This is a genomic window from Novosphingobium hassiacum, from assembly GCF_014196055.1.
GTDB lineage: Bacteria > Pseudomonadota > Alphaproteobacteria > Sphingomonadales > Sphingomonadaceae > Novosphingobium > Novosphingobium hassiacum.
This window is the reverse complement of the sequence record NZ_JACICY010000001.1, coordinates 168120-278414: the sequence shown is the minus strand read 5'-3', so window position 1 is coordinate 278414 and position 110295 is coordinate 168120. Positions and strand designations below refer to the sequence as shown.

Sequence of the window (110295 nt, the reverse complement as noted above, 5' to 3'; positions counted from 1 at the left end):
CGTACGGTCTGAAGTCGGGCGCGTCAGATCACCCTCAGGCGCGCGGACCGGACGTCCGCGCCATTCTCCTGCGATGATTCTCATGCGGGCTTCAGTGTCTTGCGGAAGCGTTCGACCTGGACCTGGGGGATTTCCTCCACGGACCCGCGCTGCAGGTCGCCCAGTTCGAATGGTCCGTACTTTGTGCGCAGCAGGCGCGAGACTTCGAGGCCGAGATGTTCGAGCACGCGGCGGATTTCGCGGTTCTTGCCCTCGGTCAGGGTCATTTCGACCCATTTGTTGCGTCCGGCACTTCGTTCCAGATTGGCGTTGATCGGGCCATAGCGCACGCCGTCGATCTCGATGCCTTCGATCAGTTCTTCCAGCTTGGCCTGTGAGATGTCGCCGAATGTCCGTGCCCGATAAGTGCGCGGTACCCCGGTCGAGGGCAATTCCATGGCGCGCTTCAATTCGCCATCGTTGGTCATCAGCAGCAGGCCTTCGGTATTCACGTCGAGGCGACCGACCGGCATCACGCGCGCGGTGCCGGGGGGCAGGGCGTTGCGTAGTGCGGTGTAGATCGTCGGGCGTCCGGTCGGGTCGCGCTCGGCGGTGATCAGGCCAGCGGGCTTGTGGAAACGATAGAGGCGCGGCGGGGCCATCGGGCCGACCGCCTTGTCGTCTACCGAAACGCCGCGCAGGTTGGTTAGCAAGGTTGCGGGCGTGGTGACGACCTCGCCGTTGAGCTTGACGCGGCCATCCTCGATCATCCGCTCGACCTCGCGGCGGCTGGCGATGCCGGCACGTGCGAGCAGCTTGGCGATGCGATCGCCTTCACGTTCCGAACCGTCCTCGGCCAGCGCGCGCTTGGCGGCGACCACGGGCTGCGAGGTCCGTGGCGCACCGCTGCGCATCACAAACGGCTTCTTTTCGGGGGTAGTCGTCCGGGGGCTGAACCGCTTGGGCCGCTCGCCACCGTTTCTCGGGGGTAAAGTCATGGCCGCCCCTTACCTGTAAACGCGCAATCCGTCACCCCTAGCCGTCCGCGCAAACGCCGCTAGTGTGCACGGCAACAATCAGGGAGCATTGGCGTCGATGAGCGCAGACACGTCCGGACGGCGCAACTTGTGGCAATCGGTCCAGCCCTACCTTGAAAAGGAGTCGCTGGCGGCGTTCTTCCTCGGCGTTTCGTCGGGCTTTCCCTATGCGATGATCGGGGCGACGCTGACCACGCGGCTGGCGCAGGACGGCATCGACAAGAAGACCGTCACCGCATTTACGCTGGCGTTTTTGGTCTATAATCTCAAGGTTTTCTGGGCCTGGACGGTCGATGGTGTGCGCCTGCCGCTGCTCGGCCGCTTGGGGCAGCGCGTCTCGTGGATGCTGCTGGCAGGCGTCTTGGTGATGGCCGCAGTGATCAATCTGGCGCTGGTTGATCCCGGCGCTGATCTTGGCGCAACGGTTCTGGCCGCCGTACTGGTCGGCGTCGCCGGCGCGACGTTTGACATCGTCATCGACGCATATCGCATCGAGACGTTGAAGCCATATCAGCTCGGCACGGGCTCGGGCATGTCGCAGTATGGCTGGCGGATCGGATCGACCGGCGCTGCGGCGCTGGCGCTGGTGCTGGCGGCGCGTTCCGGGTGGAGCGTTGCCTATCTGGCGTGCGCGATGTTCGCACTGCCCGCGATGATCACGGCGCTGGTGCTGGGCGAGCCTTCACGGCACCGCGACCCTGTTGCACGCCGGGGCGTGGGTGAGGCGTTCGCGGCGATCATCGGACCGTTTGGCGAGTTTTTCCGCCGGAATGGCGCTTGGCTCGTGCTGCTGTTTATCCTCGTGCACAAAGTCGGCGACACGCTGGCGAATCTCACTTTCCGCCTGCTGTTCGACGACCTCGGTTTCAGTAACGACGAGATCGCGATCTGGGATGTCGGCGTGGGCTTCTGGGCCTACCTGATCGGCGTGTTCATCGGCGGTGTGGCCTATGCCAGAATGGGCCTTAAGCGGTCGGTGCTGCTGGCGCTGGTGCTGATGGCGGTATCGAACCTGTCGTTTGCAGCTCTGGCCGCGGCGGGGCACTCCAACCTGGGCATGGCAGGCGCGATCGGTTTCGAGAACATTGCTTCTGGCTATGGCGGAGTGGTGGTCGTCGCTTATTTCTCGGCGCTGTGCGACTTGCGCTACACTGGGGCGCAGTACGCTCTGATTTCAGCCAGCGCGAGCGTGGTCGGGCGGTTTGCCACTGGCACGACGGCGGGCGCGCTGATCGAGGCGTTCGGATACGTGAACTTCTACATCATCACCACAGTGCTCGCCCTGCCGGGAATCGCGCTGTTCTGGTGGATGAGCCGGAGCGGGCTGGTCGATGCTGCGATGGGGACGGCGGGCGAGGACGAGGGGCGGGAACCCGACGTCTTCAGCTGACTCAAACGGAGGAAATTAGTCCGGGATTTCTTGGTTCAGCCGCAGCACTTCGCCCGCAAGGTAAAGTGAGCCTGCAATCAGCACATCGCCTTCCGGCGGCAGCGCGGCGATTGCTTCAGGCACGGTGGCGAAGCTTTGCACCGGAAGGCTGGTGAACGGAGCGAAGTCGTCGGGCTTATGCGCCTCGTGCCCAGGTGCGGGAACGACCGAGATCGACAGCACGTGATCGGCCAGCGGTTTCAGGATCGCCGAGGGATCCTTTGACGTCAGCATGCCCATGATCAGGTGCACTGGTGGCTGGCTCTCGAGATGTCGCGCGATCGCCAAGCCCGCATCCGGATTGTGGCCGCCATCGAGCCACACGGTGCGGCCCTGCGCAAGATCGGTGACGGGACCAGCCCCAAGCCGCTGCAACCGCGCGGGCCAGCGCGCATTGGCGATTCCCTTGCCGACCGCGCCGAGATGGACAGATACCGCGCGCTGGTGGCGGATCATCGCGACGGCGAGCGCGGCGTTTTCGGCCTGATGGACTCCGGGCAGCGCGGGCAGCGGCAGGGAAAGTTCGCCCAGTTCGTCGCGGTACTGGATCGAGCCTGCAATCTGCGCGTCCCACTTACGCCCGCGCATGATCACCGGAGCGCCGATCCGCGCGGCGGTGTCCAGCACCGCAGCTGTCGCGATTTCAGGATAGGCCATCGTTACCAGCGGCACGCCGGGCTTGGCGATGCTCGTCTTCTCGAACGCGATCCGCGCGAGGGGGTCGGCGGGGACGCCCACTTCCGGCGCAAGCAGGAAGGCCTCGTGATCGATGCCCAGCGTGGCGATGCCGCAGACGGCGGCTGTCGGCATGACGTTGGTCGCATCGAGCCTCCCGCCAAGGCCGGTCTCGATCACGCAGGCGTCGGCTGGCGTGCGGCTGAAAGCGAGGAACGTGGCGACCGTGGTCACCTCGAAGAAGCTAGGTTCGAGGTTGGCCCCGGCGTCGAGGACTTCCTTCAAGAGTGCGGCGAGCAGGTCGTCCTCGATCAGCTCGCCGGCAATCCGGATGCGTTCGTTGTAGCGGACGAGGTGCGGCTTGGTGGCCGAGTGCACTGTCAGCCCCTCGGCCTCAAGGATGGTGCGCAGGTAGGTGCAGGTCGAACCCTTGCCGTTGGTGCCCGCGACATGAAACACCGGTGGAAGGTTGTTCTGCGGGTTGCCGAGCCGCGCGCAGAGTTCGCGTACGGTATCGAGGCCAAGACGCCCCGATGGCAGCGACAGCGCGCCAAGGCGATCGAGCTGCGCTTGGACCGCCGGGCTTTCGGATATGGCGAAGTCGCGCATTTGATGCCCACCCCCGACCCCTCCCGCTTGCGGGAGGGGGAATATGTTACGCGGCCTTGGCCGCCATCAGGTAATCGACCACTTGCGCCAGCGTGACCTTCAGGTCGCGGCGGTGCGTGACCATATCGACCATGCCGTGTGCGTAGAGGTATTCGGCGCGCTGGAAGCCTTCGGGCAGCTTCTCGCGGATCGTGTCCTGAATGACACGCTGTCCGGCAAAGCCGATCAGGGCACCCGGCTCGGCAATCTGCACATCGCCCAGCATCGCGTAGCTGGCGGTGACGCCGCCGGTGGTGGGATCGGTCAGCACGACGATGTAGGGCAGGCCAGCGGCGCGCAGCCGCGCAATCGCCACGGTCGAACGTGGCATCTGCATCAGGCTGAGAATGCCCTCCTGCATGCGCGCGCCGCCCGCAGCGGTGACGGCGATGTAGGGGCACTTTTCGCGCACCGCGCGTGTCACGCCTGCAACGAAGGCATTGCCCACGGCCATGCCCATCGATCCGCCCATGAACGCGAATTCCTGCACGCCAACGACGGCCTTCTGGCCCTCGATCCTGCCGAACGCGTTGGTAAGCGCATCGGCATGCGGGTTGGCGGCGCGGGCGGCCTTGAGGCGATCGACGTACTTCTTGCTGTCGCGGAACTTAAGTGGGTCTTCCTTGACCTTGGGCGCGGGCAGCAACTCGTAGCCCGCGTCGAGCAACTGGTCGAACCGCGCATCGGCACCGATGCGGCCATGGTGATCGCAATGCGGACAGACCGAGAGATTGTCCTCATAATCCTTCACGAACAGCATTTCGCTGCACGACGGGCACTTGATCCACAGATTGTCCGGCGTGTCCCGCTTCGGCGTGAACGGAAGGGCGTTGCGGACCTTGTTGAGCCAACTCATGCCCAGAATATCCTTACAAAGCGCCCTTGCGGGCAGAGTGGACGGCAGCGGCAAGCGCGGCGGTGAGTTCCTTCACCGGGCCAGCGGCATCCGCGCCGTGCTTGGCGACCAGATCAACCAGCGCCGAACCGACGACGACGCCGTCCGCGACCTTGGCGATGGCAGCGGCCTGTTCGGGCGTGCGCACGCCAAAGCCGACTGCGACGGGGATCGTGGCCGAAGCCTTGATGCGGGCGACGGCCTCGTCGATTGACGTCTGCGCGGCTTGTTGCATGCCCGTGATGCCCGCGACCGAGACGTAGTATAGAAAGCCAGACGAGCCATCGAGCACGGCGGGAAGCCGCGCGGCGTCGGTCGTCGGTGTAGCCAGACGGATCAGCGAAACGCCCGCGCCGCGCAGGGCGGGGCCAAGTTCGGGGTCTTCCTCGGGTGGTATGTCCACGCAGATCACGCCGTCAACGCCTGCCTTGACGCATTCAGCAGCGAACCAGTCGGCCCCGCGAATGGTCATCGGGTTGGCATAGCCCATCAGCACCAGTGGCACTTCGGGGTGGCGCGCGCGAAATTCGGTGGCGATGCGGAAGATGTCCGCCGTAGTCGTGCCCGCGCCAAGGCTGCGCAGGTTCGCCAACTGGATCGCCGGACCATCGGCCATCGGATCGGTGAACGGCATGCCCAACTCGATCACATCCGCGCCGCCTTCGACAAGTGCGTCGAGGATGGACGCGGTGGCGCCGGGCGTCGGGTCGCCACCGGTGACGAAAGTGACGAGGGCTGGACGGCCCTTGGTGAAGGCGGCGGAGAGGCGGGTCACTTAGCCCTCTCCCCTTCAGGGGAGAGGGTTGGGAGAGGGGGACGCAAGTCCGCAATGACGCTAGTCAGATTTATCAAAACGCCCTCTAAATTCTGCATAACGTCCACATTTGTATAGCGCACAACCCGATAACCTTCCGCTTCCAGAAAGCGAGTCCGGATTGCATCGTCGGGGTCATCGACATCATGGGTATCGCCGTCGATCTCGACGACGAGTTTGGGTTCGTTGGCCGCAAAGTCTGCAACATACCGCCCGATCACCTTTTGCCGACGGAACTTGACGCTTTCGAACCGTTCTGCCCGCAGTTGCAGCCACATGCGTGTTTCGGGTTCGCTCATTGCCTTGCGGTTTTCCCGGGCGAACTGCGTAAGTCTGGTGTCGCGCACTGCCCCTCTCCCAACCCTCTCCCCTGAAGGGGTGAGGGCTTTCCTATAGCGAAACTCCCAGATGCTCCGCGACCGAGAAGATGTCCTTGTCGCCGCGGCCGCACAGGTTGGCGAGGATGATCTCGTCCTTGCCCATTGTCGGCGCGAGCTTCTTGACCGCGGCGATGGCGTGGGCGGGTTCCAGTGCGGGGATGATGCCTTCGGTGCGGCAGAGCAGCTGGAACGCGTCCAGCGCTTCCTTGTCGGTCACCGAGGTATAATCGACGCGACCGATCTCCTTGAGCCATGAATGCTCGGGCCCGATGCCGGGATAGTCCAGCCCTGCCGAAATCGAGTGGCCTTCGAGGATCTGGCCGTCATCGTCCTGCAGCAGGTAGGTCTTGTTGCCGTGGAGGATGCCGGGGCGTCCGCCTGCGAGGCTGGCAGCGTGTTCCTTGTCCAGCCCATGCCCTGCGGCTTCGACGCCGAGCATCTTGACGCTCGGATCATCGAGGAACGGGTGGAACAGGCCGATGGCGTTCGATCCGCCGCCGATGGCCGCGACCAGCACGTCGGGCAGGCGGCCAGTGCGGTCGAGCATCTGCGCGCGCGCTTCCTTGCCGATCACGCTCTGGAAATCGCGGACGAGTTCCGGATAAGGGTGCGGGCCGGCTGCGGTGCCGATGATGTAGAAGGTGTTGTGGACGTTGGCGACCCAGTCGCGCAGCGCCTCGTTCATCGCATCCTTCAGCGTGCCCGCGCCAGCTGTCACCGGCACCACTTCAGCGCCGAGCAGCTTCATGCGAAACACGTTGGGCGCCTGGCGGGCAACGTCGGTCGCGCCCATGAAGATCACGCAGGGCAGGCCGAAGCGTGCGCAGACCGTGGCAGTGGCAACCCCGTGCTGGCCCGCGCCGGTTTCGGCGATGATCCGGGTCTTGCCCATGCGCATCGCGAGCAGGATCTGGCCGACACAGTTGTTGATCTTGTGCGCGCCGGTGTGGTTCAGCTCGTCGCGCTTGAACCAGACTTGTGCCCCCTTCCCGGGCAGGGCGTTCTTGCCCAATTCATCGGTGATGCGCGGCGCGAAGTACAGCGGGCTCGGGCGCCCGACGTAATGTTCCAGCAGGTCGTCGAACTCGGCCTGGAACGCCGGGTCTTCCTTTGCCTTGCGGTATTCGCGGTCGAGATCGAGCACCAGCGGCATCAGCGTCTCGGCGACATAACGCCCGCCGAACTGGCCGAAGTGGCCGCGCTCGTCAGGCTGGTTGCGGAAGCTGTTGGGAGTCTGAACAGTCATGCCCCGGCGCTTGGCAGAGCATCACGCGCTTGTCCAGATTCGCGCGGGTTCCATGTCCTTTGGGATGCCCACGGAAGTTATCGCCGATGTTCATCGAGGAGAAAGACGGCGCCCGCTACGGCGCTATTGCCACGTCTTGAAGGCGGCTCTGCAAGGAGTCGCCTTCATTAGTGTAAGTAATACGCAAATGTTCATATAACTAACAAAGTTTGTTAGCGATGCCGGTGTTGCGAATTTGCCACATCTTTATGAGCTATGTCTGAAGATGTGATCTTGGTCATTGTCACAATACAGACACGATACTACCTGCGCCGCGCTCACTTCGATGAAGGGGCCAATGTTCAGGAGGAAAAAATGCGTTTCGTTCTTACAACACTTGCCGCCTCGCTTGTTGCGGCCACCCCAGCTCTTGCCAACGAAGCTCGCGTCGAAGCGCGTGGCGGCGTCGCATGGAGCAACGGTGACAGCGAAGCAATCGCTGGCGTGGCTGCTGGCTACGATTACGATCTCGGCGATACCGCATTTGTTGGCGCCGAAGTGAGCGCAGACAAGCTGCTGACCGACGGTACGAAGGTGTCGTTCGGTTTCAACGGTCGCATCGGCGCCAAGCTTGCTGAAGCTGGGAAGCTGTACGCCGTTGGCGGTTACAACACCGAGTTCTGCGACGGTTGCGAAGGTACCTGGACTGCAGGCGCTGGCTACCAGCACTCGTTCGGCAAGCTCTACGGCAAGGTTGAATATCGCCACTTCTTCGTCGATGCCGTCAATGGCGACGACGTTGATGCCGCAGTTGTCGGCCTTGGCGTGAAGTTCTGATAAGCTTCGCCTCGTGCGAACCAGCGGCGGGCGGTCTTCTCGGGAGGCCGTCCGCCTTGCGTTTCGCAGCGGGACTCAGGCGCTGCGCGCGGCGAAGCAGAAGCTGCGGATGAGTCCGGCATCCTTGACACCGGGCGCGGTCTCGACGCCGGACGAGACATCAACCAGCGTCGCGCCGGTCCTGCGGACTGCATCTGCGACGTTGTCGGGCGAAAGTCCTCCGGCAAGACCCCAAGGTAGCGCTCCGCGATATGCGGCCAGCAGGTTCCAGTCGAAAACGAGGCCAAGGCCGCCGGGCAGATTCGCGCCTTTCGGTGCCTTGGCATCGAACAGGATGAGGTCGGCCGCTCCGGTGAAATCCTGTGCCCGAACGATGTCATCGCGGCTGGCGACGGACAGCGCTTTCCAGACCGGAACTCCCAGATTGGCACGCGTCCGACCCAGCGCATCGGGCGTTTCGGCACCGTGCAACTGGATCGCATCGAGCTTTGCCGCGACAACCGCCTCGGCAATAAAATCGGTGGAGGCGTCGACGAACAGGCCGACGACCTTCGTACGGCCAGCGGCGCGCTCGGCAAGAGCGGCAGCCTGGGCCATTGTTACATTGCGCGGGCTCTTGGCGAAGAACACCAGCCCGATGTAGTCGGCGCGCGCGGCGATTGCTGCGTCCAGCGCTTGAGGGGTGTTTATCCCGCAGATCTTGATGGCAGGTGCCGACATGTGCGGCGCGTTACGGTGAACGCGCCGCACCGTCAATTTCCGTGCGTTATTGTCCCAGTTCGTAGCTGACGTTGACCGTGACCGTCATTTCCAGCTCGCCCGCAGCAACCGGCGAGGACTTGGGCGCGCTGGCCATGTCGGCGCGCGCGAACATCACTTGCGGCTGTGGTGGCGACCAGCCTGCGTTTTCGCTGATCGTCAGCACGCGCACGACGCGCAGACCGACCGCCTTGGCATAGAGATCGGCGCGCATCCGCGCCTTCTTCATCGCCTCGATCCGGGCTTCGTCCATCGCCGCGTCGGAATTGTCGATCTGGAACGACGGGCCGTTGACCTGATTCGCGCCGTTGGCGACGAGCGTGTCGATCACCTTGCCGTAGCTGTCGAGCTTGCGCTGGCGGACCGAGACCTGGTTGGTCGCCTGATAGCCGATGATGATCGGGTCCTGTTGCTCCATCGAACCATCGGGCAGGCGCTTGGGCTGACCGTAGACCGGGTTGACCGACAGGTTGCTGGTCTGGATGTCGCGCTCCGCGATGCCCGCCTTGCGCAGCGAAGCGATGACGGCGCTCATGCGCTGCGCGTTTTCGGTGAGCGCCGCGCCTGCGGTAGTGGCCTGCGTGGTGACGCCCGCGTTGAACACGGCCAGATCCGGCGTGCGTGTCGATTTGCCCTCGGCGGCGACGCTGAGCAAGGTGTTGCCGGCACTGACGACGGGGCTGCTCGACATGGTCTGGGCCTGCGCGCTGAGGGGGGACAGGGCCGCGATCGCGGCAGCGAAAAGGAACGTGTGCTTCATGTGGGAGCCTCCCGTAAGTGTCGTTGCCGCTGTGGTGGGCAAAGCGACGTTACGCAGCGATGAACCGTTCAGCGCAGGCTTCGTTCCAGCACGGTCATTGCGAACGGTTGCGCGCCCGCACCCGGAAAGGGCCGCGTTTCTCCGGTCTGGGCGTAGCCGCGACGCTCGTAATAGGCGATCAGTTCGGGTCGCGCGTCGATCACGGTCATCTCCATGACCGCTGCGGAAAACGCCTCGACTGCGAGGTCCTCGGCATCGGCGATCAGGGCGCGACCCAGCCCAGCCGCCTGCAACTCCGGATCGACGCAGAGCATGCCGAGATAAGCGCGGCCATGCCCGAGAGTCTTGACCGTGACGGTGCCTGCCAGCTTGCCATCGATCTCGGCCAGCAAGACCCGCGTCTGGGCGTCGGTCACCGCGCGTTGCAGTTCGACGTCGCTGGTGCGTTCGTCGTCGAGCAGGTCGGCTTCGTGCGTCCAGCCTTGCCTTGCGCTGTCACCGCGATAGCATTTCTCGACCAATGCGCGCAGCCTCGGCAGGTCTACCGCTGCTGCCGTGCGAAACCGGATCATCGGATCAGAGGGTGGCTTCGATCGCCCGGGCAGCCGCGACAGGATCTTCGGCACGGCTGATCGGGCGGCCAATGACCAGCACGCTTGCCCCGGCGTCGCGCGCGGCGCGTGGGGTGACCGCGCGCTTCTGATCGCCCAGCTTCCCGTCCGCCGGGCGCAGGCCGGGGACGACGAGATAGCCATCCTTCCAGCGTTTGTGGATCGCGCCGACTTCGTGGCCAGAGCAGACGATCCCGTCGAGACCGGCTTCCTGCGCGAGGTCGGCCAGGCGCAGCGCCTGATCGTGGGCCGATCCGGCTACACCCATTCCATTCAGGTCAGTATCGTCGAGGCTGGTCAGCACGGTGACCGCGACGACCTTGGTATGCTCGGCCGCAGCGGCCTTGGCGTCTTCCATCATCGCCCGGCCACCCGAGGCGTGGATCGTGACGATGGCGGGCTCCAGCACGTGAATCGCCTGCATCGCGCCCGCGACGGTATTGGGGATATCGTGCAACTTGAGGTCGAGGAAGATCGGCAAGCCGACTTTGGCAACCTCGTGCACACCATGGTGACCGTGTGCGCAGAAAAATTCGAGGCCGAGCTTCAGTCCGCCCACATGGCTCCTGACCTTGTGCGCGAGTGCAATCGCGGCATCGAGGCGGGGAAGGTCAAGGGCCAGGTAGATCGGGTTGGTCACAGCGGCTCGCTTCTGGTCACAGGGGGGTGGGCAGCGTCGAGGTTGGTCGAGCTCAGCGACGGCGAGGTACGCGTGTTGAGCGACGTTTCGAGCGACGCGATACGGCGGGTCAGCCGCCAGCGGGTGGCCCGATAGAGCAACCACGTTGGCACAAGGCCGAGCAGGAACGCAGCGATGACAAGGGCGGGAAGCTTGGTTTCGAGAAGCAAGCCTTCCCAGATGCGGATTTCCACCGGAACCCAGTTGGCCGCGCTGAATGCAGCCAGTATCCCAATGACAAGTACGTAGAAGATCGTGCGCAGCATGGCTGGCCTCTCGCTCAAATTATCCGCCCGTCCGTCGTAATGCTAGGGCAGGTCGGCGCGCTTGGCGAGTCCCCGCGAAGGCGGGGACCTCAGGCGTCGCTGGCAACCTCTCGAGGTCCCCGCCTTCGCGGGGACGCAATGCGATTCACTCGGCGCCGAAAACGCGGGCGAAGATCGTGTCGATGGCCTTGAAATGATAGTCGAGGTTGAACTTGTCCTCGAGTTCGGCCGCGCTCATCACCGCGCTGACTTCGGGATCGGCCTTGAGCAGTTCGAGCAGCGAAAGCTGTCCGTCGCTTTCCCACACCTTCATCGCGTTGCGTTGCACGAGGCGATACGAGGCGTCGCGCTCAAGTCCCGCCTGCGTAAGAGCCAGCAGGACGCGTTGCGAGTGGACAAGGCCGCCCATCTTGTCGAGGTTCTTCTGCATGCGCTCGGGGTAGACGAGCAGCTTGTCGATCACCGAAGTCATCCGCGCCAGCGCGAAGTCGAGCGTGATCGTCGCGTCCGGACCGATAAAGCGCTCGACCGAGGAGTGCGAAATATCGCGCTCGTGCCAAAGCGCGACGTTTTCGAGCGCGGGTGTGACGGCTGAGCGGACTACGCGGGCCAGGCCCGTCAGGTTCTCGGTCAGCACCGGGTTGCGCTTGTGCGGCATCGCCGACGAACCCTTCTGGCCCGGCGAGAAGTATTCCTCGGCCTCCAGAACTTCGGTGCGCTGGAGGTGACGCACTTCGACGGCGAGGCGCTCGATAGAGCTGGCGACCACGCCGAGTGTGGCGAAAAACATCGCATGGCGATCACGCGGGATGACCTGCGTCGAGACCGGCTCGATTTCGAGGCCCATCTTATCGGCGACGTATTCTTCCACCGAGGGATCGATGTTGGCGAAAGTGCCGACCGCGCCGGAGATGGCGCACGTCGCGATTTCGGCGCGCGCGGCGACGAGGCGGGCGCGGCAGCGGGTGAACTCGGCGTAGGCTTCCGCAAGCTTCTTGCCGAAGGTTGTCGGCTCGGCGTGGATGCCGTGGCTGCGACCGATGGTGGGGGTGTATTTGTGTTCGATGGCGCGGCGCTTGATCGCTTCGAGCAGCGCGTCGATGTCGGCGATCAGCAAGTCAGAAGCGCGCGCAAGCTGGACCGACAGCGTGGTGTCGAGCACGTCGGAGCTGGTCATGCCCTGGTGCATGAAGCGCGCTTCGGGACCGACCTGCTGCGCGACCCAATCGAGGAACGCGATAACGTCGTGCTTGGTGACAGCTTCGATCGCGTCGATCGCGGCCACGTCGATCACCGGGTTAGTCGCCCACCAGTCCCACAGGGCCTTGGCACCCGAAGGGGGTACCACGCCCAGTTCGCCCAACTTCTCTGTCGCGTGGGCCTCGATCTCGAACCAGATGCGATAGCGCGCTTCGGGTTCCCAGATCGCGGTCATGGCAGGGCGGGCGTAGCGGGGGACCATGTTCGACTCCAGTAAATCTCTTGCCCGCGCCGCTAGGGCGAGGGGGCGGCAAAGGCAAGGGACCAGCCGATTATTGAATTAGGGCGCAGGCCAATGTGCGACCAAAATCTTTGCGAATTTCGGCGTCAGGTGGGTGTGGTCGGCATAGACCGCCTCGTCGCCCAGCATGATCCAGCACACTCCGTTGCCGCACAAACTGGCCGCCGGATCGTACCACTCGATGCCCGGATCAGCGCCAGCAAGATCGGCAAGCGCCAGGTTTACCGCGTGCGCCTCGGCCTGAGCGGCAGGATATTGCACCGGACAGGCAACGTTGATGTAGGCACGGCAACGCGGGTAGCCGCCTGCCATCTGCGGACCCGCTGCCTGCGCTGTGGGCACGTTTCCGATCAGCACGATCCGCGTGCCCGGCGGCAGGGCGCCTGCGAGCCGTCTTATCCCGGCCAGCAGTTCGGCCTTGCCCGCGCCCGCCGTGCTCCCCAGCGACGCGCCACCAGCGTTGCGATAGAGATCGCGCTCCCAACGTTGCGCCCAATAGACGGTTCGTATGTTTCGCTCTCGCGCGAGTTTCACGAGCCGGTCGGTCAGTTCCTTGCAGCTTGCGCCGTCTTCCTTCGGTGCGACGTTACTGACGCCGGGCAGCGACAGACACGCTGATTCGCTGAGCAGGGCGCCGTTGCCGAAGCGCTCTGACGTGCCCGAGTAGTATTGCCGCGCGTGGCTGTCACCATAGACCACGTAGGCAAGCCTGCCAGCCGGGATCACCACGGGCTCAACCAGACTGCCAGCGTTGACCGGGCCGCTTTGCGGCAAAAGGCGCAAATGGAGCGCAGTCCCCCATACTGTAGCCAGCACCATGCCACCGAGGCCGAATGCCAGCAGCGCGCTTCTCGATTTCAGGCGCGAGCGGTTTCGCACCGGGCGTTCGATCCAGTGCAGCGATGCGAAGCCCAGGGCCACCGAGAGCAAGATCGTGGCCAGGGTCAAAGTCCACGGCGCGGGCCCGAACCAAGCATAGTGGAGGAATGCCAGCAGCGGATTATGCCACAGGTAAATCCCGTACGACGCGGCCCCGACGGCTGTCAGCGGCGGCAGCGAAAGCAGCCTGCCGACCGCTTGGCGCGGGTCTGCGTACAGGAGGACCAGCGCAGCACCGATCGTGGGTAGCAGGAACGCCGGGCCGGGGGCGGGCATCGTCGGGCCGATCATCGCAAAGCCAAGCACGATCAAAGCAAGGCCGACGATGGTGGGCAAGGGGCGTGGGCGAGGCTGGCGGACTCCTGCCGCGCATGCAGCGCCGATCATCAGCTGCCACGCGCGGGTCGGGAGCAGGAAGAATGCGGCTTGCGGGTCGCGCTCGATCATGGCGGTCGCCGCAGCAAGGCTCAGCCCCAGCGTGGCGAGGATGACCGGTAGCGGCCACCCGGGGCGCCTGCGCAGCAGCCAGACCATCGCCAGCGGAAACAGCAGATAGAACTGTTCCTCGACCGACAGACTCCACAAGTGCAAAAGCGGCTGGTAGCCCTCGACATCGTCGAAATAGCCGACCTTGTGCGCGAACAGCAGGTTCGACCCGAACAAGGCCGAAGCGCCGAGTGCCTGCCCGAACTTGCGCAAGTCCTCGTCGATGAACAGCACTGCGGCCATGATCGCGCTCACGCCCATCACGGTGAACAGCGCAGGCAGGAGCCGCCGTGCGCGGCGCTCGTAAAAGGCACCCAAGGTGAATGTGCCGGTGGCAACCTCCGCCATGATCGTGCTCGTGATCAGGTAGCCGCTGATCACAAAGAAGATGTCGACCCCCGCAAATCCGCCGCCGAAACCGGGAACACTTGCGTGAAACAGCACGACGGGGATCACCGCCAGCGCGCGCAGGCCTTCGATTTCGCGGCGATGTTGCAAGTGCTGTCCGGTCCGTTTGATCCCGCCCACGACAATGGCGGCTGGCGGCAATCCGCGCAACCGCTGGCCTCAGATCAGCCCCTTGGCCTTGAGCGAGGTATGCCCCTCTCGACCGATGATGATGTGATCGTGGACCATGACCCCCATCATCCGGCCAGCCTCGGCGATCTTGTTGGTGATCTGGATGTCGGCCCGGCTGGGTTGAGGTGAGCCAGAGGGATGGTTGTGGACGAGGATCATCGCCGCAGCGCCGATTTCCAGCGCCTTCTTGATGACCTCGCGGACATAGATCGGGCTTTCGTCGAGCGTACCCTCGCTGACGAGGTGATCGAGGATCAGCATGTTCTGCGTGTTCAGATACAGCACTCTTACCCGTTCGACATTGAGGTGTGCCATGTCGATATGCAGGTAATCGAGCAGCGCCTGCCAGTTGGACAGGACCGGCTGTTCCCGCACGGCGTTGCGCGCAAGCCGACGCGTTGCGAGTGCGACGATGCGTAATGCCGCTGCGCTGGTTTCGCCCATGTTGGGGTGGAGTGCCAACGCCTGAGCATCCGCCGTAAGCACGCCTGCAAGGTTGCCGAAACGCTGGATCAGCGAACGGGCGATCGGCTTGGTGTCGATGCGGGGGCGCGCGACCATTAGCAGATATTCGATGACCTCATGATCGGCGAGGGCATCTTCGCCGCCGGTCATCAAACGCTTGCGTAGGCGCGCGCGGTGGCCGCTGTTGTCCGCACCGTCGAACCCGTTGCCCGCTGATGGCTCGGCATCCTGTTCAGGAAAGAGTCGGGTCTGGTCGGCCATGGATCGTCCGGCGGGCACCACTTAATGTGCTGCGCGTTCAACGCCGTGCATTGCCGAAGCGGGGGTAGTGCGCAAGAAGGGGGCAGATGGCAGATAGTTTCGAAATGGTGGAACCCGTTCCGCCGTCCCCGTCAGAACGCGCCTCGGCCAAGTCCCGATGGCGACGTGTTGGCGTGCCTGCACTGGCGATCGTGCTGGTGGCGGGCGGTGGGCTGTGGCTGTCGCGCAACGAATTGGCCGACCGTGTCATCGCCGGGCAGCTTGCGGCGCTTGGGCTGCCGGCGACCTACGAAATCGAAAGTGTCGGGCCGGGAACGCAAGTTCTGCGCAATGTCGTGGTGGGCGCTCCGGGGCGTCCGGACATGACTGTCGAGCGGATGCTGGTGGGGATCGAGTACCGCTTCGGCACGCCAACGATCGGGTCGGTAAAGCTGATTCGGCCAAGGATTTATGGCCAGTACCTGCGCGGCAAGCTGAGCTTCGGCTCGCTCGACAAGGTGCTGTTCGCGCCGCGCACAACGAATGAGCCGTTTTCGCTGCCCAAGCTCGATGTGACGGTCGATGACGGGCGCGGGCTGATGCTGACCGATTTTGGCAAGGTCGGGCTGAAGCTGGATGGTGCCGGCGATTTGCGCAATGGCTTTGCCGGAACACTGGCAGCGGTTGCACCGCGCGTTACAAGCGGAGCCTGCGTCGGCGATGGTGCTAGCCTGTTTGGCAAGATCACGATCCGCGACGAGCGCCCTGCGATCGCGGGGCCGTTGCGGCTGGCGTCGCTGGTTTGCGATGGCGGGGTGCGTTCGGGGGCGACGACCGTCGACCTGAACCTGCGGGCGGACAAAGGGATCAGCGGCGTTGCTGGTAGCGCGATGCTGCGCGGGAAAGCGCTGGTCCTGCCTGGGTTAGCTGCCGAATCCCTGGCGCTCGATACGCAATTTGGCTGGCGCGACCGTGCACTGACCGGGCGGGTCGAGGCGAATGCCGGCGGCGTACGCAGTGGCGGGATGAACATGGGGCTGCTCGGGGTCGAAGGATCGGTGCGCGCACGCGACGGGTTCGACAAGGCCGAGTTTCGCGGGCAGATCGACGGTGAAGGATTGCGGCAGGGTTCTGCGCTGACTGCGGTGCTGGCCCGCGCGCAGGATGGGTCGGCGGGTACGCTGCTCGCGCCGATGCTTGCTCAGATGCGTGCCGCGTTGAAGCGCGAGGAGCGCGGGAGCCGTTTCGCGGGCGAGGTGTCAGTGCGGCGCAGCGGCGCGTCCGGCGTGACTTTAGTGATGCCCGAGGCCCGTGTGACCGGCGGCAGCGGCGCGGCTCTGCTGACTCTATCGCGGTTTCAGGTCGCGAGCGCAGGGTCCGGCGGTCCGCCGCGGATCGCCGGGAATTTTGCCACGGGGGGCGCAGGCATGCCGCGTGTCGTGGGTCGGATGGAGCAGGGGCGTGCAGGACAGGCGCTGTTCCGCTTGACGATGGCGCCATGGCGCGCGGGTGGCGGGTCTCTCGAAATACCCGAGATGATGATTGCGCAAGTCGGCGACGGCTCAGTCGGCTTTGCTGGAACCGCCCATGTTTCGGGAGCAATTCCCGGCGGCTCAGTGCGCAACCTCAGGCTGCCTGTAAACGGATCGTACGGCGCGCGCGGTGAACTGGCCCTGTGGAAGCGGTGCGTCAGCGCGCGGTTCGACCAGCTGGTGCTGGGCGAGATGGCGGTCGATGGCAACACGCTCAACTTGTGTCCGGCGGGCGGAAGCGCGATCGTGCGCAATGGTACGGCCGGTCTTCGGGTCGCAGCCGGGACGCCTTCGCTGGACCTGTCGGGGCGGTTGGGGGAAACGCCGCTCGCGGTGCGGACCGGCGCGGTTGGTTTTGCGTATCCCGGGGTGCTCAATGCCAAGGATGTGGACGTTACGCTGGGGCCCGCTGGCACCGCGACGCACTTGAAGCTGGCCGATCTCGATGCCCGTCTGGGCAATGACTTCACCGGCAAGTTTGCGGGCGTCGAGGCGCGGCTGACGGCGGTTCCGCTCGACGTGACCAAGGCCGCCGGACAATGGCGCTATACCAACGGCGCGCTGGTGCTTAGCGGGGTCGGCTTCGACCTGTCCGACCGGCTGGACCCTGCGCGGTTCGAACCCCTGCGGGCCGAGGGAGCGACGTTGACGCTGGCGGACAATCGCATCATCGCCAATGCCTTGTTGCGCGAAACGAAGTCATCGCGTGAAGTTGTGCGGACAGCTATCCGCCACGACCTTTCCACCGGGATCGGCCATGCGGACCTCAATGTTGATGGTCTTGTGTTCGATAAGGGGTTCCAGCCCGCCCAGCTGACGCGGCTTGCTTTGGGAGTGGTTGCGAACACCGTGGGAACGGTGCGGGGTGCGGGGGTGATCGACTGGAATTCGCGCCATGTGACCAGCGGCGGGCGGTTCGGAACCGACAACATGGACCTGGCTGCCGCGTTCGGCCCGGTGCGCGGGCTGTCGGGTGAACTGCAATTCACCGACCTGCTCGGCATGGTCACTGCGCCGCATCAGAAGCTGAAAGTCGCGTCTATCAATCCGGGGATCGAAGTGACCGAAGGTGTGGTCGATGTCTCGCTACTCCCCGATCAGGTCCTGCGCCTACATGAAGCGAACTGGCCGTTCCTTGGCGGGCAATTGAAGCTTGAGCCGACCGACCTGCGGCTCGGCGTGGCGGAGGAACGGCGCTACACGCTGACTGTCACCGGGATCGACGCCGCCAAGTTCCTTGAAAAGATGGAACTGGGCAACCTTGCAGCAACGGGCACGTTCGACGGCCAGTTTCCGCTGGTGTTCGATGCCAATGGCGGGCGGATCGAGCAAGGCTCGCTGGTGTCGCGCGCACCGGGCGGCAATGTCTCGTACATCGGCGCGCTGACCTACGAGAACATGGGCGCGATGGCGAACTTCGCGTTCGATGCGCTGAAGTCGCTCGATTACACGACGATGACCATCGCCATGCGCGGCGACCTTGAAGGCGAGATCATCACCAACGTGAAGTTTGGCGGGGTCAAGCAGGGCGCGGGTACCAAGCGCAACTTCATAACGAAGCAGGTCGCCAACCTGCCGATCCAGTTCAACGTCAATATTCGGGCGCCGTTCTACCAACTCATCACCTCGTTCAAGGCGATGTACGATCCTGCCTTCATCAAGGACCCGCGCACGCTGGGTCTGGTCGATGCGCAGGGACGTGTGGCGCGTCGGTTTGACAACGGGGTGCGCGACGGCGGAGCGCCGGTCGTCGTGCTCCCGACAACGCGCCAAGATATTCAGCCTGCAGAAAGCGGAAACCTGCCATGAAGCCTGAGCAATTGACCCGATCTGCCGTTCCTGCGACCGTCTTGCGCATGAGGGATAGCAAATCACGATTGTGGCGGCGTTGCCTGCTTGCGCTGCCGTTGGTGGCAAGCTTTGGCGTGGGGGGATGCATTTCGGTCAAGGCACCGGACAAGCCCATCGTCATCGAGCTTAACATCAACATCAAGCAGGAGGTCGTGTACCGGCTCGCGGCTGACGCGGGCAACACGATCGGCGACAACCCGGACATCTTTTGATGCGCCGGGATATGAGGACGAAAACGATGACTAGTACCGCGTTCCGAAAGAACCTGGGATCGGTAGCTGCGATGGCCCTGATGCTCGGCGCGGTGTTGCCCGGCGTGGCGCAGGCGCAAGCACGCGATCCCGCATACTCGGCCGCGCGTGCTGCCGGCACTGTCGGCGAGAAGATGGACGGCTATCTCGGCTATGTCGTGCCGCCGAGCCCGGCGCTGCGCGCGGTGGTCGAAGACGTCAACATCAAGCGCAAGGCGGTCTATGCCACCAAGGCGCAAGCTAACAGAGCGACCGTCGAGGAATATGCGCTGACATCGGGATGCCTGCTGATCGCGCAAACCCGGCCGGGCGAGAAGTATCAGGCACCTGACGGGTCATGGCAGACCCGCGGCGACGGACCGCCAATGCGCGATTCGCGTTGTCCGTAAACGCACTTTCGCATACGAAACACCAACGCATATCCGCCATTTCTCGCAGCCGCGAGGGATGGCGTTTGGTTTTGCGGCGAAAGGCGAGTCGGAGGATGCCCCCGGCGGTTGACTCGCATGGACCCCCCGCCTAAGGGGGCGGCGCTCTGGACGGCCATCCGTCGTTTGTGCTGCACTTATCGTCGGGCAACTGACAGGGGACTGGCATGAATGACGAACCGTCCGGGACCGAGCCCATCGGCGAGGATGCGCGGATCGACGCGCTCGACAAGCGGCTGAAAGCCCTTCGAGAGCTTGAAGACGAGCGCAACCGGCCAAAGGCAGGCGGGGAAACCGATGCGAACTATCGCTTGGGTAACCGCGTGCTGGCGGAATTGATCGGGGGTCTTGCAGGCGGCGCGTTCATCGGCTGGGTCATCGACCAGGTTGCGGGAACGAACCCCTGGGGGTTATTGGTGATGTTGTTCATGGGGATCGTCGTGGCGTTCCGGAACATCATCCGAATTTCGAGCCGGCGCCCCGAATAAGGGCGCTGTTGTTGTATTCGAGCGATACGGGGTTTTGCGCGTGGCCGAAGGCAAGGTCGATCCGGTACACCAGTTCACGATCGAGAGCCTGTTTGGCACCGATCACTGGGCTATCGGCGGTTACAACATCGCTTTTACCAACTCTGCGTTGTGGATGGCGATCACCACGGTGGTTCTGCTCGTGTTCGTCGCGGGTGGATCGAAGCGTGAACTGGTCCCCGGTCGCTGGCAGATGGCGGTCGAAGGTCTGACCGGCTTCGTCGACAACCTGCTGATGGCCAACATCGGCAAGGCCGGTCGCAAGTACCTGCCTTACGTGTTCTCGCTGTTCGCATTCATTCTGTTCGCCAACATGCTGGGCCTGATGCCGCTGGCGCTGATCGGGCTGCACCCGTTCACCGCCACCAGCCATTTCACCGTCACCGGCGTGCTCGCGATCATGAGCTTTGCCATCGTGCTCGGCGTTGGCTTTGCCAAGCATGGCTTCCACTTCTTCTCGCTGTTCGTGCCGCATGGCACGCCCGTGCCGATGATTCCGATCATTTTCCCGATCGAGCTGATCTCGTTCATGGTGCGTCCGTTCAGCCTTGGCCTGCGACTGTTCGTAGCGATGATGGCCGGGCACGTGCTGCTCGAAGTGCTGTCAGGCTTCGTCATTTCGGGCACGAACGCAGGCCCCGGCATCTTCTTTCTGGCCGCAGTACCAAGCTTCCTGCTGATGATCGGCATCTGCGCACTCGAACTTCTGGTTGCGGGCATTCAGGCTTACGTCTTTGCCCTGCTGACCTGCGTCTATTTGAACGACGCCGAGAACCTTCACTGATTACCTCGTAAACCCACCGACACATGGGACTTATGTCCCATACAGACTTGAGAAGAAGGAGTTTTATCATGGACGCAGAAAGCGCAAAGCTGCTCGGAGCCGGTCTCGCTGCAATCGGCGCTGGTCTTGCCTCGCTCGGCGTTGGCAACGTGTTTGCCAAGTTCCTCGAAGGCGCGCTGCGCAACCCTGGCGCCGCTGACGGCCAGCAGGGTCGTCTGTTCATCGGCTTCGCAGCTGCTGAACTTCTCGGCCTGCTGTCGTTCGTCGTCGCGATGATCCTGATCTTCGTCGCCTAAGGCGTAACGAAGCTCATCGATTGTTGAAATGCTGGCCGGGGTCCGCCCCGGCCGCCTGACGCCCGGACAACCGCGATGCCTCAGATTGAACAGCTTGCCGCCACTTATGCCAGCCAGGTCTTCTGGCTGCTGGTGTTCTTCGGCATCATCTTTTTCGTGATCGGCCGGGGCATGGTCCCCAAGGTCATGGCCACGATGGATGACCGCGACAAGCAGATCGCCGACGACCTTGCCGCTGCGGAAGCTGCACGAGCCGCCGCCGATGCCGAGGAAGAGGCATGGCGCGTCCAGGCCAACGCGCAGCGTGCCAAGGCGCAAGCCCTGATCGCTGCCGCCAAGCTTGATGCAGCCAAGGCGACCGAAGCGACGCTTGCCGTCGCGTCGGCCCGTATCGACGAAACACTGACCGCCGCCGAAACGCGCATCGAAGCTGCCCGCGTTGCCGCGCTGGGTGAAGTCGAAGGCGTTGCCGCCGAAGCCGCGCAGGATATCGCAAGCCGCATAGCCGGCCTGACGATCCCCGCCGACGAGGCGCAGGCCGCCGTGAAGGGAGTTCTCGCTCATGGCTAATCCTGTCGCGACGACCGCAGTCGTCGAACACGAAACCGGCGGTGTGGAGCACCACGTCGAGCCTTCCGCGCTGGGCCTTGGCCCGGGTGCTTGGGCGGCTCTGGCGATGGTCGTGTTCCTTGGCATTCTTGTCTGGAAGAAGGTTCCCGGCGTTGTCGTCGGCGGACTGGACAAGCAGATCGCTTCGATCCGCAAGCAGCTCGACGAGGCCAAGGTGCTCCGCGCCGAAGCCGAAAAGCTGCGCGCGGAATACGCCGCTAAGATCGCGAATGCCGAAAAGGACGCGGCGGCCATGCTCGACCATGCGAAGACGGAGGCTTCGGCCATCGTCGCCAAGGCCGAAATGGATGCCACTGCGATGATCGGCCGTCGCGAGAAGATGGCGGCAGACAAGATCGGTGCCGCCGAACGCGCTGCGGTCGATGACCTGCGCGCCAAGGCTGCCGAAACCGCGACTGCCGCTGCACGCAACCTGATTGCTAAGAACCATTCTGCTGGGGCCGACAAGGCGCTGGTCGATGGCGCGATTTCCGGGTTGGTGAACTGACCGCCTGAACGCTGTTCAAAGCGAATAGATCAAAGCCCCTTCCGGTTCGCGCCGGGAGGGGTTTTTGTTAGGCAGTCACGCCCGGGTCGATCCCCGGACCAGCAACTTCACCGGAGCGCGACGGCCCGAGCCCTCGGTGCCGTTGATCTTTGCAAGCAACTGCTCGACCAGCAGTGATCCAGCCATCTGGAAATCGGGTTCGACGGAGGTCAGGGGCGGGGTCGACCAGGCGCCGGCGCGGATGCCGTCGAAGCCGATGATGCCGACCTGATCGGGAATCGAATAGCCCCGCGCGGTCAGTTCTTTGAGCGCGCCGAGCGCCATTTCATCACAGACCGCGAAGATCGCGTCGAACGGCTCTCCGCTGTCGCACAGTGCGATGGCAGCGCGGCGGCCCTGTTCTTCACGGGCCAAGCCAGATTCGACCTGTATCAGGCGGGGTTCGTGGCCGGCTTGGCGCATCGCCTCGGCATAGCCCTCGTAGCGTTCCTGGAACTGGCGCTGCGGTGAGGTGGCAGACGTGATGCACACGATGCGTGTGTAATTGCGTACGAGCAGGTGGCGGGTGGCAAGCGTCGCGCCCGAAAGGTTGTCGCTCCGCACCCATGGCATCGTGTTGTCGGGCGAGCCCCAGCAGGTCCAGTGCGTGCCCTGTGGCAGTTCGCGGAAATAGTCCCACGCCGCCGTGTTGGTGGTAGTACCTATGACGATCATGCCGTCGGCCTTGCGGCGTTCCTGAAAGTGGCCCCAGAAGTTCTCAGCCTTGTCCTGGAACGCGACGAGCGTCTCGTAGCCGCGTGCGGATGCCGCCGCACAGATGCTGCCGAGCAGTGAGAAGTAGAACGGGTTGATGTCCTTGCGATCCTGACCCTCGCGGCAGATCATCACGAGCGCGATCGTGCCGGTGCGGCCACGACGCAGACGGGCGGCGTTTTCATCGACCTGATAATTGAGACGGCGCGCGGCCTCGGTCACGCGGAGGCGAGTGGGCTCGCTGATCGACGCGTCGCCTGCCAGCGCGCGGCTGACCGTCGACTGGCTGACGCCCGCTGCCTCGGCGACGTCGAACGACGTTACGCGAATGATCTTCCTGTCGCTCGGCATTCGCGCTTGTTCCCCCGGGTCCGCGCCTGCCTTAGCACGAACGGCGTCAGCGAAAAGTGTCCTTGGCGGCGCGCAGGGCGGCGAACGTCTCAGGCGGAGAGTTTCCGCCCCAGCGTTCCTGCAGCGCAGGCGAATCGGCGCGCAGGAACGGATTGGCGGCGAGTTCGGCTTCGAGCGTCGTCGGCACGGTCCATTGGCCAAGCTCGCGACGGGCATCGACCTTGGCGGCGTAGGATTCAAGTGCCGCGTTGTCCGGATCGGCGTGGAGCGCGAAGCGGGCGTTGGACTGGGTATATTCATGGGCGCTGTAGAGCGTGGTGGCGGCGGGCAGGGCCTTGAGGCGCGAGAGGCTGGCCCAGAACTGATCGGGCGTGCCTTCGAACATGCGACCGCATCCCAGGGGGAACAGCGCATCGCCGACAAAGGCGGTCGCGGCTTGGGGCAGGTAGTAGGCGCAGTGGCCGAGCGTGTGGCCGCCGACATCGATGACGTCTGCAGTGAACGAGCCGAGGGTGACGGTGTCGCCCTGCGTTACGGTGCGATCGACCGCAGCGATCTTGGGAGCGTCGGTCGCTGGTGCGGTGATCGTGCAACCGGTTGCGGCCTTGATCGCCTCGTTGCCGCCCGCGTGATCGGGGTGCCAGTGGGTGTTCCAGATCTGGGTGATCGTCCAGCCCTGCGCCTCCGCCTCGCGCAAGTACGCTTCCGCATCGGGCGTGTCGATGCACGTCGTCTCGCCGCTGGCAGGGTCGTGGACGAGGAATCCGTAGTTGTCGGACAGGCAGGGGAACTGGTGGATCTGAAGCATGGCGCGTCCTGTATTAGCTCTTTGGCATCAGTGCTGCGTCGATTTCCTTGGCCCTGTGATAAGCGGGCCGCTCGCGCAAGGGCGCAAGGTAGGCGTCGAACGCGGGACGGGGCGGCAACATCCCGAAGGCGATCAGAAAATCGAGCATCGAGGCGACATAGACGTCGGCGGCGCTGAAGCGGTCGCCCGCGATGAAGGCTTTCCCATCAACCGCACCGGCGATCGTATCGATCGCGAGATCGAAATTGCCGAACCCGACCATACCCTGTTTGTCAGCCGGCACTTCCCATCCGACCGCCTTCGCCGTGAATGCGGCCTCGATCGGCCCGGCGGCGAAGAACAGCCAGCGGAAATAGGCACCGCGATCTGCAGGCGCGGGGAGCAGTCCAGCTTCGGGGAACGCGTCGGCGAGATAGGCGCAGATCGCCGCGCATTCGGTGATGATCTGATCGCCATGGCGGATAGCCGGGACTTTCCCCATCGGGTTGATCGCCAAATATTCAGGAGCCTTCATGGTTGAGGCGTAGTCGAGAATCTGCGTTTCGTACGGCGCGCCGACTTCTTCGAGCATCCAGCGGATGATCTGCCCGCGCGATTGCGGGTTTGTGTAGAACACCAGTGCGTTGGCCATCGACTCTCTCCTCTTCGTTGGAACAGGATGGGAACGAATGCCTTCGCGGTCAAACGAAAAAGCCCGCCCGGATCGCTCCGGACGGGCCTTTGTGTAGCTCGCTCCCCCGCGAAGGCGGGGGCCTCGGGCGTAGTAAGGCAACCTCCTGAGGTCCCCGCCTTCGCGGGGACGCCAGTTGATTGTTACTGCTTGGCCTTGAGGGCCGCGCCGAGGATGTCGCCCAGCGATGCACCGGCATCGGACGAGCCGTACTGTTCCACAGCTTCCTTCTCTTCGGCGAGCTGACGCGCCTTGACCGAGAAGTTTGGCTTCTTGGAACGGTCGAAGCCGGTGATCATGGCGTCGAGCTTCTGGCCGACTTGGAAGCGGTCAGGACGCTGTTCGTCGCGATCGCGGCCAAGGTCCGAACGCTTGATGAAGCCCGTCGCGCCGTCTTCGCCAGCCTGCACTTCGAGGCCGCCATCGCGGACTTCGAGGACAGTGACGGTGATGACTTCACCGCGACGCAGTGCGCCTGCCGAGGATTCCGAAGTCCCGCCGGCTGCCGGAGCACCCTTTTCGAGCTGCTTCATGCCGAGGCTGATGCGTTCCTTCTCGACATCGACGTCGAGAACCACGGCCGAGACTTCCTCGCCCTTGCGGTGCAGCGCCAGAGCGTCTTCGCCCGAGATGCCCCAAGCGATGTCCGACATGTGGACCATGCCGTCGACGTCGCCGTCCAGACCGATGAACAGGCCGAATTCGGTGGCGTTCTTGACTTCGCCTTCCACGGTCGAACCGACCGGGTGCTTGTCAGCGAACGCTTCCCAAGGATTCTGCTGAGCCTGCTTGAGGCCGAGGCTGATGCGACGCTTGTCGCTGTCGACCTCGAGAACCAGCACGTCGACTTCCTGGCTGGTCGAAACGATCTTGCCGGGGTGGACGTTCTTCTTGGTCCAGGACATTTCCGAAACGTGGACGAGGCCTTCGATGCCAGCTTCCAGCTCGACGAATGCGCCGTATTCGGTGATGTTGGTGACAACGCCGTGCAGCTTTGCGCCGACCGGGTACTTGGCAGCAACGCCATCCCACGGATCCGATTCCAGCTGCTTCATGCCGAGGCTGATGCGCTGGGTATCCTGGTTGATGCGGATGATCTGCACCTTGACGGTATCGCCGATGGCGATGACTTCGCTCGGGTGGTTGACGCGCTTGTAGCTCATGTCCGTAACATGGAGCAGGCCGTCGATGCCGCCCAGATCAACGAACGCACCGTAATCGGTGATGTTCTTGACCACGCCGTCGATGATCTGCGCTTCCTTGAGGTTCATGATCAGGCCCGAACGCTGTTCAGCGCGGGTCTCTTCCAGAACGGCACGGCGTGAGACGACGATGTTGCCACGGCGGCGATCCATTTTGAGGATCTGGAACGGCTGCGGCATGTCCATCAGCGGGGTGACGTCGCGCACGGGGCGGATGTCGACCTGCGAACCGGGAAGGAAGGCCACGGCGCCGTCGAGATCGACGGTGAAGCCACCCTTGACTCGGCCGAAGATCACGCCTTCGACGCGCTTGCCTTCGCCGAACTCGCTCTCGAGCTTGTCCCATGCGGCTTCGCGGCGGGCGCGGTCGCGCGACAGCATCGCTTCGCCGTCAGCGTTCTCGACGCGGTCGACGTAAACTTCGACTTCGTCACCGACCGACAGGCCGTGCGGCTGTCCGGGGGATGCGAATTCGCGCAGGGCAACGCGGCCCTCGCTCTTGAGGCCGACGTCGATGACGGCCTTGTCGTTTTCGATTGCGGTGATGGTGCCCTTGACGACGCGGCCTTCAAAGCCACCGTTGGCGGCTCCGCCAAGCGTTTCGTCGAGCAGCGCGGCGAAATCGTCGCGCGTGGGATTGGTAGCCATTAGAGAGCTTCCTGTAACGATGTTACCGGCCTGGCGGTTGTATCCGCCGGTCTTTCCTCCACCTGCCGCACCATGCGACACGTGGGCCAAAAAGGGCCGCAGTACCCGCCGGGCCGTGTGCCATGGCGGGGTATCCACGGGGCGCATGAACGCCCACAGGATCGGCGGCCCTTAGGCCTGAAGGCCGCAGAAAGCAAGGGAAATGGCGGGGGAAATTTGCTTGGAACAGCTCGGTAAGCTTAGGTGGCCTCAACAAAATGTCCGCTTCCGTGGATCACAAAGTGGAATCAATGAACGCATGTCACGTAATGGACAGCGTCGCATCTCACGTTCACTTAAGACTAAGATGTGGAGCGGAACATTCCAACTAGGGATGGCATTTGCCATAGCCTTCTTAGCGTGAGAAGCGTCCTCTTGATGTGTTCGCGGGCGTCTGAAAATTACAATAACTAAATCGATGTCAGCAAAAGAACCTAGCCTGAAGGCAGAGCCAAACCCCCAGATCGACCTAATCTGCGAGCATTCGTATGCGGCTATCCGGGCTGCTGTCTTAAATCTGGAAATTCTATCGCCAATATTGGGTCTTAGAAATCGCTGCATTTATGCTTCCTGCGTTAAAGATCCCGATCTTTTTTGGTTTGCATACAGCGAGGGAGTCACCCGTAGGATTGTTCCATTTACCACCCACGAAAATGATATCAACATCCGGAAAATCTGAGATGATTTTTCGCGTTAGAGATTCAGACAATGAATATTCGTCGACACAGACAATTTGTATTGTGTCATTTTGTTTTATTCGGTCCACATCAAAAACAAGGTCACTATGTCTGGAAAATGATTTAACATTATCATGACCAATAATGATTTTTTGAAGAAACATAATCCTGCCATAAGTGACATCATACTCGTTAGTGCCGTTCTCACTCATAGGCAAAAGCTTCCTCAAAACTTTTAGGGAAGGTTGGGTAGGCGTCTAAAGGGCTGCGAACATGGGCTTCGTAAGCTTCGGCATGAACACAGAATAGAGCAAATGCTTCCATTTGCTTCTGGTCTAGAAGTACCTCGTTAGCATTAATCATGTTAATGATCGTACGATTGTTTGGAACAATGGTATCGGCTCGCCGTAATTCCCAGATGTCGTACATATTAGAGTTTGGATCGGCAGTTGCAGCTTCGGATCTGGGGCCAAAAGCGTTCCAGATGGCATGGCTTTTTGCAAGAATTGTGCGAACAGCCTTAGAAAGCTCTTCAACCTTCTCAAATTTGTTTTCTGACCCAAGTGCGCGGATACGCCTTTCATGGATCATTTTCCAGTTATGCAAGAGTTCGATCGGGAACTCGCCATCTGGAGCTTTGTCGACATGCCGGTGATCTGTTGGGCAAAGCAAAATCAAGTTTGCGTAGCTGTCGTCCCCCCCTTTTGCTCGGCCTCGTGGTCCAGCGATCGAGCGGGCAATAACGTGTGCCATTTCACCGACGGTATACGCGTCTTTCCCTTCTGGTAAGCACGTGAGATCCACACCGCAGCCCGGGCGGGAACACATTCCTGCAGATCTACCCCATAGAAGCTTTATGTCGGCTTCCGAAATTGCCACAAAATTCCCCAAAGTCCCTGACGTGCGCACTGAACGGCGTTGTCCTCGCTCGAAGTATGGCACACAAAGTAATCGGCCCACAATCGACCTTGCACTATTTACTTTTCCGCGAAACGTATCGCCTGTTTGATCTAAACTACGAAAAATGCAACGCTAGTTCGCCTGCTTCTCAACCAGCGCAATCGCCGTCGCCACCGCCATTTCCTTGGTCAGATTCGACGTATCCAACAGCGCCGCGCCCTCAGCCTGCCGCAGCGGAGCCTCCGCGCGGTTCCGGTCCCGCTCATCCCGCGCTTCCAGGTCCGCTTCGATTTCCGTGCGGTCCACGTCTAGACCCAGCCCTTTCATCTCCGTCCACCTCCGCATCGCCCGCGCGCTCACGCTTGCGGTGACGAACAGTTTGGCGTCGGCGTGGGGGGCGATGACGGTGGCTATGTCGCGGCCGTCGAGGACTGCGCCGCCGGGTTGGTTCGCGAAAGCCTGCTGGCGGGCGAGGAGGGCGGCGCGGACGGGGGGGTGGATCGAGACGCGGCTGGCATAGCCGCCGGTTTCCTCGGTGCGCAGGTCCGGATCAGCCAGGACGGCGTCGGCGAAGTCGCAGGCGGCGAGCGCATCTGCGGCGTCATCGGGATTGCCGCCTGACAGGAACACTTGCCTGCCGACCGCGCGATAGAGCAGGCCGGTGTCGAGGTGGGGCAGGCCGAAGTGGGCGGCGAGGGCCTTGGCGATGGTGCCCTTGCCTGATGCGGTGGGGCCGTCGACGGCAATGATCACTGGCCGGTGCTCCGTGCGCGAAAGGCTTTGACCAGACCCCAGATCGCGATGGCCATCCAGAAGAATTCGAGGACGAACGAGGCGGGGTTCATGTGGACCAGCAGCGAAATCGTCAGCAGCACCGCGCCCGCAAGGTTCACGCCGTGCTGGACGAACGGGTTGGGGCGTTCGAGTTTGGTCGTATAGGCGTAGGCGAAGATGATGCAGGCCATGCCGATGAAACCGGCGACATTGGCAAGGGTTTCAGTCATGCGTTGCCGCTGACTTGAGCGAGCAGGCTTTCGAACACCGGGAAGCTGGTGGCGATGGGGCGGGTGTCGTCCACTTCGACGCCGTTGCGGCTGACTAGCCCTGCGACTGCCATGGCCATCGCGATGCGGTGATCGAGGTGGGTGACCACGCTTGCGCCATCGGGTGTTCCGGGCAGGAGGTCACCGCCGGTACCGTCGATGATCAGGCCATCTTCCGTTTCGGTGACGCTGGCGCCTGCCAGAGTGAGTGCAGCGTGCATGGCGCTGATGCGGTCGGATTCCTTGACGCGCAGTTCTTCGAGACCGGTGGTGACGGTGCGGCCCCTTGCCAGCGCGGCGGCGACGAACAGGACGGGGAATTCGTCTACCATGCTGGGGACCACCGCGGGATCGACGTCGATGCCGATGAGCTGCGAATGGCGGACGCGCAAGTCTGCGACGGGTTCACCGCCGACGTCACGGCGGTCGAGTTCTTCGATGCTGCCGCCCATCGCGCGCAGCACGTCGAACAGGGCGGCGCGGGTGGGGTTCAGGCCGACATTCTCGACCACAAGGTCCGAACCTTCGACCAGCAGCGCGGCGACGACAAAGAACGCGGCGGACGACGGGTCACCGGGGACGACGATGTTCTGGGGGCGCAGTTCTGCCTCGCCACGTACGCGGATCACACGCGTGCCGTCGCCATCAATCTCGACCGTCAATTCCGCGCCGAAGCCGCGCAGCATCCGTTCGGAATGGTCGCGCGTGGGGACCGGTTCGATGACGGTGGTAATGCCGGGCGTGTTGAGCCCCGCCAGAAGGATTGCGCTCTTGACCTGTGCCGAGGCGACGGGGAGGCGGTATTCGATCGGGACGGCGGGCGAGATGCCGCGCAAGGTGAGCGGCAGGCGGCCTCCGGGCGCAGCGGTGAAGTCTGCGCCCATGGTCGAGAGCGGATCGATTACGCGGCCCATCGGGCGCTTGGACAGGCTGGCATCGCCGACGAATGTGGCAGTGATCGGGTGCGTGGCGACAAGACCCATCAGCAGACGCGTTGAAGTGCCCGAATTGCCCATGTCGAGCGCCTGTTGCGGTTGGAGTAGCCCGCCGACTCCGACACCGTGGACGTGCCACATGCCGTTCAAGTCCCGCTCGATCGTCGCGCCCATCGCACGCATGGCGGCAGCGGTGGACAGCACGTCCTCGCCCTCGAGAAGGCCGGTGATGCGGGTCTCGCCCACGGCCAGCGCGCCGAGCATCACCGAGCGGTGGCTGATCGATTTATCGCCCGGCACCGCCATGCGGCCCGTTAACGGGGCCGATGCAGTGAAGCGGCGAGGGCGCATCGTGGTGGAATCGTGGGAAGACACGGGGTTCAATAACTTTCGCGGCGAAAAGCAGGGTAAAAGCGCGCGGCTTTTGACAGCGTGGCGCGCCTATGGCAAGGCGCGCGCTCTCTTGATTCCGCGGATCAGCGGACCCATCAAGTGTGCAGTTTTCCGCCCGGTCTCAATCTGCTGACATCGGGCCAGTCTTGAGGAAGTTTCATGGTCAAGCCGGAATGGGGCGCAAAGCACAGCTGTCCGAAGTGCGGCACCCGCTTCTACGATCTGGGCAAGGATGACCCGATCACCTGTGTGGAATGCAAATACGCTTGGACCGCCGAGCCGGTGCTGAAATCCAAGCAGCCGATTCCTTACGAGGAGGTGCAGAAGGCAAAGGTCGATGTCGCGCCTGACGTCGATCTGGCTGATGAAGATCTCGACATCGACGAGGACGGCGATTCGCCCGACAATGACGTCGACCTTGGTGGAGACGACGATCTCGGCGTTCCGGGTCATGACGGTAACGAAGACGAGGTCTGATCTTTGTGTCCCCGGGCTGGTGCCCGGGGGACAAAAAGTCCGGTCGGACAAAATTGATCTTGCCAGCCCGATGAGCCTTCCTTAAAGGCGCGGCTCCCGGCGAGATAGACCGCCGGGTCGGCTTGCACTCCAGCGCAAGCCTGATGGGAATGGGGCCTTAGCTCAGCTGGGAGAGCGCCTGCATGGCATGCAGGAGGTCAGCGGTTCGATCCCGCTAGGCTCCACCATCCACTCGTTGAAAAGGCCGCCTTCGGGCGGCCTTTTTCGTTTTGTGCTTGCAATATTGTTGGCTTCCCCGCGGAGGCGGGGACCTCGTGAGGTTGTATGATGCGGCCTGAGGGCCCCGCCTTCGCGGGGGAGCAGCTATTTCTTCAGCCCGATTTCGCGCAACCGTTCCTGCAGGTATTCGTCGGCGGTGATCGGGGTGGGATAGCGATCCGGGTTCTGCGCGGTTACGCAGCCGGGCAGCGTCTCGATCGGGAAATCGCTGCGCAAGTGCAGGAAGAACGGCATTGAATAGCGGCTGTGCTGCGCGCGCTCGCCCGCCGGGTTGCGGACGCGGTGCGTGGTCGAGGGCAGGACGTGGTTGGTCAGCCGCTGCAACATATCGCCGATATTGACGACCATCGCGCCTTCAGGTGGCGAAACGCCGATCCAGCGACCGTCCTTGGCGAGGAGTTCGAGGCCGGCCTCCTCGGCACCAAGCAGGAGCGTGATCAGGTTGATGTCCTCGTGCGCGCCTGCGCGGATCGATCCGGCTGCGTTGTCGGACACGGGCGGGTAGTGGAGCAGACGCATGACCGAGTTGCCGTCTTCGATCGCAGGGTCGAACCAGTGTTCGTCAAGCCCCAGCCAGACTGCGATGCGCGACAGGATCCGCGCGCCGACTACGTCGAACTGGGCGTAGAGCGCTTCGAACGTTTCGCGGAAATGATCGGGGCGGTCGGGCCAGACGTTGGGCGGCATCGAGTCCGACAGCGGATGTCCCGCAGGCAGGTCTCGGCCGACATGCCAGAACTCCTTGAGGTCGCGATGCTCTGCGCCCTTGGCGATCTCGGTGCCGAACGGCGTGTACCCACGTGCGCCACCTTGTCCCGCCAGATGATTCGTCCGCTTCTCGGCTTCCGGCAATGCGAAAAATTGCGCGGTGAGGTCCCAGGCACGCGCTATCAGCACAGGATCGATGCCGTGATCCCTGACCATCGCGAAGCCGAATGTCTCGAAGCTGTCGCCAAGCTCGCGCGAAAGACTCTGGGGATCGGAAGTGAGCGAAATGACCGGGAGAGTTTCGAGAGACATGGTGTTCCAGTTGCACAGATTGGCGCTATGGAGGCGCTTTAGACCGCTTTGTGCAGGGTTTCATGACCAAAATCGACATTACCGACACCACTGGTCGCAATTTGTGGCTGATGAAATCCGAACCCGATGTTTACGGCTGGGATGACCTGGTCGCAGAGGGTGAAGGTACTTGGGATGGCGTGCGCAATCACCTTGCCGCCCGCAATCTGCGCGCCATGCAGCCGGGTGATCTGGCGTTTTTCTACCACTCCAACATCGGCATCGAGATCGTCGGTGTTGCGGTGATCACCGTGGGTGGGCTGACGGATCCGAGCGATCCCGAGGGTAAGTGGGCGGCGGTCAAGCTGAAGCCCGTCGAAAAGCTGCCGCGCACGGTGACGCTCAAGGAGATTAAGGCGACTCCCGCGCTGGTCGAGATGGACCTGATCCGGCTTTCGCGGCTCTCGGTCGGCGCGGTGCGTCCCACCGAGTGGGCGCTGATCCTTGAGATGGCTGGGGTGAACTGAGGGAACGATGCGTCGGTTGCGTGGTTTTTCATTCAAGTACAACATCAAAGGATGACAGCCATGGGTGAACTTACCGATCGCGCCAAGGGTCTGGCAAACGAAGCTGCCGGCAACACAAAGCAGGCCATTGGCAAGGCGACTGACGATGCGAGCCTCAATGCTGAGGGCAAGGCCCAGGAACGCAAGGGCGAGGCTCAGCAGGTAAAGGGCAAGGTCAAGGGCGCTCTGGGCGACGACGTCTGACCCCGGACACCTAATCCAACCGTTGAAGGCCGCTCCCTCGGGGGCGGCCTTTTTCGTTGTGGGTCCTGAATTGTCCCGGCTTGGAACGGCGTTGAGAAACGCCGCCACGGCGGGTTCCGAATGGTGAATAAAGCGTTAAGCTTAGATGATGAACAGGTCGCCCAGCTTCGCTACTGCCGCCTATGGCACCGCCCGCCATCCGTTCCGGGCTTCGCTGCCGACGCACGTCCTGCGCGAGTTGCCGAAACTGGAACCCGAAGTGATCGCGGCGATGCGCCGCGCCGAGGAGCGACTGCGGGAGGCTGACATCCGGTCCGAGCCGGTGGATCTCAAGCGCATTACGATGCAGGATCTGCGCGATTTCCTGATCGCCTATTGCGCCTGCTTTATGGCGGTCATGGCGTTCATCGCCTGACGTTCAGGCGGCGGCGCACTCGGCCCTATAGAGCAGCCAGCCAAGATAGGCCGACACGGTACACATGGCGGCGCCGAGAAGAAGCTGATCGACGGTTGCCACGCCGGCAGCGCTGAGTCCGACCGCGAGCAGCGAGCCCAGCACCATCGCCCCTGAATTGACGATGTTGTTCGCAGCGATCGTGCGTGCGGTCTCGGACTTGTCGACGACCGTGGTGAGGAATGCATAGAGCGGCACGACGAACATGCCGCCCGCCACGGCGATACACAGCAGGCACAGCAGCAACGGAATCGCGAGCGGTTCGGCAAGGAACTGGCTGACGTCCATCAGCGCGCCGCCCGGGTGCGGGGTCCAGGCCTTGCACACGAAGTGAAACGCAGTGATTGCCACGCCCATCGCAATCACCGATGCGGGGGACCAGCGCGCCGAAACAGTGCCCTTGAGCAAGTGGTTGATCGACATCGAGCCGATTGCGATGCCAACTGAAAACATCACGAGGAACAGGCTGGCAACTTCCTTGCTCGCGGAAAGGACGTTCTTGGCGAGCGGGGGAAACTGAATGAACAGCACGGTGCCGACCGTCCAGAAAAAGCTGATCGCGATGATCGCCATAAATACCTGACGATGCTTCGTTGTGTTGCGAATGAGCGTGATTGACGAGCGCCAGATATTGTAATCCACCGACTGCGCTTCGATCACAGGCGGAGCAGGTGGCACCTGCCGCCCTGAGAGATAGCCAATCAGTGCTGTGACCACCACACCCGCTGCGGCAACCTCGACCGGAATCCAGCCTGCCAGGATAGTACCTGCCAAAATTGCAATATAAGTGCCCGCCTCGACCAGCCCTGTGCCCGCCAGCACTTCGCCCTCATGAAGGTGCTGGGGCAGGATCGCGTATTTGATGGGACCAAAAAACGTCGAGTGCACGCCCATTGCCAGCAGCGCAGCCAGCATCAGTGGAATGGCGATCTGCTGAACTTCGAACCCGGCCCAGGCCATGACCAACCCAGCACCGCCGACAATCATGATCGCGATCTCGCACGCCTTCACGATCCGGATGATTCGCGCCTTGTCGCGCATGTCTGCAAGCTGGCCCGCAAGCGCCGAGAGCAGGAAGAACGGCAGGATGAACAGGCCCGACGCAATCGCGGAAAACCGCGCTTCTGCAGCCTCGGAATTGTAGACGCTGTATACGACGTACAGCACCATGGCGTTCTTGTAGAGGTTGTCGTTGAACGCGCCCAGCAACTGGGTGACGAACAGCGGCAGGAAGCGGCGCGTGCGCACCAGATGCGTCGTTGTCGTCATGTACCTGTTTGCCAGCCGCCCACTCTTGGGCTCACCCTTAGCCCGATGTCAGGTGCGGGCAAGCGGCTTTTGTCGCTCTGAATGGTACGCAGCGAATGTTGCAATTCCGTTCGTCGCATTTGCGCGGTATGGCCTCGAGTCGATGCTGACCTTGCCCAACCTGCTTACGCTGTCGCGGATCGTGACCGTCCCGTTGCTCGCCGCGCTGCTGTGGTGGCCGACATGGCGGTTCGGCTATGGCGTAGCCTTCGGCGTCTACTGCCTGATGGGCATCACCGATTACTTCGACGGTTATCTTGCCCGCGCGCAGGGTGCGGTCAGCAAGCTCGGCATGTTTCTCGATCCGATCGCCGACAAGATCATGATTGCTGCGGTGATTCTTGTGCTGACCGCGCAGGGCATCCTGACCGGGCCGTACGTGGGTGACATGCACGTAATCGCCGGGCTGATCATCTTGATCCGTGAGATTGCGGTATCGGGCCTGCGCGAATTCCTCGGCGGGATTCAGGTCTCGGTGCCCGTCAGCCGCCTGGCGAAGTGGAAGACGACGTTCCAGATGATCTGCCTCGGCGCGCTGATCCTGGGGCAGGCGATGCCGGGGTGGACGGCGGACGTCGGCGTGATCGTGGTCAATGTGCCGCATACCGTTGGTCTGACGACGCTGTGGGCGGCGGCGGCGCTGACGCTGGTGACCGGGTGGGATTACCTGCGGGTCGGCTTGAAACACATGGATTGAGCGGCGGTTAGCCCGCGCGCAGTTCACCCGCAAGCAACCGGAATTCCTCAGCCCTCGGGCTGTTTTTGCGCCATACCAGCGCAATATCGCGCCAGGCGTGGTCGGCTTTCAGCGGCCGCACGACGATGTTCGTGTCGTGGAGGATGCCTGCGTCGATCGCCATCTGCGGGAGCATGGTGAGGCCGAGGCCATTGTCGACCATCTGGACGAGGGTGTGCAGGCTGGTGCCGATCATCGTTGCCGACGCGCGCATTTCCGGGCGGTTGCAGGCGGCGAGCACGTGTTCCTTGAGGCAGTGACCGTCTTCGAGAAGCAGGAGTTGGGTCTCGTCGATCATGCCGGCGGTGATCGTGGCAGGCGGATCGCGTGGATCGTCCTTGGGGAAGGCGACGAGCAGCGGGTCCTGGAACAGGATTTCCGCTTCTACCTCGCCGGTAGCGTAGGGGAGGGCAAGCAGCACGCAATCGGCGCGGCCGTGGTGCAGCGATTCGATGGCGGCGGCGCTGGGTTCCTCGCGCAGGAACAACTTGAGTTGTGGACGCTCCTTGCGCAGGCGCGGCAGGATGCGCGGAAGCAGGAACGGCGCGATCGTGGGGATCACGCTCATCCGCAATTCACCGCCGAGTGGGGCGCCGTGGCTGACGACGAGCGCCGAAAGTTCCTCGGCCTCACGCAGCAGGCGGTGCGCCTTGGCCACGACCTGATTTCCAAGCGGGGTGAAGCGCACGACGCGGCGGGTACGCTCGACCAGCGTGACGCCAAGCAGCGTTTCCAATTCGCGCAGGCCAGCCGACAGCGTGGATTGCGAGACGAAACTGGCGTCGGCGGCACGCCCGAAATGCCCGTGTTCGTGCAGCGCGACGAGGTATTGCAGCTGTTTGAGCGTGGGCAGGTAGGTGCTCATGGGGTGTCCGGTCCGGGGGTTGTGCGGCATCCTTCGACAGGCTCAGGATGAGCGGGCTTTGCTCCAAGACCTAGTGACCCAGCGGCAAATCACAACATCCGCTCATCCTGAACCTGTCGAAGGTTTATTCGTCCACGTGGGCGACAATGTCCGGCGCGTCGTCCTTGCCTGCAACATCATCGATATGCGTCATCTTGAGCCTGCCATCGACTACGGCAAAGGCGAGTTTACCCTCGACCAGATCGAGCGCGTCGCGACCGAACTGTTCGAAGCGCCAGCCTTCGAGAATCGATAAGTTTTTGCGCTGTCCGGCAGCGAGCAGCTCGAGATCGTCGGTGCGCGCGAGCAGGCGCGCGGCGATGTCGATCTCGCGGCTGCGGATCTTGAGTAGCAGCTTGAGCAGGTCGGCAACCAGCGCGCCCTCCTTGCCCAGCGGGGCACCGCGCGGAGCCTTTGCGGGCATTTCGTCCTCGGTCAGGGGCTTTGCGTCGGCGATCGTCTGCATCAGGCGGCGGCCGATGTCGTTTTCCCTCCAACCGGATGAGAGGCCGCGCACTTTGGCCAGATCCGCCTGATCGCGCGGCGGGTGGCTGGCGATGTCTGCCAGCGTTTCATCACGCATGATCCGGCCGCGCGGGATATTCTTGTCCATCGCCTCGCGCTCACGCCAAGCGGCCAGCGCCTTGAGGCGGCCGAGCACGGCAGGGTTGCGGCTGGGCGCGCGGATCTTCTGCCACACCGTTTCCATGTCGGCGCGGTAGTTGGCGGGGTCTGCGAGTTTTTCCATCTCAATGTCGAGCCATTCGCCGCGACCGGTCTTGATCAGGCGCTTCAACAGCTTGGGGAAAATTTTCGAGAGGTGAGTGACGTCGCCGATCGCATATTCGATCTGGCGTTCGGTCAGCGGACGGCGCGACCAATCGGTGAAGCGCGCGCCCTTGTCGATCGACAGGCCGAGCCAGCTTTCGACGAGGTTGGAATAGCCGATCTGTTCGGACTGGCTGACGGCCATCATCGCGATCTGCGTATCGAAGATCGGGTGCGGGGTCTTGCCGGTCAGGTTGTAGATGATTTCCACATCCTGCCCGCCGGCGTGGAAGATCTTGAGCACGTCCTCGTTGTCGCACATCAGGTCTAGCAGCGGTTTCAGGTCGAGGCCCGGAGCCAGCGGATCGATCGCCGCGGCTTCCTTGTCATCGGCGATCTGCACCAGGCACAGTTCGGGCCAATAGGTGTTCTCTCGCATGAATTCGGTATCGACTGTGATGAAGTCGCCCTTGGCCAGTCGGTCACACAGTTCGGTAAGGGCTTCGGTCGTCGTAATCAGCGGATGTATCTTCATCGGACTTTTCTGATATGGCCCGATGGTGAAAAAGGGCTCAGGTGGTGTCCCCTGCCGGAGACGTCGGCATGCCCTGTTTAAGGGCTGTGGCTTGACAAATCGGCGGCCATCGCCTGTTAGCCGCGCTCACTTCCCTGCCCGATTGCAGGCCGATTGGAAAGAGTTTCGATGCATCCTTATCGCTCCCATACCTGCGGCGCACTCGCGCGCAGCGATGTCGGACAGACGGTCCGCCTTTCGGGCTGGGTGCATCGCAAGCGCGATCACGGCGGCGTGCTGTTCGTCGACTTGCGCGACCACTATGGCATGACCCAGATCGTGGCTGACGTGGACAGCCCGGCGCTGGCTATCCTTGAAGGGCTGCGCGTGGAATCGGTCGTGACGATCGAGGGTAACGTGAAGGCGCGCTCGGAAGGTACGGTCAATCCGAATCTGCCGACCGGCGCAATCGAAGTCTATGCGCGCGGCGCGACGGTCCTTTCGGCGGCGGAAGAACTGCCGATGCCGGTGGCGGGCGAGCAGGAATATCCGGAAGACATCCGCCTGCGCTATCGCTTCCTCGACCTGCGCCGCGAAACGCTGCACGCCAACATCGTGACGCGCACCAAGGTCATCTCCGACATGCGTCGTCGCATGGAAGGGGCGGGCTTTACCGAATATTCGACGCCGATCCTGACCGCGTCGTCGCCCGAGGGCGCGCGCGACTTCCTCGTGCCGAGCCGCATTCATCCCGGCAAGTTCTACGCGCTGCCGCAGGCGCCGCAGCAGTACAAGCAGCTGCTGATGGTGGCTGGCTTCGACCGCTACTTCCAAATCGCGCCGTGTTTCCGCGACGAAGATCCGCGCGCCGACCGTCTGCCGGGCGAGTTCTATCAGCTCGACCTGGAAATGAGCTTCGTCACGCAGGAAGAAGTGTGGGAGACGATGGAGCCGGTCATCGGCGGGGTGTTCGAGGCCTTTGCCGAAGGGCGCTCGGTCACGCCGACGGGCAGCTTCCCGCGCATTCCCTATGCCGAATCGATGCTCAAGTATGGTTCGGACAAGCCTGATCTGCGCAACCCGATCGAAATCCGTGAAGTCTCCGAAGAGTTTCGCGAATCCGGCTTCGGCCTGTTCGAGAAGATCGTTGGCGGCGGCGGCACTGTCCGCCTGATCCCGGCCCCGAACACCGCCGACAAGAGCCGCAAGTTCTTCGACGAGATGAACGACTGGGCGCGCGCCGAGGGCCACGCCGGGCTGGGCTATGCGACGCGCAAGGCCGGGGTGTTCGGCGGTCCCATCGCCAAGAATCACGGCGAGGACAAGATGGCCGCGCTGTTCGATGCGCTGGGTCTTGGGCCGGACGACGGCTGCTTCTTTGCGGCGGGCAAGGAATCGCAGGCGGCCAAGCTGGCTGGCTTGGCTCGCACGCGCGTGGCCGAGCAGCTCGGGCTGATCGACAAGGACCGCTTCGAGCTGTGCTGGATCGTCGACTTCCCGTTCTACGAATGGGACGAGGACAACAAGAAGGTCGAATTCAGCCACAACCCGTTCTCGATGCCGCAGGGCGGGATGGACGCGCTGACCAATCAGGATCCTTTGACGATCAATGCGTTCCAGTACGATCTGGTCTGCAATGGCTTCGAAATCGCGTCCGGATCGATCCGCAACCAGAGCCCCGAGACGATGGTCAAGGCGTTCGAACTCGTCGGCCTGTCGAAGGCCGATGTGGAAGAGCGTTTCGGCGGCCTTTACCGCGCGTTCCAGTACGGCGCTCCGCCGCACGGCGGGATGGCCGCGGGCGTCGACCGTATCGTCATGTTGATCTGTCGCGCGCAGAACTTGCGCGAGATCACGCTGTTCCCGATGAACCAGCGTGCGGAGGATCTTCTGATGGGCGCGCCGTCGCCCGCCGAGATCAAGCAGCTGCGCGAGCTTCACGTGCGGGTGATCGAGCCGAGCAAAGGATAAGCTGGGCAGTGCGCGGGGTGTGCTGATCCGCACCCGGGCACTTGCCAGCAATCAATCCGTTCATTAGGGCGAAAGCCGAACAGATATTCAACCGCTTTCCTTCGAAGGGGCATTTCATGAGCGATACCGCCGACCGCGTTAAGAAGATCGTTGTCGAGCACCTCGGCGTCGAGGCTGACAAGGTCACCGAAGAAGCCAGCTTCATCGACGATCTGGGCGCTGACTCACTCGACATCGTCGAGCTGGTGATGGCCTTCGAAGAAGAATTTGGCGTCGAGATCCCTGACGATGCGGCCGAGAAGATCTCGACCGTGCAGGACGCGATCAAGTTCATCGACGAAAACAAGGGCTGATCGCCCAGATCCACCCGGGGTTCCCGATCCTACTGGATCGCGGAGCCGCCAGGTCCCGTTGGGGCAGGGCAGGGTAGGAATTCGGCAGGCTCAGCCTCTCTATCGGGGCTGGGCCTGTTTGCATATTTCCCGGAGAATCCAATGCGTCGTGTCGTCGTAACCGGACTTGGCCTCGTCACTCCGCTCGGTGCGGAAGTCGAGACCGTGTGGAAAAACCTGCTTGCCGGAAAGTCGGGCGCAGGGCCGATCACGCGGTTCGATGCGAGCGACCAGAAGTGCCGCATCGCCTGCGAAGTCAAGCCTGCCGACCACGAATACGGCTTCGATCCTAACAAGCGCGTCGACCACAAGGTCCAGCGCCAGGTCGATCCATTCATCATTTTCGGCATCGACGCCGCTGGACAAGCGATCGAGGACGCCGGCCTCGAAGATATGCCAGAGGCCATGCGTTTTCGCGCAGGCTGTTCGATCGGTTCGGGCATCGGCGGGCTGCCGGGCATCGAAAGCGAATCGCTGGTGCTTGCCGCCAAGGGTCCAAGCCGTGTTTCGCCACACTTCGTCCACGGGCGCCTGATCAACCTGATTTCTGGCCAGGTCTCGATCAAGTACGGGTTGATGGGACCAAACCACGCGGTGGTCACGGCCTGCTCGACCGGCGCGCATTCGATCGGCGATGCCGCGCGGATGATCCGCGACGATGATGCCGACATCATGCTGGCGGGCGGCGCAGAAGGCACGATCTGCCCGATCGGAATCGCCGGCTTCGCACAGGCACGTGCGCTTTCGACCAGTTTCAACGATGATCCGACCAAGGCCAGTCGCCCTTATGACGTGGCCCGCGATGGCTTTGTCATGGGTGAGGGCGCGGGCGTGGTGGTGCTCGAGGAATACGAACACGCCAAGGCGCGCGGCGCAAAGATCTATGCTGAAGTCGTAGGCTACGGGTTGTCGGGTGATGCGTACCATGTGACTGCGCCGCATCCTGAAGGGTCGGGCGCCTTCCGTTCGATGCAGATGGCGTTGAAGAAGGCGGGCATGACGCCCGACGACATCGACTACGTCAACGCGCACGGCACCTCGACGCCGCTTGGTGACGAGCTCGAACTGGGCGCCGTACGTCGCCTGTTTGGCGATGCGATCAACGATGTTTCGATGTCCTCGACCAAGTCGGCGATCGGGCACCTGCTCGGTGGCGCAGGCGCGGTCGAGACAATCTTCTGCATTCTTGCGCTGCGTGACCAGATCGTGCCGCCGACGCTGAACCTCGACAATCCGAGCGAGGGCTGCGTGGGCGTTGATCTGGTTCCGCACACCGCCAAGAAGCGCCGGGTACGCGCCGCGCTGAACAATTCGTTCGGATTTGGTGGCACCAACGCGAGCCTTGTCGTCAAGCTGGTGGAAGACTGAGAGGAGCGACGGGCGATGGCGCGCCGTCGCAAGCGGTTTCCTGGCTGGGCCGTCGTGCTGGTCCTCGTCGCGTTCGCGGCGTGGATCGTGGGCGGCTGGTACTCGGCCGGACCGCTCGAGAAGCAGCTCGAATTCGACGTGGGCGAGGGCAAGGGCCTGAGCGCACTGGCCGAAGACCTGCAGGCGCAGGGAGCGATCGATTCGGCCACACTGTTCAAGCTGCGCGCGCACCTGCTCGGCGGCGGGACTGATATCAAGGCGGGCTCGTTCCTGCTGCCCAAGGGCGCGAGCGAAGATACGATCCTTGAAATCCTCAAGGGCGACAAGGTCATCCGCCGCCTCGTCACGATCCCCGAAGGCATGCCCTCGGTGATGGTCGCCGAGCGACTGATGGCGATAAAGGATCTTGCGGGTACCGTGTCCGCGCCTGCAGAAGGCACGGTCCTGCCCGACAGCTATGACTGGCAGAAGGGCGAGCCACGCGCAGCCGTGCTCAAGCGGATGCAGGCAGCGATGGACAAGACGCTTGCCGAGCTGTGGGCCAAGCGGACCGCGCGCACGGTCGCCAAGACGCCACAGGAAGCGCTGGTGCTCGCCTCGATCGTCGAGAAGGAAACCGGCAAGCCCGAGGAGCGTCGCATGGTCGCGGGACTTTATTCGAACCGCTTGCGCCAGCGCATGCTGCTTCAGGCCGATCCGACGATCATCTACCCGATCACGAAGGGCAAGCCGCTCGGCCGACGCATCCTGCAGTCTGAAATACAGGCAGTGAACGGGTACAACACCTACACGATGGTCGGGCTGCCAATTGGTCCGATTACCAATCCCGGGCGCGATTCGATCGCGGCGGTGCTCAATCCGGCCGAAACGGACGCGCTTTTCATGGTAGCGGACGGCTCGGGAGGGCATGTCTTCGCCGGGACTCTGGCGGAACACAATGCCAATGTTGCCAGATGGTTCGCCCTGCGCAAGGCGCGGGGAGAAATGTAGATTTCGCCGGGTTGGTGAGAGTTTGGCCATTATTACTATTAATTTAGGAAAATTGCCCTAAGGTTATCTACGGAGGCACGGGGCGATGTTTTGCATCGCCCGGGATCCAGGGAACATTCCGGTTTTGCCGGATGGCCTGCGCAAGTGGGCTACCGCGGCTATACCGAATGTTCCCACTTCCCCTCACCTTTGCCAGTCGCGGCTTGTAATCGCCCCGCAACCTGCAAGAACGCCGACGTGCCCGCAAATCTGACAAGCTCCGCGCCGTTGATCGTCACCGCTGAATTGCCCGCATCCCTGCAGGGTTGGGCAGAGGGATTGCGCCGCGCGCACTTTCCGCCCGAACGCAACTTGCTTAAGGCGCACGTAACCCTGTTCCACGCGTTGCCGGCCAGCGTTCTGGATGAAGCGCGCAGGCTTCTCGCGCGGCTGGCTGGCACTTATGCACCGGTGGCTGCAAGCTTGTCGGCAGTCATGGACCTCGGCGGGGGAAGCGCCTTCCGGATCGAGAGCGCGGGTATGCTTGGGCTGCGTGCCGAGATGGCCGAGCATTTTCACGGAATGCTCACCGTGCAGGACAGTCATACGCCGCGCCTCCATGTTACCGTCCAGAACAAGGTACCGCGTGCGCAGGCGATGGCGTTGCAGGCGGAACTGCGTCAAAGTTTCAGACCCCGTGACTTCGCATTCGCTGGTCTGGCGCTGCACCATTATCTTGGCGGCCCTTGGGGCGACGCGGGGCGCTGGTCGTTCCGTGGGACGACAGCTGCCTGATGCAACGGGCGGCTTGATTGCGCGCGCTACCGAGTGCATCGGCAAGGCTAACGCGGTGAAAGGGCCCCTTCGTTGAAACGACCTGACTGGTACACCTCGGGCCAGGGCCACATATGGCTGCCCTATACCCAGATGCGGACCGCACGGCCTGCGCTGCCCGTCGTAGCGGCCAGCGGTACGCGGCTGACGCTTGCCGACGGTCGAGAGCTGGTGGATGGCATTTCGAGCTGGTGGTCCACCGTTCACGGCTACCGTCACCCGCACATCGAGGAAGCGCTGCGCGGTCAGCTTGAAGTCCTGCCGCATGTGATGCTTGGCGGACTTGCGCACGAGCAGGCCTATGTTCTCGCCGAGCGGCTTGCGAAGCTGTTACCCGGCAACCTCAACCACGTGTTTTTCAGCGATTCGGGGTCGGTCGCGGTCGAAGTCGCGATGAAGATGGCGGCTCAGTTCTGGCTCAATCAGGGCCAGCGCCGGGTCAAGTTCCTGTGCTTTCGCGGCGGCTACCATGGCGACACGTTCGCCACGATGAGCGTATGTGATCCTGATGAGGGCATGCACAGCCTGTTCAAGGGCGCGCTGCTCGAACAGGTGGTGGTCGACCTGCCGCGCAATGCCGCAGACGAGGCTGCTCTGGGCGAAGTGCTCGACCGTCATCGCGGCGATCTTGCCGGGATTATCGTCGAGCCGTTGGTGCAGGGCGCGGGCGGCATGGTGTTCCACGATCCGTTCACGCTGCAGGCGCTGCGTCGCCTTGCTGACGCCCATGACCTGCTGCTGATCTTCGACGAAATCTTCGTCGGGCTAGGCCGTCTTGGTGAGGCAATGTTCGCCTGCGAGATCGCGGACGTGCAGCCCGATATCGTGACCCTGTCCAAGGCGCTGACGGGAGGCACGCTGCCACTGGCTGCCACGATAGCCAGCGCGCGGATCTACGATGGCTTCCTATCCGACGATCCGATGAGCGCTCTGATGCATGGTCCGACATACATGGGCAACGCGATGGGGTGCGCGGCTGCCAATGCCTCGCTTGACCTGTTCGAACGCGAGCCAAGGCTGGAACAGGCACGCGCAATTGGAAAGCAACTCGAAACCCTCCTCGCTCCAGCCAGGTATCTGCCCGGTGTGCGCGACGTGCGCGTGCGTGGCGCAATCGGCGTGATCCAGCTCGATGGACCCGCACCCGCCGACCGTCTGTCGGCCGCTTGCATCAAGCGCGGCGTGTGGCTGCGCCCATTCCGCGACGTCCTCTACACGACGCCGCCACTGGTCACAGGCGAGGACGAAATCGTCCGGATCGGGAATGCAATGGTCGATGCGGTGCGGGAGTTGAGCGCCGAAAACCGGGCCTGAAAATTAGCCCCGAAAAAAGGTTGCCTAGCCCCCCACCCGTGGCTAAACGGCGCCCCTGCCTCCAAGGCACGCCGCTTTAGCTCAGTCGGTAGAGCACATCATTCGTAATGATGGGGTCAGAGGTTCGAATCCTCTAAGCGGCACCATTCCTTCCACGAGGGAATCCCCGTATAACTTGTGAAAGGGCCTTTCGGTAGGCAACCCATCTGGGTCCTGTTTGGGGCACTTTGGGCAGGGGATCGGGCCCGATCTACGCTAAACCTAGTTGAGATTGATTGCACAGTTGGCCCGGCCCAAAGCGTAGTTTACCAATGAGTCTCCGTGCTTACATTCAGCCCAAATTTGAAAGTCGGAAATGAAGCCGCGAAAGATTTTCACATCGTATGCCCATCGCGACGAGCAGCTGAAAAGTGAGCTCGATCAGCATTTGACACCATTGCTGCTACAAGGGAGGGTGGAGCTTTGGAACGACAGACACATCCGAGCTGGGGCACCACTCTACGAGGCCATAAAAGATAACATACGATCCGCAGACATCATCCTTATGCTTATCAGCGCAGATTACGTCGCCTCTCCGGCCTGCCAAGAGGAAATGACGATTGCATTGGAGCGCGGTATCGCGAAGCAGGCGCTCGCAATCCCTATACTCTTACGAGCTTGCGACTGGACGGGTATACCAATCGGCCAACTTTTAGCGGCCAATCGTGATGCAAAGCCAATAAATTCTGCGCCTGATCGCGACGTTGCTTGGTTTGACGTGGTTTGTTCTATCAAGCAAATCCTAAATGACTGGGATGTTGAAAGCGCCGAAGATTCCTCAAACAGCGTAGTTCAGGCAACTGAAATGTCGGACGCGGTCGCCGACGAACGTGCCATTCGCCCCCCAAATAAAGGCCAACCCGGAGAATTGTGGGTATACCGAAAGGAGAGTAACGAAAAAGACTGGGAAGCCGTGAAAGCTAGTGTCGAGGAAACACTTTGCGCATTGGCGGAAAGCAACGAAGATCACGAGATTACGCTACAGACAAAGCGCTGGGGCGAAAAGATAATCGTCGATTTTCGCCTCCCTCGCCATCGCAATCCAAGGCGCTTGTTGATTGCCGATATCAGTGGATATGCAGGTTACCCTGGGTACCAACTCGAGATCTATCCGCGTGATTCAAATCTTAAACTTCCTAGCGAACGCGTGCGCTGGCTAATCACAGGGACGGGAGAACGGGTGCTCAAGCGCCTTGACCCAGAAACTGATGGGCAGTTCACGGTTGCCGGATATGCCGCGCACATATGGGGCGCAATCAAGTCTCTAACTTAGATTTGCAATGGCAACTCGAGCGCTGCACCAAAATCTTGGTGCTAGCCAGTTAGCCTCAGTCCCCACCTATTCCACTGTCGAGTTCCCTCACTTCCGTTCGACAATTTTCAAACAGATCGGCCATCTCATTCCAAGGGTATTGAGGGATTTCACGCACTACGGAAGAGAGAGTAGCAATTGCCCGCAAAAGCCAAGGCAAAAACGCGCCAAATGCGTATTCCATCAACTCAACAAATTTATCGTACTGAGCAGCGACGAACTCACTATCTGCTTCGCCCGCAGCCCAGAGCAAAGGGGGTATAGCCGCCTTGCTCTGCTGGGCTTTCGGCAAAGTCACAAAAATATCTGTAAGCAATGAACCGTTGAGCCAACCCTCGCCAAGCATCTCCAGATCGTGCATTTTCACAAACAGCTTAGACGATTTACGGCCAGTTACGACTTCCTTAAGGATGTAGTTGTTTTGCTCTTGGCAGACTCCAAAATTCTTGAGTAGCGCGGCTGCGACTTGACTATTCGTCAGACCATCTTTTACAGCTGGCATATCAGAAATAATCTTTCGACATGTGCCGGGTCCAAATCCCGTCCTATTTGCGGCTTGGCCAAGATGGGTAAGCCACATAGGACTAGCTGCTCGCGCGAATGGTTCTCCAAGCTCATCACTTAATAGTTCAGCCCTGATATCTTCAAATATCTTAAGGCTGGATGCCCCATGTTGGCTCGCATATAAGGCAAGTGATAAACTAACCTCGATCGCATCATCGTCCGGATTCTCCGGAATCGCCGCCATTAGCTGTGAACTAAGTACTGCCTTAATAGAGTCCTGCAAATCATCAGGTAAATTGTCATTTGCAATCTCACTTCTTAGTGCAGGCGGATCGCTGAACAACCTTGCCTGTGCACTTCTACGCGATTGCTCATTCACGAAGGCTGGTTGACCCAGCACATTGTCAAATATGATTGTATCCCCCTCCGTAAATTCGCCTGCACGGCCACAGCGACCTGCAATATTACGGAATAGTAGTGGCGCCATCGGAGTTTGATTCTCGCCAAAACCAATAAGCCAATCAAATATTATCGTGCATCGAATAGGCAAATCGACGCCTTCGGCTAATGTAGTGGTTGCTGCCACAAACTGCAAAGATCGCGATTTTAAAGCTTTTTCAATGAGAGTCTTTACTTCTCCTGGCAAGGATGAATTGTGGTATGCAACGCCTCTAGAAACCATATTTCTTAATGCTCCGAGGTGTGGGAACATATGCAAGCACTCAATTAATTTTTCGCGATCGGCTGAAATTCCATCCAACTCTTTCAATGTGGACGCCACCGCCGCGGCAACGCCTCGCGTCGTTTGCTTTGAATAGCAGGCAATGAGGACAGGCCCACCTATGCTACCTCGGACGTAGCGCGCCAAGAATGAAACGTTTTCATATGCAGATGGTAGCTGAGATCTTATTGCGCCGAATTGACTCGCAGGCCACATTGCTGCTGGCCATTCTAGGGTTTTCCGACCCAAATAGCTTGAGCCTTGCTTTGAGATCGGACGAAGAGGGTCTGCGCCATAAAGCCAGCCCAACTTTCCATCTGTTGTCCAAATTGCCAGCCGTCGAGCCGTCGGTCGCCAGCTATCATCGTAATGCTCGGCATCACTGCCCAGCCATTTTCGTAGATCCTCGACGTCAGCCAACACGGCGGATAATAGAATTATTCTAAGATCGAGCCCTTGAATCTGTTGAAGGCGCATTCGGGCGATCAGCGCCTCCAACCTAGCGCCTCTTATTCCATTTTCAATTCCATGCGCTTCGTCAAATACAACCGTACGAAGCCTTGAATAAAGATCATTTGACCTAAGAATCGCATCGGCGCGCTCTGGTGTCGCAATAATCACCGTTGAATTAGTAAAATCAATTTGATCAATGTGGCTATTGAACGTTCCAAAATACCCGCGAACATCGATGCCCTCGATGACATGTTCTTGGAAGCACTCGTAGACCTGACGTCCGAGTGCAATGTATGGAGTGATGTATAAAGCGATGTCTCCGCGCCCAGTCATGCGCGACGCAATAGCTAGCTCAGCAAGGAGCGTCTTGCCGGTGCTGGTGGGAATTGTGACAACTGCATTTTCTTCGGAATCTAAGAAACCATTCTGTATGACATTGTACTGCGGAGGCAGTAGACACATTCTACCTTGAGAAATTATTCGCTTTACATATTTATTGAAAAGATAACTTCCGTTATATTTTAGTACACGAGCTATGGAAAGATTAATACAGTGCTTTAGGCAAAGGCGGCCGCCTCGCAAAAACGTTACGTCTGCAAGTGGTCGATGACCGGTCATTAGTTCTTCAAAGTGTTTCACGAGTTGCTCATTTTCGACCTCGTCTCCCGTCAGCAGGAACATATTGAGTCGCTCGAGAAACTCTCTTGCCTCAACGCCAAGGTGGCTTGATCGAAGGGCTTGACCGATCCTGCTGGGATTGCTCATTGCAAGGGCGAGCAATTGTCCTTCCGAACGCACCAATTCAGGATTGACCTGCCGTTGGACCGCGGCCGCTGAGGGGAAGTTCCCATACATCCCAAATGCCGTCGCCGCCAAGATTAGCAGGAGGTGGCGCTCTTCGATTTCCTTCGAGAAATCTAGATCTTGATCTGCTAACCCCTCTAAATCGTGGTCTTGAGTCCGTCGATTTGCCACCTCTAAGATAATTCTTGCGGCAGCAATCAAAGAACTTGCAAGCTCTTCATCGTAAAGCTCCGACGCGCGATCTAATTGCCCTTTTAGTTGATACTCGTTAAGTTCGCGCTGTGCGATCGCTAATAGCTCGGACCAGCGCATAGGTTCAACGTTTAAGCCGCGGTTCATCCCTGCAGCCACTGCATCAGCAGCCTTGAGTTCTTCTGACGCGCTCACAACTGCCCTCGCGCGAGGCGGAGTAGGCGATCTTCCAAATCCGAGAGGCCAATCGTCCACGGCGTGATGGAGTTTTGGTCCCAACCGAATGCTGCGATGGCTGTTTTTATCGCGAGCATTTTTTGGACTGGATTTCCGACCCCGGCTTCGTGAACGCCTGTTGGAACAAGGCGAACGCTAGAGCATTGATCCGGCGTCGTTCCGCCTAATCGCTGAACTCTCTTAGAATATTCATCTTGATTTCTTTCGATCTCAAAAGAGTTGCATAAATAGCTAATTCGTGACTGCAGCGTTAGGTTAATATCTGTTCCAAAAAGCTTTTCATAGTCCCTTTCTAAATTTTGGAAGTAGTTTATATTTTGTTTAGAGCCGGCTGTTTTTGTTTCTTGAATGTACATGATATCTTTAGATGGATCAGATGGATGAAAGTAGATGTACATTAGGTCTACGCCTGCCCCACTTATCCTTGTAAGTGGCTGAATCGCGTTACTGGCGAACTTCTCGTGACCAGAAAAATATCCATTTCGCCCAATGTGCAAGCATATGAACTCGCCAAGATTACCCTTTTGACTGTTGCTGATGCTATCGGAAGCAGAGAGGAATGGGGTCTTAAGTGCCTGGAGTGCTACCAGAAGTGCTGCATGCGCTGCGTTGCAATGCGGGTCTCCCACATGCTCGGCCACGCCAGTGACATTGTTCCCTTTGAATCCCGACATTCTTGAGACTGAATGGCCTCCGTGGGCAGTTTCTATTTCAATGCGTCCGATTTGAAACGTCGCATTGCAACCTACTTTGTTTAGCTGCTCAGATCCAAGCGCTCATTAGCACGCAACAGTCTTTCAGCGTACATATGGTCGTATTTCCGCCACTTCCCTGCTCCATTCTCTCGAAAATTGCCTACCCGATAGCGAGCGCACATGTATCACTTTCAACGATAAACAAATGAAGGTAGCATAATATGTTCAGAGCCGAGATCGGCTATCCACTTGGAATCGAAAACGTTTGGACATCCACAACCGCGCAAATCCAGCCATCTTATATGAACAGGCTCGGGGCCTCTTCCGAATGCCGTGATATCACGTCAAAAGGTCTCTGCCTTCCGTGAAAGCTGGAAGGTGGGGAGAGGCGTACGAGCACACCGTACTCTCCAGTCAATCCAACAAAGCACCTAAGCCGCATCCCAGCGCCAAAGCCACCCGCTCCACCACGGTGATTGTCGGGTTCTTCACCACGCGCTCAATGCCGCTGATGTATGTTCGGTCCAGACCCGCTTCATCAGCCAACGCCTCCTGCGACCAGCCGCGCTCTTTGCGCAGCCTCTTCATGTTTGCAGCCAAGCGTTGCCGAACGTCCATCCACCAGACTGAAATGGAATGTGGTCGATTGGACCACGGACGATGAATCTCATTTTTACTAGCCTTAGGCGCATGTTCCGATAACTGAATGGAGCGTGAGGCCCGTCATCCACGAGGGGGATCGAAATGATGGAATACGAATACAAGGTCATTGACGTTGCCGATGGCGCAATAAGCTCCGTCCTGCTTGGCGAAGGCCGGATCGAAACCAACGTCCTCGAAGCCTACATCAATGCAATGGCGGCAGAGGGCTGGCGAATGGTCTTCATGTCGAAAGTCATGCAGCGCCACATGGTCACCTCCGACCGCGAGACTCTGATGGTTACCTTCGAGCGCAGAGTTGCAGAGGCTGACCGGGAAGCACGGGCCGCTCGTTGCATCGATGACATTATTGCCGCTGAGGATGGTGCAAAGCGTATTGGCCGGAAGGCTGCTGCCGGAGCAGTTGGCTTGGTGGCAGGCTCGGCTCTGTTAGGTACGATCCTGTCAAGCGATGGCGATGAGTGAGGCCATGTCAGACATACAGACGAAAGTTGCCGCCCGCCGCGCTGAACTGGCGCAGGAGGAGAAAATACGCTCAGAAAAGCAAGCTGCTCTGGCCAGAGAGCAAAAGATCATCGACCAGGAGGAGCGGTTAAAGGTAGCTGGAGAGTCAACTACAGATGGGCTTTCTCCGGTGGAGATTGAGGCTATTTTGCATAAGCAAGCCAAAAGTCTTTGGTCCACACAAGACAACGTGCTGGTCTTCGGTCTTGTTATTGGTGGGCTTATATTACTTCCGGTAGGTGGTTTGGGAGCTATTCCAATTGCAATTGGCCTATTTATGGCAAACTCTTTGGGGAAGCGTTACAGGCAGACTTTGAGAGATCGCTATCCCGACAAATTCGGCAGGGCTGACACTTGAGATCCAGCCACATCGTTACTCGTTGAATTTTGTCGAAATTGAATGACTGTCCCTCGGATGTTCTCCGGGGGCATTTTTTTGTCCGAAAGGAACCTGCAATGATTTTGATCCGCACTGCGGAGGCCTTGGCGCGCGCCTTGGATTCTCCGCTTGATGCTGTCGCCAAAAGGCGGCTGCGCTTCCATGCCGAACGGCTGGCAGAATACGATGATTTCGCCTTCGAAGAGTTGGCTGTGTTCGCCGTCGTCCAGCCGGGAGATGCCCTTGCCGACATCGAGGTAGCACTCGGCATGCAGGTGCTTGTCGAACGGGATTTCGCGATGATCCCAGAAATTGTCGAACGACATTGGTGTTGGGCAGAGGCTATCTTCATTCTGTCGGATGACGGCTTCGGCTTGGTGCTGCTTGTGCCTCTTTGCCAAGACACCGACTCTGCACTTCTCACCGCCATTCAAAGTCACATTGGCGAAAGTCAGAATTCCTCAGTCACCTGAACCTACTGCGTAATTGCCAGAAAGCTGCCCAAGGAAACGGGCTGTCTTGAAGGCTCAAATCCATCGTCGCCATCGAGCGGCATCACACGGCGTCTGTGCATCCGCACGGGCGCTTTTTTTATTTAAAGGATAGCAAAATGCTTTCACTCTGTGACGCACCATCGATCGAACGGGTCATGGGCCAAGCACTTGATCCCGAACTGCGCACCCTACTGGATGATCGGCTTAAACTTGCTGCCGATGCAGGGTTACAAGACCTCACACATATCGTCGTCGTCCAACCGGGCGACACAATCGAAGACCTGAAGTCGGAGATCGGCTTTTCACCGTTGTACAATCCGGTCAGTGGGATTCGCTTCGGTTGCGAGGGCTTCGAACCCTATTGGGCTTGGCTTACCATCTCCGGCGGCTGGTACGAACTGATCCACACGATCGGCGATTCCGGATTTGCGCTGACGTTGCTGGTCGAGGTTGGGGAAGGGACGTGCCTTCGAGAGATGTGCGCTGCTTTTGCCGGGGATGTCCGATGCGATTGATAGGAGTCCTACTGGTCCTATGTGTCGCCTTGGCGGTCTTGAAGGCTGCCGCAATGCTTGTGGCGCTCGTTGTCCTTGCGGCCATCGTGCTCTCTGCCATCACGAGGCCGATGGAAACGGCGGGGTGTCTGCTGTCGTTCGCTCTGCTGAGCGCGATCGGGCAGTATCCTCTGGCAGGCTTGATCATCGTTGGCGGGCTGGCTGCGCTTGGTTTGCTGATGCGAACGTAAGGCGAGATGCCGAACTTGCCGCCCCTTGCCCCCACCGGGATCGCAAAGTCCGTGCTGGTGGGGGGAGTGGGGGCGATTATGCGACAATACCGAAAAGTGAAATGGGCGGGTCAAAATCTGGCCAGCGCTGAATACGTATGTGGCTCTGCGTTAATGTGGTTTCAACGCTTTACAGGCTGTGGCGTTAACCATAGTCGGGCGGTACCGCGTCGCTGAAAGTACTCTCGCCAAGGCGAACTCAGTAAGCGCCGGTTGCCCCGTTTGCTCGGGGGACAGACCTTGATCCTGGTCATGCTGAAATGGATTACCATGCCGCTGACAACGGTTGGTTCTTTGACAGTCGGTACGGCACCGACAACTAGTATGAGATCGAAAACGATCGAACAAACACGCCCAAAGAACATAATAATAAGGGATTACACTTGAAAACTGATCACGAATTTCGTCCGCTGCCTTGGGAACTTGACCACTTTCTCGATGGCTTTGGGGACAATATCGTTCACAGATATGATCGTCTGGCAGATTACCCGGCTGATGAGAGCCGTCTTCTCTGGACCATACGGAACGACCTTAAACACACCGGAATTCAAGGCCTGATCAGCCTGATCCGTGTCTTGATCGCTGAGACCCTTCGTGCGCGGCAGGAGCTGCGCCGATTGGGGACGAAAATCTGCGGTCTCGGCATGGCTAAAGCGTTTTGCGCCATACTCGATCTATTCGAGGGCCGCGAAACTGGACGCCATATCTGGCATCGCGACGAGGACGGTTTTTACCGCCTCAACGATTGCCACGAGCTGTCCTAAATGAGCCGGGGTGGGGGAGCCTATTTTGGCTCCTCGCTTCTCCTTTTCCACCACCAAAGCATTCAGGTCGGGAAACCTGATGCGCCACAAGCCCCGCCGGAAGAGCGGGGAGGAAGAATATATGACCGATACTACTGCTCCGACATCTATCGGGACGGAGCCCTCCACTTCGAAGTCCAGAAAATTGAAGCCCTTTCCGGCCAGGCTTAATCCGGAAGAGTTTCCTAACCCGCCGTCACAGGGTGGCCATAAGCTTCCCCTCACGATGGATAACGTCGAGCATCTTCTTGCTGGTAACAGCATCAACGTGTCCTATGACGTGATCAGTAAGCGATTGAGCATCCTGCATAATGCGCGGCAGCTCGAAGAGTGCGACCTGATCAGCCTCGCCAACCTCAACGGTGTGCCTTCGGGCCAAGTACTCGATTTTATCGGGACACTTGGAAGGCGCAACGGATCCAATCCGGTGGCGGACTGGATCAAGAGCAGGCCATGGGACGGTAGCGACCGGCTTCAGCAACTCTATCACACAGTGCACGTCGAGGAGAGTTACCCGACCGAGATGCGGGACGCCCTCATCTATCGCTGGTGTCTGAGTGCTGTGGCTGCAGCTTTGTCTCTGGGCAATTTCCATTCCCGTGGGGTTCTGACCCTGCAGGGGCCGCAAGGCAGCGGGAAGACCAGCTGGATTGCAAGGCTGGTGCCTGAGGACCTGCGAAGAGCGTGGTTCAAGCGTGATCATCATCTCGATCCATGCAGCAAGGATTCTGTGCTTGTTGCAGTCGCACACGGGATCGTCGAGTTAGGCGAACTCGACAGCTCTTTCCGGCGAGATGTGGCCCGGCTCAAAGGCTTCATCACCAACGACTGTGACCGGGTCCGACCTCCGTACGCTGCGCGTGCGGTGGATATGGGCCGCAGGACGGTTTGCAGCCTCCGTCAACGATAGTCGCTTTTTGGTCGACACGACTGGCAACTCACGGTGGTGGACGATCGCGGTGGAACGACTGGATTACCAGCACGACATCGACATGCAGCAGGTTTACGCTCAGCTTGCATGCGACTTCGACGCCGGAAAGCAATGGTGGCTGACACCGGAGGAGGAGGAGCAGCTTGCTGTCGTCAACGCCGGGCATGAGGTCACCAGTGCAGTCGAAGAGCGGCTTCGGGAACGGATAGACCTGAACGCCAATCTTTTGATCTACATGACTGCCATCGAAGTGCTGCGGAAGATCGGGATCAACCACCCGAATAACCAGCACTGCCGGGAAGCCGGTGGCATCCTGCGCAAACTCTATGGCCAGCCAAAACGCGTGAACGGCAGGGAGAAGTGGAAGGTCGGGCTGACATCCGACACCGGCTTCCAGCCTGTCGCCATGGATGACGACGACGAAGTCTATTGACGCTCACCCGGTGGGGGCAGGGAGGGGCACGAACGGCGCTTCCCTGTTTTCACCACCACGACCGCCGCGCCGCTCCCTCAGATCGCCAACCGGCGGGGGCGGTGCTGGCTCAAACATGCCCGAGAGCAGGGCTGAGAGCTCGCCACAGCGCTAATTCGGCTTGCCCGGCACCGATGGGCGTGCGCCGAGGCGCGGCGCTCTGCGGGCCAATCTTAAAACCACATTCAGAAAGGAAATGGCCTATGGCCAAGCTTAAACTCACGTCCGCATTTTGCCGCGACGTTACCTGCCCACCGCACAAGCGGAAGGAGGTCTACCGCTGCACCGAGGTTATTGGCTTCGGGCTTGAAGTCAGAGCTTCGGGTAAGACGTACTGGCTCTACTACACGAAACCCGACGGCAAGGCGGCACAGGTCAAGATCGGCGGCTCCAGTGACATACCGTTCGACGTTGCCAAGCGTACCGCAAAGGAACTGCGCTCAAAAGTCGTTCTTGGAGGCAACCCGGCCGAAGACAAGGCCATCCGCAAGGGCACGATCACCTTTAAGGAATTGGCGCAGATGCATATCGAACACGCCAAGGGGCATATTCGGTCCCACGGTTGTGTTGAGATGTCATATCGGAAGTATCTTGTGCCGGAATTCGGTCGGCTTCGCATCGATGAGGTCATGCCCCATGCGATCGAAACCCACTTCGCCAAGCTTCGTGCGCGGCTGGCCCCGGCTTCTGTCGATCGCCTGCGTCTCGTCATGAATCGCGGATATCGACTGGCGAAGGGGTGGGGGCTACCGGGCTCCGACCGTAACCCGGTCGAGGCAGTCGCAAGGCCGAAGTACGATAATAAACGCACATGTTTGCTATCGCCGGAACAGGTCAAGCGCCTTCTTGGCGAGTGCGGCAAATCGGAAAACACGATGCTGAAACCCATCGTGCAATTCGCCTTGGCAACTGCCGCACGAAAGCGTGAGATTCTTGATGCACGGTTCGAGCACGTCAATTTCGACCGGGCCGAATGGTTGATACCGCACACCAAGAATGGGCATCCCCGGACAGTCCCGCTCAGCGAGGCTGCAATGGCGGTTGTGAAGGCCTTGCCCCGTAAAGAGGGGTGCGAGTGGATGTTTACCAACCCTTCGACGGGCAAGCACTACATCACCATCAAACGGGCCTGGAAGACGGCGACCGAAGCTGCAGGCCTGCCGGGAATGCACACACACGATCTTCGGCATGCAGCAATCGGCGCAATGGTGTCCAACAATGTCAGTCTGCATGTCGCCGGTAAGATCGCCGGTCACCTGCGACCAGAGAGTACGGCGCGCTATGCTGCCGTGGCTGATTCCACGCTTGCTGCAGCGGTGGAAGCCGGTGCCCGCAACCTCAACTTGATGGGGAAAGCGGCATGATCGAACAGGAAATGGCAGCGCTTCGCAAGCTGGAAAAGGATCTCGTCGATGACGGTTTGAAGCGTAACGATCGCGCTCACGCGTTGATCAACGCGTGCATCAACGAAGGGATCGATAGCGGGCCGGGTATAATCGCTGCGCTTATCAGTCTGGGCTATAACGGCAAGCATGCCGGGATCATGCTCAGCACGAACATTCAGCGAGAGCCTGTGTGGCCGAACTGGGGCCGCCGCGATTGCGGCCAGTACTTTGCCCCCGAGATGCTAGCCGACGTGAATTGAACTACCGCCCCACATGCAGCTTCGTGCTGTGTGTGGGGCATTTTTCCGCATCATTTTTTGATTGGCAGAACGGTAGATGATTATCGAACTGCCTTGCGGGCGGGCTTTGCTGAAATTGTGCCTAACGCCCCAAGCTTTCCACCGTCTGCTAGCTTGGCAACCGCCACTCCAGCTTCTATTAGAGGCAGAGCATAATTTTCTAAGACTTGGTCGACTTTCTCGCGATCAACGACAGAGTATACATCTTCCTTAAGTGTCGAGGCAGCTCCTATCGGTATGCCATTTAGATACAATTGAGACTTATATCTTAGCTTTCTTGACTTAGAAAAGTATTTTCCTTCGGAAATCTCTTCCGTGAAAAATGCAACGCTTAACTTGTTATTATCTTTAAAGTTATTGAATAATTTTTCGCTATGTGCAGCATTGTTCTCCAATATCTTGGAGTGCGCTGTTAGTCTTTCGACTTCACGGTTGATATTGAGAAGTTCGCTTTTAAGTCTATTTATTTTTATTGCCCCGTAAGCGATCACTAAGAAGGAGGATGCTACCAGAAATATAGCCCAGAACTCCACAGTATACATCCCTGTTATTAAGTCGCTTCGTGGCGAGATTGCTCCTTTGATCGGACAAAATCAAGACCGCTGACTGGTCTTTCCCGCCCAGGCTTGTCGACTTGGCGCTACTACGTCGTTGAATCTCGTTGCGGGCGAAAGGCGAAACCGGGGCTGGCACGGATCTTTTTGCGGATTCCATAAGGCCAAAGTGCTTTAACCTTAGGCGTACCCTAAGGCGGGATGGGGGTGGCACCGAACGTGGAGAAAATCGTGTTTCCAGAAAAAGCATTTCCCCTACAGCAGGGCGCGGTGGATTCGTTGTGTGCCGTCTATAGCGTCTTGAATGGTATGAATGCCTTGGGGGAACTCCAGAGCCAAGCCGACGCCTGCGATTGTTTTAGAAGGGTCGTTCCTGAGTTCAATCGCCCCGCGCAAGCAATCCTAGATGGGTTCAATCCGGGAGGCGATAGGTACTCCGATATCCACTGGCTTGGCCGGGCATTAGCCGGGCGCGAATTCCTGAGTCGACCCATGCACGTCACCTCAGTCAACGAATTGAAGGATCTATTGGTTTCCAGCAAGGCTGGCGGCGTCATATACTTCCGGGCTCGAGAAGATCACAGCTTGACACATTACACCTACGTCAAGCCGCGCCGCCTCGATGGTGCGTTTCCGCTTTGGGATAGTTGCGGCTGCGACCTCCTTCTCCTCTCACTCGATGGCGCATTCATCGACGGACAACCTATTGAAGTTACGCATTTCTGGGCTGCAAATCGGAAGGATTGAGGTCCGGTCCGTTAAGGCCGCATCTCGCGAGCCTTCAAGAAGGATAGCCTTCGTCCCCGAGATGCCAGCCGAGCTGAACTAGACTACCGCCCTGCATGCAGCCTCGCGCTGTGTGTGGGGCTCCCTTTCCGCATTACTTTTGTGGGTATGATGCAAACTAAAGACCTCAATTCGGGCAGAAGTGACATTGCGAAGCCGATTTTCATGCTATCAGGCGCTATGTCTGACGATGCAGAATTTCTCTCGAATTACCGGACTGACGAACTGTATATCCATCCAGGTCCAAGCGGCGCATATGCGACGATCGTTACGGATGGGGCTGAAGTCGAACTTGGGGAAGTCGAGATTACGGCCCGGTGCAAGCTGGCAGTTAGCGCGTTCTACGTGCGTGATAAATCCGATTTCAACTCGTTTAAGATCACTAAGCTGAAGTGGTCAAAGCGCGACGGGTGGCATGAAGAAGCGCACATCAGGCTCAGCTATTTCAATGCGGCGCGAATGGCCGAATTTGTCGGTCTGTTCTCCCACCTCGACTTAGGGGATGCGCAGAAGGCGCGTCTTTCGCTGGATAGTGTGAATGTCACTGACTTGAGCGCGCTTCTGGCAAGCACGAAAGGCGCGGCGGTTCTTCAAGAGTTGGCTGAGTCACCTCAGCTCCATCAAGACATCTATGCGGTGGCGGCTAAACGTGCCGCACTGACCGAATTTGAGGCTATGTTAGGCCGGTCTTTGAGGGAAGCCGAGTGGCAGGCCTATTTCGAGCGCAATCCGTGGGTCTTTGGTCATGGCCTCAACTATGTCTTCCTCGATAAGGTCGGGCCGAAGCTTGAAACACGCACGACCGGTAGTGCGTTTGGCCAGCCGGGAAAGACAGCCGATGGCTTGATGCGAACCCGTGCGGCATTGAGCCAGTACGTCCTCATTGAAATCAAGCGGGACGCAACAAAGCTGTTGCAGAAGGATCGTTATCGTCCGGGCTGCTGGGCTGTTTCTGACGAGCTCTCAGCCGCCGTCACGCAATCGCAAAAGACCACCTATGAATTTGCGCGAGGGCGCTTTCGAGACGAATTGAAGGACGCAGAGGGCAACGAACTCGGGGAGGTGGTCTATTCGCTCGAACCGCGAAGTTATCTCGTTGTAGGCAACATGGCGGAGCTACGTGGCAACGGCGACAAGATAGCCTGTTTCGAGCTCTACCGGCGCAATGTGCGGTCACCCGAGATACTGACCTTCGACGAGCTGTTTCACCGAGCTAAGTGCATCGTCGAGAATCTTGGAGGCAAACCAACGCCTCGGGAGCATGAAGCCCCGCAAGGGTTTGGCAGTGACGATTTCGACGATGACGACATCCCCTTCTGACTGTGGCTGTGCCGCTCCGAATATTGAGCTTTCCGGGTCTGGCACGGGTCACTCTCGCGGAATCCATAAGGCCAAAGTGCTTTAACCTTCGTCGCGCCTATTCGCGGGAATGGCACAACTTGGGGCAGGGCTGGGGCGCTACCCGCTTGGGCCAATTCTGATAACCAATGCCCCTGGAAACACTCAACTTTATTGCTAATGATAATCACTTTCGTAATGATGGGGTCAGAGGTTCGAATCCTCTAAGCGGCACCATTTCCCAACCCAGCAATCAGTCCGCGCCTTCGAGCGCTTCGCCGGCCAAAAGCCAGGTTTCCTCGGCTTGCGCGAGTTCTTTGGCGAGGGCTGCGCGGCGTTGGGACAGGTCGCTCATCGTCAGCTTGGCGTGTTCGGGCAGGGCCTTGGCCGGTTCGAACATGGCGCGGTCGATGTGGGCGAGTTCTGCCTGGAGGCGAGCGACGGCGTTTTCGGCCTGCGATTGCTTCTTCTTGAGCGCACGGTAGTCTTCGCGGGCGGCGGCGCGGGCCTTGCGGTCCTGTGCGGAGCCTTTGTCCTTGTCCTTGCCCGAGGCCGGCTTGTCCGACTTCGACTGGTTCCGACCCAGGATGAAGTCGATGTAGTCTTCCATGTTGCCGTCGTAGGACTTGGCCGTGCCGCCATCGACCAGCACGAGGCGATCGGCGGCGAGTTCGACCATGTGGCGGTCGTGGCTGATCAGGATGACGGCGCCCTTGTAGTCGTTGAGCGCCTGGACGAGTGCTTCGCGCGCGTCGATGTCGAGGTGGTTGGTCGGCTCGTCGAGCACCAGCATATGTGGGGCATCGCGCGTGACCAAGGCGAGCGCGAGGCGTGCCTTTTCACCGCCCGAAAGCGTGCCGACCTGCGAGGTGGCTCGATTGCCCGAGAACCCGAAGCGGCCCAATTGCGCGCGGACTGCGCCGGGGGTCTTGCCGTCCATGGCGCGGGTCATCAGTTCCAGCGGCGTCGCTCCGCCCGACAGTTCCTCGACCTGGTATTGGGTAAAGTAGCCGACCTGCATCTTGCCGGTCGCCTGCATCTGGCCGTCCATCGGCGCGAGCTGTGCTGCCAGCAGGCGCGCGAGCGTGGTCTTGCCATTGCCGTTGCGGCCGAGCAGGGCGATGCGGTCATCCGGGTCGATCCGCAGGTTGAGGCGCGTCAGCACCGGCTTGTCCGGTGTGTACCCGACCGATGCCAGATCGAGCGTGATCAGCGGCGGGCGCAGTTCCTCGGGGTCCGGGAAATTGAAGCTTAGCGTCGGATCTTCGACCATCGCGGCGATCGGCTGCATCCGCGCGAGCATCTTGGCGCGCGACTGTGCCTGCTTGGCGGTCGAGGCGCGGGCGCTATTGCGCGCGATGTAATCCTTGAGGCGACCGGCCTGCGCTTCCTGCGAGGCGCGCGCGGCGGCTTGCTGGGCGAGGCGTTCGTTGCGCTGGCGCTCGAAGCTGTCGTAGCCCCCGGGGTAAAGCGTCAGCTTGCCTGCATGCAGGTGCAGGATGTGATCGACCACGTTGTTGAGCAGGTCGCGTTCGTGGCTGATCACGACCAGCGTGCCGGGATAGGACTTGAGGAAATTCTCAAGCCATAGCGTTGCTTCCAGATCGAGGTGGTTCGACGGCTCGTCGAGCAGCATCACGTCGGGCGTGGAAAACAGCAGCGAGGCGAGCGCGACGCGCATCTTCCAGCCGCCCGAGAAGCTGTCGAGCGGTTGGGCCTGCATGTCCTCATCGAAGCCGAGGCCGATCAGGATGCGCGCGGCGCGGGCGGGGGCGGTGTAGGCGTCGATCGCCAGCAGGCGCTCGTGCACATCGCCGAGCCGGTCGGGATCGGTGCAGGTCTCGGCTTCCTCGAGCAGCTGGGTGCGCTCGACGTCGGATTCCAGCACTGTCTCGAACGGTGACTTGGTTCCGCTCGGCGCTTCCTGCGCGATGTAGCCGAGGCGGGTGCGGCGGGGCATGTCGACCGAGCCCTCGTCGGGCTCGATCTCGCCGATGATCGCTTTGACCAGGGTCGACTTGCCTGCGCCATTGCGGCCGATCAGCCCGACGCGCGCGCGCGGTGGCACCGCAGCCGAAGCGCGGGACAGGATGTCGCGCCCGCCAAGGCGCACGGTGATGCCATTGATAGTCAGCATGAAAGCGCCCGCAAGGTTCGCGTGCCGTAAAGGTTCGCGTGAAAGAAGATGGTGGGCCCGGCAGGATTTGAACCCGCGACCTAGCCGTTATGAGCGGCCAGCTCTAACCGCTGAGCTACAGGCCCATCGAGGTGCCCGGTACAGGGGCATTAGCGGATTGGCAAGGCGCGCGGAGCGCTGACGCTCTCAGACTTGCGCGGCGGCGATGATTTCACTGACGTGGGTCGGCTTTACACCACGTTTGGCGAGGTAGGCGAACACGCCGCGCCACCAGTCGTAAAATTCATCCAGCGCGGTTTCATCGCGCACGTAAGGCGTGAGGCCGGGGCGGAGCGACGGGCTGTGGAACGAGAAAACGAGGATCGGCACCTGATCGTCGAGCGCCATGTCGATGCCCTTGATTGCCTCCTCGAGCGTCACGCCTTCGGGCGTCAGCGGGATGCGTTCGAGCAGGCCGAGCCGGGCCAGCGCGCCGCGCAGACGCGGGACTCGCCACAAGGCAGGATAGATCCGCTGCCCCTGTTTGCGGAGTAGGCCCCAGAACACCGTGGTGAGCGGCATCTCGATCAGGCCATCGCGCTTGTCGATCCACCACGGACGCAGCGGAAGATCGCGGAAGTTGGGGCCTCCGCTCGCGCTGTAATCGAACCGCGAACGCACCGAGGTGTCGATGGCAACGCCGCACTCCGACAGGATCGAGGCGGTGGCGGGGCCGATGCCATAGCGTCCGGCGCGGTAGATCAGCGGCGCAGTGCCGAACGCGTGCTCGATCGTATCGCGCAGCTTGCGAAACTTGGCCCGTTCGAGTTCGGCGGGGAGGTTTCCGGCAAAGCTGTTGTGGACGTTGAGGGTCTCGTCGTGCGGTGGGCTGACCCAAGGGTGCAATTGCACGCCCACTTCGGCACGCCCGGCCTTGACCGCCTCACCCAGAACTTCGGCCGCGCGCGGATCGTTCGCCACTGGATAATCGATCAGGTAGATCGGGACGATGTTCAGTCCCTCGCAGAACTGCTGGAATTTGGCGAGGCGCGGAACGTGGTCCAGCCCATGACTGGTCCGGTCGAGCGGCTTGCTCCAGTCGAATTCTTCTTCCGTGTCGATCGTCAGGACGAACCGCGTGCCGAACGCGGGATCGAAGCGAACGAAATCCGTGTCCTTTGGCATGCGCAGAATTTCAGAGCGCTGGTCCACTTGTATCCCCTGGGTCAACCCGCGACCGAAGTGCGGCCTGCGATCGGCCCGTCGATTGTGGATGATGCAGGGGTATGGTCGGCGAGTGCCGCGGTCAAGTAGGGTAAAGCTATAAGGAACTTGTCATTTTCGCGATGCAGCATGCCGTGTCCGCCTTGGAGTTCGGCGCGGGCGAGGCGCAGGGCAAAGCCATTACCAAGCATCGCGGACGGGGAGGCTGGCCCGGTATTGCCCCTGGCATCGGGCGCAAACAGTGCAGCGTCGTCTAGCTGTCGCAGAGCGGCCGGGAGCGTGATCGCCAGAACCGCCGTGGTCTCATGCTCTTCCAGCGCGATCGTGAGCCGCTCACCCGGAGCGACGCTGGATGCGATAACCGAGAGCACGCGCCATACCGAACGCTCGATTTCCTCCGCCGCAAATGCCACCTGAACCGGACTGGAGGGCAGCACTAGGGTGAGCCGCACATTGCGCGCGGCAAGAACGGGCATCACCTGTTCCACCAGACCTGCGATCACGAAGGCGGCGTCGGCCTCGGCCGTATCGATATCGAGCGCCCGTGATTCGAGCCTGACCAGCCGTTCGACTTCCTCGAATCCTGCCAGCATGTTTGCTGCGTCGGCAGCGATATTGGCTGCCATCGCGCGGTACTGGTGCGGCGTCGGCCCGAACACCTGTTGCTGGATGACTTCGGCAAAGCCCTGAACCGCGTTGATCGGTGTGCGCAGTTCATGCAGCAACTGGCGCAGGCGGTCGGCCTCGGACGACGGAGCGGGGACGGCGGCGGTAAGCGCCGTCGCTCCCGATCGCCGTCGCAAGCGCAAGAGGTAGCCTGTGAACCGGCCGCCATCGCGCGCAAAGCAGGGCGTGCCGTCCGCCTGCCAGATTCCGGACACGGCATCGGCACCCTCGATCGTGAGAAGGCCCGCGCTGACGGGCTGGCGCTGTCTGAATGCCAAAGCCATCGCATCATCGCAGCGGACCGGCGCGGAGGTGTCGCTGGAGAACACGCGGCTGCCGACCAGCATGCCTGCCGGATCGACTTCAGCCTGGACTACCGTGCCTCCGGCATCGGTGCGCAGGTCGATCGCATGGGGAGGCTTGCGTTCGTGCTCTGGGTCGTCACCGAACGGGAGCAGGGGTGCAACGCCGTCGGGCCGCGGGCTGAGGTCAGAGGCATCGCGCTGTTCGCGTTTGCGTCGGAACGCTTCGATGCGGCGCACGATAGCGCCAATGCCTTCGTCGGCCGGCAGCTCGGCCGATATATGGGCTAACGTTACAGGCTCGGAAGGCGTTGCACTCGCGGACTCTGGGGCGTCGGTTACGTCGGGCGCTTCAAGCAGGAAATCATCGACGCCCAAACGCGAGAGCACCTGCCGCACAGATTCGCCAAGATCGGCGCGGTGGCGCAGGAAGCCGCGCGCGCGTGTCGGCAATCGTGGGATGAGCGCTAGCCAGTCGTCGTCGGGAAGGTGCGCCGAGGCGATCGCTGCCGATGCCGTTCGTGGGCCCCCTTGTGCGAAGTGATAGACCAGCACGGCCGACCGATGCGAGGTTCCGCGCAGAACGGCGGCGCATTCTTCATCGGTTAATTGTGCGGCAAGCGAATCGACACGCTCGAGCGCTGTGGCATGACGCGTCGTCCAGCCTGCCAGCGGGACAAGCCCGAGCAGGTCGACAAGCTGTCTCAATTGGGTGCGGCCCGCCGTCTTTCCGGCCACGTTGGTACGCAGCACGGTTTCAAGGCGGTCATCGACAATCATTCGTGCTCCGCGTGGGAAAGGGCCGGAAATAAAGCGCGGGCGCTGCGGAGGGACCGTTTAGCCCACTGAAAGCTAACAAATCGTGGGCGCTCGCAAAAGCTTGCTGTCCACTGCGTTGCAATGTGGGACGATTGCGATATTAAACAATAAAATATCGTGCGCCGATGGATATTGTGCGGAAAGTTGCCATAGATGCTTCTTTCCGAATGTTCCGGCGGTCAAACGTGAAACGGATTTGATAAAGGCATGGCAACCTTGGATGGGATCGACCGGCGGCTTCTTGCCGAATTGCAGGACGAAGGCCGCGTCACGAACGTCGAACTGGCGCAGCGCGTCGGGCTGACCGCGCCACCCTGCCTGCGTCGTGTGCGTGCGCTCGAAGACGCCGGCGTGATCAAAGGATACCACGCCGAACTCGATGCCTCGAAGCTCGGCTTTGCGATCACCGTGTTCGCGCTGGTCAGCCTCAAGAGCCAAGCCGAAGAATCGCTGCGGCAGTTCGAAGACCACATGCGCACGTTGGCCGAAGTGCGCGAATGCCACATGCTGAACGGCGAGATCGACTTCATCCTCAAGATCGTCAGTCGTGATCTGCAGAGCTTTCAGGAGTTCCTGACCAGCAAGCTGACGCCTGCGCCCAACGTGGCGAGCGTAAAAACCTCGCTGACGATTCGTACTGCCAAGCAGGTGCCTGGCGTTCCGCTGGAAGATTGAGTTACCGAGCGTCCGCCGCCTTCTGGTGGTGCCTGATAACTTCCTCGATAATGAAGCGCAGGAATTTCTCGGAGAATTCCGGGTCGAGCTTGGCGTCCGCCGCCAATGAGCGCAGTCGCGCGATCTGGCGTTCCTCGCGGCCCGGATCTGAGGCGGGAAGCTTGTTCTGTGCCTTGTAGGTGCCGACCGCCTGGGTGATGCGGAAGCGCTCGGCCAGAATGTGGATCATCGCCGCGTCGATATTGTCGATCGACTGGCGATACCCTGCCAGCACCGGATCTTCGCTCATTCCCATACCCCATTCAGACGTCGTTACGCCGCTACCGTGCAAGTTGCGTCTTGCCAAGCGCCGCCCATGACGCCAAGCGGCACAAAGATGACCGCGACCATCCACACACTGCCGCGCAAGGCGGAACCCTCGCTCTCACCGATGATGGCTTTGGTGGCCGAGGGCATGAACAGCGTCAACGCCGTGATCCTGTCGCGGATGCAGTCTCGCATCCCCTTGATCCCGACGCTGGCCGGGCACCTCATTGCGGGCGGCGGCAAGCGTATGCGGCCGATGCTGACGCTCGCGAGCGCGTCGTTGCTGGGGTATGGTGGCAGCCGTCATTACAAGCTGGCCGCTGCGGTCGAGTTTATCCACACCGCCACGCTGCTACACGACGACGTGGTCGACGGGTCGGACATGCGGCGCGGCAAGAAGACCGCGAACATCGTCTACGGCAATCCGGCCACGGTGCTTGTCGGCGATTTCCTGTTCAGCCGCAGCTTCGAACTGATGGTCGAGGACGGCTCGCTCAAGGTCCTGCGCATCCTGTCGAACGCGTCGGCGGTGATTTCCGAAGGCGAGGTCGACCAGCTTGTCGCGCAGCGCCAGGTGGGGACGACCGAGGAGATGTACCTCGATATTATCGCGGCCAAGACCGCCGCGCTGTTCTCGGCCGCCTGCCGCATCGCTGCGGTCGTTGCCGAACGGCCTGAGGCAGAAGAGCAAGCGCTTGATTCCTACGGGCGAAACCTGGGCATCGCGTTCCAGCTGGCCGACGATGCGATCGACTACGATTCGGACGCTGCCGAAATGGGCAAGGATCAGGGTGACGATTTCCGCGAGGGCAAGATGACCCTGCCGGTGATCCTGGCCTATGCGCGCGGTGATGCCGACGAGCGCCGGTTCTGGCAGGAGGCGATTGCCGGTGACCGCACTTCGGACGCCGATCTCAGCCACGCCATCTCCCTGATCAAAAAGCATGATTCGGTACAAGCTACGCGCGAGCGGGCGACGATGTATGCGCAGCGCGCGATCGACGCGATTGCTGGCTTTCCTGCCAGCGCGGCCCGTGCTGCGATGACCGAAGCCGCCGAATTCGCGGTGTCTCGCCGCTTCTGATCATCTAATTGGAGAGAGCCATGCAGCATCGCCGTCTGGGCAAGTCCGCCATCGTGGTGTCCGACATCTGCATGGGCACAATGACGTTCGGCAGCCAGGCTGACGAGGCAACGGCGTTACGCGTCCTCGACCGTTGTTTCGATGCAGGGATCAACTTCTACGATACCGCCGAGGGTTACCCGGTGCCGCCTGACGTCAAGTGGGTGGGGCGCACCGAAGAGATCGTCGGCAAATGGCTCAAGACCAAGCCGCGCGATGCGATTGTGCTGGCGACCAAGGTTTCCGGACCGAGCCATGCGTGGTTCAAATCGCCCTTGCGCAGCGGCATGACGGCGCTCGACCGACGCAACATCACGGCTGCGATCGAGGCGAGCCTGGTCAAGCTCGGCACCGATTACATCGATCTTTATCAGACGCACTGGCCTGACCACGACACGTCTTACGACGAGACCATGGACGTGCTCGACGAACTGGTGCGCGCGGGCAAGGTGCGCATCGCGGGATGTTCGAACGAGACGAGCTGGGGTTTGATGAAGTCGCTGGCAGCCTCGGAACGGTTGGGCGCGACGCGTTATCAGACGATTCAGAACAACTTCAGCCTCAACAACCGCCGGTTCGAGGACGAGTTGGCGCAAGTGTGCCGCATGGAGGGCGTGAGCCTGATCCCGTACTCGCCGCTTGGTGGTGGCGTGCTGTCGGGCAAGTATCAGCGCGGGGCCTTGCCCGACGGTGCACGGTTCTCACGCTATCTCACGATGGGTGGGCGACAAGCAGGAATGGGCCGTCGCTTCGTCAACGAGCAGTCGCTGGCGTCGACCGAGCGATTCATGGCGATTGCGATGGAAGCGGGGCTGGACCCAGTCACGTTCGCGGTGGCGTGGTCCAAGCAACACGATTTCGTGGCATCGACGATCGTCGGGGTGAGCGCCGAGGATCAGGTCGACGCGATTCTGGCCGCTGCCGACCTTGTCTTGCCCGATGATGTGATGAAGGCGGTGGACCAGGTCTCGCGCGAGATCCGCTATCCGATGGGCTGAGCCTCTGGCTACTTGCGCCTGCCGAAGCGCCGCCACAGCCAGTAGCAGCTTCCCCCGCAGACCGCGCCCACGCCCAGAATTCCGGCCCCGATCAGCGCGCCGCTGAACAGGATTCCGGTGGTCAGCGCCACCACGAATTCGAGCGTGGTCTTCATATCCTCCCCGTAGCACGTTTCCGATATGCTCAACGTGCCGATGGGCAAAGCGTTGCCACATCGGGGTATTCCCCCGTAAAGCGCAGCCTGTGAGCGACCTGCCGATCCATGCCGTCCTGCCCGACCTGCTCGCCGCGCTGCGCGAGGGGAACGGCGCGGTCCTGATCGCGCCGCCGGGGGCGGGCAAGACGACCGCGGTTGCGCCTGCCTTGCTGGCTGAGGCGTGGTGCACCGGGCAGGTCATCGTGCTGTCGCCGCGCCGCGTTGCCGCGCGTGCTGCTGCGGAGCGCATGGCCGAAATGCTCGGCGAAGACGCCGGCGAAACAGTCGGTTACGTGACGCGGCTGGATGCGAAGAAGACGGCGCGGACGCGTGTTCTGGTGATGACGGAGGCGATCTTCGTCGCGACGATCCTTGGGGATCCGGATCTTGCGGGCGTGTCTGCGGTGCTGTTCGACGAAGCGCACGAGCGGCATCTCGATAGCGATCTGGGTCTGGCCTTGGCAATCGAAGCGCAGGGGGTGCTGCGCGAGGATCTGCGTATCGTGGTGATGTCGGCGACAATAGACGGTTCGCGCTTCGCCGCTCTCATGCATGGCGCTCCGGTGATCGAAAGCGCGGGCAAGGCGCATCCGCTGACCATTCGCTGGCTCGGCGCTCGGGCGGATGTGAAGGTCGAGGCGGCGATGGCGTCGGCGATCCAGACCGCGTGGCGCGAGGAAGCGGGCGATATTCTGGCGTTTCTGCCTGGGGTTGCGCAGATCGAGCGGACTGCGGATTTGCTGGCCGACAGGTTACCCGGGGCGTTGATCCTGCCATTGCACGGTCAGGTCGAGCCGTCCGCGCAACGCATTGCCATCAAACGCGATTCCGGCGGGAGGAGACGGATCGTGCTAGCGACCAGCATCGCCGAAACCTCACTGACGCTGGATGGCGTGTCGGTGGTGGTCGATGCCGGACTCTCACGCCGTGCCGAGTTCGACAAGGCGGCAGGAGTGACTAGGCTGGTGACGACGCCGGCGAGCCAGGCGTCGGCAGCGCAGCGGGCGGGACGCGCGGCGCGGCAGGGGCCGGGCGTGGCTTATCGCCTGTGGGAAGAGGCGGGGCATGCGGGGAGACCGGCGTTCGATCCGCCCGAAGTGATGACCAGCGACCTTGCGCCGCTTGCGCTGACGCTGGCGCAATGGGGGGCGGGCGAAGTGGCTGCGATGGCGTGGCTCGATAGTCCGCCTGCGCCTGCGCTGGTGACCGCGCGGGGTTTGCTCAGGACTCTAGGCGCGCTGGACGATGACGGTCGCATCACACCGCACGGGCGGGCGATGGCTCGGCTTTCGATGGAACCGGCTCTCGCGCATATGCTGCTGTTTGCCGCTGAACGCGGGCAGGCGGAGGAAGCGGCACGGCTTGCCTTGCTGCTGCAGGAGCGGGGGCTGGGAGGTCGGGGCGAGGACCTTGAGCGTCGGTTGGACCGCTGGCGGAGCGAGCGCGGGTCGCGGTCCGATGGCGCGCGGAAGCTGGCGGGGCGCTGGGCGGACACGGCGGTGAAGGTGCTTCGACAGGCTCAACACGAGCGGGGGTGCGATGTGGGGCCTGTGCCTGCGGGAGTTCTACTCGCCGAAGCGTTCCCCGATCGCATCGCGCGAACACGGTCCGCGTCGGGTGAGGAGTGGTTGTCGTCGGGCGGGCGCGGGTATCGGCTCGACCCTGCATCGCCGCTCGCCACGGCGAAGTGGCTGGTCATCGGCGATGCGCAGGGCGAGGCGAAGGGCGCGCGGATCACGGCGGCGGTGGCGCTGGATGAAGCCGATGTGGTGCGCCATCTTTCGCACCGGATCGAGGAGCGCCATTCGCTGTCGTGGAATGCGGGCGAGGGGCGGGTCGAGGCGCGGCTGGAGCGGCGGCTGGGTGCGATCGTGCTGGCGCGGGTGCCTGACCCCAAGCCCGACCCGGATGCGGTGGCGGCGCTGCTGATGGCGCAAGTGCGTGAGGCGGGGCTGTCGTCGCTTCCTTTGGGCGATAGCGCGCGAGCGCTGATCGAGCGGGCGGGATATGCCGGGCTGGAGATGCTTTCGGAAGCAGCACTGCTGGCCTCGCTGGAGGAATGGCTGGCGCCCTTGCTGATCGGTCGGCGCGATCTGGGTGTCGGCGCGGGCAAGCTGCATGAGGCACTGCTGTCGCGGCTCGATTGGAACGCGCGGGCCGAACTGGACCGGGTCGCGCCTGCGGAGTTCCGTTCGCCTGCGGGGACCAACCACGCCATCGACTATGCGCACGAGGGCGGGCCTTGCGTTGAACTGCGGGTGCAGGCGCTGTTCGGGATCGACCGGCACCCGTGCGTGGGGCAGCCGCCACGTCCGCTGCTGCTCAGCCTGACCAGTCCAGGAGCCAAGCCGATCCAGACGACGGCCGATCTTCCGGGATTCTGGCGCGGATCGTGGAAGGATGTGTGCAAGGACATGAAGGGTCGCTATCCCCGGCATCGCTGGCCAGACGAGCCTTGGACCGAGGACCCGAGCCTCAAGACCAAGAACGCATTCAACCGCGGTAAGGGCGAACACCGGACTTGATTCCGGCGCGAATTCGACGCAGGGCTGCGCCTATGTCAGCACGCATCTATCAACGCCCAAAGAATGCCATGCAGTCCGGCAAGGCCGGGACCAGCGACTGGCTGCTCGAATTCGAAGCGTCGGAGGCCAAGCGCGCCGATCCGCTGATGGGTTGGGCAGGATCTGGCGATACGCAACAGCAGGTGGTGCTGAGCTTTGAATCGCAGGAAGACGCACAGGCTTATGCCCAGCGCTATGGCATCGAGGCGCACGTGATCCCGACGCCGCCGCGTAAGTTGAAGCTGCAGAGCTACGCGGATAATTTTCGCTGAGGCAAGGGCAGCAGCCCGCCTCCGACCCGAAGAAGTGGGGCGAGCCTCACGAGTCTCTGGACAACTCGCGCTCTCGCCGCCATATGCCGCTCCGGGAGTCGGTCGGACGCTTGCGTCCGCCAACCTGGTCAGGTCCGGAAGGAAGCAGCCACAACGGTTTGCGGCGGGTCGGCCGGCTCCTTTTCCACCCATTCCCTGACAGCGCCTTCGACAATTGGCGCGCCAGTTCCTACATAGGGCGCGATGGGCGATTCACCTGACATGTTTGGCGGCGAGCCGGAGGACGAGACCGACGGTCTCGACACCGGGCCAAGTACGCAAGAGCTTGAGGCTGCCGGGCAATCGTCGATGTTCGCTGAGCCTGCGCCCGTCGCGGCACCGCCGCCCGCACCGGCACCGGTTGCTGCATCTGCTGCGCCTGCCGCGCCACCCTATCGTGTGCTGGCCCGCAAATACCGATCGCAGACCTTTGCTGAGCTGATCGGGCAGGACGCGATGGTCCAGACGCTGGCCAACGCGATCAAGCGTGATCGGCTGGCCCACGCATTTCTGATGACTGGCGTGCGCGGGGTCGGCAAGACTTCGACCGCGCGCCTGATCGCCAAGGCGCTCAACTGCATCGGTCTTGACGGGCAGGGCGGTCCGACGATCGATCCTTGCGGTGTGTGCGAGCCGTGCCGTGCGATCGCCGAGGGGCGGCACATCGACGTGATCGAGATGGACGCTGCGTCCAATACCGGCGTCGACGACGTGCGCGAGATCATCGAGGCTGTGCGCTATGCTGCGGTATCGGCTCGTTACAAGATTTACATCGTCGACGAAGTCCACATGCTGTCGCGCAATGCGTTCAACGCCTTGCTCAAGACACTTGAGGAGCCGCCCGCGCATGTGAAGTTCCTGTTCGCGACGACCGAAGTGGACAAGCTGCCGGTGACGGTTCTGTCACGCTGCCAGCGGTTCGACCTCAAGCGCATCCCCGCGCCGTTGCTCGCCAGCCACTTTGCGATGATCTGCGAGAAGGAAGGCGTCGAGGCCGAGGCCGAGGCGCTGTCGATGGTCGCTGCAGCTGCCGAAGGTTCGGTGCGCGACGGGTTGTCGATCCTTGATCAGGCGATCAGCCATGCCGATCTCGTCGGCAGCGACGATGGCGCGACGCGGGTGTCGGCCGAGCAGGTGCGCTCAATGCTCGGGCTGGCCGACAAGACCATGCAGCGGCGCCTGCTCGATGCTGTCCTGACGGGCAAGGGCGGGACCGTGCTCGACGAGGTGACGCAGCAATATGCGCTGGGGATCGAGCCGATCGCGATGATGCGCGCGCAGATGGACGTGGTCCATCGCGTGACCGTCGCACAGATCGGCGGGGTGGGGCCGGACGTGCGCTCGACTGAGGAGCGCGAGGCGCTGGAGGCCTGGGCCAAGACGCTTTCGGCAGGCCAGCTTCACCGCCTGTGGCAGTTGCTCATGAAGGGCTACGAGGAAGTGAAGACTGCGCCCGACCCGCTGGTGGCGGCGCAGATGGCGCTGCTGCGGGTGATGCACGCGGCAGACATGCCCGATCCTGGGGGGCTTGTTCGCAAGCTGGAGGAACTGGCGTCGCGTCCGGCGGTTATGGTGCAGGCGTCTGGCGACGGCACCGCGCCGGTTGGCGCCACGATGCTGGCACCGGCTGTTCCAAAGCTCGATTGGCTGACCCTTGTCGAGCAGGTCGAGCATGTGTCGCCGTTGGTCGGATCAACCATGCGGTTGGGTGTGCGAGTTGTTGATCTGCAGCCGGGTTTGCTGCGTTATCAGTTGGTTCCGGGGTTGCCGGGCGATCCGGCAGCGGATATCCGTCGAGCGTTGAACCAGATTACCGGGCAGGCATGGCTGCTCGAAATTGCAGATGGCGTGGCGCAGCCCAGCCTTGAGGAAGACAAGGCGGCAAAGGTTGCAGCGGAAGCCGAGGCGATGCGGCAGGACCCGCTGGTCAAGGCGGCGCTGGAAGCCTTTCCGGGCGCGCAGATTATCGATGAAGACAGCTCGAGAGAGCACGAGAAGAGACCTTGGAGCAAACGCGCATGAAGTCGATGGAAGAGATGATCCAGGCCGCTCAGGCTGCCGCGCAGACCATCCAGAAGCAGATGGAAGATGCGCAGAACACGCTTGACGGGATCGAGGTGGAGGGTGTTGCCGGTGGCGGACTGGTGCGCATCCGCGCGTCGGCCAAGGGCCGCGTGATCGGCGCTTCGATCGACGACAGCCTGCTGGTCCCTGCTGACAAGGGTATTCTCGAAGATCTGATCGCAGCGGCGTTCAACGATGCGCGCAGCAAGGCCGATGCAGTTGCTGCCGAAGAGATGCAGAAGGTTCAGATGGCGGCGGGTATCCCCCCCGGTTTCAAGCTGCCGTTCTGATCCGTACGTACAAGCCAAGGAATTCTGATTGAGCGTTACCGTACTGGCGAGCGCCGCGATGATCGCGGCAGCGTCTGTTTCCCCGGCTGATATTGCTGTGCAGGACGTCGCCACATCGGCGAGCGCGGAGCAGACTGCGCCAGCGCCCGATCCCGTTGCTCCGGTTGCGCCGACGATCTTGTTGCCGCAGCCGGCTTTCAACGCCCCGACGACCGTTCCGGCACAACCGCCGGCGCTCGACCAGATTAGCCAGCCGCAGGATGCGATCGTTGTTTCAGGTGAGCGCGAGGTCCCGCAGGACCCCATGCAGGCGGTCAACGAGGCTTCGTACAATGCGGTGCAGGCGGTCGACGGTGCGGTGATTGCGCCGCTGGCGGTGGGTTACGAGAAGGCCGTGCCCGCCCCCGTGCGCAAGGGCCTGCGCAATTTCCTGCTGAATCTGACCGAGCCGGTCGTCGCGCTCAATTTCCTGCTGCAGCTGAAACCGGGCAAGGCCGCAGAGACGCTCGGAAGGTTTGCGATCAATTCGACCATCGGCGTTGCGGGTCTGATCGACGTTGCGAAGAAGAAGCCGTTCAACCTGCCGTACCGCGTGAATGGCTTTGGTTACACCTTCGGCTATTACGGCATCGGCACGGGGCCATACTTCTTCCTGCCGCTGGTGGGGCCGACGACCTTGCGCGATGTCGTCGGGCTGGGCCTCGATCGTTTTCTGATGCCGTTCGCTGTTGGCGGGCCGCTCAAGCACCCGGCTTATGTCTATGGCGGTTTCGTGGTGCGATCACTCGACGATCGGGTCGAGAAAGATGCGCTGTTTGCGCGCATCCGCGAGGAATCGAATCCTTATGCCAGCTATCGCGAGCTATACCTGAAGACGCGCCAAGCGGAGATCGATGCGCTCAAAGGCAAGGCGGATTTTCAGAAAGAGGGCAGCGTTGAGTTGCCGCCCGCCACTGCCAGGCCCGTTGTGCAGGCAGCACCGACCCCCGTGCCGGTAACCGTGGCGCCTGCCGTGCCGCAGACCGTGTTCGTTTCGGAGCCGGTCGTGCAGGCACTGCCCGCAGGATACGCGCCGCGCCGTTAAAGCGCGTCAGCTTTCGAGCAGCAGCGAATAATCGCGCATCAGTTCCCAGGCCTTGACGGGAGCGACCATTAGTTGGTCGGTGCTATCCAGGCCGCACTGACGCTTTAAGATCTGGGCGATCGTGGCGGTGTTTCCGGGGCTTGTGCCATAGGCGGATACCAGCACTTCGGGGCCGTGCGACAGGCTTCCATCGAACAGCAACTCGACATTCTGCGGCTGGAAACCGAAGCCCAGGAAGGCGAGCCGTTTTGCGCCGGCAACTGCCTTGCGCACTTCGCGCACGATTTCACGGCTTTCCTTGCGTTCGCCCAGCGATTTGAGTTGCCCCGCGATGGCGTGCAGGTTCCACGGTTGTTCGACCCCCCATTCGGCTTGCGGTGCTTCACCGCCCTGCCACGGCAAGCGCCCGATCGTGCCATGCGGGTGGATGATGTGCAGCTTTTCGGCGATGACCGCCTGCGCTTCCTTCAGGTCGATGCCATAGGCCATGACCAGAGCAAATGGCAGAAAGTGCTCGACCGAACGATCGTAATTGAAATTGATGATGGTCAGCTGCTCGAGTGTCTGTCCGAGCTTGGTGCGGGGGACCCCCGAGGTGATCAGTTGGCCTAGCTGGTAGATCCAGTATTCCGCGATCTTGCCCTGCAGCGGAAGTTCGCCGCGCACGCGCGGTTCGTCGCGCAGGCTGGATCGGGCTTCGGCCTGTCCGATGAAATAGGCGATCGCCAGTTTGCCGCACGATACCGCCATTGGATCGTGATCGTACTGTTCGATCACGGAATCGATCGAGCGTCCCAGCCTGCAGGCGTTGCGCAGTCGTTCGGCGGATGCGGCCACGTCTGCCACTGGCTTGCCCGCGCGTTCGGCCAGCTTGTAGATGTTGCGCAGCAGGAGCTGGCCATCGCGGGTCGAGGTTTCCCCGGCGGTCCGTTCGAAATCGTAACCCTGTACGATCCGCGTTAGCAGTTCGTCATTTCCCGGAAACTGCAATTCGGCGCTGGCACCTGCTCCAACAATCAAGGTCGTCTTGGTGCGCAGCATGAAATCGGGCGGCCCTTGTACTATGTGGACCTGCAATGGGGGATTATACCTAACATACCATTTACGCCGATTTCATCGGAATGGGCGGCAGTGTGGGTCATGTTCCACAACCGATCGCGTGAAGGGCATTGCGGCGGAGGCGGGGCACCCCCATATTCCGGTAAAGCGCCGGACAGCGTGCCCGGCAGGACGGAAATAACGTGCCCATGACTCTTTATCCTCTGCTTCCCTTGCGAGACATCGTCGTATTCCCCGGCATGGTCGTGCCGTTGTTCGTCGGCCGTGAGAAATCGGTGTCGGCGCTTGAGGCGGCGATGACTGGCAACAAGGATATATTCCTGCTGGCGCAGCTCGATCCGGGCTGTGACGATCCGGACCGTGACGACTTGTACGAAACCGGCGTGATCGCGACGGTTCTGCAGTTGCTCAAGCTGCCCGACGGCACCGTGCGCGTGCTCGTCGAAGGTCGTGATCGCGCGACTTTGAAGACGCTGCGCGAGGAAACGACGGCTGCGGGCGGGATGCTGGTGGCGCAAGTCGATCAGCTCGAGCCGGTGGTCGCGACGGGCACCGAAGTATCCGCGATGATGCGCTCGGTCGTCGATCAGTTCGCCGAATACGCCAAGCTGTCGAAGAAACTGCCGCAGGATGCCGGCGGACAGCTGGGCGATATCGAGGATGCGGGCAAGCTTGCCGACTCCGCTGCTGCCAACCTTGCGGCCAAGGTTGCCGACAAGCAGGCGGTGCTGTCGGAAAGCGATCCGCTCAAGCGGCTTGAGATGGTGCTGTCCTTCATGGAGGGCGAGCTTGGCGTGCTGCAGGTCGAGCGCAAGATTCGTGGGCGCGTGAAGCGCCAGATGGAAAAGACCCAGCGCGAATATTACCTCAACGAGCAGATGAAGGCGATCCAGTCGGAACTGGGCGGCGGCGACGACGGCGAGGCCAACGAGATCGCTGAGCTTCAGGACAAGATCGACAAGCTCAAGCTGTCGAAGGAAGCGCGTTCGAAGGCGCAGTCCGAGCTCAAGAAGCTCAAGGGCATGCAGCCGATGAGCGCCGAAGCAACCGTGATTCGCAATTATCTCGATGTGTTGCTCGGCCTGCCTTGGGGCAAGAAGAGCAAGCTGAAGCGTGATCTTCCGGCGGCGCAGGCGGTGCTCGATGCCGATCACTACGCGCTCGACAAGGTCAAGGACCGAATCGTCGAATACCTGGCGGTCCAGGCGCGGACCAATAAGCTGAAGGGGCCGATCCTGTGCCTCGTCGGACCTCCGGGCGTGGGCAAGACTTCGCTGGGCAAGTCGATCGCCAAGGCGACCGGGCGCCAGTTCGTGCGCCAGTCACTGGGCGGCGTGCGCGACGAGGCCGAAATCCGTGGCCATCGTCGCACGTACATCGGTTCGCTGCCGGGCAAGATCGTGACCAACCTCAAGAAGGCAGGCACGTCCAACCCGCTGTTCCTGCTCGACGAGATCGACAAGCTCGGCCAGGATTTCCGCGGCGATCCGGCTTCCGCTCTGCTGGAGGTGCTCGATCCCGAACAGAACTCGAAGTTCCAGGACCATTATCTCGAGCTGGACGTCGACCTGTCGGACGTGATGTTCGTGTGCACGGCCAACAGCCTGAACTTGCCGCAAGCGCTGCTCGACCGCATGGAGATCATCCGGCTCGAGGGCTATACCGAGGACGAGAAGGTCGAGATCGCCGAGCGGCACCTGATCGCCAAGCAGGTCGAGGCGCATGGGCTTAAGAAGGGCGAATTCACGCTCGAACACGAAGCGCTGCGTGACCTGATCCGCTATTACACGCGGGAAGCCGGCGTGCGTACGCTCGAGCGCGAGATTGCGCGTCTGGCGCGCAAGTCGCTGCGCCAGATCCTCGAAGGCAAGACCAAGGCCGTGACGATCACGTCTGCCAACCTCGACGAGTTCGCAGGCGTGCGTAAATTCCGCCATGGCATGTCCGATGAGGAAAATCAGGTAGGCTCGGTTACCGGGCTTGCGTGGACCGAAGTCGGCGGCGAGTTGCTGACCATCGAAAGCGTGACGGTACCCGGCAAGGGACAGGTGCGCACCACCGGCAAGCTGGGCGAAGTGATGAGCGAGGGCGTCCAGATGGCGTTCAGCTTCGTCAAGGCGCGCAGCCCGGCCTATGGCATCAAGCCTTCGATCTTCCAGCGCAAGGACCTGCACATCCACTTGCCCGAAGGCGCCGTGCCCAAGGACGGGCCGAGCGCGGGTATCGGTATGGTTACCGCCATGGTTTCCACGCTGACCGGCATTCCGATCCGCGCGGATGTGGCGATGACCGGCGAGGTCACCTTGCGCGGGCGCGTGCTGGCGATCGGCGGCCTCAAGGAAAAGCTGCTGGCGGCGCTGCGTGGCGGCATCAAGACCGTGCTGATCCCGGAAGAGAACCGCAAGGACCTCGCCGAGATCCCCGCGAACATCAAAGACGGGCTGGAAATCATCCCGGTCTCGCATGTCGATGAAGTGCTGGCGCGTGCACTGACCGCGCCGATCGAAGCGATCGAATGGACTGAAGCGGACGATTTGGCGACACAGCCGGGGCCCGGCGTAAGCGGACAAACGCCCTCGCACACCGCGCACTAAGCGCGGCGTTACAATGGTTTCCCGCGCAACGTTATTGCGCTGAGGGTCCATGGTGATGAAAACACGATGAAACCGCACGCTCAGCGGGCGGTTTCATCGCATTTGCCTTTGACAGCCCTGTGTTTCTCCGCTCTCTTTCCGGCACCCGAAAGGCGATTCAAACCCAACCTTTCACAAGAAAAAATCTAGGGGGTTCCGGACATGAACAAGAACGATCTTATCGGCTCGGTAGCCGATGTGAGTGGCCTTTCGAAGGGCGATGCGACCAAGGCAGTCGAAGCGGTCTTCGAATCGATTTCCGGCGCGCTGTCAAAGGGCGATGAGGTTCGACTCGTCGGCTTCGGCACGTTCTCCGTTGCCAAGCGCAAGGCTTCGACCGGCCGCAATCCACGTACCGGTGAACCGATGTCGATCAAGGCATCGTCGCAGCCCAAGTTCAAGGCTGGCAAGGGCCTCAAGGACGCTGTCAACTGACGAGCCAACCGATTGCTTCGGCTTGACCATAGGCCGAAGTTGAAAGTTACAAAGACCGCGTCAGGTTTGCTGGCGCGGTCTTTGCTTTGGGTTTTAGGGGCTGGTGCGCACAAGCGCGGTCGGGGCGGCTGTGGTGCGCGCGTTGACCTTCCAGACCAGCGTCTTCGTCGCGCCTTTCACTGCGGGACCTTCGTCGGTGTTGTTGGCCAGAATCTCGCCGTCGGTGACGAGCGTCAGCACGCCATCGAGCACAGGCATGCCGTCCGCGCCGTTCTTGCCGTCGGCTGCTGCTGCGGCCATGCCCATCATCGGCGAGGATGACGCGCTCGGCGAGAAGGCCGGTGCCTCGACCCGGACCGTGCCGTCGGTGCGCCGGACCAGAGTCACGAACGGCGTAAGCATCGGGAACCTCTCGATCGTGGGGAACGTGAAGTCGTGGTCGAGCCTGCCAGCGATGGCGAACTCGACTTCGAATCGCCCGTCGCCCTTGTCGATGACCGACTTCCAGCCGTTCTGTCGGCGCAAACGATCTGCAAACTCCTGCGCGGCGCGCGGATCGGATGGATCGATCCCGCCGAGCATCGTTTTCATCATGGCCTCTTCGGACTTCTTTTTCTCGGCGGCCGAAGCCTTGTTGGCGGCGATGTCTTCTTCCCAGGTCTGCTTCTGCGCCGCCAGCTCGTCAGCGGTGCATGCGCGCTCCTCACCCGACTGCTCCTCGAAGCACGTCGACGGTTCGAACGCCGCATCGCCATCCTTCTTGTTGCGTTCGTCTGCCGCCATTTTGGACAGGGCGACGAGGTGGATATCGCCCTTGTAAGCGAAACTGAAGGTGCCGTCCTTGCGCAGTGCGAGGTCCGATGTGAACTTGCCGGGCAGGAGCATGCAGCCAGCAAGCAAAAGCACTGCGGCCAAACCGACCGCGATTGTCCCCGAACGTCGCATGCTGCCCCCCTTGCGTGATGTCACCCTGCGCGGGTGTAGACCGCGTATAGCGCGATTGCAGCCGCGTTCGAAACGTTAAGGCTTTCGATGGCCGAAGCCATGGGGAGCCGCGCGACGGCGTCGCAATGCTGCGCAACGTTGTGGCGCAGACCTTCACCTTCTGCGCCGAGCACAATCACGACGGGTCCGGCCGGCAGAGCAGATGGGAAGCTCGCCTTTCCTTCGCCATCGAGCCCGACACGCCAGTAGCCTTCCTCGGCCATGCGCTCGAGCGCGCGGGCAAGGTTGACCACGCGGACCCACGGCACGGTTTCGAGCGCACCCGAAGCGGACTTGGCAAGCGTGCCCGATTCGAGCGGCGAATTACGGTCCTGCGTGACCAGCGCGGCGACGTCGAACGCGGCGCACGATCGCAGGATGGCACCGACGTTGTGGGGGTCGGTCACCGAATCGAGCACGACGATGGTGCGGCCTTCGGATTCATCGAGGATATCGTCGAGCGCGACATCGTCGAGCGGGGCCACTTCGAGCACCAGACCCTGATGCGGTGCGTCCTTGGCGACAAGGCGGCCGAGATCGGCGGCCTGGGCGTATTCGACGGGCAGCGAGGACGGCAGTTCGGCATCGTTATCATCGAGCAGCTGCTGGATCGCTTCACGCGTACCCCACAGTTTCTTGGCATCGCGATTGGGATTGGTCAGCGCGGCTTCGATGGCGTGACGGCCCCATAGGCGGACGGTCCCGCCGTTACCGCGGCCCGATCCCTTGCCCGAACTCTTACCCGAGCCGCGACCGTGCATGTTGCGGGCTTCGCGGCCGCGCAGGGACTTTCCCTTTTGTTGATCGTTGTTGCGGGGCATCGGACACCTTTTCGTGAAGTCGCAGTAAATTCGTGCCGCGCATGCCAGCCTGCCCATTGACAGGCAAGTGATGCTTCGCCAAAGGGTCCGCCTCTCGGCCGGATGGCCTCTTCGGAGGTCGACAAATCGGGGCCAATCCCTTCGGGGAAATGCCTCGCACCGGCAGCACTGGTGTGGACAGGTGGCCGAGTGGTTAATGGCAGCAGACTGTAAATCTGCCCGCGAGAGCGTACGGTGGTTCGAATCCACCCCTGTCCACCACCGCTGCACTGGCCCGCATCGATCTGCGCGGGCGCACACGATCCAGACGGCACAACCGAAGTCGCGCGAAATTATGGTCGTGGCTATTGTCCGGACTGACGCAGGTCACCGCATGTTTGCTTGTCGCAAGGCACGCCAGAGCCTAGATGGGGCCGATGTCCGGAGAAATTCTCGATAACCGTGGTCGCGGTAACACTGGCTGGTCGTGGCCTGCGGTCCATCCAGAAGGTCGCAAGTTCGGTCTCATCGTGGCTGCACTAAGCGCGGCGGCGGCTTTCTTTGCTTGGGAGACGATCGCGTGGCCGCTAGCGTTTCTCGCCATCGGCGTGCTCGCGTTTTTCCGCGATCCGGTGCGGGTTTCACCGCGTGACGACCGCCTGATCCTTTCGCCCGCCGATGGCCAGATTACGCAGATCCAGAAGGTGTCGCCACCGCGTGAGCTGTGCGCCGACGACGGTAGCGGGGTGCGCGGGATGGTCGATGCTCCGGTCACGCGAATCTCGATCTTCATGTCGGTGTTCGACGTGCACATCAACCGCTCGCCGATCTCTGGCACGATCCGCCGCGTGGTTTATATCCCCGGCAAGTTTGTCAACGCCGATCTGGACAAGGCCAGCGATGAGAACGAGCGCCAGCATGTGCTGGTCGAACGCACGGACGGGGTGCAGGTCGGCTTTACCCAGATCGCAGGGCTGATCGCCCGTCGCATCGTCCCGTTCGTCAAGGGTGGCGACATCGTAGCGGTCGGGCAGCGGATCGGGCTGATCCGGTTTGGCAGCAGGGTCGACGTCTATCTCCCAGCCGGGACGGAGCCCAAGGTGCTGATGGGCCAGAGGACGGTGGCGGGCGAAACCGTGCTGGCCGAAATCGGTGAAGCTCCGCTGATCGAGGGTATCGGACAATGACGTTTGCGCATGAACCCGAGACCCCGCGCGGTCGCCTGCCGGGCGGGCTGACGCTGCGCGCGATGACACCCAATGCGATTACGGTCGCGGCACTGTGTTCGGGCCTGACCGGCATCCGCTTCGCCGTGACTGCCGCTTCGGGCACCGATCCGCTGGTGGTGGCCGAAGACTGGCGCAAGGCGGTGATTGCGGTGATCATTGCCGGAATCCTCGATGGTCTCGACGGACGCATCGCGCGCCTGCTCAAGGCGCAATCGCGGTTCGGTGCGGAACTCGACAGTCTGGCCGACAACGTCTCGTTTGGCGTCGCGCCTGCGTTGATCCTGTTCCTGTGGTCGTTGCAGGAAGCGCCGCGCGTGGGCTGGTTTGCTGCGCTTGCCGTTGCGATCGCCTGTGCCCTGCGGTTGGCGCGCTTCAACGCCCGGATCGATAACGACGTGCAGCCCCACAAGTCGGCTGGCTTTCTGACCGGCATTCCGGCTCCCGTCGGGGCGGGGCTGGCATTCCTGCCGCTCTACTTGTGGATTGCGACTGACAATCCGCTGTTCCGTTTGCCCGTCGTGGTCGGCCCGTGGCTGGTGCTGATCGCGTTCCTGATGATCTCTAACATCGCAACGCTGAGCTGGACGTCATTGCGGCCTCGGCGCAGCGTGCGGCTTGAACTGATGGGGCTGGTCGGCCTGGTGATCGCAGCCCTGCTGACCGAGCCGTGGCTGACACTGGTCGGGATCTGCGTGGTCTATATCCTGCTGCTACCGCTGGGCGTGCTCCGCTATGCGCGGGTCAAGCGACAGCGCGCGAACGCACGACCTGTGCAGCTTCCGTCCGAGTAACCAGACGGCGCGCGGTGCGGCGCAATTGCGGCGCGGCGAAGGCTCGCGGCGCGACTGGTTCATGGCTGGTGACGTGGATCAGAAATTCGCGATCACGCTGGAGCGAGCGATAATCGGCAATCAGGCCTGCAATCTGACCGCGTCGTCCCCGGAACGTCACGAACCCTGCGCCGAGCGCGAAGGTTGCGGCAGCAGCAAAGACGAGAGTTGAAAGCAGAGCAAGCATCACACGATTCCTCGGGTTTCTTTCCAGGCGGCCGGGTCCCTAAATCTGAAGAGTCAGCCTGTGGAAAACTTGTGGATTGCGGTGTAGTTCCGTTCTGAACAGCCTCCGATTCGGCTGCAAACCCTATGTTCCTGTTTTGTTCTTGCACGTCAAGCGCGAATTGCGCTTGCGGGACGTCGAGGCGAGCGGGAATTGCGGCGAATGAAACGGCTGCTTAACCATAAATTGCCGTTTTCGAGGCGATTGAGGGCTGGATTTCCTGCCATTGCTGGTCTAGGGGCCGGGCCGCCGAAGGGTTTTTGCGGGCATCGTGCCTGCGGACGAGCGCGGCAATCCACACGGGAAGCGACTTCACCGGTGCCGATAGCGGGATCTCCGCGCGGTTCTGAGCTTCCCGGAGGCACAACCGGAAAGGAAATCCCTATGGCGGCTCCCGTCGTCACGATGCACCAGCTCATCGAAGCTGGCGCGCACTTTGGTCACCAGACCCACCGCTGGAACCCGCGCATGAAGCCGTACATCTTCGGCGCGCGCAACGGCATCCACATTCTCGATCTGTCGCAGTCGGTTCCGCTGTTCGCCCGCGCGCTCGAATTCGTCGCGGCGACCGTGCAGAACGGTGGCAAGGTCCTGTTCGTCGGCACCAAGCGCCAGGCGCAGGAGCCGATCGCTCAGGCTGCTCGCGCTTCGGGTCAGCACTACGTCAACCATCGTTGGTTGGGCGGCATGCTCACCAACTGGAAGACCATCTCGGGTTCGATCAAGCGCTTCAAGGCGCTCGAAGAGCAGCTTTCGGGTGACACCACCGGTCTCACCAAGAAGGAAGTTCTTCAGCTGACGCGCGAGCGCGACAAGTTCGAGCTGTCGCTCGGCGGCATCCGCGACATGGGTGGCATTCCGGACGTGATGTTCGTGATCGATGCCAACAAGGAAGAGCTGGCGATCAAGGAAGCCAACGTCCTGGGTATCCCGGTCGTTGCCATCCTCGATTCGAACGTCTCGCCTGATGGCATTGCGTTCCCGGTTCCGGCAAACGATGACGCCAGCCGCGCCATCCGCCTGTACTGCGAAGCCGTGGCTGCTGCTGCAACCCGTGGTGGCCGTGACGCCGCCATTGCTTCGGGTGCCGACATCGGCGCCATGGCCGAGCCGCTGGCTGAAGAAGTGACTGCCGAAGCACCCGCTGAGGCCTGATCCGGATACTTGCGTGACGGCGCTGAGGTGCCGTCACGCAATTGTCCCGGACCTGATTTAAGGGCCGCGGCAATGCTGCGGCTTCTCCCGTTTTCAAGAACAGAAGGATCACTGCGATGGCCTATACCGCCGCTGACGTGAAGAATCTGCGCGAGCGCACCGGCGCCGGCATGATGGATTGCAAGAAGGCCCTCGAAGAAGCCGGTGGCGATATCGAAGCCGCTGTGGACGCGCTGCGTTCGAAGGGCCTGGCCGCTGCTGCCAAGAAGTCGAGCCGTACTGCTGCCGAAGGTCTGGTCGGCGTGGCCGTCTCGGGCACCAAGGGCGTGGCCGTCGAGGTCAACTCTGAAACCGATTTCGTCGCCAAGAACGACCAGTTCCAGGACTTCGTGCGCAAGGCAACCGAAGTGGCGCTGACCACCGGCGTATCGGATGTCGACTCGCTCAAGTCCGCTGCTTACCCCGACGGCGGTTCGGTCAGCGACAAGCTGACCAACAACGTCGCCACCATCGGCGAGAACCAGCAGCTGCGCCGGATCAAGCATGTTTCGGTCAGCAATGGCGTGGTCGTGCCTTACATGCACAACGCCGCTGCTCCGAACCTCGGCAAGATCGGCGTGCTCGTCGCGCTCGAATCCGAAGCGCCCGAAGCGACCCTTACCGCGCTCGGCAAGCAGATCGCGATGCACATCGCCGCTGCCTTCCCGCAGGCGCTGACCGCTGACGAACTCGACGCCGAGCTGATCGCGCGCGAACGCAAGATCGCCGCTGAGAAGGCTGCCGAGAGTGGCAAGCCCGCCGAAGTCCAGGCCAAGATGGTCGACGGTGCCGTTGCCAAGTACGCCAAGGAAAACGCGCTGCTTTCGCAGGTGTTCGTGATGGACAACAAGTCCTCGATCCAGCAGGTCGTCGATGCTGCGGGCAAGGAAGCCGGCGCGAAGATCGTGCTCAAGGACTACGTCCGCTTCCAGCTCGGTGAAGGCATCGAGAAGGAAGAGACCGACTTCGCTGCCGAAGTGGCTGCTGCTGCCGGCATCAAGTAAGGTTTGATTACACCGATCCCCGCATCGGCGGGCTGCCTGCGCGCGGCTTGCTGATGCGGGGATAGTTGTATCCGAAACTTGGGCGAGCGCCCTTGGCACGCACCCCGACAGGGGTATAAGGGCCGCCAACCTCCATCCTTCAATGACGAGTTCGATCCTCCCATGAGCCTGCCCACCCTAAAGCGCATCCTCCTGAAGCTTTCGGGCGAAGTGCTGATGGGCGAACAGCAGTACGGGATCGACACCGATTATGTCGCCCGGCTGGCGCAGGAAGTGAAGGACGCGCGCGACAGCGGCTTGCAGATCTGCCTGGTCATCGGCGGGGGCAACATCTTTCGTGGGATGGCGGGCGCGGCCAAGGGCATGGACCGGGCGCAGGCCGATTACATGGGCATGCTCGCCACGATCATGAACGCGCTGGCAATGCAGAACGCGCTCGAGCAGATCGGAGTTGAAACCCGCGTCCAGTCGGCGATCCAGATGGATGAAGTGTGCGAGCCGGTGATCCGCCGCCGCGCAGAACGTCATCTGGAAAAGGGGCGCGTGGTGATTTTCGCGGCCGGTGTCGGCAGTCCCTATTTCACCACCGATTCCGGTGCAGCGCTGCGCGCGGCCGAGATGAAGTGCGACGCATTGTTCAAGGGCACCAGCGTGGACGGCGTTTACAACGCCGACCCCAAGAAGGACCCTGCGGCAAAGCGTTACGATACCGTGGATTATGCCACGGTCCTCGCAAACAATCTTCAGGTCATGGACGCCAGCGCGGTTGCGCTGTGCCGTGACAACAGCATTCCGATCGTCGTATTCTCGATCCGCGAACGGGGCAATCTAGCCCGCGTACTCGCCGGTGGCGGGACCCAGACGGTCGTTCAGAAAGGAGCCTGAACCATGGCAAAGTATGACAAGGTCGACCTTGAGCGCCGGATGAAGGGCGCTGTCGAATCGTTGAAGCACGATCTGGTGGGCCTGCGCACCGGCCGCGCGAATACCGCTCTGCTCGAACCGATCATGGTCGACGTCTATGGCGCGCACATGCCGATCACGCAGGTCGCGACGATTTCCGCGCCAGAGCCGCGCATGCTGACGGTGCAGGTGTGGGACAAATCGAGCATCGGGCCGGTCGAGAAGGCGATCCGTTCGGCGGGTCTTGGCCTTAACCCGATCAACGATGGCAACACCTTGCGCCTGCCGATCCCGGATCTGACCGAGGAGCGCCGCAAGGAACTGGCCAAGCTGGCCAGCAAGTATGCCGAGAACGCACGCATCGCGATCCGCAACGTGCGACGCGATGGCATGGATGCGCTGAAAGCCGATGAAAACAAAAAGGAAATCTCGGAGGACGAGCGCAAGCGCGCCGAGACCGACCTGCAGAAGCTGACCGACGAGATCATCAAGCAGGCCGATGAAGCCGCGGCGTCGAAGGAAAAGGAAATCCTCGGCAAGTGAGCCTGGTTCCGGCCTCGATTGCGGGAGTTGGCGAAAGCGGCGGCGGGGCAGGTGGCGCCCGCCATGTTGCGATCATCATGGATGGCAACGGCAGGTGGGCCAAGAAGCGGATGATGCCGCGCGCCTTCGGGCACAAGCGCGGTGTCGATACGGTGCGCGAGATCTGCCGCGCGGCGCGCGGCATGGGGCTGGAGGCGCTGACGCTCTATGCCTTCTCGTCGGAGAACTGGAAGCGCCCGGCAGACGAGATTGCCGACCTGATGGGCTTCCTGCGGATGTTCATCCGCAACGACCTCGATGAGTTCGTCGCGAACAATGTTCGTCTGCGGATCATCGGCGATTATCATGTGCTTGCGCCCGATATCGTGGAAATGATCGAAGATGCGATCGCGCGGACGGCGGCCAATACCGGCACCACTCTGGCGGTCGCGTTGAACTACGGTTCGCAGCAGGAAATCGCGCGCGCCGCTGCCCGCGCCGCCGAAAAGGGGCCGATCACGCCCGAGGCGATCGAGGCGGAACTTGATACCGCCTGTCTGCCGCCGCTCGATCTGCTGATCAGGACTTCGGGCGAAATCCGGCTGTCCAATTTCCTGCTGTGGCAGGCGGCCTACGCCGAGATGTGGTTCACCGAAGTGCTCTGGCCCGATTTTACCCCGGCGCACTTGCGTGAGGCGTTGGACCAGTTCGCTGCGCGCGAAAGGCGTTTTGGTGGACGCTGAGCCGCCCCTGTCGCCTGCACAGGCTCCGCGCAATCCGGATCTGAAGGTCCGCGTCGCATCCGCCGTGGTTATGCTGGCGATTGCCGGGATCGCGTTCTGGTTCGGCGGACTCGTGTTCGATCTGTTCGTCGCGGCGGTGGGGTTTGGCGTGTTCGCCGAATACGTCATGCTGGTGAGCAAGATCGCCGACAATCAGACGCGCCTCGCGTCGATGGTTATTGCAGGCGCGGTCTATATCGGCTGGGCCTCATTGGCGCTGGCGGTGATGCCCGAGCCGCTGGTGCTGGCGGTGATTGGCCTTGTCATCTGCACCGATACCGGCGCCTATTTCACCGGGCGCGCCATCGGTGGACCCAAGATCGCGCCGAAGATCAGTCCTTCGAAGACCTGGGCGGGACTTGCCGGAGGTATGGCGGCGGCGGGGATCTGGGCGGCGGTGGTTGTCCTGACCGCTGGCTACCTGCTGTCGGCGATGGGACCGACCGGGCCGAGCCTGGCCTCGGCGCTTGAAGTTGCAAACGTGGGTGTTGCGGCGCTTGTAGGCGCACTACTTGCCGTTTTTGCGCAGGCGGGTGATTTTTACGAGTCGTGGTTGAAGCGGCGTGCAGGGGTCAAGGATTCCTCGCGGCTGATCCCGGGACACGGTGGTCTGTTCGACCGGATCGACGGGATGCTGCCGGTCGCGATCATTGCCGGGACCGCATGGGCCGCGACGCAGGCGGGGTTGTGATGCCGCGTTCGATCACGGTGCTTGGCGCTACCGGATCGATCGGTGCCTCGACGCTCGATCTGATCCGGCGCGAGCCTGACAAGTGGCGCGTCGTCGCGTTGACCGCCAACGGCAATGCGATCGAACTGGCGAAGCTGGCGCGTGAGTTTCGCGCCGAAATCGCAGTGGTGGCGGACGAGGCATCGCTCGCCGATCTGTGCGCGGCGCTCTCTGGAAGCGGTATCGGAGCAGCCGCTGGACCTGCCGCATTGGTCGAGGCCGCAGCGCGCGGTGCCGACATCACCATCGCGGCGATCGTCGGCTGCGCGGGCCTGGCACCGACAATGGCGGCGATCGAGCAAGGCGGGGTAATCGCGCTCGCGAACAAGGAAGCGCTGGTTTCGGCGGGCGACGTGATGACCGCTGCGGTCGCGCGTCATGGTGCGACGCTGCTGCCGGTCGATTCCGAGCACAACGCGATCTTCCAGTGCCTGCAGGGCAACGATCTGGCGCATGTCCGCGCGATCACCCTGACCGCGAGCGGCGGGCCGTTCCGCGACTGGTCGCTTGAGCAATTGCAGCGCGCCACTCCGGCAGAAGCGGTCAAGCATCCCAACTGGTCGATGGGCGCGAAGATCAGCGTCGATTCGGCCACGATGATGAACAAGGGCCTCGAATTCATCGAAGCGTTTCATCTGTTTCCGGTCGGTGTCGAGCGGCTGCGGATCATCGTCCATCCGCAGTCGATCGTGCATTCGATGGTCGAATATCGCGATGGCTCGACACTGGCGCAATTGGGGCCCTCGGACATGCGCGTCCCGATCGCTTCGGCGCTGGCGTTCCCAGCGCGAATGGACACTCCGTGCGAGCGGCTGAACCTTGCTGCGATCGGACAACTGACGTTCCGCGCGGCGGACGAGGTGCGCTTTCCCGCAACGCGTGTCGCGCGCGAGGCGGTGATCGCGGGCGGTGCGGCTCCGGCGGTGCTCAATGCTGCGAACGAAATAGCTGTCGCGGCGTATCTCGACGGTCAGATTGCATTCACCCGCATCGTGCAATCGGTCGAGGATGTGCTTTCGCGCGGCCTTGCGCCTGCCCCTGCGTGTCTGGAAGATGTCATCGCCATTGACGCCGAAGCGCGGGCGAGGGCGCGTGAACTGATGGAGCCTGTGCGCTAATGCCACCTCTGGAAAGCCCCGGAATTCTGATGACCGTGCTGGCCTTCGTGCTGGTGCTGGGGCCGTTGGTGTTCATCCACGAGATGGGGCACTATCTGGTCGGGCGCTGGTTCGGCGTGAAGGCCGACGTGTTCTCGATCGGTTTCGGCAAGGAATTGGCGGGTTGGACCGATAAGCGCGGCACGCGGTGGAAACTGTCGGCGCTGCCGCTTGGTGGTTACGTGCAGTTCGCAGGCGATATGAACCCGGCGAGCCAGCCGACGCCCGAATGGCTTGCGCTTCCGGCAGACGAGCGCAACCGGACTTTTCCGGCAAAGCCGCTGTACCAGCGCGCGTTGATCGTGCTGGCGGGGCCGGTCACCAACCTGCTGTTTGCGGTGCTGATCCTTGCGGGGTTCACGCTGGCGTACGGGAAGGTGGTGATCCCGCCGGTTGTTGGTGAGGTTCAAGCCGGTTCGGCGGCGGATCGTGCAGGGCTTCTGCCAAACGATCGCGTGGTTTCGATCCGCGGCAAGGCGATGGATTCGTTCCTCGATGTGCGTATGCAGGTCGGCCAGTTCCCGGGCGATCCGCTTGACATGGTCGTGCTGCGCGAAGGGCGTCAGGTCGAGATCGCGGCGAGTGCGGCGGTGAAGGTCGAGAGTGACCGCTTCGGCAACACCCAGAAGATCGGATTTCTGGGTATCGGCCCCAAATCTTATGAGATCGTACGCGTCGGCCCCGTGAATGCGGTCGTCGAAGGCGTTCGCCAGACCGGCGAGATCATCGGTATGATGGTGACCGGCATCGGCCAGATCATCACCGGCAAGCGCGAGGTCAAGGAGCTTGGCGGACCGATCAAGATAGCCAAGTATTCAGGCGAACAGTTGGTTTCGGGATGGCAGGCGTTCATCGGGTTCGTCGCGCTGATATCGATTAACTTGGGGTTCATTAACCTCCTGCCAATTCCGGTCCTCGACGGGGGTCACCTGGCTTTCTATGCGGCTGAAGCCATCCGCAGGAAGCCGGTTGGCCAGCGCGGGCAGGAGTGGGCGTTCCGCACCGGCATCGCGTTCGTCATGGCACTGATGTTGTTCGTTACGATCAACGACGTGGCATCCCTCAAGATATTCGGAGGCTAGCCTTCCGACGAAGGTTTTTCGGCAAGCGGGGTGGGCGGCCGGAATGTAGTACGGAATGTCTTATTCACAGAATTGCGGGGCAATGTTTGCTTGATTGGCCCTGTGGCATCGGGCACAGGGCAACATTGCTTGCCGCGGCCGGACCTCCTCGCGGGCGTCCTGTCGCCACAACATACGGGATGGCGCTTGGTGACTATTGGACGTAACGCAGGCCGGGCCGAAACTCGGAGCGTAAAGGCTACCGGACTGTGCGCCGCTCTTCTGGCGACAAGCGCGCTTGTTTCCGCACCGCAAGCATTTGCCCAGAACGTGAGCCCTGCGGCACCTGCAGCCAATCCTGCCGCCGCGGCAGCTGCTGCCGCACCATCGGCCCCGGTTGCGCCGGTCGGCGACACCATCCGTACGGTCACCGTCGAGGGTTCGCAGCGTCTCGAGCCCGATACGATCCTTTCCTATATCCGCCTGCGTCCGGGCCAGGTCTATTCGCAGGTCAGCGGTGACCAGGCGCTGAAGGACCTTTACGCGACAGAGCTGTTCGCCGACGTTTCGATCCGCAACAACGGCGGCGACGTGGTGGTCCAGGTCAAGGAAAACCCGGTCATCAACCGCATCATCCTTGAGGGCAACAAGCGCCTCAAGGAGGACAAGATCCTGCCCGAGATCAAGCTGGCCGCGCGCCAGATCTTCACCCGGTCGAAGGTCCGCGCCGACGTTGCGCGCATCATCGAGCTGTACAAGCGCCAGGGCCGGTTTGCCGCTTCGGTCGAACCCAAGATGGTCATGCTCGACCAGAACCGCGTCGATATCGTGTTCGAGATCAGTGAAGGGCCGAAGTCCAAGGTCCGCCAGATCAACATCATCGGCAACGAGCAGTTCGGCGATGGCAAGCTGCGCGGTGAAATGGTCACCAAGCAGGCACGCTTCTTCCGCCTGTTCTCGTCCGGCACCAGCTACGACCCCGATCGCCTCGCGTTCGACCAGCAGAAGCTGCGCCAGTTCTACCTGACCGAAGGCTATGCCGATTTCCGCGTCGTCTCTGCCGTGGCCGAACTGACCCCCGACAAGCGCGACTTCATCATCACGTACGTGGTGGAAGAAGGCGAGCGCTACAAGTTCGGCGACGTCAAGATCGACAGCCAGTTGCGCGATTTCGATGGCGACAAACTGGCGCAGCGCCTGCCGATGAAGGCGGGCGACTGGTACAACGCCAAGATGGTCGAGGATCAGGTCGACGGCTTGACCGAGACCGCAGGTGCGTTCGGCTATGCCTTTGCCGACGTTCGCCCGGACTTTTCGCGCAACAAGGAAGACCTGACCATGTCGGTCACCTTCCGCATCGCCGAAGCACCGCGCGTCTATGTCGAGCGGGTCGATGTCAACGGCAACACGCTGACGCAGGACAAGGTCGTGCGCCGCGAGTTCCGTCTGGCCGAGGGCGATGCCTTCAACACCTTCCAGATCAAGCGGTCATCCAACCGCATCAAGTCGCTCGGCTACTTCCAGGAAAAGTTCGAGATCGAACAGAAGCCGGGGACCACGCCCGACCGGATCATCCTTGAAGCCAACGTCGAGGAAAAGCCGACCGGCGAATTGCAGCTGTCGGCCGGTTTCTCGAGCCTTGAGAGCTTCATTTTCCAGGGTTCGATCCGTCAGAACAACTTCCGTGGTCGCGGCCAGACGGTCGGCCTGTCGGTCGACTATTCGCGCTTCTCGCGCTCGGTCCAGGTCAGCTTCACCGAGCCATACCTGTTCGACAAGAACATCTCGACTGGCATCGATATTTACCGTCGCGATCAGAACAGCTTCAATCAGTTCAATTCCGATCGCCGGACGACCTACAAGCAGGCGACGACCGGCTTCCAGCTGCGCGCGGGCGTGCCGCTGAGTGAATTCATGTCGCTGATTGGTCGCTACACGTTCAACTATGACGACGTGACACTCGACCAGAATACGTTCTACGTGAACGGGCAGTGCAGCATCTTGCTGGCCGGCCGTTACTTGTGTGACGCCATCGGCAAGCGCACCAGCTCGATACTTGGCGCATCGCTGGTGTTCGACAATCTCGACAATCGCCTGCGTCCAAGCCGCGGCAACCAGTTCGTGCTCAGCGCAGATTTCGCCGGGCTGGGTGGATCGGTGAAGTATGCCCGGATCACCGGCAATGCGGCCAAGTACTGGCCGGTGTTCGGCGGGTTCATCTTCTCGGTGCGCGCAGAAGGCGGCGCGATCAAGGCCTTGGGCAGCCGCTCGAATGATCCGTTGATCGACGACGTCCGTCTGACCGACCGCTTCTTCCTGGGCGAGCCGCAGATCCGCGGTTTCGACATTCGTGGCGTTGGTCCGCGCGTGCTGCGCAAGCAGGTCGACGCCAACGGGGCCGTCGTTTCGCAGGATCGCAACCAGTACGTCGATGACGCGATCGGTGGTAAGTACTACTATACCTCACGTGCCGAGCTTGAAATTCCGCTCGGTTCGGGCGCGCGCGAACTCGGTTTGCGGCCTTCGATCTACGTCGATGCAGGCGCGGTATGGGGCATTGCCAGCCCACTGCCGAACAATCCGAATTCGCTTATCTATTACACCGATCCAAACACCGGCGGAATCGTCAGCGGCCCGACCGGTGCCGATGGAAAGCCCAACAACATCAATCGCTTTGTCGAGGAATTCCTCGGCGATACGCCTTCGCCGCGTATTGCGGTCGGTATCGGCGTCAACTGGAACTCGCCGTTCGGCCCGTTCCGCCTCGACTTTGCCAAGGTCCTGAAAAAGGCCAACGGCGACGACCCCAAATCCTTCTCTTTCAACGTGGGAACACAATTCTGATGAAGATCCGTTACGCTTCCGCGCTTCTCGCCGGCATCGCCGTTGCTTCTGTCGCTCCGACCATGGCCGTCGCGCAGGCCGTCGTCGCTCCGGGCATTGCCATCGCCAACCCGCCCGCAGTGGTGGCCGCATCAACGGCTTATACCGTCGCGCAGCAGCAGCGCCCGACGACGTACAAGCCGCAGATTGACCAGGCCAATGCGCGCAAGGCCCAGATCGAAGCACAGCTGCGCCCGCTGGTGGCCAAGCTGGAAGCCGATTCAAAGGCTGCCAACCCCAATCAGGCGGCGCTGCAGCAGCAATACGGCCAGATCCAGCAGATCCAGCAGGCTGGCGAAGCCGAGATCCAGAAGATCCTTGAGCCGCTGAACCTGTCGCAGCAGTATGTGCTCGAGCAGATTGGTGACAAGCTTGACGCTGCTACCCAAGCCGCGATGGACAAGAAGAAGATCTCGGTCGTTCTCGATTCGCAGGCCGTGATCAAGGCGGGCCAGACCTACAACCTCAACCAGGACATCTTGGCCGAGCTGAACAAGGCGATCCCGTCGGCGACGCTTGTGCCGCCAGCCGGCTGGTTGCCGCGCGCCCAGCGTGAACAGCAGGCTCAGGCCGCTGCCGCTCAGCAGGGTGCTGCCGCTGCGCAGCCCGCCAAGAAGGCACCGGACGGCCGCTAAAGCCTGATCGCGGGAACCGGGAAATGATCGAAGAAGTGGCGCCTGAAAGCGCGGTGCTCGACTATGACGTACGCAAGGTGATGGCGGCGCTGCCGCATCGCTATCCCATGCTGCTGGTCGATCGCGTGGTTTCGTTGACCAAGGACGAGCGGATTCACGCGGTCAAGGCCGTGTCGATGAACGAGCAGTTCTTTCAGGGTCATTTTCCCGGTCGCCCGATCATGCCTGGCGTCCTCCAGATCGAGGCGCTGGCGCAGGCCGCGGGCGTGCTTGCGGTCGAATCGCTGGGACTCGCAGGTTCGGGCAAGCTTGTCTATTTCATGGCGATCGAGCAGGCCAAGTTCCGCAATCCGGTGGAGCCTGGTGTCCTGCTCGACCTGCATGTGGAATTCACGCAGAAGCGCGCGCGGGTGTGCAAGTTCGCCGGACGCGCGATGATCGGCGACAAAGTGACGTGCGAAGTCAGCTTCACCGCAATGATCGCGGACGCTTGAGCTTTACTTGAACCTGCTCCCCCGCAAAGGCGGGGGCCTCGGGCACAACACGATAGCTCTCGACAATTCGGCCTGAGGTCCCCGCCTTCGCGGGGACGCCAGTTACTTTGTAGCCAGCGCCAAGGTTGCACTCACCCCCAATTGCCGCTAATGGCGCGCCCTTACAGATTCTTGTGGCCGGTCGGAACCGGCTGCGTACCGGAGTTAGACGCATGAAGGCCGAGATTCACCCCGACTACCACATGATCAAGGTGCAGATGACCGACGGCACCGTTTTCGAGACCCGCTCCACCTGGGGCAAGGAAGGTGACACGCTCACCCTCGAAATCGACCCGACCTCGCACCCGGCATGGACCGGTGGTACGCGCCAGCTGGATCAGGGTGGCCGCGTCGCGCAGTTCAACAAGCGTTTTGGCGGTCTTTCGCTCAAGCGCTGATTGTCGGCGACAAGCAGACACGGGAAAGGGCGGCTTCGGTCGCCCTTTTCTTTTGGCGCGTGGCCCATTGCTATCGGCGATAGCTGTCCATAAGACTTGATCGAAATGATCCTTCCGAACGCCCTAGAGAGCCGTCTTGGCTACCAGTTACGCCGTGCGTCGGCAGTGATGATGGCCGATCTGTCGCGTGAACTGGCCGATCTCGACCTGCGTCCGGCCGAAGTCACTGCGCTTGTCGTGATTTCGGAAAATCCGGACTGTTCGCAGACCGACGTGGGCCAGACTTTGGCGATCAAGCGGGCGAACATGGTGCCGATCATCTCGCGGCTGATGGAGCGCGGACTGGTCGAGCGACGCCGTATCGATGGGCGTAGCCATGCGCTGACGCTGACCGCTTTGGGACGTGAGACCGCGGCCGATGCCGTGTCGCGGATCGACCGGCACGAGGCGCGCTTCACCAACGCGCTGGCGTCGGGCGATGTCGAAGCGCTGTTTCGCGCTCTGCCGACGATCCGCACGGCGCGCGGTGAGATCGTCGAGGAGTGAGGGGCGTCCGAATTTAGGCCCACGGCCTTTCGCGATACCACTTGGTGACCACGTATTTGAGGCCCTTGCGCACCTTCATCGCGTGATGGAGCGTGGCCGGATTGACGCTTCCATCCGGGCGACGGTTGTTCCAGCAGACCAGCTTGCCGCGTTCGGGGTGGATCAGCTTGTCGATCACCTTGAACCGCGTCGCGCCGCCTGCTTCGACATCGTTGAGATAGATCATGAAAGTCCATGTGCGCTGGCCGGCCACGCTGCAGAACCGATGGAAATCGGCACCATGCGGATCGAAATAGTCGGTGTGGGCCTTGAATTCCTGGCCGGGTTCGTAGCGCTGTCCCTGAATCGGTTCGCCGAACTGGCGATCGATGCCTGAAAGGTTTGCGAACTTGATGTCGAGTGCCGTGACGTCGGGTGCGTCCATCGGCAGGTCGCAGGTTTCGCTCGTGCGGAAATAGGAGTCGTCGTTGGCATCTGCGATTGTCGAGGGGCGCCGGTCCCGTTCGATCCGCGCCACCAGCGCGGCGCATGCGGTCGCGTCGAGGAAGTCACGCAGCACGAACATCTCGATCCTCGGGCTCGGCACTTTCATCACGCCGGGGGCGGCGAGCAGGCGCGCAGGGGAGGAATCGGTGCTGGGCTCGGTCATCGCGGCGGTTCTATCGCAGCGATCGCACCGCGCCAACTTGAACCCGCTGGCGCATTGGTCGTAAAACGGTCACGTTGCTGCCGCATGCGAGACGCCGTGATCCGACCTGTTCAGCCAGCCCCCCGCCAAAATGGCTTCTCGCTGGTCGAGATGATGGTGGTGCTGATGATCATGGGCCTGCTGGCGAGCGTCGCGGTGCTCAGCCTGCCTGGCGACGAGCGCAAGCTGCGCACCGAGGCCGAGCGTTTCGCCGCACGGACCAGCGCAGCGCGCGATGAGGCAATCGTTGGGGCGCGGCCGGTGTCTTTGGTGGTCAGCGACAAGGGGTATTATTTCGAGCAACGCAGCCAAGGGCAGTGGCAACCGTTGCCGGGGCGGGGCTTCGACCTGACCGCGTGGGACGACGCCACGACTGTCGCAGCGGGCCGACAGCGCATCGTGTTCGACACGCTGGGCCTTGCCAGTAGCGAGGCAGCCGTGCGGCTGGAGCGCGGCGGGCGCGCATTGGCGGTTCGGCTGCGGCGCGATGGGAAGGTGGCGCTCGATGGAGGGTAATTCCGTTCGCCGCGACGGCTTCACGCTGCTCGAACTGCTCGTGGCGCTGGCGGTGTTCGCCATCGCGGCGCTGGCGCTGTTGCAGATGGAAGGGGCGAGCATTTCGCGCACCGCCGACCTCGATCAGCGGCTGCTGCGTGAAATCGTGGCGCAGAACATGGCGGCCGAGATCCTCACCGACCCTGCGCCGCCCGCAGTGGGGTCGGCCAACGGAACGATCGACAATGCGGGGCGCAGCTTCCAGTGGACGCGGACGGTCGCGCCGCTGCCAGACTACGGCGTGCTGGGCATAACGCTGAGCGTGACCGAGACCACGCCCGGGGCGACGGCGCAGGCGTTTACGCTCGATTTTACGCGGTTGCCCGGCGCATGAGGGGGGAGCCGACACGCAACGGGTTCACCCTGGTCGAGATGCTGATCGCACTCGGGCTGTTTGCCGTGATCGCGGTCGGCGCGTTGGGATTGCTACGCTTTTCGGTCGATGCGGAACTGGCAAGCCGGACCAAGACCGATAGCATTGCGGCGCAGCGACGGTTCCTGTCGGTGTGGACCGCGGACCTTGCGCAGGCTGTGCCGCGTGCCGCGCGCGATCAGGCGGGCGTATCGCATGCGGCTTTCGAGGCGGGCCGCGATGGCGTGTTGATCCGGTTGACCCGGAGCGGGTGGGACAACATCGACGGATCGCCGCGCCCGAGCCTGCAAAAGGTGGAATATCGTGTGACGTCTACCGCGTTGGTGCGTGCAGGCTATCCCTTTCCCGATGGCGCGGCGGCAGAGGCGGGGGCTGAGGTGCTGCCTTTGACGGGCCCGCCGACGGTGCGGTTCCGGAGCAAGGACGGCAATTGGCGCGATGGGTGGGAGCCGCAACTGACAACGGAACTGCCGGTTGCGGTGGAACTGCTGGTGCCGCAGGTGGGACGGCCACCGTTGCGGATCGTGTCGCTCGTCGGGGCGAATTACCAGTGAAGCCGGGTGATCCACGCGAGCGCGGGGCGGCGTTGCTGTCGGTGCTGCTGCTGGTCGCCGTGATGGCAGTGATCGCGGCGGTGATGCTCGATCGGCTCAATCTGGCGGTGCGGCTGGCGGGGAACGGGCAGGCGATGACGCAGGCGCGGCTCTATGCCAACAGCGCCGAGACGCTGGCGATGGCGCGGATCAAGGCGCTGGTCGATCAATCGCAGGAGCGGACGGTCGATCGGGGCGGGCTGCTGGGGCGTGATTTTCCGCTGCCGCTGGCGCGCGGGACCGTGATGATGCGGGTCGATGACGCAGGAAATTGCTTCAATCTCAATTCGCTGGTCGAGGCCGATGCGCAAGGGACGCTGAAGCTTCGGGTTGTCGGTCTGAGCCAGTTGCGCGCGCTGATGGCGGGGCTTGCGATACCCGAGGCGGAAGCAGCGGTGGCAAGCGACGCCATCGCCGACTGGATCGACAGCGACAGCGTGCCCGCGCCCAATGGGGCCGAAGACGAGACCTATCAGGGCAGTGCGGTGCCGTATCGTACCGCCGGGCGTCTGATCGGCGATGTCAGCGAGATTCGCGCGGTTCGGGGGATGACGGCGCAGTACTACCAGCGCCTGCGCCCGTGGCTGTGTGCGCTGCCGGGCGCCGATCTTTCGCCGATCAATATCAACACATTGCGACCCGACCAGGCGCTGCTGCTGACGATGCTTTCGCCCAAGACCATTCCAGTGGAACGGGCCCGCGCGCTGCTTGCGAGGCGTCCGGCACTGGGCTGGGCGAGCGCGGATGACGCGCTTTTGCCTGCGGGTGGTGAAACGGGGGGGAGCGCAGGGGGCGTGCCGCTGAACCAGTTGCAGGTGCGCAGCAGGTGGTTCGCGGTGACGCAGGTGGTCACCGTCGATTCCGCGGTGGTCGAGGAACAGGCGCTGATCGACGTCGGCAGCAACCCACCGCGCGTCGCATTTCGCAGTTGGGGTGACAGGTTCAGCCGCTAGAAATTCCGCACTGGGCAAGATTCCGCTTCCCTTTCGCGCGCCTTTCTGCAAATGGGCCAGCCCGCGTGGCGTGCCCGCGCAGCGATATGTGGCGACCGTAGCTCAGTTGGTTAGAGCGCCGGTTTGTGGTACCGGAGGTCGGGGGTTCGAACCCCCTCGGTCGCCCCATTTCTCCCCTCCGATTCAGTGACCTTTGGCAAGGCTTTCATGCCGCCTTTTCAGGCATGGTGCCGACCATTGCCCTTGCTCCGGCAAGCGGCAAGTGGCAGAGCGCACGTGACTGGCGGCGGGGGTCGCCGGGAGAAGGATTCGATCTGCCTGCGCCGATGCATGGTTTCGCCAATCCCGCCCGTTTTCTGCGCATGGCGCGCTGGCTGATGCCGCTGTTGCTCGTGTCGGGCCTGCTGCTGTCGCTGGGCGCTGTGCTCTATGGGATGCTGGTCGTGCCGCCGGATCGCCTGATGGGCGAGACGGTGCGCATCCTCTATATTCACGTGCCTGCCGCATGGCTGGGAATGGCCGGGTGGTCGACGATCGCGATTGCGAGTCTGGTCGAACTGGTCTGGCGGCACCCGCTGGCGGCGATTGCCGGGCGCGCGGCTGCTGTTCCGGGCGCGATGTTCACCGCGATCTGCCTGATCACCGGATCGATCTGGGCGCGTCCGACCTGGGGCACGTGGTGGGTGTGGGACGGGCGGCTGACCAGCTATCTGGTGCTGCTGTTCCTGTATTTCGGATACATCGCGCTGTCGGGAGCGGCGCAGCGCGACATGGTTTCGGGCAGCGGCGGCAACCGCATCACCGCGATTTTCGGGCTGGTCGGGGCGATCAACATTCCGATCATCAACCGCTCGGTGGTGTGGTGGAACAGCCTGCACCAGCCGCCCTCGATCACCGCGGGTAAATCGTCGATCGACGGGACTTTCCTGTGGCCGCTGCTGATTGCCGCGCTCGGGTTCAGCCTGATATTCGGCGGCGTGGTGCTGGCGCGGATGCGGATGCTGCTGGCCGACATTCAGGCTGAGGCGCGGTTGCGGCGCAAGGCTCTCGCGTGAAGATCGGAGCATAAGGGTCAGATGCGCGAAGGGCTTCAACAGTGGGATTACGTGCTGGCCGCAGTGGCGATCGGGGTGATCGGTACGCTGCTGCTGGTCGGCTGGTCGCTAGTAGGCATGGCGCGGGCCGAACGTCGGCGTGACAAGGTCAGGGGCAAGTGAGCGACATCAAACCAGCGGGCGGGATCAAGCCCAAGCACCAGCGGCTGGTGCTGGTGGTCATCGCGCTGGTCGCGCTGGTCGGGGCGGGGCTACTCGCGGCCTATGCGCTGTCCAATCAGGCGAGCTACTTCTATGTGCCGGCCGACCTGATGAAGGACCCGCCCGAGCAGGGCCGCGCCATCCGCCTTGGCGGGATGGTCGAGAAGGGTTCGCTCAAGACGCAGGCGGACGGGATCACGATTGATTTCGTGGTTGGTGACGGCAAGGCGCGGGTTCCGGTGCGGTTTACCGGGATCACGCCGGACCTGTTCGTCGAAGGATCAGGCGTCGTTGCCGAGGGGCGCATGGAGGGGCAGACGTTCGTCGCTGACAACCTGCTCGCCAAGCATGACGAGAATTACGTGCCCCGCCAGATGGGCGACATGACCGAAGCACAAGCCAAAGCCGTCGTGGCGGAGACGAAATGACGGGTGCACCGAAATGATCGCTGAACTGGGTCTTGCCGTTCTGTGGATGGCGGCGGCGTTGGCCGTGCTGCAACTTTTCGCGGGCGTCGTCGCGCTGCGTCCCGGCGGGGCGGCGATGACCGGGCTGGTTCGTCCGTTGGCGGTGATGCAGGGCGCGCTGGTCGCGGTCTCGTTCGCGTCGCTGATCACGCTGTTCCTCGAGACCGACCTGTCGGTGAAGCTGGTCGCGGAAAACAGCCACTCGATGAAGCCGGTGATTTTCAAACTCGCGGGGACCTGGGGCAACCACGAAGGTTCGATGCTGCTGTGGATCACGATCATGGCGGTGTCTGGCGGGATCGTCGCGCTGGTCGAAAAGCGGCTGCGTGAGGATACCCTGATCGCGACGCTGGCGGGCCAGGCCTTCGTCAGCCTTGGTTTCTATGCCTTCCTGTTGCTGTCCTCCAACCCATTCGAGCGCCTGCCCGAGCCTGCGCCCGAAGGCGCTGGCCTCAACCCGCTGCTGCAGGACATCGGCTTGGCGTTCCATCCGCCGACACTTTACGTCGGCTACGTCGGATTGTCGGTCGCGTTCAGCTTTGCCATCGGCGCGCTGGTGACCCGCGATGTGGGACCGGCGTTCGCCCGCGCGATGCGTCCGTGGGTGCTGGGCGCGTGGATATTCCTGACGGTGGGCATAACCGCCGGGTCTTATTGGGCCTACTACACGCTCGGCTGGGGCGGTTGGTGGTTCTGGGACCCGGTCGAGAACGCATCGCTGATGCCGTGGCTGGCGGCGACCGCGCTGCTGCATTCGGCATCAGTGCTGGCGAGCCGCAACGCGTTGCGCGCATGGACCGTGATGCTGGGCGTGATCGCATTTTCGATGTCGATGATCGGCACGTTCCTCGTGCGGTCGGGTATCCTGACCTCGGTGCATGCCTTTGCGGTCGATCCCGAGCGCGGGTCGTTCATCTTGGCGTTGCTGGCGATCTATATCGGTGGCGCTTTGGCGCTGTTCGGCCTGCGCGCTTCGACGGTGACCGAGGGTGAGCGTTTCAGCCTGTTCAGCCGCGAGGCGAGCCTGGTGTTCAACAACGTGATGTTGTGCGGGACGCTGGGCATCGTGTTGCTGGGTACGCTGTACCCGCTGCTGACCGAAGCGTTCGGGACCAAGGTTTCGGTGGGGCCGCCGTACTTCAATCCGGTTTCAGCAATCTTCGTGCTGCCGATGATGGCGGTGATGTGCGTCGGGCCGCTGCTGCGCTGGCGCAAGGACAAGCCGGGGCGGATCACCGCGACGGTCGCGATTCCGGCGCTGCTGTTCGCGCTGGTGCTGCTGGCGGTGGTGGTGTTCGCCCCTGCCATCCGCGTGCTGCCGATGCTGGGCATCGCAATCGGCGCCGGGCTGGCGGTGGGTAGCTGGCTGCCGTTGCGCGGGCGCAACCTGCGCCGCACGCCGCTTTCGGTCTATGGCATGGTCGTCGCCCACTTCGGCATCGGCGTGGCGCTGCTCGGCGCGGCGAGCGAGAGCGCGTTTTCGACCGAGCGACTGGCCGCAATGAACGTCGGCGACACGCAGACCGTTGGGCCGATCACGATCAAGCTGCTGAATATCGAGCCGGTGGCGGGACCGAACTGGACCGCGCTCGAAGCCACGGTCAGCGCGGCCTACAAGGATGGCGCGCCGGTGACGCTGCATCCGCAGGCGCGCACGTTCTCCTCGCCTCCGGGCGAGCGGACCGAATCCGCGCTGCACACGCGCTGGAACGGCCAGCTGTATGCGGTGCTCGGCAACGAGGGCGAGGACGGGCGCTGGCAGATGCGGTTCTGGTGGAAGCCGTTCGTGCCGTTGCTGTGGCTCGGCGGATTGCTGGTGGCGCTGGGGGGTGTCTTGTCGCTGATCGGGCGCGTGGCGCATGACGTGAAGCGGCTCCGCGCCGAGGGCAAGATCGCCTGGCGCAAGACGCGGATGGAGCAGGTCAAGTGAGCGAGCCGGAGCCCAAACGCTCGCGGATCGCGATCTGGCTGCCGCTGGCGCTGTTCGGGGCATTCTTTGCGCTGGTGATCTGGGGGCTGGTGCGCCCGGCGGACCGCGAGGTTGCCAGTGCGTTTATCGGCAAGCCGCTGCCGCAGTTCGCGCTCGATGCTGCGACCGATGGCCAGCCGGGGTTGTCGACGGCAGATTTCAAGGTGGGCAAGCCCAAGCTGCTCAACGTGTTTGCCAGCTGGTGCGTGCCTTGCGCGATCGAATCGCCGCAACTCGATGCGCTGGCAAAGCAGGGCGTGGAGATCGACGGCGTGGCAATCCGCGATCGCAAGGAAGATGTCGCACGGTTCCTTGCGACCAACGGCAATCCGTTCCAGCGCATCGGCAAGGATGACCTGTCCGAAGTGCAACTGGGCATCGGCTCTTCGGGCGTGCCCGAAACGTTCGTGATCGATGGCAAGGGCGTGATCCGCTATCAGCATCTGGGCGAGATCAGGCCTGAGGACATGGACCTGATCCTGCGCAAGTTGCAGGAGGCGGGACAGTGAGAATTCTCCTCGCCCTCCTTTTTGCGCTTCTGGCGCTTGCCCAGCCCGCCACAGCGCAAGATCTTCTGCCGCCCGCGCCATATGCCTACAAGCAGCTTGAAGACCCGGCGCTCGAGGCGAAGGCACAGCGGCTGATGGAAACACTGCGCTGCCTCAAGTGCCAGAGCCAGGCGATCTCGGATTCGGACGCGCCGATGGCGGGTGACATGCGGCATCAGGTGCGCACGCGGATTGCGGCGGGTGAGGATCCCGAGGCGATTCGCGCGTGGCTGGTCGAGCGTTATGGTGACTATGTGAGTTACGCGCCGCAGAACAAGCCGATCATGTGGCCGCTGTTTGCCGCACCGCTGGTGATCCTGTTGCTGGCAGCACTGCTGCTGCGCGGGCGTTTCCGGCGGGCAGGGATCAAGGGAGACGGGCAGTGACCTGGGTGGTGATCCTGCTGGTAGCGGCCGCGGTATTCGGATCGCTGGCGTTCGTGCTCAAGCTGCCACGCGCGGGGTGGGAACTGACGGGCGCGGCGTTGCTGGTGGGCATCGCGGGCTATGCGCTGCAGGGCCATCCCTCGATGGCGGGAGCGCCCAAGGCTCCGGTCGAGAACAAGCGTGCGGCGGACGAGGCGATGATCAAGCAGCGCCAGCAGATGGGCACGGCTTTCACGCAAGGGCAGTCGTGGTTGATCCTGGCTGACGGCCTCGCGCGGCAGGGGCAGTTCGGGGCGGCCGCCGATGTGCTGCGCAAAGGCGCGCAGCAGTTCCCGAAGGACGCCGATATCTGGGTGTCGATGGGCAATGCGCTGGTCGGACACAGCGACGGGCTGATCACGCCGTCTGCGCAGTTCGCGTTCCAGAAGGCCGCGACGATCGCGCCCGATCATCCGGGGCCGCCGTTCTTCATGGGGCTGGCACTGGCGCAATCGGGTCGTCTGGCGGATGCCCGCGCGATCTGGGCCGAGCTGCTGGCGCGTTCGCCCGCCGATGCGCCGTGGCGCGCCGATCTGGTCGATCGCATTGCGCGGATCGATTCGATGCTGGGGGCGGCTGCGGGTACGGGCACGGCAGGGGCGCCGGTGCCCACGCCTGAACCTGCACCGTCGGCCGCAGCGCCTGAATAACGCGGCTTTTCACGCTGGCTCAGCACCATTGCAGCCCCGTGGGGGCAGTGCTAAAGCGCCGCGCCATTGCCGCTGTTTCGGTGGTTTTGCGCAAGGCTTATGGCCAGGGGCAGCGTTTGCATGAGTGATGCCGTGAACGGGGCGATTGTGCCGAATACGCAAGGTGCCGCGCCTGGGGGGCACGGGCATGGCGATCAGGGGCACGGCGGGCACGCGCGCGGCCCGGTGATGAAGCTGGCGGTCGGTGCGATCGGCGTGGTTTTCGGCGATATCGGCACCAGCCCGCTCTACGCCTTGCGCGATACGTTCGCGGGGCATCACAAGCTGCCGCTCGACCTGCTGCATATCTACGGCATCATCAGCCTGATGTTCTGGTCGATGATGATCATCGTGACGTTCAAGTACGTCTCGGTGATCATGCGCGCCGACAACAAGGGCGAGGGCGGAAGTCTGGCGTTGCTGGCGCTGATCAATCAGCACACCGACGGCAAGCGCTGGGGCAAGGGGATCATCCTGCTCGGCGTGTTTGCGACGGCGCTGTTCTATGGCGATTCGATGATCACGCCGGCGGTGTCGGTGATGGGCGCGCTCGAAGGTGTGGCGGTGTATCAGCCGAGCATGCACCGGTTCATCGTGCCGATGGTGGTGGCGATCCTGATCGGCCTGTTCTTCATCCAGAGCCGTGGCACGGAGAAGGTCGCGGCGTTCTTCGGCCCGATCATGCTGGTCTATTTCGCGACGATCGCGGTGCTGGGGATGGTGAGTATTTTCGAATACCCGCAAGTCGTGGTCGCGCTGAGCCCGCATTACGCGGTCAGCATGTTCATTTCCGACCCGTTCCGCGGGTTCCTGGCGATGGGTGCTGCCGTGCTGGCAGTGACCGGTGCCGAGGCGCTCTATGCCGACATGGGGCACTTCGGGCGCAATCCGATCCGTATTTCTTGGCTGGCTTTCGTGTTGCCGGCGCTGGTGCTGAACTACCTGGGGCAGGCATCGCTGCTGATCCGCAATCCGGCGGCGCTGGAGAGCCCGTTCTATTTCCTTGCGCCGCAGTGGTTCCAGTGGCCGTTGCTGATCATTGCTTCGGCAGCCGCCGTGATCGCCTCGCAGGCGGTGATCTCGGGCGCATTTTCGGTGACGCAGCAGGCGATCCAGCTTGGCTTTATCCCGCGCATGACGATCAAGCATACGTCGACGGCGGCGGGGCAGATCTACATCCCGGTCATCAACTGGGCGCTGATGATCGCGGTGATCGTTCTGGTGCTGGTATTCCAGCGCTCGTCGAACCTGACCGCGGCCTACGGTATCGCGGTGACAGGCGCGATGCTGATCGACAACTTCCTGCTGGCGGTGGTGCTGTTCAAGTTGTGGAACTGGAACAAGTACAGCGCGATCGCGATGCTGGCGGTGTTCTTCGCGATCGACACGGCGTACCTTGGCGCGAACCTGACCAAGATCCCGGACGGTGGCTGGGTGCCGCTGGTGATGGGCGTGGCGATCTTCACGCTGCTGACAACATGGTCGCGCGGGCGCGCGCTGATGCGCGAGAACATGGCCGAGGGGACGATCCCGCTTGAGGTGTTCACCAAGTCCGCGCATTCGAGCGCTGCGCGGGTGCCGGGGACGGCGATCTTCATGGCCTCGACTGCGGCCGGCGTGCCATCGGCGCTGCTCCATAACATCAAGCACAACAAGGTGCTGCACGAGCGCGTGGTGATCCTGACGGTGTCGATCGAGGACGTGCCCTATGTCGATCAGGGTGAGCGCTATTCGGTCAAGGATTTCGGCAACGGGTTCTACCGGTTGACGCTGCGGTTCGGGTTTCTGGAGGAGACCGACGTGCCCAAGACGCTGCTCGGCGTGAACATGTGCGGCGAGCCGTTCAACATGATGAAGACCAGCTTCTTCCTGTCACGCCAGACGCTGATCGCTTCGGACAAGCCGGGCATGGCGCTGTGGCGCGAAAAGCTGTTCGCATGGATGCTGCGCAATGCCGCCAGCGCGATGGAATTCTTCCGTCTGCCGACCAACCGCGTGGTCGAACTGGGCAGCCAGTTGCGGATCTGACGGCGCGAGCATAGCGGCTGCACTCGGCTCGCCGCAATTTGCCATTGCGATGTTTGGAATTCTACCTGGATGCGCTAGCTATCCGGAAAAGGGGCAATTGGCAGGCGATGGCGGATAGGGCGCTCCTTCGGGAAATTCTCGACGCGCAGTTGGAGATGGTCTGCCGCTATCGCGCGGACGGGACGATCCTGTTCGTCAACCGTGCCTACTCCCGATCGCTCGGGCTTGAGCCGGACGATCTGACAGGCAAAAGTCTGTGGGAGTTCGTTACCGGCGAGGACCATTTGCACGTCAAGTCCGAGCTTGATCGGTTGACCCCCGAACATCCCGAAGTGACCATTGAAAATCGCTTTGAAAAGGCCAGCGGCACACGCTGGATCCTGTGGAACAACCATGCGCTCGAGTTCGACGAGCATGGCAAGTGGTTGGTGGGACAATCGACCGGGATCGACATTACCGAGCGCAAACAGCTGGAAGAGCAGCTCGAGCTTCTTGTGGGTGAGCTGAACCACCGGGTCAAGAACACGCTCATGGTGGTGCAGGCAATGGCTTTCCAGACGTTTCGCGGTGCGAACGAGGTCAGTGGACCCGTCAGGACGTTCAACCAGCGGTTGAGCGCGGTCTCTGGTGCGCACGATGCACTGAGCCGGGCGAACTGGACCGGCACATTGATGGCCGAGATCGTCCGGCACGGTATTCTCATCTGCGCTGATGGCGATTTGCGCGTTTCGGTCAGCGGGCCAGACGTAGTAATGCCCGCCAATGCGACGGTGTCACTGGTTATGGTCCTGCACGAACTGGCGACCAACGCGATGAAGTACGGCGCGCTGTCGGATAACAAGGGGCAGGTGGCGATCGACTGGTCGCTGAATGCAACAGGCGATGTCGTGTCGATCACTTGGCGCGAGAGTGGCGGTCCTGTTGTGCGGGCGCCGACACGCAAGGGCTTCGGGTTTCGGCTGATCAACGAAGCTGTGCCACGCCAGCTAAGCGGGAAGGTAGACCTGACGTACGATCCGGACGGATTGTGCTGCCGTATCGCATTGCCACTGACAGGGGGCATGCAATGATCGGCGGAAAGAGAATCCTGGTGGTCGAAGACGAGTTTATCGTCGCTGCCATGCTGTGCGATATTCTCGAGGATGAGGGTGCCATTCCGATCGGGCCGGTCGGGCGGGTCAGCGAGGCGGTCAGCATGATCGAGCAGGATATGTTCGACGTCGCAGTGCTCGACTGGAATTTGCATGGCGAATCGAGCGAACCAGTAGCGCTGGCGCTTGCCGCACGTGGTGTGCCGTTCGTGATTGCCACCGGATATGGCGCGGTCGACGGTGTGTTCTCGGACCGCCCTATTCTGGGCAAGCCCTATATTCCTCAGGTCCTGCTGGAGCGCATCGCGGCGCTGCTTGCGGACTGAAAACCCGGAGCGGCAAAACCGCTCCGGGTAAAAGATCAGTCAGCCTTGGCTTCGGAGACGGATTCGTTGTGCAGGCTGGCTTCGGCCTTGGCAGCCTCGTTCTTGGCGTCGGATGCGGCGTTCTTGGCACCGGCTGCGGCCTTGTCGGCCATTTCGTCAGTCTTGGCGGCTGCATTGTCTACCGCGTTGGCGGCCTTGTCGCCGAGCTCGTCAGTCGCAGCAGCGGCGTTGTCGGCTGCATTGGCGACGTCGTTGCCTGCCGATTCTGCGGTGGTTTCGGCGGCGTCCTGGGTCTTTTCCGAACAAGCCGAAAGCGAAAGGGCGGTGGCTGCGGCAGCAGCCAGAAGGGTGAACTTACGCATGAAATGGGTTACTCCCGTTGAATAGCCCGGGTTTATCGGGTTGTTCGGGCAACGCATGAACGCGTATTAATATCCCGCAACGCAAAAGGGGCGCGACATCCCACGATGTCGCGCCCCTATTGGCGAGAAGTTGCGTCAGATCAGCCGAGGTTGGCGCTGACCATGCAATAGAGCATCGGCAGCGAAAGCAGCGCGTTGGTGCGGCTGGCAATCAGCGCGCGCGGTGCAGCGGCGGCCTTTTCCTCAGCCGACGCTTCGACGATGCCGAGGATCTTCTTCTGGGCAGGCCAGATGATGAACCACACATTGAACGCCATGATCAGCGCGAGCCACATGCCGAGGCCGATCAGGTTGACCGCGCCTTCGCCCGAGAAGGTCATCGCTTGGTGGGCATAGCCCGACACAACAGCAATCACCAGGCCGGTGACGACGGTCAGAAGTGCGGCCCAGCGGAAGAAGAAGAACACCTTCGGAGCGATGTGCCCGGTGATCGCGCCCTTCTGCTCGGCCGGGATCTTGGGCATCGTGGGGACCTGCACGAAGTTCAGGTAATAGAGCAGGCCGATCCACAGGATGCCGAAGAATACGTGCAGCCAGCGGAAAGCGGCGTTGACAGTGACCGGTACGGAATCGCCGTAACCGATCATCACTGCAATTGCAGCGATGAGCCCGACCACAAGGACGAGGTGTAGATTGCCGAAGAATTTGGCCATGTTGATTCCCCCTATTGGAATGCTTGTTGTCGGTGGGTGGGTTAGCCAAACCTCCGACGCTTGGCCCGCATATTAAGCGTAGTGATGCAAATGTCACACGAAAACGCGCGGGGATCGGGGGCGGAGGGCGGCTCGTCGGGCAGCGCCTGAGTGCCTGAGAAGCGGCTAGCATCGGCGGCTGTCGTACACCCACCCTCGGCCCCTCCCTCAAGGGAGGGGGGAAGATGGTTGCAGATACTGGGTCGAGCAGTTCAGTCGTGCGGTGGGTTCGTCTCGACTTCGGTCTCTGCTTCACCGGCAAGGCCGTGGCGCATCAGCATCGGGATCTGTGCGAAAGTGAACAGGAACGAGAGCGTGGTGACACCCCACAGCTTGGCCTGCAACCAGATCTCGAAATTGCCGTTGGCAGCGTTGAAGAAGTAGCGAAGCACTTCGTTAAGTGCGGCCAGGAACAGGAAGAAGAACGCCCAGTTGCGCGACAGCTTGATCCACCCGGCGTGGTCGAGGCCCTCGAATGCGGCTTCGAGCAGGGTGCGCAGCATCGGTTTGCCGCGTGCGAGACCTGCGAACAGGACGGCGGCGAACAGTAGGTAGATCGCAGTGGGCTTGACCTGAATCCAGAAGGGGTCGCCCAACAGCACGGTCAGCGTGCCGAAGCCGAGGATCAGCACGGTCGACAGCCACAGCATCGGCGAGACCTTGCCGAGCCGCCATTTCGACGCGATCAGCGCCACGACCGTCGCGATCATGAACGCGATTGTGCCCTTTGTGACGGCGACGACTTCGGCCAGACCCGCTTCGCCGCCGAAAGGCTTGAACATGCGGTAGGCGATGAAGAACACCAGCAGCGGGCCGTAGTCGATGACCAGGTTGAGCCACGAGGACTTGGGCTTCTTGGACGCGGGCTGTTCGTTTGTGCTCACCGGTAAACTCCCGCGATGACCCGGGCGACGAGGTCGGGGTCGAATGGACGCAAGTCGTCGATCTTCTCGCCGACGCCGATGGCGTGGATCGGCAGGCCATATTGCTCGGCGGCGGCTACCAGCACGCCGCCACGTGCGGTGCCATCCAGCTTGGTCATGATCAGGCCGGTCACGCCCGCCACTTCCTTGAAAATTTCGATCTGCTGGAGTGCGTTCTGACCGTTGGTGGCATCGAGCACCAGCACGACATCGTGCGGCGCTTCGGGATTGAGACGTCCGAGCACGCGGCGGACCTTGGCCAGTTCGTCCATCAGTTCGCGCTTGTTGTGGAGGCGTCCGGCGGTGTCGACGATCAGCGTGTCGATGCCGGTATCGGTGGCGGCCTTGACCGCATCGAACACGATAGAGGCGGGGTCGCCCCCCTCGGGGCCGGTGACCACGGGAATGCTCAGGCGATCGGCCCAGACCTTGAGCTGGCCGATCGCGGCAGCGCGGAAGGTATCGCCCGCTGCGAGCATGACGCCGTAGTCCTGTTCCTGAAACAGATGTGCAAGCTTGGCGATGGTTGTGGTTTTGCCCGAGCCGTTGACCCCGATCACGAGAATCACCTGCGGGCGCGGGAAGGCCACGATTTCGAGCGGCTTGGCGACGCGGCGCAGGATCGCGGCGATTTCATCGGCCATCGCTTCCTTGACCGCCTGTTCGTCCACGCCGTTTTCGAAGCGGACCGATTTCAGCTTGTCGCGAATGCGGGCAGCCGCGCGCGGGCCGAGGTCCGAGAGGATCAGCGCATCCTCGACATCGTCGAGCTGGGCATCGGTCAGGCGGTTGGCACCGACGATGCTGCCGAGGTTTTCGGCCAGGCGCTCCGACGTCTTGCCGAAGCCGCCGAGCAGGCGATCGGACCAGCTGGTGGTTTCGGGCTCGGCGCTCACTCCAGTATTCCTTCGATGATTTGTTTGGGCGTGCAGGTCACGATGCTGCCCGGCCTGGTCCCCGCAGGCGTGCGGTAGCTGGCGAAGTGGCCCGCATGGCCGGTTCCGTCGCGCTCGGCAAGCACCTGCGCCGGTTGGCCGATGAGCGATTGCAGCCATCGGGTGCGCTGTTCGGCCACAGTGGCGCGAAGTTCGGCGGCGCGGGCCTTGACCAGCGGCGGTGGGACTTGCGGCATCCGCGCGGCGGGCGTGCCGGGGCGGGGGGAGTAGGGGAAGATGTGGCCGTGGACGACGTGGGCCTCTCGCACGACCGCCATATTGTTGGCGTGCATCGCGGGCGTTTCGGTGGGGAAGCCTGCGATCAGGTCTGCGCCGATCGCGATTTCGGGGCGGCGGGCCTTCATGTGCTCGACCAGCGCGATGGCCTGTGCGCGGGTGTGACGGCGCTTCATCCGCTTGAGGATCATGTCGTCGCCCGATTGGAGCGAGAGGTGGATGTGCGGCATGATGCGCGGTTCGCCCGTGATCAGGTCGAGCAGCACCGCGTCGATCTCGACGCCATCGAGCGAGGACAGGCGCAGGCGGGGGAGCGCGGGGAATGCGTCGAGGATCGCGGCGACCAGAGTGCCGAGTTTTGGGGCGTTGGGGAGGTCGTGGCCCCATGAGGTGACGTCTACGCCGGTGAGGACGACCTCGCGCACGCCTTGGGCGAGGGGGCGTTCGATGGCGTGGAGGACTTGCGCGATGGGGAGCGAGAGGCTGGGGCCGCGGCCTTGGGGGATGATGCAGAAGGTGCAGGCGTGGTCGCAGCCGTTCTGGACGGGGATGAAGGCGCGGGTGTGTGTGGTGGCGATGGTAGCCAGCGTATCGCTCCCCCGCGCAGGCGGGGGTCTCAGGAGAGTATGCGCTGAGGTGGTTTCATGCGGCCTGAAGCCCCCGCTTGCGCGGGGGAGCCAGCTTTGTGTTTGAAGCTTTTGCGCATTCGCCACGATCGCATCGACCTCGGGCATCTGCGCGAAGGACTCCGGATCGATGGTCGAGGCGCAGCCGGTGACGATCAGGCGTGCTTCGGGATGCTCGCGGCGCAGGCGGCGGACGGCGCGGCGGGACTGGCGAACGGCCTCGGCGGTGACTGCGCAGGAATTGACCACGACCGTCGGAGGGCCATCGCGCAGGAGCGCGCCTATAGCTTCGCTTTCGGCGATGTTGAGGCGGCAGCCCAAGGAAACGACCTGGGTGGTCATATGGGGAAATCTGCGTCCTCGAACGAGCCTTCGAAGCTCAGCGCGGCGGGGCCGGTCATCGTGATCGTGCCGTTCTGGGGCCAGTCGATGGTCAGCGGGCCGCCCGGCAGATCGACGCGGAC

At 62.1% G+C, this 110295-nt stretch carries 119 protein-coding genes, 5 tRNA genes, 1 other RNA gene and 1 pseudogene (2 of these 126 running past the window's edge); 77 read left to right on the top strand and 49 right to left on the bottom strand.

Going from position 1 to position 110295, the window contains the following annotated elements:
• Both rsmD and GGQ88_RS01470 read right to left on the bottom strand, forming a co-directional pair.
• Window positions 1–84: the beginning of a 16S rRNA (guanine(966)-N(2))-methyltransferase RsmD gene (gene rsmD / locus GGQ88_RS01475; RefSeq protein WP_183611246.1), read on the bottom strand. It extends 462 nt beyond the left edge of the window; 84 of the gene's 546 nt are visible here — the first part of the coding sequence; its start codon is at window positions 82–84; its stop codon lies off the left edge, out of view.
• The gene (locus GGQ88_RS01470; RefSeq protein ID WP_183611245.1) at window positions 81–977 is read right to left on the bottom strand and encodes a pseudouridine synthase; all 897 of its coding nucleotides are present in this window, start codon (window positions 975–977) and stop codon (window positions 81–83) included. Before GGQ88_RS01470 ends, rsmD begins: the two co-directional genes overlap by 4 nt.
• A 97-nt stretch (window positions 978–1074) precedes the next feature.
• Here GGQ88_RS01470 and GGQ88_RS01465 point away from each other — a divergent pair, with 97 nt between their 5' ends.
• Window positions 1075–2406 (top strand): AmpG family muropeptide MFS transporter, encoded by a 1332-nt coding sequence (locus GGQ88_RS01465; protein WP_183611244.1) that lies wholly within the window; start codon window positions 1075–1077, stop codon window positions 2404–2406.
• Window positions 2407–2421: 15 nt separating this feature from the next.
• Here GGQ88_RS01465 and GGQ88_RS01460 read toward each other — a convergent pair whose 3' ends face one another.
• From GGQ88_RS01460 to trpB, 5 genes are read right to left on the bottom strand one after another with little or no spacing between them, the layout of a single operon-like run.
• Entirely contained in the window at window positions 2422–3729 is a 1308-nt protein-coding gene (locus GGQ88_RS01460; RefSeq protein WP_183611243.1) for a bifunctional folylpolyglutamate synthase/dihydrofolate synthase, read from the bottom strand.
• A gap of 46 nt (window positions 3730–3775) precedes the next feature.
• Window positions 3776–4624 (bottom strand): acetyl-CoA carboxylase, carboxyltransferase subunit beta, encoded by an 849-nt coding sequence (gene accD / locus GGQ88_RS01455; RefSeq protein ID WP_183611242.1) that lies wholly within the window; start codon window positions 4622–4624, stop codon window positions 3776–3778.
• 13 nt (window positions 4625–4637) lie between these two features.
• On the bottom strand, window positions 4638–5438 hold the full coding sequence (gene trpA, locus GGQ88_RS01450) for a tryptophan synthase subunit alpha (RefSeq protein ID WP_183611241.1): 801 nt from the start codon (window positions 5436–5438) through the stop codon (window positions 4638–4640).
• Complete coding sequence (locus GGQ88_RS01445) at window positions 5435–5824, bottom strand: DUF559 domain-containing protein (protein WP_183611240.1); 390 nt, start codon at window positions 5822–5824, stop codon at window positions 5435–5437. Before GGQ88_RS01445 ends, trpA begins: the two co-directional genes overlap by 4 nt.
• A gap of 43 nt (window positions 5825–5867) precedes the next feature.
• On the bottom strand, window positions 5868–7103 hold the full coding sequence (gene trpB, locus GGQ88_RS01440; protein ID WP_183611239.1) for a tryptophan synthase subunit beta: 1236 nt from the start codon (window positions 7101–7103) through the stop codon (window positions 5868–5870).
• Between the two features lie 354 nt (window positions 7104–7457).
• On the opposite strand from trpB, the gene GGQ88_RS01435 reads away from it, so the two are divergent.
• Window positions 7458–7919, top strand: coding sequence for an outer membrane protein (locus GGQ88_RS01435; RefSeq protein ID WP_183611238.1), 462 nt, complete (start codon window positions 7458–7460; stop codon window positions 7917–7919).
• 75 nt (window positions 7920–7994) lie between these two features.
• Here the strand turns inward: GGQ88_RS01435 and GGQ88_RS01430 are convergent, their stop codons facing one another.
• The 8 genes from GGQ88_RS01430 to radC all read right to left on the bottom strand — a co-directional run bounded on the left by GGQ88_RS01430 (window position 7995) and on the right by radC (window position 15165).
• Window positions 7995–8639 (bottom strand): phosphoribosylanthranilate isomerase, encoded by a 645-nt coding sequence (locus tag GGQ88_RS01430; RefSeq protein ID WP_183611237.1) that lies wholly within the window; start codon window positions 8637–8639, stop codon window positions 7995–7997.
• 46 nt (window positions 8640–8685) lie between these two features.
• On the bottom strand, window positions 8686–9438 hold the full coding sequence (locus GGQ88_RS01425; protein WP_183611236.1) for an SIMPL domain-containing protein: 753 nt from the start codon (window positions 9436–9438) through the stop codon (window positions 8686–8688).
• 68 nt (window positions 9439–9506) lie between these two features.
• On the bottom strand, window positions 9507–10010 hold the full coding sequence (locus GGQ88_RS01420; RefSeq protein WP_183611235.1) for a GNAT family N-acetyltransferase: 504 nt from the start codon (window positions 10008–10010) through the stop codon (window positions 9507–9509).
• A 4-nt stretch (window positions 10011–10014) separates the two neighbouring features.
• Window positions 10015–10689: an orotidine-5'-phosphate decarboxylase gene (pyrF, locus tag GGQ88_RS01415; RefSeq protein ID WP_183611234.1), complete on the bottom strand. Its 675-nt coding sequence runs from the start codon at window positions 10687–10689 to the stop codon at window positions 10015–10017.
• Window positions 10686–10994 carry a DUF1049 domain-containing protein gene (locus tag GGQ88_RS01410; protein ID WP_183611233.1) on the bottom strand — a complete coding sequence of 103 codons (309 nt, stop codon included), beginning with the start codon at window positions 10992–10994 and terminating at the stop codon, window positions 10686–10688. Before GGQ88_RS01410 ends, pyrF begins: the two co-directional genes overlap by 4 nt.
• Window positions 10995–11139: 145 nt before the next feature.
• Window positions 11140–12456, bottom strand: a complete 1317-nt coding sequence (gene purB, locus GGQ88_RS01405) for an adenylosuccinate lyase (protein ID WP_183611232.1) — start codon at window positions 12454–12456, stop codon at window positions 11140–11142.
• A gap of 78 nt (window positions 12457–12534) precedes the next feature.
• On the bottom strand, window positions 12535–14388 hold the full coding sequence (locus GGQ88_RS01400) for an acyltransferase family protein (protein ID WP_221214454.1): 1854 nt from the start codon (window positions 14386–14388) through the stop codon (window positions 12535–12537).
• A 39-nt stretch (window positions 14389–14427) separates the two neighbouring features.
• Window positions 14428–15165, bottom strand: coding sequence for a RadC family protein (gene radC / locus GGQ88_RS01395; protein WP_183611230.1), 738 nt, complete (start codon window positions 15163–15165; stop codon window positions 14428–14430).
• Window positions 15166–15251: 86 nt separating this feature from the next.
• Between radC and GGQ88_RS01390 the strand changes: the two genes are divergently transcribed.
• From GGQ88_RS01390 to GGQ88_RS01355, 8 genes are all read left to right on the top strand, one after another.
• Window positions 15252–18485 carry an intermembrane phospholipid transport YdbH family protein gene (locus tag GGQ88_RS01390; protein ID WP_183611229.1) on the top strand — a complete coding sequence of 1078 codons (3234 nt, stop codon included), beginning with the start codon at window positions 15252–15254 and terminating at the stop codon, window positions 18483–18485.
• A gap of 47 nt (window positions 18486–18532) precedes the next feature.
• Window positions 18533–18739, top strand: a complete 207-nt coding sequence (locus GGQ88_RS01385) for a YnbE family lipoprotein (RefSeq protein WP_183611228.1) — start codon at window positions 18533–18535, stop codon at window positions 18737–18739.
• Window positions 18740–18765: 26 nt separating this feature from the next.
• A complete protein-coding gene (locus tag GGQ88_RS01380) occupies window positions 18766–19167 on the top strand; it encodes a YdbL family probable chaperone protein (RefSeq protein WP_183611227.1) in 402 nt (133 codons plus the stop codon).
• A 206-nt stretch (window positions 19168–19373) separates the two neighbouring features.
• Window positions 19374–19694, top strand: coding sequence for an AtpZ/AtpI family protein (locus GGQ88_RS01375; protein WP_183611226.1), 321 nt, complete (start codon window positions 19374–19376; stop codon window positions 19692–19694).
• Between the two features lie 40 nt (window positions 19695–19734).
• Window positions 19735–20517, top strand: a complete 783-nt coding sequence (locus GGQ88_RS01370) for a F0F1 ATP synthase subunit A (RefSeq protein WP_183611225.1) — start codon at window positions 19735–19737, stop codon at window positions 20515–20517.
• A gap of 68 nt (window positions 20518–20585) precedes the next feature.
• On the top strand, window positions 20586–20813 hold the full coding sequence (locus tag GGQ88_RS01365; RefSeq protein WP_133719913.1) for a F0F1 ATP synthase subunit C: 228 nt from the start codon (window positions 20586–20588) through the stop codon (window positions 20811–20813).
• Window positions 20814–20888: 75 nt separating this feature from the next.
• Window positions 20889–21383 carry a F0F1 ATP synthase subunit B family protein gene (locus GGQ88_RS01360; RefSeq protein WP_183611224.1) on the top strand — a complete coding sequence of 165 codons (495 nt, stop codon included), beginning with the start codon at window positions 20889–20891 and terminating at the stop codon, window positions 21381–21383.
• Window positions 21376–21930 (top strand): F0F1 ATP synthase subunit B family protein, encoded by a 555-nt coding sequence (locus GGQ88_RS01355; protein WP_183611223.1) that lies wholly within the window; start codon window positions 21376–21378, stop codon window positions 21928–21930. The genes GGQ88_RS01360 and GGQ88_RS01355 overlap by 8 nt, the downstream gene beginning before the upstream one ends.
• Window positions 21931–22005: 75 nt before the next feature.
• Here GGQ88_RS01355 and GGQ88_RS01350 read toward each other — a convergent pair whose 3' ends face one another.
• From GGQ88_RS01350 to aroA, 9 genes are all read right to left on the bottom strand, one after another.
• The gene (locus GGQ88_RS01350; protein WP_183611222.1) at window positions 22006–23034 is read right to left on the bottom strand and encodes a LacI family DNA-binding transcriptional regulator; all 1029 of its coding nucleotides are present in this window, start codon (window positions 23032–23034) and stop codon (window positions 22006–22008) included.
• 46 nt (window positions 23035–23080) lie between these two features.
• Window positions 23081–23842, bottom strand: a complete 762-nt coding sequence (gene gloB / locus GGQ88_RS01345) for a hydroxyacylglutathione hydrolase (protein ID WP_183611221.1) — start codon at window positions 23840–23842, stop codon at window positions 23081–23083.
• Between the two features lie 13 nt (window positions 23843–23855).
• Complete coding sequence (locus GGQ88_RS01340; RefSeq protein WP_183611220.1) at window positions 23856–24473, bottom strand: glutathione S-transferase family protein; 618 nt, start codon at window positions 24471–24473, stop codon at window positions 23856–23858.
• Window positions 24474–24655: 182 nt separating this feature from the next.
• On the bottom strand, window positions 24656–26362 hold the full coding sequence (gene rpsA, locus GGQ88_RS01335; protein WP_183611219.1) for a 30S ribosomal protein S1: 1707 nt from the start codon (window positions 26360–26362) through the stop codon (window positions 24656–24658).
• 565 nt (window positions 26363–26927) lie between these two features.
• Window positions 26928–27290: a hypothetical protein gene (locus GGQ88_RS01330; protein WP_183611218.1), complete on the bottom strand. Its 363-nt coding sequence runs from the start codon at window positions 27288–27290 to the stop codon at window positions 26928–26930.
• Window positions 27283–27831, bottom strand: coding sequence for an HNH endonuclease family protein (locus tag GGQ88_RS01325; protein WP_221214452.1), 549 nt, complete (start codon window positions 27829–27831; stop codon window positions 27283–27285). Before GGQ88_RS01325 ends, GGQ88_RS01330 begins: the two co-directional genes overlap by 8 nt.
• Window positions 27832–28110: 279 nt before the next feature.
• The gene (gene cmk, locus GGQ88_RS01320; protein WP_183611216.1) at window positions 28111–28731 is read right to left on the bottom strand and encodes a (d)CMP kinase; all 621 of its coding nucleotides are present in this window, start codon (window positions 28729–28731) and stop codon (window positions 28111–28113) included.
• Window positions 28728–28982, bottom strand: coding sequence for a CBU_0592 family membrane protein (locus GGQ88_RS01315; RefSeq protein WP_183611215.1), 255 nt, complete (start codon window positions 28980–28982; stop codon window positions 28728–28730). The genes cmk and GGQ88_RS01315 overlap by 4 nt, the downstream gene beginning before the upstream one ends.
• A complete protein-coding gene (aroA, locus tag GGQ88_RS01310) occupies window positions 28979–30307 on the bottom strand; it encodes a 3-phosphoshikimate 1-carboxyvinyltransferase (protein ID WP_183611914.1) in 1329 nt (442 codons plus the stop codon). Before aroA ends, GGQ88_RS01315 begins: the two co-directional genes overlap by 4 nt.
• A 201-nt stretch (window positions 30308–30508) precedes the next feature.
• Here aroA and GGQ88_RS01305 point away from each other — a divergent pair, with 201 nt between their 5' ends.
• Both GGQ88_RS01305 and GGQ88_RS01300 read left to right on the top strand, forming a co-directional pair.
• Window positions 30509–30826, top strand: a complete 318-nt coding sequence (locus GGQ88_RS01305; RefSeq protein WP_183611214.1) for an FYDLN acid domain-containing protein — start codon at window positions 30509–30511, stop codon at window positions 30824–30826.
• A 151-nt stretch (window positions 30827–30977) separates the two neighbouring features.
• Window positions 30978–31053: transfer RNA gene (locus GGQ88_RS01300), tRNA-Ala, on the top strand.
• A gap of 136 nt (window positions 31054–31189) precedes the next feature.
• Here GGQ88_RS01300 and GGQ88_RS01295 read toward each other — a convergent pair.
• Complete coding sequence (locus tag GGQ88_RS01295) at window positions 31190–32125, bottom strand: isopenicillin N synthase family dioxygenase (RefSeq protein ID WP_183611213.1); 936 nt, start codon at window positions 32123–32125, stop codon at window positions 31190–31192.
• Window positions 32126–32187: 62 nt separating this feature from the next.
• Between GGQ88_RS01295 and GGQ88_RS01290 the strand changes: the two genes are divergently transcribed.
• From GGQ88_RS01290 to GGQ88_RS01280, 3 genes are all read left to right on the top strand, one after another.
• Window positions 32188–32631: an EVE domain-containing protein gene (locus GGQ88_RS01290; RefSeq protein ID WP_183611212.1), complete on the top strand. Its 444-nt coding sequence runs from the start codon at window positions 32188–32190 to the stop codon at window positions 32629–32631.
• A gap of 60 nt (window positions 32632–32691) precedes the next feature.
• Window positions 32692–32874, top strand: coding sequence for a CsbD family protein (locus GGQ88_RS01285; protein ID WP_183611211.1), 183 nt, complete (start codon window positions 32692–32694; stop codon window positions 32872–32874).
• Between the two features lie 148 nt (window positions 32875–33022).
• Window positions 33023–33289 (top strand): hypothetical protein, encoded by a 267-nt coding sequence (locus GGQ88_RS01280; RefSeq protein ID WP_183611210.1) that lies wholly within the window; start codon window positions 33023–33025, stop codon window positions 33287–33289.
• A 3-nt stretch (window positions 33290–33292) separates the two neighbouring features.
• Here GGQ88_RS01280 and GGQ88_RS01275 read toward each other — a convergent pair whose 3' ends face one another.
• Window positions 33293–34597: an MFS transporter gene (locus GGQ88_RS01275; protein ID WP_183611209.1), complete on the bottom strand. Its 1305-nt coding sequence runs from the start codon at window positions 34595–34597 to the stop codon at window positions 33293–33295.
• A 142-nt stretch (window positions 34598–34739) separates the two neighbouring features.
• Here GGQ88_RS01275 and pgsA point away from each other — a divergent pair, with 142 nt between their 5' ends.
• The gene (gene pgsA / locus GGQ88_RS01270; protein WP_183611208.1) at window positions 34740–35333 is read left to right on the top strand and encodes a CDP-diacylglycerol--glycerol-3-phosphate 3-phosphatidyltransferase; all 594 of its coding nucleotides are present in this window, start codon (window positions 34740–34742) and stop codon (window positions 35331–35333) included.
• Between the two features lie 7 nt (window positions 35334–35340).
• Here pgsA and GGQ88_RS01265 read toward each other — a convergent pair whose 3' ends face one another.
• Window positions 35341–36237 carry a hydrogen peroxide-inducible genes activator gene (locus GGQ88_RS01265; RefSeq protein WP_183611207.1) on the bottom strand — a complete coding sequence of 299 codons (897 nt, stop codon included), beginning with the start codon at window positions 36235–36237 and terminating at the stop codon, window positions 35341–35343.
• A 124-nt stretch (window positions 36238–36361) separates the two neighbouring features.
• A complete protein-coding gene (gene rnd, locus GGQ88_RS01260) occupies window positions 36362–37579 on the bottom strand; it encodes a ribonuclease D (RefSeq protein WP_183611206.1) in 1218 nt (405 codons plus the stop codon).
• A gap of 168 nt (window positions 37580–37747) precedes the next feature.
• Here rnd and aspS point away from each other — a divergent pair, with 168 nt between their 5' ends.
• From aspS to GGQ88_RS01220, 8 genes are all read left to right on the top strand, one after another.
• Window positions 37748–39529: an aspartate--tRNA ligase gene (gene aspS / locus GGQ88_RS01255; RefSeq protein WP_183611205.1), complete on the top strand. Its 1782-nt coding sequence runs from the start codon at window positions 37748–37750 to the stop codon at window positions 39527–39529.
• A 116-nt stretch (window positions 39530–39645) separates the two neighbouring features.
• On the top strand, window positions 39646–39882 hold the full coding sequence (locus tag GGQ88_RS01250) for an acyl carrier protein (protein ID WP_054107514.1): 237 nt from the start codon (window positions 39646–39648) through the stop codon (window positions 39880–39882).
• 141 nt (window positions 39883–40023) lie between these two features.
• Complete coding sequence (fabF, locus tag GGQ88_RS01245; protein ID WP_183611204.1) at window positions 40024–41289, top strand: beta-ketoacyl-ACP synthase II; 1266 nt, start codon at window positions 40024–40026, stop codon at window positions 41287–41289.
• A 15-nt stretch (window positions 41290–41304) separates the two neighbouring features.
• Window positions 41305–42279, top strand: a complete 975-nt coding sequence (mltG, locus tag GGQ88_RS01240; RefSeq protein ID WP_183611203.1) for an endolytic transglycosylase MltG — start codon at window positions 41305–41307, stop codon at window positions 42277–42279.
• 237 nt (window positions 42280–42516) lie between these two features.
• Window positions 42517–43053 (top strand): 2'-5' RNA ligase family protein, encoded by a 537-nt coding sequence (locus GGQ88_RS01235; protein WP_343057046.1) that lies wholly within the window; start codon window positions 42517–42519, stop codon window positions 43051–43053.
• Window positions 43054–43125: 72 nt separating this feature from the next.
• Window positions 43126–44406 (top strand): adenosylmethionine--8-amino-7-oxononanoate transaminase, encoded by a 1281-nt coding sequence (locus GGQ88_RS01230; RefSeq protein WP_183611202.1) that lies wholly within the window; start codon window positions 43126–43128, stop codon window positions 44404–44406.
• A 70-nt stretch (window positions 44407–44476) separates the two neighbouring features.
• Window positions 44477–44552, top strand: a tRNA-Thr gene (locus GGQ88_RS01225).
• Window positions 44553–44761: 209 nt separating this feature from the next.
• Window positions 44762–45718: a toll/interleukin-1 receptor domain-containing protein gene (locus GGQ88_RS01220; protein WP_183611201.1), complete on the top strand. Its 957-nt coding sequence runs from the start codon at window positions 44762–44764 to the stop codon at window positions 45716–45718.
• Window positions 45719–45773: 55 nt separating this feature from the next.
• Here GGQ88_RS01220 and GGQ88_RS01215 read toward each other — a convergent pair whose 3' ends face one another.
• The 3 genes from GGQ88_RS01215 to GGQ88_RS01205 form a co-directional block, all read right to left on the bottom strand.
• Window positions 45774–48590, bottom strand: a complete 2817-nt coding sequence (locus GGQ88_RS01215) for a DEAD/DEAH box helicase (protein ID WP_183611200.1) — start codon at window positions 48588–48590, stop codon at window positions 45774–45776.
• 32 nt (window positions 48591–48622) lie between these two features.
• Entirely contained in the window at window positions 48623–49342 is a 720-nt protein-coding gene (locus tag GGQ88_RS01210; protein ID WP_183611199.1) for a hypothetical protein, read from the bottom strand.
• A 435-nt stretch (window positions 49343–49777) separates the two neighbouring features.
• Entirely contained in the window at window positions 49778–49981 is a 204-nt protein-coding gene (locus GGQ88_RS01205; protein WP_183611198.1) for a helix-turn-helix domain-containing protein, read from the bottom strand.
• A gap of 126 nt (window positions 49982–50107) precedes the next feature.
• Between GGQ88_RS01205 and GGQ88_RS01200 the strand changes: the two genes are divergently transcribed.
• The 9 genes and pseudogenes from GGQ88_RS01200 to GGQ88_RS01155 all read left to right on the top strand — a co-directional run bounded on the left by GGQ88_RS01200 (window position 50108) and on the right by GGQ88_RS01155 (window position 56035).
• A complete protein-coding gene (locus GGQ88_RS01200) occupies window positions 50108–50488 on the top strand; it encodes a DUF4177 domain-containing protein (RefSeq protein ID WP_221214451.1) in 381 nt (126 codons plus the stop codon).
• A 4-nt stretch (window positions 50489–50492) separates the two neighbouring features.
• Window positions 50493–50885 carry a hypothetical protein gene (locus GGQ88_RS01195; RefSeq protein WP_221214450.1) on the top strand — a complete coding sequence of 131 codons (393 nt, stop codon included), beginning with the start codon at window positions 50493–50495 and terminating at the stop codon, window positions 50883–50885.
• A gap of 98 nt (window positions 50886–50983) precedes the next feature.
• Window positions 50984–51379 carry a hypothetical protein gene (locus GGQ88_RS01190; RefSeq protein ID WP_183611196.1) on the top strand — a complete coding sequence of 132 codons (396 nt, stop codon included), beginning with the start codon at window positions 50984–50986 and terminating at the stop codon, window positions 51377–51379.
• 137 nt (window positions 51380–51516) lie between these two features.
• Window positions 51517–51915: a hypothetical protein gene (locus tag GGQ88_RS01185; protein ID WP_183611195.1), complete on the top strand. Its 399-nt coding sequence runs from the start codon at window positions 51517–51519 to the stop codon at window positions 51913–51915.
• Between the two features lie 53 nt (window positions 51916–51968).
• Complete coding sequence (locus GGQ88_RS01180; RefSeq protein WP_221214449.1) at window positions 51969–52145, top strand: hypothetical protein; 177 nt, start codon at window positions 51969–51971, stop codon at window positions 52143–52145.
• A gap of 422 nt (window positions 52146–52567) precedes the next feature.
• Window positions 52568–52948, top strand: coding sequence for a hypothetical protein (locus tag GGQ88_RS01175; RefSeq protein ID WP_183611193.1), 381 nt, complete (start codon window positions 52568–52570; stop codon window positions 52946–52948).
• A gap of 79 nt (window positions 52949–53027) precedes the next feature.
• Window positions 53028–54351, top strand: a pseudogene (locus GGQ88_RS21170) (VapE domain-containing protein).
• 242 nt (window positions 54352–54593) lie between these two features.
• Window positions 54594–55754: a tyrosine-type recombinase/integrase gene (locus tag GGQ88_RS01160; protein WP_183611190.1), complete on the top strand. Its 1161-nt coding sequence runs from the start codon at window positions 54594–54596 to the stop codon at window positions 55752–55754.
• On the top strand, window positions 55751–56035 hold the full coding sequence (locus GGQ88_RS01155; protein WP_183611189.1) for a hypothetical protein: 285 nt from the start codon (window positions 55751–55753) through the stop codon (window positions 56033–56035). The genes GGQ88_RS01160 and GGQ88_RS01155 overlap by 4 nt, the downstream gene beginning before the upstream one ends.
• Before the next feature lie 80 nt (window positions 56036–56115).
• Here the strand turns inward: GGQ88_RS01155 and GGQ88_RS01150 are convergent, their stop codons facing one another.
• Window positions 56116–56607 carry a hypothetical protein gene (locus GGQ88_RS01150; protein ID WP_183611188.1) on the bottom strand — a complete coding sequence of 164 codons (492 nt, stop codon included), beginning with the start codon at window positions 56605–56607 and terminating at the stop codon, window positions 56116–56118.
• Window positions 56608–56835: 228 nt separating this feature from the next.
• Here GGQ88_RS01150 and GGQ88_RS01145 point away from each other — a divergent pair, with 228 nt between their 5' ends.
• Together GGQ88_RS01145 and GGQ88_RS01140 are read left to right on the top strand one after the other, a co-directional pair.
• Window positions 56836–57375 (top strand): hypothetical protein, encoded by a 540-nt coding sequence (locus GGQ88_RS01145; protein WP_183611187.1) that lies wholly within the window; start codon window positions 56836–56838, stop codon window positions 57373–57375.
• Between the two features lie 219 nt (window positions 57376–57594).
• A complete protein-coding gene (locus GGQ88_RS01140) occupies window positions 57595–58734 on the top strand; it encodes a Shedu immune nuclease family protein (RefSeq protein ID WP_183611186.1) in 1140 nt (379 codons plus the stop codon).
• A 271-nt stretch (window positions 58735–59005) separates the two neighbouring features.
• Here GGQ88_RS01140 and GGQ88_RS01135 read toward each other — a convergent pair whose 3' ends face one another.
• The 4 genes from GGQ88_RS01135 to GGQ88_RS01120 form a co-directional block, all read right to left on the bottom strand.
• Entirely contained in the window at window positions 59006–60889 is a 1884-nt protein-coding gene (locus GGQ88_RS01135) for an ABC-F family ATP-binding cassette domain-containing protein (RefSeq protein WP_183611185.1), read from the bottom strand.
• A 49-nt stretch (window positions 60890–60938) separates the two neighbouring features.
• Window positions 60939–61014 (bottom strand) — tRNA-Ile (locus GGQ88_RS01130).
• Between the two features lie 61 nt (window positions 61015–61075).
• Window positions 61076–62053, bottom strand: a complete 978-nt coding sequence (locus GGQ88_RS01125; RefSeq protein WP_183611184.1) for a polysaccharide deacetylase family protein — start codon at window positions 62051–62053, stop codon at window positions 61076–61078.
• A gap of 41 nt (window positions 62054–62094) precedes the next feature.
• Window positions 62095–63840, bottom strand: coding sequence for a HAMP domain-containing histidine kinase (locus tag GGQ88_RS01120; RefSeq protein ID WP_183611183.1), 1746 nt, complete (start codon window positions 63838–63840; stop codon window positions 62095–62097).
• A 246-nt stretch (window positions 63841–64086) separates the two neighbouring features.
• Between GGQ88_RS01120 and GGQ88_RS01115 the strand changes: the two genes are divergently transcribed.
• Entirely contained in the window at window positions 64087–64554 is a 468-nt protein-coding gene (locus tag GGQ88_RS01115) for an Lrp/AsnC family transcriptional regulator (RefSeq protein WP_183611182.1), read from the top strand.
• Between the two features lies 1 nt (window position 64555).
• Here the strand turns inward: GGQ88_RS01115 and GGQ88_RS01110 are convergent, their stop codons facing one another.
• Window positions 64556–64843, bottom strand: coding sequence for a chorismate mutase (locus GGQ88_RS01110; protein WP_183611181.1), 288 nt, complete (start codon window positions 64841–64843; stop codon window positions 64556–64558).
• An 87-nt stretch (window positions 64844–64930) separates the two neighbouring features.
• On the opposite strand from GGQ88_RS01110, the gene GGQ88_RS01105 reads away from it, so the two are divergent.
• Together GGQ88_RS01105 and GGQ88_RS01100 are read left to right on the top strand one after the other, a co-directional pair.
• Window positions 64931–65944 carry a polyprenyl synthetase family protein gene (locus tag GGQ88_RS01105; protein WP_183611180.1) on the top strand — a complete coding sequence of 338 codons (1014 nt, stop codon included), beginning with the start codon at window positions 64931–64933 and terminating at the stop codon, window positions 65942–65944.
• 20 nt (window positions 65945–65964) lie between these two features.
• Entirely contained in the window at window positions 65965–66981 is a 1017-nt protein-coding gene (locus GGQ88_RS01100; protein WP_183611179.1) for an aldo/keto reductase, read from the top strand.
• An 8-nt stretch (window positions 66982–66989) separates the two neighbouring features.
• On the opposite strand, the gene GGQ88_RS01095 is transcribed toward GGQ88_RS01100, so the two are convergent.
• Window positions 66990–67136: a hypothetical protein gene (locus GGQ88_RS01095; RefSeq protein ID WP_183611178.1), complete on the bottom strand. Its 147-nt coding sequence runs from the start codon at window positions 67134–67136 to the stop codon at window positions 66990–66992.
• An 89-nt stretch (window positions 67137–67225) separates the two neighbouring features.
• On the opposite strand from GGQ88_RS01095, the gene hrpB reads away from it, so the two are divergent.
• The 6 genes from hrpB to GGQ88_RS01065 all read left to right on the top strand — a co-directional run bounded on the left by hrpB (window position 67226) and on the right by GGQ88_RS01065 (window position 73491).
• On the top strand, window positions 67226–69703 hold the full coding sequence (hrpB, locus tag GGQ88_RS01090; RefSeq protein ID WP_183611177.1) for an ATP-dependent helicase HrpB: 2478 nt from the start codon (window positions 67226–67228) through the stop codon (window positions 69701–69703).
• Window positions 69704–69735: 32 nt separating this feature from the next.
• A complete protein-coding gene (locus GGQ88_RS01085) occupies window positions 69736–70014 on the top strand; it encodes an ETC complex I subunit (protein ID WP_183611176.1) in 279 nt (92 codons plus the stop codon).
• A gap of 91 nt (window positions 70015–70105) precedes the next feature.
• Window positions 70106–70200, top strand: an RNA gene (ffs, locus tag GGQ88_RS01080) — signal recognition particle sRNA small type.
• Window positions 70201–70257: 57 nt separating this feature from the next.
• Complete coding sequence (locus GGQ88_RS01075) at window positions 70258–72075, top strand: DNA polymerase III subunit gamma/tau (protein ID WP_183611175.1); 1818 nt, start codon at window positions 70258–70260, stop codon at window positions 72073–72075.
• The gene (locus GGQ88_RS01070; RefSeq protein ID WP_183611174.1) at window positions 72072–72407 is read left to right on the top strand and encodes a YbaB/EbfC family nucleoid-associated protein; all 336 of its coding nucleotides are present in this window, start codon (window positions 72072–72074) and stop codon (window positions 72405–72407) included. The genes GGQ88_RS01075 and GGQ88_RS01070 overlap by 4 nt, the downstream gene beginning before the upstream one ends.
• A 28-nt stretch (window positions 72408–72435) precedes the next feature.
• Window positions 72436–73491 carry an MlaA family lipoprotein gene (locus GGQ88_RS01065; protein WP_246385380.1) on the top strand — a complete coding sequence of 352 codons (1056 nt, stop codon included), beginning with the start codon at window positions 72436–72438 and terminating at the stop codon, window positions 73489–73491.
• Between the two features lie 6 nt (window positions 73492–73497).
• On the opposite strand, the gene GGQ88_RS01060 is transcribed toward GGQ88_RS01065, so the two are convergent.
• Window positions 73498–74532 (bottom strand): hypothetical protein, encoded by a 1035-nt coding sequence (locus GGQ88_RS01060; RefSeq protein WP_183611173.1) that lies wholly within the window; start codon window positions 74530–74532, stop codon window positions 73498–73500.
• Between the two features lie 206 nt (window positions 74533–74738).
• On the opposite strand from GGQ88_RS01060, the gene lon reads away from it, so the two are divergent.
• On the top strand, window positions 74739–77144 hold the full coding sequence (gene lon, locus GGQ88_RS01055) for an endopeptidase La (protein ID WP_183611172.1): 2406 nt from the start codon (window positions 74739–74741) through the stop codon (window positions 77142–77144).
• Between the two features lie 201 nt (window positions 77145–77345).
• Entirely contained in the window at window positions 77346–77618 is a 273-nt protein-coding gene (locus GGQ88_RS01050; protein WP_183611171.1) for an HU family DNA-binding protein, read from the top strand.
• Window positions 77619–77711: 93 nt separating this feature from the next.
• Here GGQ88_RS01050 and GGQ88_RS01045 read toward each other — a convergent pair whose 3' ends face one another.
• Both GGQ88_RS01045 and rlmB read right to left on the bottom strand, forming a co-directional pair.
• Window positions 77712–78563 carry a hypothetical protein gene (locus GGQ88_RS01045; protein ID WP_183611170.1) on the bottom strand — a complete coding sequence of 284 codons (852 nt, stop codon included), beginning with the start codon at window positions 78561–78563 and terminating at the stop codon, window positions 77712–77714.
• Window positions 78564–78583: 20 nt separating this feature from the next.
• Entirely contained in the window at window positions 78584–79423 is an 840-nt protein-coding gene (rlmB, locus tag GGQ88_RS01040) for a 23S rRNA (guanosine(2251)-2'-O)-methyltransferase RlmB (protein WP_183611169.1), read from the bottom strand.
• Between the two features lie 175 nt (window positions 79424–79598).
• Between rlmB and GGQ88_RS01035 the strand changes: the two genes are divergently transcribed.
• From GGQ88_RS01035 to GGQ88_RS01025, 3 genes are all read left to right on the top strand, one after another.
• Window positions 79599–79684: transfer RNA gene (locus GGQ88_RS01035), tRNA-Tyr, on the top strand.
• Between the two features lie 155 nt (window positions 79685–79839).
• A complete protein-coding gene (locus tag GGQ88_RS01030; protein WP_183611168.1) occupies window positions 79840–80589 on the top strand; it encodes a phosphatidylserine decarboxylase in 750 nt (249 codons plus the stop codon).
• Window positions 80586–81422, top strand: coding sequence for a CDP-alcohol phosphatidyltransferase family protein (locus GGQ88_RS01025; protein ID WP_183611167.1), 837 nt, complete (start codon window positions 80586–80588; stop codon window positions 81420–81422). The genes GGQ88_RS01030 and GGQ88_RS01025 overlap by 4 nt, the downstream gene beginning before the upstream one ends.
• Here GGQ88_RS01025 and GGQ88_RS01020 read toward each other — a convergent pair.
• A complete protein-coding gene (locus GGQ88_RS01020) occupies window positions 81373–81648 on the bottom strand; it encodes a hypothetical protein (protein WP_183611166.1) in 276 nt (91 codons plus the stop codon). The genes GGQ88_RS01025 and GGQ88_RS01020 overlap by 50 nt on opposite strands.
• A gap of 423 nt (window positions 81649–82071) precedes the next feature.
• On the opposite strand from GGQ88_RS01020, the gene rpsB reads away from it, so the two are divergent.
• The 13 genes from rpsB (at window position 82072) to GGQ88_RS00955 (ending at window position 94035) form a co-directional block, all read left to right on the top strand.
• Window positions 82072–82842 (top strand): 30S ribosomal protein S2, encoded by a 771-nt coding sequence (gene rpsB / locus GGQ88_RS01015; RefSeq protein ID WP_183611165.1) that lies wholly within the window; start codon window positions 82072–82074, stop codon window positions 82840–82842.
• A 116-nt stretch (window positions 82843–82958) separates the two neighbouring features.
• Window positions 82959–83885 carry a translation elongation factor Ts gene (gene tsf, locus GGQ88_RS01010; RefSeq protein ID WP_183611164.1) on the top strand — a complete coding sequence of 309 codons (927 nt, stop codon included), beginning with the start codon at window positions 82959–82961 and terminating at the stop codon, window positions 83883–83885.
• A 162-nt stretch (window positions 83886–84047) separates the two neighbouring features.
• On the top strand, window positions 84048–84770 hold the full coding sequence (pyrH, locus tag GGQ88_RS01005; RefSeq protein ID WP_183611163.1) for a UMP kinase: 723 nt from the start codon (window positions 84048–84050) through the stop codon (window positions 84768–84770).
• A gap of 3 nt (window positions 84771–84773) precedes the next feature.
• A complete protein-coding gene (gene frr, locus GGQ88_RS01000; protein ID WP_183611162.1) occupies window positions 84774–85331 on the top strand; it encodes a ribosome recycling factor in 558 nt (185 codons plus the stop codon).
• Between the two features lie 77 nt (window positions 85332–85408).
• On the top strand, window positions 85409–86053 hold the full coding sequence (uppS, locus tag GGQ88_RS00995; RefSeq protein WP_246385458.1) for a polyprenyl diphosphate synthase: 645 nt from the start codon (window positions 85409–85411) through the stop codon (window positions 86051–86053).
• A complete protein-coding gene (locus GGQ88_RS00990) occupies window positions 86043–86783 on the top strand; it encodes a phosphatidate cytidylyltransferase (RefSeq protein ID WP_343057045.1) in 741 nt (246 codons plus the stop codon). The genes uppS and GGQ88_RS00990 overlap by 11 nt, the downstream gene beginning before the upstream one ends.
• Entirely contained in the window at window positions 86783–87940 is a 1158-nt protein-coding gene (locus GGQ88_RS00985) for a 1-deoxy-D-xylulose-5-phosphate reductoisomerase (protein ID WP_183611908.1), read from the top strand. Before GGQ88_RS00990 ends, GGQ88_RS00985 begins: the two co-directional genes overlap by 1 nt.
• Window positions 87940–89061 carry an RIP metalloprotease RseP gene (rseP, locus tag GGQ88_RS00980; RefSeq protein ID WP_183611161.1) on the top strand — a complete coding sequence of 374 codons (1122 nt, stop codon included), beginning with the start codon at window positions 87940–87942 and terminating at the stop codon, window positions 89059–89061. Before GGQ88_RS00985 ends, rseP begins: the two co-directional genes overlap by 1 nt.
• A gap of 246 nt (window positions 89062–89307) precedes the next feature.
• A complete protein-coding gene (bamA, locus tag GGQ88_RS00975; protein WP_246385456.1) occupies window positions 89308–91884 on the top strand; it encodes an outer membrane protein assembly factor BamA in 2577 nt (858 codons plus the stop codon).
• Window positions 91884–92558, top strand: coding sequence for an OmpH family outer membrane protein (locus tag GGQ88_RS00970; RefSeq protein ID WP_183611160.1), 675 nt, complete (start codon window positions 91884–91886; stop codon window positions 92556–92558). Before bamA ends, GGQ88_RS00970 begins: the two co-directional genes overlap by 1 nt.
• A gap of 23 nt (window positions 92559–92581) precedes the next feature.
• Window positions 92582–93052 carry a 3-hydroxyacyl-ACP dehydratase FabZ gene (gene fabZ, locus GGQ88_RS00965; RefSeq protein WP_183611159.1) on the top strand — a complete coding sequence of 157 codons (471 nt, stop codon included), beginning with the start codon at window positions 92582–92584 and terminating at the stop codon, window positions 93050–93052.
• A gap of 212 nt (window positions 93053–93264) precedes the next feature.
• Entirely contained in the window at window positions 93265–93489 is a 225-nt protein-coding gene (gene rpmE / locus GGQ88_RS00960) for a 50S ribosomal protein L31 (RefSeq protein WP_183611158.1), read from the top strand.
• Between the two features lie 105 nt (window positions 93490–93594).
• Entirely contained in the window at window positions 93595–94035 is a 441-nt protein-coding gene (locus tag GGQ88_RS00955; protein WP_183611157.1) for a MarR family winged helix-turn-helix transcriptional regulator, read from the top strand.
• Window positions 94036–94048: 13 nt separating this feature from the next.
• Here the strand turns inward: GGQ88_RS00955 and GGQ88_RS00950 are convergent, their stop codons facing one another.
• A complete protein-coding gene (locus tag GGQ88_RS00950; protein ID WP_183611156.1) occupies window positions 94049–94684 on the bottom strand; it encodes a prolyl hydroxylase family protein in 636 nt (211 codons plus the stop codon).
• Between the two features lie 84 nt (window positions 94685–94768).
• On the opposite strand from GGQ88_RS00950, the gene GGQ88_RS00945 reads away from it, so the two are divergent.
• From GGQ88_RS00945 to GGQ88_RS00875, 15 genes are all read left to right on the top strand, one after another.
• Window positions 94769–95239 carry a GspH/FimT family pseudopilin gene (locus GGQ88_RS00945; protein WP_183611906.1) on the top strand — a complete coding sequence of 157 codons (471 nt, stop codon included), beginning with the start codon at window positions 94769–94771 and terminating at the stop codon, window positions 95237–95239.
• Window positions 95229–95612, top strand: a complete 384-nt coding sequence (gspI, locus tag GGQ88_RS00940) for a type II secretion system minor pseudopilin GspI (protein WP_246385378.1) — start codon at window positions 95229–95231, stop codon at window positions 95610–95612. The genes GGQ88_RS00945 and gspI overlap by 11 nt, the downstream gene beginning before the upstream one ends.
• On the top strand, window positions 95609–96205 hold the full coding sequence (gene gspJ, locus GGQ88_RS00935) for a type II secretion system minor pseudopilin GspJ (RefSeq protein ID WP_183611154.1): 597 nt from the start codon (window positions 95609–95611) through the stop codon (window positions 96203–96205). The genes gspI and gspJ overlap by 4 nt, the downstream gene beginning before the upstream one ends.
• Window positions 96202–97197 (top strand): type II secretion system minor pseudopilin GspK, encoded by a 996-nt coding sequence (gspK, locus tag GGQ88_RS00930; RefSeq protein WP_183611153.1) that lies wholly within the window; start codon window positions 96202–96204, stop codon window positions 97195–97197. Before gspJ ends, gspK begins: the two co-directional genes overlap by 4 nt.
• A 91-nt stretch (window positions 97198–97288) precedes the next feature.
• Window positions 97289–97365: transfer RNA gene (locus GGQ88_RS00925), tRNA-His, on the top strand.
• 158 nt (window positions 97366–97523) lie between these two features.
• Window positions 97524–98252: a heme ABC transporter permease CcmC gene (ccmC, locus tag GGQ88_RS00920; protein WP_183611905.1), complete on the top strand. Its 729-nt coding sequence runs from the start codon at window positions 97524–97526 to the stop codon at window positions 98250–98252.
• A gap of 21 nt (window positions 98253–98273) precedes the next feature.
• Complete coding sequence (locus GGQ88_RS00915) at window positions 98274–98414, top strand: hypothetical protein (RefSeq protein WP_183611152.1); 141 nt, start codon at window positions 98274–98276, stop codon at window positions 98412–98414.
• Window positions 98411–98881 (top strand): cytochrome c maturation protein CcmE, encoded by a 471-nt coding sequence (ccmE, locus tag GGQ88_RS00910; protein ID WP_343057044.1) that lies wholly within the window; start codon window positions 98411–98413, stop codon window positions 98879–98881. Before GGQ88_RS00915 ends, ccmE begins: the two co-directional genes overlap by 4 nt.
• A gap of 13 nt (window positions 98882–98894) precedes the next feature.
• Window positions 98895–100850, top strand: a complete 1956-nt coding sequence (locus tag GGQ88_RS00905) for a heme lyase CcmF/NrfE family subunit (RefSeq protein WP_183611151.1) — start codon at window positions 98895–98897, stop codon at window positions 100848–100850.
• Entirely contained in the window at window positions 100847–101398 is a 552-nt protein-coding gene (locus GGQ88_RS00900; protein WP_183611150.1) for a DsbE family thiol:disulfide interchange protein, read from the top strand. The genes GGQ88_RS00905 and GGQ88_RS00900 overlap by 4 nt, the downstream gene beginning before the upstream one ends.
• Window positions 101395–101823, top strand: a complete 429-nt coding sequence (locus GGQ88_RS00895; protein ID WP_183611149.1) for a cytochrome c-type biogenesis protein CcmH — start codon at window positions 101395–101397, stop codon at window positions 101821–101823. Before GGQ88_RS00900 ends, GGQ88_RS00895 begins: the two co-directional genes overlap by 4 nt.
• Window positions 101820–102512 carry a tetratricopeptide repeat protein gene (locus GGQ88_RS00890; protein ID WP_183611148.1) on the top strand — a complete coding sequence of 231 codons (693 nt, stop codon included), beginning with the start codon at window positions 101820–101822 and terminating at the stop codon, window positions 102510–102512. Before GGQ88_RS00895 ends, GGQ88_RS00890 begins: the two co-directional genes overlap by 4 nt.
• A 120-nt stretch (window positions 102513–102632) precedes the next feature.
• Window positions 102633–104579, top strand: coding sequence for a potassium transporter Kup (locus tag GGQ88_RS00885; protein WP_183611147.1), 1947 nt, complete (start codon window positions 102633–102635; stop codon window positions 104577–104579).
• A gap of 107 nt (window positions 104580–104686) precedes the next feature.
• Complete coding sequence (locus tag GGQ88_RS00880; protein ID WP_183611146.1) at window positions 104687–105649, top strand: sensor histidine kinase; 963 nt, start codon at window positions 104687–104689, stop codon at window positions 105647–105649.
• On the top strand, window positions 105646–105996 hold the full coding sequence (locus GGQ88_RS00875) for a response regulator (protein ID WP_183611145.1): 351 nt from the start codon (window positions 105646–105648) through the stop codon (window positions 105994–105996). Before GGQ88_RS00880 ends, GGQ88_RS00875 begins: the two co-directional genes overlap by 4 nt.
• Window positions 105997–106031: 35 nt before the next feature.
• On the opposite strand, the gene GGQ88_RS00870 is transcribed toward GGQ88_RS00875, so the two are convergent.
• From GGQ88_RS00870 to dapF, 6 genes are all read right to left on the bottom strand, one after another.
• Window positions 106032–106358 (bottom strand): hypothetical protein, encoded by a 327-nt coding sequence (locus GGQ88_RS00870; protein ID WP_183611144.1) that lies wholly within the window; start codon window positions 106356–106358, stop codon window positions 106032–106034.
• Window positions 106359–106498: 140 nt separating this feature from the next.
• Window positions 106499–107071, bottom strand: coding sequence for a urate hydroxylase PuuD (locus GGQ88_RS00865; RefSeq protein ID WP_183611143.1), 573 nt, complete (start codon window positions 107069–107071; stop codon window positions 106499–106501).
• 251 nt (window positions 107072–107322) lie between these two features.
• Complete coding sequence (locus GGQ88_RS00860; protein WP_183611142.1) at window positions 107323–107994, bottom strand: septation protein IspZ; 672 nt, start codon at window positions 107992–107994, stop codon at window positions 107323–107325.
• Window positions 107991–108929, bottom strand: coding sequence for a signal recognition particle-docking protein FtsY (gene ftsY / locus GGQ88_RS00855; protein WP_183611141.1), 939 nt, complete (start codon window positions 108927–108929; stop codon window positions 107991–107993). Before ftsY ends, GGQ88_RS00860 begins: the two co-directional genes overlap by 4 nt.
• Complete coding sequence (gene mtaB / locus GGQ88_RS00850; RefSeq protein ID WP_183611140.1) at window positions 108926–110173, bottom strand: tRNA (N(6)-L-threonylcarbamoyladenosine(37)-C(2))-methylthiotransferase MtaB; 1248 nt, start codon at window positions 110171–110173, stop codon at window positions 108926–108928. The genes ftsY and mtaB overlap by 4 nt, the downstream gene beginning before the upstream one ends.
• Window positions 110170–110295: the 3' portion of a diaminopimelate epimerase gene (gene dapF, locus GGQ88_RS00845; RefSeq protein ID WP_183611139.1), read on the bottom strand. It continues 684 nt past the right edge of the window; 126 of the gene's 810 nt are visible here — the last part of the coding sequence; its start codon lies off the right edge, out of view — the gene reads right to left on this strand; the stop codon is at window positions 110170–110172. The genes mtaB and dapF overlap by 4 nt, the downstream gene beginning before the upstream one ends.

Coding starts and splice junctions, on each gene's coding strand:
- GGQ88_RS00885 (WP_183611147.1), top strand. CDS start 102,633: ATGAGTGATGCCGTGAACGGGGCGATTGTGCCGAATACGCAAGGTGCC.
- GGQ88_RS01110 (WP_183611181.1), bottom strand. CDS start 64,843: ATGAGCGAAGATCCGGTGCTGGCAGGGTATCGCCAGTCGATCGACAAT.
- GGQ88_RS01460 (WP_183611243.1), bottom strand. CDS start 3,729: ATGCGCGACTTCGCCATATCCGAAAGCCCGGCGGTCCAAGCGCAGCTC.
- GGQ88_RS01070 (WP_183611174.1), top strand. CDS start 72,072: ATGAAGTCGATGGAAGAGATGATCCAGGCCGCTCAGGCTGCCGCGCAG.
- GGQ88_RS01025 (WP_183611167.1), top strand. CDS start 80,586: ATGACGTTTGCGCATGAACCCGAGACCCCGCGCGGTCGCCTGCCGGGC.
- mltG (WP_183611203.1), top strand. CDS start 41,305: ATGGCGCGCCGTCGCAAGCGGTTTCCTGGCTGGGCCGTCGTGCTGGTC.
- GGQ88_RS01390 (WP_183611229.1), top strand. CDS start 15,252: ATGGCAGATAGTTTCGAAATGGTGGAACCCGTTCCGCCGTCCCCGTCA.
- GGQ88_RS01180 (WP_221214449.1), top strand. CDS start 51,969: ATGCTTGTGGCGCTCGTTGTCCTTGCGGCCATCGTGCTCTCTGCCATC.
- GGQ88_RS01275 (WP_183611209.1), bottom strand. CDS start 34,597: ATGACGACAACGACGCATCTGGTGCGCACGCGCCGCTTCCTGCCGCTG.
- GGQ88_RS00905 (WP_183611151.1), top strand. CDS start 98,895: ATGATCGCTGAACTGGGTCTTGCCGTTCTGTGGATGGCGGCGGCGTTG.
- GGQ88_RS01060 (WP_183611173.1), bottom strand. CDS start 74,532: ATGCTGCGCACCAAGACGACCTTGATTGTTGGAGCAGGTGCCAGCGCC.
- GGQ88_RS01200 (WP_221214451.1), top strand. CDS start 50,108: ATGATGGAATACGAATACAAGGTCATTGACGTTGCCGATGGCGCAATA.
- GGQ88_RS01380 (WP_183611227.1), top strand. CDS start 18,766: ATGACTAGTACCGCGTTCCGAAAGAACCTGGGATCGGTAGCTGCGATG.
- GGQ88_RS01280 (WP_183611210.1), top strand. CDS start 33,023: ATGAACAGGTCGCCCAGCTTCGCTACTGCCGCCTATGGCACCGCCCGC.
- GGQ88_RS01360 (WP_183611224.1), top strand. CDS start 20,889: ATGCCTCAGATTGAACAGCTTGCCGCCACTTATGCCAGCCAGGTCTTC.
- rlmB (WP_183611169.1), bottom strand. CDS start 79,423: ATGCCCCGCAACAACGATCAACAAAAGGGAAAGTCCCTGCGCGGCCGC.
- mtaB (WP_183611140.1), bottom strand. CDS start 110,173: ATGACCACCCAGGTCGTTTCCTTGGGCTGCCGCCTCAACATCGCCGAA.
- GGQ88_RS01100 (WP_183611179.1), top strand. CDS start 65,965: ATGCAGCATCGCCGTCTGGGCAAGTCCGCCATCGTGGTGTCCGACATC.
- GGQ88_RS01430 (WP_183611237.1), bottom strand. CDS start 8,639: ATGTCGGCACCTGCCATCAAGATCTGCGGGATAAACACCCCTCAAGCG.
- purB (WP_183611232.1), bottom strand. CDS start 12,456: ATGGTCCCCCGCTACGCCCGCCCTGCCATGACCGCGATCTGGGAACCC.
- GGQ88_RS01365 (WP_133719913.1), top strand. CDS start 20,586: ATGGACGCAGAAAGCGCAAAGCTGCTCGGAGCCGGTCTCGCTGCAATC.
- GGQ88_RS01045 (WP_183611170.1), bottom strand. CDS start 78,563: ATGCGACGTTCGGGGACAATCGCGGTCGGTTTGGCCGCAGTGCTTTTG.
- rnd (WP_183611206.1), bottom strand. CDS start 37,579: ATGAAGATACATCCGCTGATTACGACGACCGAAGCCCTTACCGAACTG.
- GGQ88_RS01020 (WP_183611166.1), bottom strand. CDS start 81,648: ATGCTTGCTCTGCTTTCAACTCTCGTCTTTGCTGCTGCCGCAACCTTC.
- GGQ88_RS01385 (WP_183611228.1), top strand. CDS start 18,533: ATGAGGGATAGCAAATCACGATTGTGGCGGCGTTGCCTGCTTGCGCTG.
- rpmE (WP_183611158.1), top strand. CDS start 93,265: ATGAAGGCCGAGATTCACCCCGACTACCACATGATCAAGGTGCAGATG.
- GGQ88_RS01075 (WP_183611175.1), top strand. CDS start 70,258: ATGGGCGATTCACCTGACATGTTTGGCGGCGAGCCGGAGGACGAGACC.
- GGQ88_RS01085 (WP_183611176.1), top strand. CDS start 69,736: ATGTCAGCACGCATCTATCAACGCCCAAAGAATGCCATGCAGTCCGGC.
- GGQ88_RS01185 (WP_183611195.1), top strand. CDS start 51,517: ATGCTTTCACTCTGTGACGCACCATCGATCGAACGGGTCATGGGCCAA.
- aroA (WP_183611914.1), bottom strand. CDS start 30,307: ATGCGCCCTCGCCGCTTCACTGCATCGGCCCCGTTAACGGGCCGCATG.
- GGQ88_RS01115 (WP_183611182.1), top strand. CDS start 64,087: ATGGCAACCTTGGATGGGATCGACCGGCGGCTTCTTGCCGAATTGCAG.
- GGQ88_RS01325 (WP_221214452.1), bottom strand. CDS start 27,831: ATGGCACACGTTATTGCCCGCTCGATCGCTGGACCACGAGGCCGAGCA.
- trpB (WP_183611239.1), bottom strand. CDS start 7,103: ATGACTGTTCAGACTCCCAACAGCTTCCGCAACCAGCCTGACGAGCGC.
- rseP (WP_183611161.1), top strand. CDS start 87,940: ATGCCACCTCTGGAAAGCCCCGGAATTCTGATGACCGTGCTGGCCTTC.
- rpsA (WP_183611219.1), bottom strand. CDS start 26,362: ATGGCTACCAATCCCACGCGCGACGATTTCGCCGCGCTGCTCGACGAA.
- GGQ88_RS01220 (WP_183611201.1), top strand. CDS start 44,762: ATGAAGCCGCGAAAGATTTTCACATCGTATGCCCATCGCGACGAGCAG.
- GGQ88_RS01470 (WP_183611245.1), bottom strand. CDS start 977: ATGACTTTACCCCCGAGAAACGGTGGCGAGCGGCCCAAGCGGTTCAGC.
- lon (WP_183611172.1), top strand. CDS start 74,739: ATGACTCTTTATCCTCTGCTTCCCTTGCGAGACATCGTCGTATTCCCC.
- GGQ88_RS01410 (WP_183611233.1), bottom strand. CDS start 10,994: ATGCTGCGCACGATCTTCTACGTACTTGTCATTGGGATACTGGCTGCA.
- GGQ88_RS00865 (WP_183611143.1), bottom strand. CDS start 107,071: ATGGCCAAATTCTTCGGCAATCTACACCTCGTCCTTGTGGTCGGGCTC.
- uppS (WP_246385458.1), top strand. CDS start 85,409: ATGGATGGCAACGGCAGGTGGGCCAAGAAGCGGATGATGCCGCGCGCC.
- GGQ88_RS01465 (WP_183611244.1), top strand. CDS start 1,075: ATGAGCGCAGACACGTCCGGACGGCGCAACTTGTGGCAATCGGTCCAG.
- GGQ88_RS01250 (WP_054107514.1), top strand. CDS start 39,646: ATGAGCGATACCGCCGACCGCGTTAAGAAGATCGTTGTCGAGCACCTC.
- GGQ88_RS00955 (WP_183611157.1), top strand. CDS start 93,595: ATGATCCTTCCGAACGCCCTAGAGAGCCGTCTTGGCTACCAGTTACGC.
- GGQ88_RS01265 (WP_183611207.1), bottom strand. CDS start 36,237: ATGAGCACCTACCTGCCCACGCTCAAACAGCTGCAATACCTCGTCGCG.
- GGQ88_RS01330 (WP_183611218.1), bottom strand. CDS start 27,290: ATGAGTGAGAACGGCACTAACGAGTATGATGTCACTTATGGCAGGATT.
- GGQ88_RS00915 (WP_183611152.1), top strand. CDS start 98,274: ATGCGCGAAGGGCTTCAACAGTGGGATTACGTGCTGGCCGCAGTGGCG.
- GGQ88_RS01355 (WP_183611223.1), top strand. CDS start 21,376: ATGGCTAATCCTGTCGCGACGACCGCAGTCGTCGAACACGAAACCGGC.
- GGQ88_RS01105 (WP_183611180.1), top strand. CDS start 64,931: ATGACCGCGACCATCCACACACTGCCGCGCAAGGCGGAACCCTCGCTC.
- GGQ88_RS00950 (WP_183611156.1), bottom strand. CDS start 94,684: ATGACCGAGCCCAGCACCGATTCCTCCCCTGCGCGCCTGCTCGCCGCC.
- GGQ88_RS00985 (WP_183611908.1), top strand. CDS start 86,783: ATGCCGCGTTCGATCACGGTGCTTGGCGCTACCGGATCGATCGGTGCC.
- rpsB (WP_183611165.1), top strand. CDS start 82,072: ATGGCGGCTCCCGTCGTCACGATGCACCAGCTCATCGAAGCTGGCGCG.
- pyrH (WP_183611163.1), top strand. CDS start 84,048: ATGAGCCTGCCCACCCTAAAGCGCATCCTCCTGAAGCTTTCGGGCGAA.
- GGQ88_RS01030 (WP_183611168.1), top strand. CDS start 79,840: ATGTCCGGAGAAATTCTCGATAACCGTGGTCGCGGTAACACTGGCTGG.
- GGQ88_RS01120 (WP_183611183.1), bottom strand. CDS start 63,840: ATGATTGTCGATGACCGCCTTGAAACCGTGCTGCGTACCAACGTGGCC.
- GGQ88_RS01135 (WP_183611185.1), bottom strand. CDS start 60,889: ATGCTGACTATCAATGGCATCACCGTGCGCCTTGGCGGGCGCGACATC.
- GGQ88_RS01315 (WP_183611215.1), bottom strand. CDS start 28,982: ATGACTGAAACCCTTGCCAATGTCGCCGGTTTCATCGGCATGGCCTGC.
- gspJ (WP_183611154.1), top strand. CDS start 95,609: ATGAGGGGGGAGCCGACACGCAACGGGTTCACCCTGGTCGAGATGCTG.
- fabF (WP_183611204.1), top strand. CDS start 40,024: ATGCGTCGTGTCGTCGTAACCGGACTTGGCCTCGTCACTCCGCTCGGT.
- GGQ88_RS01435 (WP_183611238.1), top strand. CDS start 7,458: ATGCGTTTCGTTCTTACAACACTTGCCGCCTCGCTTGTTGCGGCCACC.
- tsf (WP_183611164.1), top strand. CDS start 82,959: ATGGCCTATACCGCCGCTGACGTGAAGAATCTGCGCGAGCGCACCGGC.
- GGQ88_RS01195 (WP_221214450.1), top strand. CDS start 50,493: ATGTCAGACATACAGACGAAAGTTGCCGCCCGCCGCGCTGAACTGGCG.
- gspI (WP_246385378.1), top strand. CDS start 95,229: ATGGAGGGTAATTCCGTTCGCCGCGACGGCTTCACGCTGCTCGAACTG.
- GGQ88_RS01190 (WP_183611196.1), top strand. CDS start 50,984: ATGATTTTGATCCGCACTGCGGAGGCCTTGGCGCGCGCCTTGGATTCT.
- gloB (WP_183611221.1), bottom strand. CDS start 23,842: ATGCTTCAGATCCACCAGTTCCCCTGCCTGTCCGACAACTACGGATTC.
- frr (WP_183611162.1), top strand. CDS start 84,774: ATGGCAAAGTATGACAAGGTCGACCTTGAGCGCCGGATGAAGGGCGCT.
- GGQ88_RS01140 (WP_183611186.1), top strand. CDS start 57,595: ATGTCTGACGATGCAGAATTTCTCTCGAATTACCGGACTGACGAACTG.
- GGQ88_RS00880 (WP_183611146.1), top strand. CDS start 104,687: ATGGCGGATAGGGCGCTCCTTCGGGAAATTCTCGACGCGCAGTTGGAG.
- GGQ88_RS01125 (WP_183611184.1), bottom strand. CDS start 62,053: ATGCCAAAGGACACGGATTTCGTTCGCTTCGATCCCGCGTTCGGCACG.
- GGQ88_RS01295 (WP_183611213.1), bottom strand. CDS start 32,125: ATGTCTCTCGAAACTCTCCCGGTCATTTCGCTCACTTCCGATCCCCAG.
- GGQ88_RS00875 (WP_183611145.1), top strand. CDS start 105,646: ATGATCGGCGGAAAGAGAATCCTGGTGGTCGAAGACGAGTTTATCGTC.
- GGQ88_RS00970 (WP_183611160.1), top strand. CDS start 91,884: ATGAAGATCCGTTACGCTTCCGCGCTTCTCGCCGGCATCGCCGTTGCT.
- ccmC (WP_183611905.1), top strand. CDS start 97,524: ATGCATGGTTTCGCCAATCCCGCCCGTTTTCTGCGCATGGCGCGCTGG.
- accD (WP_183611242.1), bottom strand. CDS start 4,624: ATGAGTTGGCTCAACAAGGTCCGCAACGCCCTTCCGTTCACGCCGAAG.
- radC (WP_183611230.1), bottom strand. CDS start 15,165: ATGGCCGACCAGACCCGACTCTTTCCTGAACAGGATGCCGAGCCATCA.
- GGQ88_RS01050 (WP_183611171.1), top strand. CDS start 77,346: ATGAACAAGAACGATCTTATCGGCTCGGTAGCCGATGTGAGTGGCCTT.
- GGQ88_RS01205 (WP_183611198.1), bottom strand. CDS start 49,981: ATGGACGTTCGGCAACGCTTGGCTGCAAACATGAAGAGGCTGCGCAAA.
- GGQ88_RS01425 (WP_183611236.1), bottom strand. CDS start 9,438: ATGAAGCACACGTTCCTTTTCGCTGCCGCGATCGCGGCCCTGTCCCCC.
- GGQ88_RS01155 (WP_183611189.1), top strand. CDS start 55,751: ATGATCGAACAGGAAATGGCAGCGCTTCGCAAGCTGGAAAAGGATCTC.
- GGQ88_RS01340 (WP_183611220.1), bottom strand. CDS start 24,473: ATGGCCAACGCACTGGTGTTCTACACAAACCCGCAATCGCGCGGGCAG.
- GGQ88_RS01290 (WP_183611212.1), top strand. CDS start 32,188: ATGACCAAAATCGACATTACCGACACCACTGGTCGCAATTTGTGGCTG.
- GGQ88_RS01160 (WP_183611190.1), top strand. CDS start 54,594: ATGGCCAAGCTTAAACTCACGTCCGCATTTTGCCGCGACGTTACCTGC.
- aspS (WP_183611205.1), top strand. CDS start 37,748: ATGCATCCTTATCGCTCCCATACCTGCGGCGCACTCGCGCGCAGCGAT.
- fabZ (WP_183611159.1), top strand. CDS start 92,582: ATGATCGAAGAAGTGGCGCCTGAAAGCGCGGTGCTCGACTATGACGTA.
- GGQ88_RS01420 (WP_183611235.1), bottom strand. CDS start 10,010: ATGATCCGGTTTCGCACGGCAGCAGCGGTAGACCTGCCGAGGCTGCGC.
- GGQ88_RS00870 (WP_183611144.1), bottom strand. CDS start 106,358: ATGCGTAAGTTCACCCTTCTGGCTGCTGCCGCAGCCACCGCCCTTTCG.
- pgsA (WP_183611208.1), top strand. CDS start 34,740: ATGCTGACCTTGCCCAACCTGCTTACGCTGTCGCGGATCGTGACCGTC.
- GGQ88_RS00945 (WP_183611906.1), top strand. CDS start 94,769: ATGCGAGACGCCGTGATCCGACCTGTTCAGCCAGCCCCCCGCCAAAAT.
- GGQ88_RS01305 (WP_183611214.1), top strand. CDS start 30,509: ATGGTCAAGCCGGAATGGGGCGCAAAGCACAGCTGTCCGAAGTGCGGC.
- GGQ88_RS01350 (WP_183611222.1), bottom strand. CDS start 23,034: ATGCCGAGCGACAGGAAGATCATTCGCGTAACGTCGTTCGACGTCGCC.
- GGQ88_RS01375 (WP_183611226.1), top strand. CDS start 19,374: ATGAATGACGAACCGTCCGGGACCGAGCCCATCGGCGAGGATGCGCGG.
- GGQ88_RS01285 (WP_183611211.1), top strand. CDS start 32,692: ATGGGTGAACTTACCGATCGCGCCAAGGGTCTGGCAAACGAAGCTGCC.
- GGQ88_RS01095 (WP_183611178.1), bottom strand. CDS start 67,136: ATGAAGACCACGCTCGAATTCGTGGTGGCGCTGACCACCGGAATCCTG.
- GGQ88_RS01210 (WP_183611199.1), bottom strand. CDS start 49,342: ATGTCGGGATTCAAAGGGAACAATGTCACTGGCGTGGCCGAGCATGTG.